The 114288-nt window shown below is 55.8% G+C and carries 104 protein-coding genes, 2 other RNA genes and 1 riboswitch (1 of these 107 only partly in view); of the genes, 43 read left to right on the top strand and 63 right to left on the bottom strand.

Annotated elements, in window-relative coordinates:
* Window positions 1-343, top strand: the 3' end of a protein-coding gene (moeB, locus tag QLG08_RS19385) for a molybdopterin-synthase adenylyltransferase MoeB (RefSeq protein ID WP_013025181.1). The gene continues 416 nt to the left of window position 1, outside the view; only the last 343 of its 759 coding nucleotides appear in the window; the start codon falls outside the window, past its left edge; it ends in the stop codon at window positions 341-343.
* A gap of 145 nt (window positions 344-488) precedes the next feature.
* On the opposite strand, the gene QLG08_RS19380 is transcribed toward moeB, so the two are convergent.
* Complete coding sequence (locus QLG08_RS19380; protein ID WP_014606233.1) at window positions 489-2081, bottom strand: ABC-F family ATPase; 1593 nt, start codon at window positions 2079-2081, stop codon at window positions 489-491.
* A 95-nt stretch (window positions 2082-2176) separates the two neighbouring features.
* On the opposite strand from QLG08_RS19380, the gene QLG08_RS19375 reads away from it, so the two are divergent.
* Window positions 2177-2302, top strand: a complete 126-nt coding sequence (locus tag QLG08_RS19375) for a hypothetical protein (protein WP_015700682.1) — start codon at window positions 2177-2179, stop codon at window positions 2300-2302.
* A gap of 102 nt (window positions 2303-2404) precedes the next feature.
* Here QLG08_RS19375 and QLG08_RS19370 read toward each other — a convergent pair whose 3' ends face one another.
* From QLG08_RS19370 to mntR, 6 genes are all read right to left on the bottom strand, one after another.
* Complete coding sequence (locus QLG08_RS19370) at window positions 2405-2806, bottom strand: H-NS family nucleoid-associated regulatory protein (protein ID WP_014606234.1); 402 nt, start codon at window positions 2804-2806, stop codon at window positions 2405-2407.
* A gap of 698 nt (window positions 2807-3504) precedes the next feature.
* The gene (locus QLG08_RS19365) at window positions 3505-5031 is read right to left on the bottom strand and encodes an efflux transporter outer membrane subunit (RefSeq protein WP_024470911.1); all 1527 of its coding nucleotides are present in this window, start codon (window positions 5029-5031) and stop codon (window positions 3505-3507) included.
* A gap of 1 nt (window position 5032) precedes the next feature.
* Window positions 5033-6601, bottom strand: a complete 1569-nt coding sequence (locus QLG08_RS19360; RefSeq protein ID WP_014606236.1) for a DHA2 family efflux MFS transporter permease subunit — start codon at window positions 6599-6601, stop codon at window positions 5033-5035.
* On the bottom strand, window positions 6598-7743 hold the full coding sequence (locus QLG08_RS19355; RefSeq protein WP_015700686.1) for an HlyD family secretion protein: 1146 nt from the start codon (window positions 7741-7743) through the stop codon (window positions 6598-6600). The genes QLG08_RS19360 and QLG08_RS19355 overlap by 4 nt, the downstream gene beginning before the upstream one ends.
* Window positions 7744-7885: 142 nt before the next feature.
* Entirely contained in the window at window positions 7886-8995 is a 1110-nt protein-coding gene (locus QLG08_RS19350; RefSeq protein WP_014593277.1) for an SLC13 family permease, read from the bottom strand.
* Between the two features lie 24 nt (window positions 8996-9019).
* Window positions 9020-9478, bottom strand: coding sequence for a manganese-binding transcriptional regulator MntR (gene mntR / locus QLG08_RS19345; protein WP_013025174.1), 459 nt, complete (start codon window positions 9476-9478; stop codon window positions 9020-9022).
* Window positions 9479-9698: 220 nt separating this feature from the next.
* Between mntR and QLG08_RS19340 the strand changes: the two genes are divergently transcribed.
* Window positions 9699-9887: a hypothetical protein gene (locus tag QLG08_RS19340; protein ID WP_014606238.1), complete on the top strand. Its 189-nt coding sequence runs from the start codon at window positions 9699-9701 to the stop codon at window positions 9885-9887.
* Between the two features lie 441 nt (window positions 9888-10328).
* Here the strand turns inward: QLG08_RS19340 and ompX are convergent, their stop codons facing one another.
* Window positions 10329-10841 (bottom strand): outer membrane protein OmpX, encoded by a 513-nt coding sequence (gene ompX / locus QLG08_RS19335; RefSeq protein WP_014606239.1) that lies wholly within the window; start codon window positions 10839-10841, stop codon window positions 10329-10331.
* A gap of 366 nt (window positions 10842-11207) precedes the next feature.
* Here ompX and rhtA point away from each other — a divergent pair, with 366 nt between their 5' ends.
* The 5 genes from rhtA to glnQ all read left to right on the top strand — a co-directional run bounded on the left by rhtA (window position 11208) and on the right by glnQ (window position 15480).
* A complete protein-coding gene (gene rhtA / locus QLG08_RS19330) occupies window positions 11208-12119 on the top strand; it encodes a threonine/homoserine exporter RhtA (RefSeq protein WP_014606240.1) in 912 nt (303 codons plus the stop codon).
* Window positions 12120-12441: 322 nt separating this feature from the next.
* Complete coding sequence (gene dps, locus QLG08_RS19325) at window positions 12442-12945, top strand: DNA starvation/stationary phase protection protein Dps (protein WP_014593274.1); 504 nt, start codon at window positions 12442-12444, stop codon at window positions 12943-12945.
* A 333-nt stretch (window positions 12946-13278) separates the two neighbouring features.
* Window positions 13279-14025, top strand: coding sequence for a glutamine ABC transporter substrate-binding protein GlnH (gene glnH, locus QLG08_RS19320; RefSeq protein ID WP_207806343.1), 747 nt, complete (start codon window positions 13279-13281; stop codon window positions 14023-14025).
* Between the two features lie 76 nt (window positions 14026-14101).
* Window positions 14102-14761: a glutamine ABC transporter permease GlnP gene (glnP, locus tag QLG08_RS19315; protein ID WP_014593272.1), complete on the top strand. Its 660-nt coding sequence runs from the start codon at window positions 14102-14104 to the stop codon at window positions 14759-14761.
* Complete coding sequence (gene glnQ / locus QLG08_RS19310) at window positions 14758-15480, top strand: glutamine ABC transporter ATP-binding protein GlnQ (RefSeq protein ID WP_014606242.1); 723 nt, start codon at window positions 14758-14760, stop codon at window positions 15478-15480. Before glnP ends, glnQ begins: the two co-directional genes overlap by 4 nt.
* A gap of 35 nt (window positions 15481-15515) precedes the next feature.
* On the opposite strand, the gene rlmF is transcribed toward glnQ, so the two are convergent.
* The gene (gene rlmF, locus QLG08_RS19305) at window positions 15516-16439 is read right to left on the bottom strand and encodes a 23S rRNA (adenine(1618)-N(6))-methyltransferase RlmF (protein WP_014606243.1); all 924 of its coding nucleotides are present in this window, start codon (window positions 16437-16439) and stop codon (window positions 15516-15518) included.
* Window positions 16440-16676: 237 nt separating this feature from the next.
* The gene (locus QLG08_RS19300) at window positions 16677-17783 is read right to left on the bottom strand and encodes an SDR family oxidoreductase (protein ID WP_014593269.1); all 1107 of its coding nucleotides are present in this window, start codon (window positions 17781-17783) and stop codon (window positions 16677-16679) included.
* 318 nt (window positions 17784-18101) lie between these two features.
* Between QLG08_RS19300 and QLG08_RS19295 the strand changes: the two genes are divergently transcribed.
* Window positions 18102-18731: a flavin reductase family protein gene (locus QLG08_RS19295; RefSeq protein ID WP_014593268.1), complete on the top strand. Its 630-nt coding sequence runs from the start codon at window positions 18102-18104 to the stop codon at window positions 18729-18731.
* A 3-nt stretch (window positions 18732-18734) separates the two neighbouring features.
* On the opposite strand, the gene hutH (QLG08_RS19290) is transcribed toward QLG08_RS19295, so the two are convergent.
* From hutH (QLG08_RS19290) to hutI, 7 genes are all read right to left on the bottom strand, one after another.
* Entirely contained in the window at window positions 18735-20234 is a 1500-nt protein-coding gene (gene hutH, locus QLG08_RS19290; RefSeq protein WP_238493087.1) for a histidine ammonia-lyase, read from the bottom strand.
* Window positions 20234-21025: an ATP-binding cassette domain-containing protein gene (locus QLG08_RS19285; protein ID WP_013025163.1), complete on the bottom strand. Its 792-nt coding sequence runs from the start codon at window positions 21023-21025 to the stop codon at window positions 20234-20236. The genes hutH (QLG08_RS19290) and QLG08_RS19285 overlap by 1 nt, the downstream gene beginning before the upstream one ends.
* A gap of 1 nt (window position 21026) precedes the next feature.
* Window positions 21027-21758 carry an ABC transporter permease subunit gene (locus QLG08_RS19280; protein ID WP_013025162.1) on the bottom strand — a complete coding sequence of 244 codons (732 nt, stop codon included), beginning with the start codon at window positions 21756-21758 and terminating at the stop codon, window positions 21027-21029.
* A gap of 11 nt (window positions 21759-21769) precedes the next feature.
* Window positions 21770-22489, bottom strand: coding sequence for an ABC transporter permease subunit (locus tag QLG08_RS19275; RefSeq protein WP_015700691.1), 720 nt, complete (start codon window positions 22487-22489; stop codon window positions 21770-21772).
* A 12-nt stretch (window positions 22490-22501) separates the two neighbouring features.
* Window positions 22502-23350, bottom strand: a complete 849-nt coding sequence (locus QLG08_RS19270) for a transporter substrate-binding domain-containing protein (protein ID WP_014606246.1) — start codon at window positions 23348-23350, stop codon at window positions 22502-22504.
* Window positions 23351-24012: 662 nt separating this feature from the next.
* A complete protein-coding gene (gene hutG, locus QLG08_RS19265) occupies window positions 24013-24804 on the bottom strand; it encodes an N-formylglutamate deformylase (RefSeq protein ID WP_238493088.1) in 792 nt (263 codons plus the stop codon).
* Window positions 24801-26018, bottom strand: a complete 1218-nt coding sequence (gene hutI / locus QLG08_RS19260) for an imidazolonepropionase (RefSeq protein WP_014593262.1) — start codon at window positions 26016-26018, stop codon at window positions 24801-24803. The genes hutG and hutI overlap by 4 nt, the downstream gene beginning before the upstream one ends.
* 84 nt (window positions 26019-26102) lie before the next feature.
* Here hutI and QLG08_RS19255 point away from each other — a divergent pair, with 84 nt between their 5' ends.
* Window positions 26103-27458, top strand: coding sequence for a formimidoylglutamate deiminase (locus tag QLG08_RS19255; protein WP_014606247.1), 1356 nt, complete (start codon window positions 26103-26105; stop codon window positions 27456-27458).
* Window positions 27455-28000 carry a HutD family protein gene (locus tag QLG08_RS19250; RefSeq protein ID WP_014593260.1) on the top strand — a complete coding sequence of 182 codons (546 nt, stop codon included), beginning with the start codon at window positions 27455-27457 and terminating at the stop codon, window positions 27998-28000. The genes QLG08_RS19255 and QLG08_RS19250 overlap by 4 nt, the downstream gene beginning before the upstream one ends.
* Here QLG08_RS19250 and hutC read toward each other — a convergent pair.
* Complete coding sequence (gene hutC, locus QLG08_RS19245; RefSeq protein ID WP_014606249.1) at window positions 27984-28739, bottom strand: histidine utilization repressor; 756 nt, start codon at window positions 28737-28739, stop codon at window positions 27984-27986. The two genes, QLG08_RS19250 and hutC, sit on opposite strands and share 17 nt — an antisense overlap.
* Window positions 28740-29042: 303 nt before the next feature.
* Between hutC and hutH (QLG08_RS19240) the strand changes: the two genes are divergently transcribed.
* On the top strand, window positions 29043-30599 hold the full coding sequence (gene hutH / locus QLG08_RS19240) for a histidine ammonia-lyase (RefSeq protein ID WP_238493089.1): 1557 nt from the start codon (window positions 29043-29045) through the stop codon (window positions 30597-30599).
* 10 nt (window positions 30600-30609) lie between these two features.
* Window positions 30610-32292, top strand: coding sequence for a urocanate hydratase (hutU, locus tag QLG08_RS19235; protein WP_014593258.1), 1683 nt, complete (start codon window positions 30610-30612; stop codon window positions 32290-32292).
* Between the two features lie 98 nt (window positions 32293-32390).
* Here hutU and QLG08_RS19230 read toward each other — a convergent pair whose 3' ends face one another.
* Both QLG08_RS19230 and QLG08_RS19225 read right to left on the bottom strand, forming a co-directional pair.
* Window positions 32391-33704, bottom strand: coding sequence for an MFS transporter (locus QLG08_RS19230; protein WP_014593257.1), 1314 nt, complete (start codon window positions 33702-33704; stop codon window positions 32391-32393).
* Window positions 33705-33776: 72 nt separating this feature from the next.
* Entirely contained in the window at window positions 33777-34973 is a 1197-nt protein-coding gene (locus QLG08_RS19225) for an L-talarate/galactarate dehydratase (protein WP_014593256.1), read from the bottom strand.
* A gap of 320 nt (window positions 34974-35293) precedes the next feature.
* On the opposite strand from QLG08_RS19225, the gene QLG08_RS19220 reads away from it, so the two are divergent.
* Both QLG08_RS19220 and QLG08_RS19215 read left to right on the top strand, forming a co-directional pair.
* A complete protein-coding gene (locus QLG08_RS19220; RefSeq protein ID WP_033774483.1) occupies window positions 35294-36298 on the top strand; it encodes a LacI family DNA-binding transcriptional regulator in 1005 nt (334 codons plus the stop codon).
* Window positions 36299-36440: 142 nt separating this feature from the next.
* Complete coding sequence (locus QLG08_RS19215) at window positions 36441-37604, top strand: M20 aminoacylase family protein (protein ID WP_024470907.1); 1164 nt, start codon at window positions 36441-36443, stop codon at window positions 37602-37604.
* Here QLG08_RS19215 and ybiB read toward each other — a convergent pair.
* The 4 genes from ybiB to QLG08_RS19195 form a co-directional block, all read right to left on the bottom strand.
* Complete coding sequence (gene ybiB, locus QLG08_RS19210) at window positions 37601-38569, bottom strand: DNA-binding protein YbiB (protein WP_014593253.1); 969 nt, start codon at window positions 38567-38569, stop codon at window positions 37601-37603. The genes QLG08_RS19215 and ybiB overlap by 4 nt on opposite strands.
* A 27-nt stretch (window positions 38570-38596) precedes the next feature.
* Entirely contained in the window at window positions 38597-40759 is a 2163-nt protein-coding gene (dinG, locus tag QLG08_RS19205) for an ATP-dependent DNA helicase DinG (RefSeq protein WP_015700699.1), read from the bottom strand.
* A gap of 194 nt (window positions 40760-40953) precedes the next feature.
* On the bottom strand, window positions 40954-41484 hold the full coding sequence (locus tag QLG08_RS19200; protein ID WP_014593251.1) for a GNAT family N-acetyltransferase: 531 nt from the start codon (window positions 41482-41484) through the stop codon (window positions 40954-40956).
* Window positions 41481-42044, bottom strand: a complete 564-nt coding sequence (locus tag QLG08_RS19195; RefSeq protein WP_013025144.1) for an XRE family transcriptional regulator — start codon at window positions 42042-42044, stop codon at window positions 41481-41483. The genes QLG08_RS19200 and QLG08_RS19195 overlap by 4 nt, the downstream gene beginning before the upstream one ends.
* Before the next feature lie 149 nt (window positions 42045-42193).
* On the opposite strand from QLG08_RS19195, the gene QLG08_RS19190 reads away from it, so the two are divergent.
* A complete protein-coding gene (locus QLG08_RS19190) occupies window positions 42194-42928 on the top strand; it encodes a MerR family transcriptional regulator (RefSeq protein WP_013025143.1) in 735 nt (244 codons plus the stop codon).
* Window positions 42929-43012: 84 nt separating this feature from the next.
* The gene (locus QLG08_RS19185) at window positions 43013-43120 is read left to right on the top strand and encodes a hypothetical protein (protein ID WP_013025142.1); all 108 of its coding nucleotides are present in this window, start codon (window positions 43013-43015) and stop codon (window positions 43118-43120) included.
* On the opposite strand, the gene QLG08_RS19180 is transcribed toward QLG08_RS19185, so the two are convergent.
* The 8 genes from QLG08_RS19180 to bglX form a co-directional block, all read right to left on the bottom strand.
* Window positions 43101-43832, bottom strand: coding sequence for an ABC transporter permease (locus tag QLG08_RS19180; RefSeq protein WP_013025141.1), 732 nt, complete (start codon window positions 43830-43832; stop codon window positions 43101-43103). The two genes, QLG08_RS19185 and QLG08_RS19180, sit on opposite strands and share 20 nt — an antisense overlap.
* A complete protein-coding gene (locus tag QLG08_RS19175; RefSeq protein ID WP_013025140.1) occupies window positions 43820-44767 on the bottom strand; it encodes an ABC transporter ATP-binding protein in 948 nt (315 codons plus the stop codon). The genes QLG08_RS19180 and QLG08_RS19175 overlap by 13 nt, the downstream gene beginning before the upstream one ends.
* Window positions 44754-45935: an ABC transporter permease gene (locus tag QLG08_RS19170; RefSeq protein ID WP_015700702.1), complete on the bottom strand. Its 1182-nt coding sequence runs from the start codon at window positions 45933-45935 to the stop codon at window positions 44754-44756. Before QLG08_RS19170 ends, QLG08_RS19175 begins: the two co-directional genes overlap by 14 nt.
* A gap of 3 nt (window positions 45936-45938) precedes the next feature.
* Window positions 45939-46850, bottom strand: a complete 912-nt coding sequence (locus QLG08_RS19165) for an ABC transporter substrate-binding protein (protein WP_015700703.1) — start codon at window positions 46848-46850, stop codon at window positions 45939-45941.
* Between the two features lie 181 nt (window positions 46851-47031).
* Entirely contained in the window at window positions 47032-47565 is a 534-nt protein-coding gene (gene idi / locus QLG08_RS19160) for an isopentenyl-diphosphate Delta-isomerase (protein ID WP_014593247.1), read from the bottom strand.
* A 148-nt stretch (window positions 47566-47713) separates the two neighbouring features.
* Complete coding sequence (locus tag QLG08_RS19155; RefSeq protein WP_026021034.1) at window positions 47714-49609, bottom strand: methyl-accepting chemotaxis protein; 1896 nt, start codon at window positions 49607-49609, stop codon at window positions 47714-47716.
* Window positions 49610-49787: 178 nt separating this feature from the next.
* Window positions 49788-50894, bottom strand: a complete 1107-nt coding sequence (locus QLG08_RS19150) for a suppressor of fused domain protein (protein WP_022623666.1) — start codon at window positions 50892-50894, stop codon at window positions 49788-49790.
* A gap of 195 nt (window positions 50895-51089) precedes the next feature.
* Entirely contained in the window at window positions 51090-53387 is a 2298-nt protein-coding gene (gene bglX / locus QLG08_RS19145) for a beta-glucosidase BglX (protein WP_013025134.1), read from the bottom strand.
* 151 nt (window positions 53388-53538) lie between these two features.
* Here bglX and dld point away from each other — a divergent pair, with 151 nt between their 5' ends.
* Entirely contained in the window at window positions 53539-55242 is a 1704-nt protein-coding gene (dld, locus tag QLG08_RS19140; RefSeq protein ID WP_019106157.1) for a D-lactate dehydrogenase, read from the top strand.
* A 62-nt stretch (window positions 55243-55304) separates the two neighbouring features.
* On the opposite strand, the gene QLG08_RS19135 is transcribed toward dld, so the two are convergent.
* The 3 genes from QLG08_RS19135 to QLG08_RS19125 form a co-directional block, all read right to left on the bottom strand.
* A complete protein-coding gene (locus tag QLG08_RS19135) occupies window positions 55305-57755 on the bottom strand; it encodes a DUF3772 domain-containing protein (protein ID WP_014593243.1) in 2451 nt (816 codons plus the stop codon).
* A 135-nt stretch (window positions 57756-57890) separates the two neighbouring features.
* Window positions 57891-58838 carry a D-alanyl-D-alanine endopeptidase gene (gene pbpG, locus QLG08_RS19130; RefSeq protein ID WP_013025131.1) on the bottom strand — a complete coding sequence of 316 codons (948 nt, stop codon included), beginning with the start codon at window positions 58836-58838 and terminating at the stop codon, window positions 57891-57893.
* Between the two features lie 175 nt (window positions 58839-59013).
* Window positions 59014-59601 (bottom strand): Yip1 family protein, encoded by a 588-nt coding sequence (locus QLG08_RS19125; protein WP_013025130.1) that lies wholly within the window; start codon window positions 59599-59601, stop codon window positions 59014-59016.
* Between the two features lie 207 nt (window positions 59602-59808).
* On the opposite strand from QLG08_RS19125, the gene QLG08_RS19120 reads away from it, so the two are divergent.
* A complete protein-coding gene (locus QLG08_RS19120) occupies window positions 59809-60390 on the top strand; it encodes a DedA family protein (RefSeq protein WP_158150523.1) in 582 nt (193 codons plus the stop codon).
* Here QLG08_RS19120 and QLG08_RS19115 read toward each other — a convergent pair.
* Complete coding sequence (locus QLG08_RS19115; protein ID WP_014606261.1) at window positions 60384-61157, bottom strand: SDR family oxidoreductase; 774 nt, start codon at window positions 61155-61157, stop codon at window positions 60384-60386. The two genes, QLG08_RS19120 and QLG08_RS19115, sit on opposite strands and share 7 nt — an antisense overlap.
* 156 nt (window positions 61158-61313) lie before the next feature.
* On the opposite strand from QLG08_RS19115, the gene QLG08_RS19110 reads away from it, so the two are divergent.
* Together QLG08_RS19110 and QLG08_RS19105 are read left to right on the top strand one after the other, a co-directional pair.
* Window positions 61314-63128 carry a glycoside hydrolase family 15 protein gene (locus QLG08_RS19110; RefSeq protein WP_014606262.1) on the top strand — a complete coding sequence of 605 codons (1815 nt, stop codon included), beginning with the start codon at window positions 61314-61316 and terminating at the stop codon, window positions 63126-63128.
* A gap of 196 nt (window positions 63129-63324) precedes the next feature.
* On the top strand, window positions 63325-64467 hold the full coding sequence (locus tag QLG08_RS19105; protein WP_014593237.1) for a L,D-transpeptidase family protein: 1143 nt from the start codon (window positions 63325-63327) through the stop codon (window positions 64465-64467).
* Window positions 64468-64560: 93 nt separating this feature from the next.
* On the opposite strand, the gene QLG08_RS19100 is transcribed toward QLG08_RS19105, so the two are convergent.
* A complete protein-coding gene (locus QLG08_RS19100) occupies window positions 64561-65583 on the bottom strand; it encodes a transporter (RefSeq protein ID WP_064373437.1) in 1023 nt (340 codons plus the stop codon).
* A gap of 163 nt (window positions 65584-65746) precedes the next feature.
* Here QLG08_RS19100 and QLG08_RS19095 point away from each other — a divergent pair, with 163 nt between their 5' ends.
* Together QLG08_RS19095 and ppk2 are read left to right on the top strand one after the other, a co-directional pair.
* Window positions 65747-67351 carry an inorganic phosphate transporter gene (locus tag QLG08_RS19095; RefSeq protein ID WP_042676578.1) on the top strand — a complete coding sequence of 535 codons (1605 nt, stop codon included), beginning with the start codon at window positions 65747-65749 and terminating at the stop codon, window positions 67349-67351.
* A 14-nt stretch (window positions 67352-67365) separates the two neighbouring features.
* On the top strand, window positions 67366-68283 hold the full coding sequence (ppk2, locus tag QLG08_RS19090) for a polyphosphate kinase 2 (protein WP_013025123.1): 918 nt from the start codon (window positions 67366-67368) through the stop codon (window positions 68281-68283).
* 24 nt (window positions 68284-68307) lie between these two features.
* Here ppk2 and dusC read toward each other — a convergent pair whose 3' ends face one another.
* The 3 genes from dusC to QLG08_RS19075 form a co-directional block, all read right to left on the bottom strand.
* Window positions 68308-69294 carry a tRNA dihydrouridine(16) synthase DusC gene (dusC, locus tag QLG08_RS19085; protein ID WP_105082352.1) on the bottom strand — a complete coding sequence of 329 codons (987 nt, stop codon included), beginning with the start codon at window positions 69292-69294 and terminating at the stop codon, window positions 68308-68310.
* Window positions 69295-69296: 2 nt separating this feature from the next.
* Complete coding sequence (gene rhlE, locus QLG08_RS19080) at window positions 69297-70646, bottom strand: ATP-dependent RNA helicase RhlE (RefSeq protein WP_014593234.1); 1350 nt, start codon at window positions 70644-70646, stop codon at window positions 69297-69299.
* A 223-nt stretch (window positions 70647-70869) separates the two neighbouring features.
* Window positions 70870-71262, bottom strand: coding sequence for a YbhQ family protein (locus QLG08_RS19075; protein WP_013025119.1), 393 nt, complete (start codon window positions 71260-71262; stop codon window positions 70870-70872).
* 177 nt (window positions 71263-71439) lie between these two features.
* On the opposite strand from QLG08_RS19075, the gene QLG08_RS19070 reads away from it, so the two are divergent.
* Genes QLG08_RS19070 through QLG08_RS19060 form a run of 3 tightly spaced genes read left to right on the top strand, consistent with a single transcriptional unit; the run spans window position 71440 to window position 74407 of the window.
* Entirely contained in the window at window positions 71440-72201 is a 762-nt protein-coding gene (locus QLG08_RS19070) for an endonuclease/exonuclease/phosphatase family protein (protein ID WP_041457545.1), read from the top strand.
* Window positions 72198-73442: a cardiolipin synthase ClsB gene (gene clsB, locus QLG08_RS19065; RefSeq protein ID WP_014606268.1), complete on the top strand. Its 1245-nt coding sequence runs from the start codon at window positions 72198-72200 to the stop codon at window positions 73440-73442. Before QLG08_RS19070 ends, clsB begins: the two co-directional genes overlap by 4 nt.
* Window positions 73442-74407, top strand: a complete 966-nt coding sequence (locus QLG08_RS19060) for a lysylphosphatidylglycerol synthase domain-containing protein (protein ID WP_064373434.1) — start codon at window positions 73442-73444, stop codon at window positions 74405-74407. The genes clsB and QLG08_RS19060 overlap by 1 nt, the downstream gene beginning before the upstream one ends.
* Window positions 74408-74448: 41 nt before the next feature.
* On the opposite strand, the gene QLG08_RS19055 is transcribed toward QLG08_RS19060, so the two are convergent.
* From QLG08_RS19055 to moaA, 7 genes are all read right to left on the bottom strand, one after another.
* Window positions 74449-75156: a Bax inhibitor-1/YccA family protein gene (locus QLG08_RS19055; RefSeq protein WP_014593230.1), complete on the bottom strand. Its 708-nt coding sequence runs from the start codon at window positions 75154-75156 to the stop codon at window positions 74449-74451.
* 95 nt (window positions 75157-75251) lie between these two features.
* A complete protein-coding gene (locus tag QLG08_RS19050; RefSeq protein WP_019106151.1) occupies window positions 75252-76346 on the bottom strand; it encodes a DUF1615 domain-containing protein in 1095 nt (364 codons plus the stop codon).
* 223 nt (window positions 76347-76569) lie between these two features.
* Window positions 76570-77022, bottom strand: a complete 453-nt coding sequence (gene moaE / locus QLG08_RS19045) for a molybdopterin synthase catalytic subunit MoaE (protein WP_013025113.1) — start codon at window positions 77020-77022, stop codon at window positions 76570-76572.
* Window positions 77023-77268, bottom strand: a complete 246-nt coding sequence (gene moaD, locus QLG08_RS19040) for a molybdopterin synthase sulfur carrier subunit (RefSeq protein WP_064373432.1) — start codon at window positions 77266-77268, stop codon at window positions 77023-77025.
* Complete coding sequence (gene moaC, locus QLG08_RS19035; protein WP_014593226.1) at window positions 77261-77746, bottom strand: cyclic pyranopterin monophosphate synthase MoaC; 486 nt, start codon at window positions 77744-77746, stop codon at window positions 77261-77263. Before moaC ends, moaD begins: the two co-directional genes overlap by 8 nt.
* 2 nt (window positions 77747-77748) lie before the next feature.
* Window positions 77749-78264 carry a molybdenum cofactor biosynthesis protein B gene (moaB, locus tag QLG08_RS19030; RefSeq protein WP_014606271.1) on the bottom strand — a complete coding sequence of 172 codons (516 nt, stop codon included), beginning with the start codon at window positions 78262-78264 and terminating at the stop codon, window positions 77749-77751.
* 14 nt (window positions 78265-78278) lie between these two features.
* Entirely contained in the window at window positions 78279-79268 is a 990-nt protein-coding gene (gene moaA, locus QLG08_RS19025; protein WP_165971849.1) for a GTP 3',8-cyclase MoaA, read from the bottom strand.
* Window positions 79255-79388: riboswitch (molybdenum cofactor riboswitch) on the bottom strand. (Overlaps the previous gene by 14 nt.)
* A 201-nt stretch (window positions 79389-79589) precedes the next feature.
* On the opposite strand from moaA, the gene yvcK reads away from it, so the two are divergent.
* Window positions 79590-80495, top strand: coding sequence for a uridine diphosphate-N-acetylglucosamine-binding protein YvcK (gene yvcK / locus QLG08_RS19020; RefSeq protein WP_014593223.1), 906 nt, complete (start codon window positions 79590-79592; stop codon window positions 80493-80495).
* Between the two features lies 1 nt (window position 80496).
* On the opposite strand, the gene uvrB is transcribed toward yvcK, so the two are convergent.
* Complete coding sequence (gene uvrB, locus QLG08_RS19015; RefSeq protein ID WP_013025107.1) at window positions 80497-82518, bottom strand: excinuclease ABC subunit UvrB; 2022 nt, start codon at window positions 82516-82518, stop codon at window positions 80497-80499.
* A gap of 876 nt (window positions 82519-83394) precedes the next feature.
* Here uvrB and QLG08_RS19010 point away from each other — a divergent pair.
* Window positions 83395-84117: an ATP-binding cassette domain-containing protein gene (locus QLG08_RS19010; protein ID WP_015700718.1), complete on the top strand. Its 723-nt coding sequence runs from the start codon at window positions 83395-83397 to the stop codon at window positions 84115-84117.
* On the opposite strand, the gene bioD is transcribed toward QLG08_RS19010, so the two are convergent.
* From bioD to bioB, 4 genes are read right to left on the bottom strand one after another with little or no spacing between them, the layout of a single operon-like run.
* Window positions 84103-84792, bottom strand: coding sequence for a dethiobiotin synthase (bioD, locus tag QLG08_RS19005; RefSeq protein WP_014593221.1), 690 nt, complete (start codon window positions 84790-84792; stop codon window positions 84103-84105). The two genes, QLG08_RS19010 and bioD, sit on opposite strands and share 15 nt — an antisense overlap.
* Window positions 84786-85541 carry a malonyl-ACP O-methyltransferase BioC gene (gene bioC, locus QLG08_RS19000; protein ID WP_194761508.1) on the bottom strand — a complete coding sequence of 252 codons (756 nt, stop codon included), beginning with the start codon at window positions 85539-85541 and terminating at the stop codon, window positions 84786-84788. Before bioC ends, bioD begins: the two co-directional genes overlap by 7 nt.
* On the bottom strand, window positions 85525-86676 hold the full coding sequence (gene bioF / locus QLG08_RS18995) for an 8-amino-7-oxononanoate synthase (protein ID WP_238493091.1): 1152 nt from the start codon (window positions 86674-86676) through the stop codon (window positions 85525-85527). The genes bioC and bioF overlap by 17 nt, the downstream gene beginning before the upstream one ends.
* Window positions 86676-87707 carry a biotin synthase BioB gene (gene bioB, locus QLG08_RS18990; RefSeq protein ID WP_013025102.1) on the bottom strand — a complete coding sequence of 344 codons (1032 nt, stop codon included), beginning with the start codon at window positions 87705-87707 and terminating at the stop codon, window positions 86676-86678. The genes bioF and bioB overlap by 1 nt, the downstream gene beginning before the upstream one ends.
* Window positions 87708-87792: 85 nt before the next feature.
* Between bioB and bioA the strand changes: the two genes are divergently transcribed.
* Window positions 87793-89085 carry an adenosylmethionine--8-amino-7-oxononanoate transaminase gene (bioA, locus tag QLG08_RS18985; protein ID WP_014606274.1) on the top strand — a complete coding sequence of 431 codons (1293 nt, stop codon included), beginning with the start codon at window positions 87793-87795 and terminating at the stop codon, window positions 89083-89085.
* Window positions 89086-89159: 74 nt separating this feature from the next.
* Entirely contained in the window at window positions 89160-89636 is a 477-nt protein-coding gene (locus tag QLG08_RS18980) for a kinase inhibitor (protein ID WP_013025100.1), read from the top strand.
* A gap of 61 nt (window positions 89637-89697) precedes the next feature.
* Here QLG08_RS18980 and pgl read toward each other — a convergent pair whose 3' ends face one another.
* Window positions 89698-90699, bottom strand: coding sequence for a 6-phosphogluconolactonase (pgl, locus tag QLG08_RS18975; protein WP_064352697.1), 1002 nt, complete (start codon window positions 90697-90699; stop codon window positions 89698-89700).
* Window positions 90700-90854: 155 nt separating this feature from the next.
* Here pgl and QLG08_RS18970 point away from each other — a divergent pair, with 155 nt between their 5' ends.
* The gene (locus tag QLG08_RS18970; protein WP_014606276.1) at window positions 90855-91673 is read left to right on the top strand and encodes a pyridoxal phosphatase; all 819 of its coding nucleotides are present in this window, start codon (window positions 90855-90857) and stop codon (window positions 91671-91673) included.
* Between the two features lie 34 nt (window positions 91674-91707).
* Here the strand turns inward: QLG08_RS18970 and modC are convergent, their stop codons facing one another.
* From modC to QLG08_RS18950, 4 genes are all read right to left on the bottom strand, one after another.
* A complete protein-coding gene (gene modC, locus QLG08_RS18965; protein ID WP_014593216.1) occupies window positions 91708-92766 on the bottom strand; it encodes a molybdenum ABC transporter ATP-binding protein ModC in 1059 nt (352 codons plus the stop codon).
* On the bottom strand, window positions 92760-93455 hold the full coding sequence (modB, locus tag QLG08_RS18960; protein ID WP_013025096.1) for a molybdate ABC transporter permease subunit: 696 nt from the start codon (window positions 93453-93455) through the stop codon (window positions 92760-92762). Before modB ends, modC begins: the two co-directional genes overlap by 7 nt.
* Complete coding sequence (gene modA, locus QLG08_RS18955) at window positions 93452-94225, bottom strand: molybdate ABC transporter substrate-binding protein (protein WP_031284215.1); 774 nt, start codon at window positions 94223-94225, stop codon at window positions 93452-93454. The genes modB and modA overlap by 4 nt, the downstream gene beginning before the upstream one ends.
* Window positions 94226-94360: 135 nt before the next feature.
* On the bottom strand, window positions 94361-94516 hold the full coding sequence (locus tag QLG08_RS18950) for an AcrZ family multidrug efflux pump-associated protein (protein ID WP_014606279.1): 156 nt from the start codon (window positions 94514-94516) through the stop codon (window positions 94361-94363).
* A gap of 142 nt (window positions 94517-94658) precedes the next feature.
* On the opposite strand from QLG08_RS18950, the gene modE reads away from it, so the two are divergent.
* The 6 genes from modE to gpmA all read left to right on the top strand — a co-directional run bounded on the left by modE (window position 94659) and on the right by gpmA (window position 101331).
* On the top strand, window positions 94659-95441 hold the full coding sequence (gene modE, locus QLG08_RS18945) for a molybdenum-dependent transcriptional regulator (protein WP_022623678.1): 783 nt from the start codon (window positions 94659-94661) through the stop codon (window positions 95439-95441).
* A gap of 75 nt (window positions 95442-95516) precedes the next feature.
* Window positions 95517-96989, top strand: a complete 1473-nt coding sequence (modF, locus tag QLG08_RS18940) for a molybdate ABC transporter ATP-binding protein ModF (protein ID WP_022623679.1) — start codon at window positions 95517-95519, stop codon at window positions 96987-96989.
* 220 nt (window positions 96990-97209) lie between these two features.
* Window positions 97210-98256 carry a galactose-1-phosphate uridylyltransferase gene (galT, locus tag QLG08_RS18935; RefSeq protein WP_064373422.1) on the top strand — a complete coding sequence of 349 codons (1047 nt, stop codon included), beginning with the start codon at window positions 97210-97212 and terminating at the stop codon, window positions 98254-98256.
* Window positions 98253-99401 (top strand): galactokinase, encoded by a 1149-nt coding sequence (gene galK / locus QLG08_RS18930; RefSeq protein WP_210453602.1) that lies wholly within the window; start codon window positions 98253-98255, stop codon window positions 99399-99401. Before galT ends, galK begins: the two co-directional genes overlap by 4 nt.
* Window positions 99395-100429 carry a galactose-1-epimerase gene (galM, locus tag QLG08_RS18925; protein WP_015700727.1) on the top strand — a complete coding sequence of 345 codons (1035 nt, stop codon included), beginning with the start codon at window positions 99395-99397 and terminating at the stop codon, window positions 100427-100429. Before galK ends, galM begins: the two co-directional genes overlap by 7 nt.
* 149 nt (window positions 100430-100578) lie before the next feature.
* Window positions 100579-101331: a 2,3-diphosphoglycerate-dependent phosphoglycerate mutase gene (gene gpmA / locus QLG08_RS18920; RefSeq protein ID WP_013025088.1), complete on the top strand. Its 753-nt coding sequence runs from the start codon at window positions 100579-100581 to the stop codon at window positions 101329-101331.
* A gap of 58 nt (window positions 101332-101389) precedes the next feature.
* On the opposite strand, the gene aroG is transcribed toward gpmA, so the two are convergent.
* Window positions 101390-102442: a 3-deoxy-7-phosphoheptulonate synthase AroG gene (gene aroG / locus QLG08_RS18915; protein WP_014606285.1), complete on the bottom strand. Its 1053-nt coding sequence runs from the start codon at window positions 102440-102442 to the stop codon at window positions 101390-101392.
* A gap of 293 nt (window positions 102443-102735) precedes the next feature.
* Here aroG and QLG08_RS18910 point away from each other — a divergent pair, with 293 nt between their 5' ends.
* The 4 genes from QLG08_RS18910 (at window position 102736) to zitB (ending at window position 107762) form a co-directional block, all read left to right on the top strand.
* On the top strand, window positions 102736-103089 hold the full coding sequence (locus QLG08_RS18910; RefSeq protein ID WP_013025086.1) for a YbgS-like family protein: 354 nt from the start codon (window positions 102736-102738) through the stop codon (window positions 103087-103089).
* A 101-nt stretch (window positions 103090-103190) separates the two neighbouring features.
* Window positions 103191-103772, top strand: a complete 582-nt coding sequence (locus tag QLG08_RS18905) for a response regulator transcription factor (RefSeq protein ID WP_015700728.1) — start codon at window positions 103191-103193, stop codon at window positions 103770-103772.
* Complete coding sequence (locus QLG08_RS18900) at window positions 103754-106828, top strand: transporter substrate-binding domain-containing protein (protein WP_110014980.1); 3075 nt, start codon at window positions 103754-103756, stop codon at window positions 106826-106828. Before QLG08_RS18905 ends, QLG08_RS18900 begins: the two co-directional genes overlap by 19 nt.
* Window positions 106806-107762 carry a CDF family zinc transporter ZitB gene (zitB, locus tag QLG08_RS18895; protein WP_013025083.1) on the top strand — a complete coding sequence of 319 codons (957 nt, stop codon included), beginning with the start codon at window positions 106806-106808 and terminating at the stop codon, window positions 107760-107762. The genes QLG08_RS18900 and zitB overlap by 23 nt, the downstream gene beginning before the upstream one ends.
* On the opposite strand, the gene pnuC is transcribed toward zitB, so the two are convergent.
* The 3 genes from pnuC to QLG08_RS18880 all read right to left on the bottom strand — a co-directional run bounded on the left by pnuC (window position 107756) and on the right by QLG08_RS18880 (window position 110205).
* Complete coding sequence (gene pnuC, locus QLG08_RS18890) at window positions 107756-108478, bottom strand: nicotinamide riboside transporter PnuC (RefSeq protein WP_028714947.1); 723 nt, start codon at window positions 108476-108478, stop codon at window positions 107756-107758. The two genes, zitB and pnuC, sit on opposite strands and share 7 nt — an antisense overlap.
* A gap of 25 nt (window positions 108479-108503) precedes the next feature.
* Window positions 108504-109565 (bottom strand): quinolinate synthase NadA, encoded by a 1062-nt coding sequence (gene nadA, locus QLG08_RS18885; protein WP_238493092.1) that lies wholly within the window; start codon window positions 109563-109565, stop codon window positions 108504-108506.
* Between the two features lie 133 nt (window positions 109566-109698).
* Window positions 109699-110205 carry a methylated-DNA--[protein]-cysteine S-methyltransferase gene (locus tag QLG08_RS18880; RefSeq protein WP_072138644.1) on the bottom strand — a complete coding sequence of 169 codons (507 nt, stop codon included), beginning with the start codon at window positions 110203-110205 and terminating at the stop codon, window positions 109699-109701.
* Window positions 110206-110364: 159 nt separating this feature from the next.
* Between QLG08_RS18880 and QLG08_RS18875 the strand changes: the two genes are divergently transcribed.
* A complete protein-coding gene (locus QLG08_RS18875) occupies window positions 110365-111807 on the top strand; it encodes an AlkA N-terminal domain-containing protein (protein ID WP_014593202.1) in 1443 nt (480 codons plus the stop codon).
* 128 nt (window positions 111808-111935) lie between these two features.
* A complete protein-coding gene (locus tag QLG08_RS18870; RefSeq protein WP_019106131.1) occupies window positions 111936-113771 on the top strand; it encodes a methyl-accepting chemotaxis protein in 1836 nt (611 codons plus the stop codon).
* 163 nt (window positions 113772-113934) lie between these two features.
* Here the strand turns inward: QLG08_RS18870 and QLG08_RS18865 are convergent.
* Both QLG08_RS18865 and QLG08_RS18860 read right to left on the bottom strand, forming a co-directional pair.
* A non-coding RNA gene (locus QLG08_RS18865) (RtT sRNA) lies at window positions 113935-114065 on the bottom strand.
* Window positions 114066-114096: 31 nt separating this feature from the next.
* Window positions 114097-114228: non-coding RNA, RtT sRNA (locus QLG08_RS18860), on the bottom strand.
* Between the last annotated feature and the right edge of the window lie 60 nt (window positions 114229-114288).

The following is a 114288-nucleotide window of genomic DNA, read 5'->3' as shown; positions in this document are numbered from 1 at the left end:
TAACCGGTTATGCTACCAGTTGAAAGTGCCGCTGGTCTCAGGCGCGGCGATTCGTATGGAAGGCCAGCTCAGCGTATTTGACTGGCAACCCGATACGCCCTGTTATCGCTGCATCAGCCGGCTGTTTGGCGCCCAGGTTCTGAGCTGTGTGGAGGCCGGCGTAATGGCGCCGCTGGTGGGCGTGGTGGGTGCGATGCAGGCGATGGAAACCCTGAAGCTGCTGACGCACTTCGGCTCACCTGCGCGCTCACGTTTGCTGATGTACGATGCGCTGAGCGCGGAGTTTCGTACCCTGAAGGTCGCGCAGGATCCCCATTGTGAAGTCTGCGGACATCATGACTGAGCCGTTAATTGATAGGGTTCATGCGTAAAGCGGAGGGGGCTACAGGTCAGGTAAAGAAAGGACTTTAAGCCGGATCGCCGCAGGCAATCCACCCTGACGCACGGACCCAAACGATAACGGGGTAGCCATCGCTACCCCGTTATCGTTAGACGATGCCCTGGCTACGCAGGTAATCTTCATAATTACCGGTAAAGTCCACAATGCGATCGGCTTTGATTTCCATCACTCGCGTCGCCAGTGAACTGACGAACTCACGGTCATGAGATACAAAAATCAGCGTACCTTCATACATTTCCAGCGCCATGTTTAATGACTCAATGGATTCCATATCAAGGTGGTTTGTCGGCTCATCCATAATCAGGATGTTGGGCTTTTCCATCATCAGCTTGCCAAACAGCATCCGACCTTTTTCCCCACCGGACAGCACCTTAGCCGGTTTTTTAATATCGTCCTGTGAAAACAGGAGGCGGCCAAGAATCCCACGCACGGCCTGTTCATCATCGCCCTGCTGTTTCCACTGGCTCATCCAGTCAAATACCGTCAGGTCGTTAGCAAAATCGTCTGCATGATCCTGGGCATAATAACCAATCTTCGCGTTTTCAGACCATTTAACGCTGCCGCTTTCCGGCGTCAGTTCACCGACCAGCGTTTTTAACAGTGTGGATTTACCAATACCGTTAGCGCCGAGGATCGCCAGCTTTTCGCCCACTTCCAGCAACAGATTTAAATTTTTAAACAGCGGACCGTTATCAAACCCTTTCGTCAACGCTTCGACTTCCAGCGCATTACGGAACAGTTTCTTATCCTGTTCGAATCGAATATACGGGTTCTGACGACTGGAGGCTTTTACCTCTTCCAGCTTTATTTTGTCCATCTGTTTCGCACGCGATGTCGCCTGACGTGATTTAGAGGCATTAGCACTAAAACGGCTGACAAAGGATTGCAGATCGGCAATTTGTGCTTTTTTCTTGGCGTTATCCGATAACAGTCGCTCACGCGCCTGGGTGGCAGCGGTCATATATTCATCATAATTACCAGAATAAACACGCAGTTCGCCGTAGTCCAAATCAGCCATGTGGGTACAGACCATATTGAGGAAGTGACGGTCGTGCGAAATGATAATCATGGTGCTGTCGCGTTCGTTGAGGACCTGCTCCAGCCAGCGAATAGTATCGATATCCAGGTTGTTAGTCGGTTCGTCCAGCAGCAAAATATCCGGGTTGGAAAACAATGCCTGAGCCAGGAGAACACGTAATTTAAAACCCGGGGCAATTTCGCTCATTGGGCCATAATGCTGCTCTACCGGAATACCGACGCCCAGTAATAATTCACCGGCGCGCGGTTCAGCGCTGTAGCCATCCATTTCACCATACAGCACTTCAAGGTCGGCGACTTTGTAGCCTTCCTCTTCTGTCATTTCAGGTAAGGAATAAATACGGTCACGTTCCTGCTTCACTTCCCATAATTCATGGTGCCCCATGATGACCGTATCTAACACGCTATATTCTTCGAAGGCGAACTGATCCTGACGTAATTTACCAATACGTTCATTAGGATCGTAAGAGACATTGCCGCCTGATGGCACCAAATCGCCACCCAAAATCTTCATGAAGGTGGATTTTCCGCTGCCGTTCGCACCGATTAAACCGTAACGATTACCGCCGCCAAATTTTACGGAGATATTTTCGAACAGTGGCTTGCTGCCAAACTGCATGGTGATATTGCTGCTAACTAACACGGCGTTGACCTTAGTGAAGAGAGTGGATGGAAAAACGGCGGCTATTATGCCAGATGTGACGTAGCGCACGCCAGTCTCCGGCAAGGATTGCCTGAGTGTCCCTTGAAAACGCGCAACTTTTAATTATCGTCCTGCACGGTTTCCTGCAGCTGGCGCGCAGGTCGCATCGGGTTGCCACGCATGCCACAGACGTTGCCGTCACGCACGACGAGATTAATTAACGTGTGGAGATCGTAAACAGGGAAACGGCACGCAGGGTTTTTTAAATAAAAAAAGCCGGGAACATAAATGCACCCGGCTACCGCTTACAAGGATTGTGTCGATTAATCGATCAGGAAACTGTCCAGGCTTTTACCTTCATCCAGCGCTTTTTTAATAGCTGCTGGGGTGCGGCCCTGGCCGGTCCATGATTTTTTCTCGCCGTTTTCATCGGTGTAAGAATATTTAGCCGGACGCGGCGCACGCTTAGTGCGTTTTTTACCCTGCTCCAGGGCACCTAATAATTCATTAGGATCGATGCCGTCAGCCAGCAACATTTCGCGATATTTAGATAACTTCTCTTCTTTTTCACGATTCTGCTGCTCTTCAGCGTGAGCTTCTTCACGGCGTTCAGTCACAACGACGGTCAATTTCTCAAGAATCTCTTCCAGATCGCTCAGTGGCAGTTCACGAGCCTGGGCACGTAATGTGCGAATGTTGTTTAGAACTTTAAATGCGTCACTCATCACAATATCCTTGATTAAGGGGGTTTAATTAAACTGTAGCGACAAGACTACCTAATTCAAATAAAAAAATAAATTAATTTATTACTACAGATAATTCCGAGTGTTTTTTTAAATGGCCGTGAAGTATTCAGAATCCTTATGTGGAGAGATTATTAACCACGAATTAACACTAAACGCCTGCTATCCTTGCACAATGTAAACGATTTCATTGATTACGCACGCTGCATGAATCCACCCCAAAACTTTATAACGCTCCGGTCGATTATTTTATCGTCTTTAAAGAATTTGCATTAAATTCGCTGCCTTCCCGTCTGTTTTTCTCACCACGGCCGCTCTGCCGCTCACAAAATTAACCTGCATATAACGGCAAAGTTATCCGGTTACCCGGGACAATATCGGGATGCTTTTTTATCATTCCGGCGTTTGTATCGCGCGTTCCTGCGTTTCTCTGACGTAAAAAAATACGCGCGCGTTTACAGACCCGGTGAGTGCTACTTCGGCGAGGACGTGATTCCTTCTCTTAACGTCGGGCGTAAAAGATAAATAGCGGAGCGTCGTTGGGCGGCGAGTTCGACAGAGTAACATGAGGCGTTTGATGATTTTTATTTGACGATAAAACGCATAAATAATAAATCATGGGTATCAGTAGAGCGGATTGTCAGGCCGCGCCCTTTTAACAGGGGGCACGGCCTGAACGCTTAGTTCACCTGCGTGGCAGGACCAAATACATCGTACTGCGGCAACTGCACGTTCTGGTAGGTCTCCCAGCCGCCCCCTAAGGCTTTATACAGGGCGACGAGATCCAGCCCGCTTTGCATGCGCGCCTGGGTCGCCTGTTCCTGGGCCTGAGCCAGCTGGCGCTGTGCATCCAGCACCTCAAGGAAAGTGGATAATCCCTGACGATAACTGTCACTGGCCAGATCGAAGGTACGCTGCAGCGCGCCAGTCGTTTCATCCAGTGCCGTTACCCGTTGCTGATCGGCACGGTAACTGACCAGGGCATTTTCCACATCCTGCAGGGCAGTCAGCACCGTCTGACGGTAGTTCAGTGCCGCGCTGGCCTGTTGCGCCCGCGCCAGCCTGACGCTGGAAACCAGCCTTCCCCCCTGGAAGATGGGAATAGATAACGACGGTCCCACGCTGTAGAAATGACTGCTCCAGTTATCAAGATAGCTGACGTCAGTGTTACGCACGCCCAACTGACCGGTCAGCGACAGGCTGGGGAACAGCTGCGCAACAGACACGCCAATCTCGGCGGTCTGTGCATGCAGTGTGGCTTCTGCCTGACGAATATCCGGACGACGTCGCGCCAGTGTGGAAGGAATGCCCACAGAAACAAACGCAGGCAGTGCAGGCAGTGCTTTCGGCTCGCTTAACTCGGCATCCAGCGCGCCCGGCGTTTTGCCCAACAGCACGGCCAGCCCGTTCATCGCCTGGCGCGTTTGTGCCTGATACTGCGGCAACTGCGCCTGCAGACTGCTTAACTGCGCGCGGGCATTTTCGACATTCGTGACTGGTGCTAAGCCGTTGCGCTGTTGGCTTTCCGTCAGTTGCCAGGTCTGATCCGCCACCGCAATCTGTTGTTGTAACGTTTTTACCGTTGCCTGCGCGCCACGCAGCTGTAACCACGCGCGCACCACTTCGGCCTCAAGCGACACCAGCGCGTCGTTGCGCTGCTCAATCGCCGCCTGCTGTTGGGCATTCGCTGACTCGATCTGGCGGCGCACCTTGCCCCACAGATCCAGTTCCCAACTGGCATCGAAACTGCCCTGATACAGCGTGACGGGCTGTGTCAGGCCGTTCAGCTGGCTGGCGACATTACTGTCGAGCTGGTCGGCACCGTTGGCTTTCAGTAGCCCTTCCAGGCCAAGCTGCTGACGGGTGACTTTGGCCGAACCGTTAAGGCTGGGAAACAACCCGCCCTGCGCCTGAGATAACTGCTCACGCGCCCCGGCAATGCGCAATACTGCCTGTTGTAATGAGAGGTTACCTTCGATGGCGCGCGCAATCAGGCTATCGAGCTGAGGATCCCCGAAATTGCGCCACCAGCGCGAATCCACCGCTGACGTTTGCGGCCTTGAGGTTTCCTGTGAATCCAGCGCGTGATAGCTGCCCGGGAGCTGGGGCTTTGGCGCCTGGTAGTCCGGGCCAACGCTGCAGCCCGTCAGGGCGAACAACAGCATCAGGTTGAGTGGATTCAGGCGATGCGTAGTCATAACTTTCATGTCAGTGTGCTCCTGCACTGCCTTCGCTCTTGACAGGCGACAGCAGCCAACAAAATGGAATCAAAATCAGGGCAACGATACTCAAGCCTGAAAAGACGTCGATATAAGCCAGAATGCGGGACTGGACAATCATCTCTTTGTAGAGCTGACCCGTTGCCAACGTAACGGGATCGCCCACCGCAGAAGTGAAGTCGCGAATCGCCTGTGCCCAGTGCTGAACGGTGATGTTGAACTGTTCGTTCAGCGGCGTCATGTTGTGCACCATATGGGCCGAACGCGCCTGCTCCCGTTCAGTAATCGCCGCGGTGGACAACGAGATACCAATCGAACCCGCTACGTTACGGAACATGGTGAACAGGGCTGAGGCGTCCGCATTCAGGCGCTGTGGAATCGTAATAAAGGCAATGGTAGTCAACGGCACGAACAGGAAGCCCAGGCCAATTGACTGCGCACTGCGCATCATGACCAGCGTAGTGAAATCGACATTAGGCGTTAAGGACGCCGAATAGAAGAAGGCCAGCGCCAGGCAGCTAAAACCAAAGGCAATAATGTAGCGGGTCTGCACCACCGGCATCAGTTTCAAGACCAGCGGAATGGTCAAGACGATCAACACCGCGCCGGGAGACAGCACCAGTCCCGACCAGGTCGCCGTGTAGCCGAGATCCTGCTGCGCCAGCTGGGGCAGAACCACCGAGCTGCCGTAAAGTATCATCGCCATGCCGGCCATTAATAAACCGGCGACCCAGAAATTGCGATCTTTCATGACCAGAATGTCAACGACCGGTTTACGGGCATACATCAGCCAGTAAATGGCCCCCACGATCCCGACCAGCGCCAGCACGGCAAACAGGACGATAAAATGTGAGGCGAACCAGTCTTCATCCTCGCCACGATCCAGCATGACCTGCAAACATCCCAGGCCGAGCGTAATCAGGCTGATGCCGATATAGTCGATCTTGAGTTTGCCCTTGGCCCATTTACGCTCCCACGGCGGATCTTCCAGCAAGGGTAAAATGGCCATGATGGTCAGCACGCCGACCGGGATATTAATAAAGAATACCCAGCGCCAGCTGTAATTATCGGTGATCCAGCCACCCAGCGTCGGGCCAATAACCGGCGCAACGATAATCGCAATGGAAGAAAGGCCAAACGCTTTGCCCCGATCTTCGGGTTTGAAGTAGTCGAGCAGCACCGACTGTTGTACCGGCTGCAGCCCGCCGCCAAAAAAGCCCTGCAGGACGCGAAACAGAATAATTTGCCAGAGTTCCGTGGCAATACCGCACAGGAAGGAGCAGATGGTAAACATCACAATGCAGATTAAAAAAAACTGTTTGCGGCCAAACAGACGGCTGAAAAAGGCAGAGATGGGCAGCACGATACCGTTCGCTACCAGATACGACGTCAATACCCAGGTTGATTCATCGTAACTGGAAGAGAGTGAACCCGCGATGTGCGGCAGGGCCACGTTAACGATGGTGGTATCCAGGATTTCCATAAATACCGCCAGCGTGACCGTAATGGCCACTAGCCAGGGGTTACTGGCGGGTTTCCAGCTCTGCGATTCGCTCATTCCACGGTTACCTTCGGTTCAACCGATAATCCCAGTGGCAGCGGTCGGTTTGGATCCAGCCCTTTATCAATCACGATTTTCACCGGAACACGCTGGACAATTTTCACGTAGTTACCCGTGGCATTCTCAGACGGGAAGGTGGAGAAACGCGATCCTGTGCCCATCTGAATACTGTCGACATGCCCTTCCAGCTTCATGTCTGGCCAGGCATCTACGCTGATTGCCACTTTGTCACCGGGATTCATTCGCTCAAGCTGAGACTCTTTAAAGTTTGCGGTGATCCAGATGTCCGGAGAAACCAGCGAGAACAGAGCACTTCCCGCCTGGACCAGCGTGCCCATCTGGACATTGCGCTTCGTGACAAAGCCATCGTAAGGCGCACGAACCTGAGTGTAAGAGAGATTCAGCTCAGCCACGTTGAGCTGCGCTTTGGCCTGCTCAACCTGCTCCTGACGCGCTTCAACATTGGTTTCCTGCTGACGAATTTGCAGGGCAACCTGCGAGGCCACTTCCACCTGAGCTTTGGCACTTTGCAGCTGTGCCTGCGCAGAACGGAGCTGTGCAGATGCCGAGTCGATGTTTCGCTGACTGGTGGCACGCGGATCGACGCCACGCTGGCGCCGGTAGTCCGCCTGGGCGTTCATGTAGTTGGCTTCGGCTTTCGCCTGGTCGGCCAGCGCCTGATCGCGTTGGGCCGGATACTGAACACGAGAGAGCGCTAACTGCGCCTGTGCCTGATGCAGCTGTGCCGTGGCCAGACCCAACTGGGCTTTAGCCTGAGCACGCTGGGCCTCATTGTCACTCGGGTCGATTTCAACCAGCAGATCGCCCTTCCTGACGCGTTGGTTATCGTTAACCAGCAGTTTAACAACATAGCCGGACGCTTTTGCGGCAATGGTGACCGCATTGCCTTCGGTAAAGGCGTCGTCAGTGGTTTCTTCGTTACGGGTCGTAAACCAGAAGAAAAAGGCCACGATTAGCATGACAACCACGACAACGGCCAGGATGATTAACGGTTTTTTGCCGGGGCGTTTGCGCGGCTTTTCGTCGTCATGATCCTGATTGTCATGTGGCTGGCTGTTTTTATCTGGCGCGTTTTCTGCGTCTTCCTGATGTGAATCGCGGTTGTTGTTCTCGCTCATAGTGTCCGTCGCTGGCTAAGGCCCTCTGTCCTGGGCGTAGAAAGTCCACTAAACATTAGATCGAAAACTGACAAAATCCAGTACAACTTTACGTAACTTGAGAAAGGCAGCACATCCTGCACCGCGGCAGGATGTGTCTGAGTCAGGCGACCAGTTTCAGCAACAGCCAACCCGTGAGCATTGACCAGGCGAGTAAGGGCACGGAGAAGAGATGAAAACGCCACCAGATGGCGCGATCTTTGGCCATTCGCAGCGCAATAAGGTTAGCGAGCGAGCCGGGAAGCAAACCAAAGCCACCAATATTGACCGCCCAGGCAAGCACTTCTGTCGGCTGCACTTTTTGCAGTAGCAGGATGGTGGCCGGCACATTACTGATGACCTGGGACAGACCGATGGCCAGCAGATAAAGCTCGCCTTTGCCCAGATGCGTAATGGCATCGAAATGCGCCTGAACGACCGGTAAACGCGTCAGTAAGAAGACATCCAGGAACATCACGATGAAGACCACCAGCAGGCTCCAGTCGATATTGAGCAAGACCTGACGCGCCATAATCAGGAAACACACCATAATCAGCAACAGGGCCCAACCGGTTACATGCCATTCCAGCGCGGCAATAAAAAGCAGATACAGCACGACACTGACGGCAAAAAGGGGTTTCTGCCAGCTGTGCTCTTCGCTGGTCTCGTGCTTGTCAATCGTGCGTTTGGCAAAGCTGAACCAGGTCACCACCATCAGGCTCAGCAGCAGCCAGGCGGCCAGCGGCGTCATTTGCAAGATAAAACCGCCCACGCTCAAAGAGCCGTGGCTCCACAGCAAAATATTTTGTGGATTGCCCACCGGGGTGAGTAGCGAACCGGCATTGACCGCCAGCGCTTCAAAGATAATCAGGCGCGAGATAGGTAAATGCGAAAATTTGCGTAACGTCAGCGTCAGCGGCACCAAAATAAACAGCGCCACATCGTTGGTTAAGAAGGTCGACAGCAGCGCCGCCGCCAGCACCATAAAGAGTGCCAGCGTGCGTTCGTGTTTGAAGCGCGCAATTAACCTGGCCCCGAGAACATCAAAATACCCGCTGGTTTCTAACCCTTTTGTGAGGATAAGTAATCCACTCAGGGTAATGATGGTATGCCAGTCCACCGCGGCGGGAAGATCCGGCCAGCGATAGTCAGCAAGAAACAGCAGAACAACCCCAACAACGACTAACAAGTGCAATATATGGTCATGCAAAAATGAGCGAAGCACGATGGGCATGATGTCCGGCGCCTTACCTGAGGGTTAATTGTTTTCGTAAAATTTCTGGAATACAGCCAGGGTTTCATCACTCACGTGATGTTCAATGCCTTCTGAATCGCGCCGTGCCGTCTCCGGACTGATGCCAAGCGCTAACAGAAAGGTTTCAACAATATGATGGCGGGCGCGGCTCTCTTCAGCCAGCTTTTCGCCTTCACGTGTCAAAAAGACACCACGATAAGGGACCTGCTCTACCAGCCCGGCGGTACCTAATCGCTTTAACATTTTTGCGACGGTGGGTTGCGAAACCCCCAGGCGCGCCGCCATATCGACCTGACGTGCTTCACCAAATTCACCAATTAAATCAGAGATTAGCTCAACATAATCATCAATCAGCTCACGGCGATGCGCCTCGCGCACCTGCCGAAACCCTTCGACATGCTCTTCAATATCTTTTAGTGGTCCTTGCGGGGCAGAAACCACGCTTTTGGCACGACGACTCATTCAGCTTCCTCTTTATTTTTTTCCACACCAGCCCTGCCGTATGGATTTAGCTGCGCTCATTGTAAACCAGGCGCAAATAAGCTCAAATTTTTCGTCGTTAGCCTTGGCTAAACGATATAGCCAATGCTATATTTGTTGATAATGTAAACAGAGTGGTGCATTAAAGCACGATTAGGCCAGTCTGCTTACCGTTGCGTTAAATTAATTGGGAGGTGATGTTATGAGCACCCTGAAAAGCTGCATCGACTGCGGCAAATGCTTTCAGGCAGAAAAATCTACATCAGGTATGAAATCCTGGTGGTGCCTGCTGACGCGTTCCCCTTTTACGCTGCGCCTGATGTTGATCAACAAACTCCTGGGTCACGAACCTGAAGAACGCCACTGCCAGAAACTGATCTGGCGCGGCTAATCGTTGATACCGCCTTCTGGCTGCAAGCCTGAAGGTGCCATCTTTAGGCTGCACGGCCTTCTTTTTCGCTGTCTGGCTGTGCCATTCGCGCACGATTTGCCTTTTGCTGTCGCCCGTTTACACACCTCCAGCGCTTCACACTTTTGCATCACCCTGTCTGTGGCAATCCCACGTTTATTTTGCAACCCACGACCACGTGGCTGTCTCCGGCATCGCCTGGCGGATCGCTTTTCTCATTGTGCAGCCGTCGTTTTCAGCACGAGCAAGCCGGTAAGCTCAGAGGGAGACAGGCTGCGGCGCCGCATCCGGCAGGGAGTCAGGGTAATGGACGATATTGGGAAGGCGTGAAGGCCAGGCTGACGCTCTCTGGCGGGCTGTTTTTTTGTCACCAATAAAAACGGCCCTTAACAGGGCCGTTTTTTTAAACTCGACTAAGATCACTTAGAAGCTGTAACCTACGCCAGCAATCCAGGTGCCAACGTCAACGCTACGGATGCGGCTCTGCTCATAGCCCACGTCCAGTGCAACGTTTTCCATTGGGTTGAACTGCATACCTGCGCCGTAAGAGAAACCGTAATCGCTGGTATCAGTTTTGCCGCGTGAAGCAGTGTCGTTCTGCTGGTATTTACCGTAGCCAACACCGACTACACCATAGATGCTTGCCCAGTCATTCAGACGGAATGCTGGACCACCGGTGATGCCGTAGTACTGGCCTTTATTGTAAATGCCATCTTCGGTACGATCTTTCTCGGTGTAGGTGAATGAGCCGATCCAACCCAGTGGGTTAGAACCGTCTTCATAACGATATTTCAGGTTGAAGCCGTTTGCTTTGTTAGCAACGCCCTGGTAGTCGCTCTGTGCGTAGCCACCGGTTACAGTGCTTTGTGCCATGGCGGAACCTGTCGCTACTGCTAACACACAGGCTAATGCTGAAAGACATGCAATTTTTTTCATAACCACCTCAAATGTGAAAGTACTTCTCTCCTGACAACGCTAAAAATATAACAAAAATTAGCGAGAAACTCTGCCCGCATTTTGTTGTCTAACACATAGTTTGGTGTAACAGGAAGTTAATGAAGTTTCGCATGTCATTCTTTTTTCTTATAAAATACGTCATATGATTGCAACAAACCTGCTTAATAAATTTTCATGCTTTAAGTTAATTCCTAAAAAATCCTGACATTAATTTACTTTTGCAGCCGCAAATGTGCCTAAAATCCAGGCAAACAGACAAAATTAAAATCGGTTTACGTCCTCTTTTTGACCGCCACTTCCATTACACTGGTCATCTTTAGCTCATGTTTGGGAAGTGCCTACAGGATGTCAGCCACCTCATTAAAGTCCATTACACCCGTTTTTATTCCCGTTATTGTTCTGCTTGTCTCAATGTTGTCACTTCAGGGCGGTGCCTCGCTGGCGAAAACCCTGTTTCCCACCGTGGGCGCAACCGGCATTACTGCGCTGCGTCTGGGATTTGGCACCCTGATCCTGTGCATTATTTTCAAACCCTGGCGACTGCGTTTTAGCCGGGAACAACGTACGCCGCTGCTGATTTATGGTTTGTCACTGGGCGCGATGAACTTCCTGTTCTACCTCTCCATCCGTACCGTGCCCTTAGGCATTGCGGTGGGCCTGGAGTTTGTCGGTCCACTGACGCTGGCGCTGCTCGGTTCGCGCCGCGCGCTGGACTTTGTCTGGGTCCTGCTTGCCGTGGCAGGGCTGTGGTTCCTGCTGCCGTTTAGCACCGGCATTGCCTCGGTGGATCCGGTCGGCGCGCTGTTCGCGCTGGGTGCCGGCGCCTGTTGGGCGATATATATCTTATCGGGCCAGCGCGCAGGGGCAGAACATGGTGCTGCGACCGTGGCCATCGGATCGCTTATTGCCTCGCTGGTTTTTGTTCCCGTGGGTCTGACGTTTGCCGCCAGTGGCATCTGGCAGTGGAGCGTGGTTCCCGTCGCGATTCTGGTGGCGTTTCTTTCTACAGCACTGCCCTACTCGCTGGAAATGGTGGCGTTAACGCGCTTGCCGGCGCGCATCTTTGGCACATTGATGAGCCTTGAGCCTGCAGTGGCAGCTCTGTCGGGGATGATGTATCTGCATGAAAGCCTTTCGGGTAAGCAATGTCTGGCGTTGCTGGCCATCATTCTGGCTTCCGCAGGCGCCACCCTGACGATGCGTCCAAGAAAGAGTCAGTTAAATGAAGTTGAATTGACCGACAACGCAAAAAAATAATCCGCTTTAGCCTGTTGAAAAACAGGCTAAATAACAATAAAAATCATCTTGATAATTATTTCATTAGAAATGTCATTGAAAATTAATATTTTGAAACACACAAAACCTCTTTCCAGAACTCCCACCTAACCAACTGATTTTTATTACCTTTAAAGCGCCGTTAAATTTAACATATTATTAACTCTTTCGGTGTTTACGTCGTTAGAGCTAAGGCAGATGCTATTTCAGCCATTGATAAGGCCAATCCTGCAAACCCCGGAATCGCTGCTATACTTAGTTTCGTACTTGATTAGGACAACCATTGAATGAGAGGACTGAAACAATGAGTACCGCTAAACTGGTTAAAACAAAATCTTCTGATCTACTTTACACCCGTAATGATGTGGCAGATGACGAAAAGAGAGCCACCATTGAGGTGCTCAACCGCCTGGTAGTGGAGTTCATTGATCTGTCGTTGATCACCAAGCAAGCCCACTGGAACATGCGTGGTGCAAACTTCATCGGCGTGCATGAGATGCTGGATGGCTTCCGCACCGCGATTACCGATCACCAGGATACTATCGCAGAACGTGTTGTGCAGTTGGGCGGTGTGGCACTGGGTACCACCCAAGTTGTGAACGACAAAACGCCGCTGAAAAGCTATCCGTTAAATATTCACAGCGTACAAGATCATCTGAAAGCGCTGGCCGATCGTTACGGCATTGTCGCTAACGATACGCGTAAAGCGATTTCGGAAGTTAAAGACGAAGATACTGCAGATATTTTCACTGCCGCCTCGCGTGACCTTGATAAATTCCTGTGGTTTATCGAATCCAATATCGAATAATGCCAGACACTGAGGTGTCAACAGGCGGGGAAACCCGCCTTTTTTACGTCTGTGTAATTATAATTTTATGACTTTGTTAACAGTTCTTACTTCCTGCCCTTCCTGTTTTTCCCGTCTGATGCACACTACCTCTGCACCACCGCAGCACACCGCACCAACACAGAGCACCAAAACAGTGCACACCGTTTGACCTATGCAGAATCGTGTCAGCGATTGTGTCACAGGCGGTGAATTCTGCGGTTTTTGCAAAGTTGGCATAATTTTTTCATATGATAGCCCGCAAACGATAGCTCGCAAACCTGGCTTTGGGCCCGGTCGTAAAAAGGAAAAATAATGAAATCGCTGTTTAACGTCTCTGTGGCCGCCCTGGCGCTGGCCTTCTCTCTCTCCGCTACCGCAGCCGAAAAGAAACTGATTGTCGCCACTGATACCGCCTTTGTCCCGTTTGAATTTAAACAGGGTGATAAGTACGTTGGGTTTGATGTGGATTTGTGGGACGCCATCGCCAAAGAATTAAAACTGGATTACACCCTGAAGCCAATGGATTTCAGTGGCATCATCCCTGCACTGCAAACGCGCAACGTTGACCTGGCCTTAGCCGGTATCACCATTACGGATGAACGTAAAAAAGCGATCGAATTTTCTGATGGCTATTACAAAAGTGGTCTGCTGGTGATGGTGCGTAATAACGAAAACGGCATCAAAAGCATCAATGACCTGAACGGCAAAGTGGTCGCGGTGAAGAGCGGAACCGGCTCGGTGGATTACGCCAAGAGCCACATTAAAACCAAAGATCTGCGTCAGTTCCCTAACATCGACAACGCCTATATGGAACTGGGCACCAACCGTGCTGACGCCGTGCTGCACGATACGCCAAACATCCTCTACTTTATTAATACTGCGGGCAAAGGCCGCTTCAAGGCAGTCGGTGATTCCATTGAAGCACAACAGTACGGTATTGCCTTCCCGAAAGGCAGTGACGACCTGCGTGAAAAAGTGAATGGCGCCCTGAAAACGCTTAAAGAGAACGGTACGTATAACCAGCTCTACAAAAAATGGTTCGGCACCGATCCTAAATAATAACTGAAACGGTTTTACTTTTTTCAGCAGGGAAGATTTCCCTGCTTTTTTCCATCGCAACAACTGGAGTTTCACCATGGAGTTTGACTGGAGCGTCATTTGGCCAGCCATGCCCGCGCTGCTCGAAGGCGCAAAAATGACCTTAATTATTTCCATTATCGGCCTGGTGGGCGGTTTGATCATCGGGCTGGTCGCGGGTTTTGCGCGCGCTTACGGCGGCTGGATAAGCAATCATATTGCCCTGGTTTTTATTGAAATCATTCGTGGCACGCCTATCGTTGTGCAGGTCATGTTTATCTATTTCGCCCTGCCAATGGCTTTCCCGGATTTACGTATCGATCCTTTCACCGCTGCCGTGGTGACCATTATGATCAACTCGGGCGCTTATATTGCGGAAATCACGCGCGGCGCCGTGCTGTCAATTAATAAAGGTTTTCGCGAAGCCGGCCTGGCGCTGGGCCTGTCGAGCCGTGAAACCCTGCGCTATGTGATTATGCCGTTAGCGCTGCGCCGTATGCTCCCTCCGCTTGGTAACCAGTGGATCGTCAGTATCAAAGATACCTCTCTGTTTATCGTGATTGGCGTGGCCGAACTGACGCGTCAGGGCCAGGAAATTATTGCCGGTAACTTTCGCGCGCTGGAAATCTGGAGTGCGGTAGCGATTATCTATCTTGTGATTACGTTGGTGTTGAGCTTTGTGCTGCGCCGCATTGAGAAAAGGGTGAAAATCCTGTGATTGAATTTAAAGACGTCTCAAAGCATTTTGGCAAAACCCAGGTGCTACACAATATCGACCTGAAAATTAAGCAGGGAGAAGTGGTGGTAATTATTGGCCCATCCGGCTCCGGTAAATCCACACTGCTGCGCTGTATTAACAAGCTGGAAGAGATCACCAGCGGTGAGCTGATTGTCGATGGATTGAAAGTTAACGATCCGAAAGTCGACGATCGCCTGATTCGTCAGGAAGCGGGCATGGTGTTCCAGCAGTTTCACCTTTTCCCGCAGATGAGCGCCCTGGATAACGTGGCTTTTGGTCCGATTCGGGTACGGGGTGCCAGCAAAGAAGAGGCTCGTCAACTGGCGCAAAGCCTGCTGGCTAAAGTGGGCCTGGCCGAACGCGCCGGTCACTTTCCCTCTGAGCTGTCCGGCGGCCAGCAGCAGCGCGTCGCAATTGCCCGCGCGCTGGCGGTTAAGCCCAAGATGATGCTTTTCGATGAGCCGACCTCTGCGCTGGACCCGGAACTCCGTCATGAAGTCTTGAAGGTGATGCAGGATCTGGCTGAAGAAGGCATGACGATGGTCATCGTCACCCATGAAGTCGGCTTTGCACAGAAAGTCGCATCGAGGCTGATCTTTATTGATAAAGGTCGCATTGCCGAAGACGGCGATCCTGACACGCTGATCAGCCATCCGCCAAGTGAACGTCTGCGCGAATTTTTACAGCACGTCTCCTGAGTGATTAACACAGCAGCCCATAACGGGCTGCTGTCTCATCGTGACAGACGCTGTGCGCGTTGGGCGGCGGACATAAAGCTCCACGCCAGAAAACGGCTCTGTTTCTGCCCCTGCGCCATATTGACGACCCGGACCACCGCGGTATCCAGTGCCTGTAACTGTTTTTCCAGCGCAGGCAAATGCTCTTTTCGCGATACCAGTGAGGTAAACCACACCACCTGACTTGCCAGGCCAGCGCTTTCCGCAATCATTTTCCCCACAAACGCTTTTTCACCGCCTTCGCACCAGAGCTCATTATGTTGACCGCCAAAGTTGAGCGGCGCCGACTGCTGTAAGCCCAGATTTCGTGATTTACGCTGTGAACCCGCCGCCGCCTCTGCAGCCGACGCATGAAATGGCGGATTGCAGATGACCGCATGGAAAAACGCACCTTTATTCACAACGCCGTTCAGCACCGCCTGAGGATTTTTTTGCCGACGTAAGCGGATCAGACGCGCCATACCGGCGTTGGCGGCGACAATTTTACCTGCGGCTTTCAGGGCAGCATCGTCGATTTCGGTTCCGGTGAAACGCCAGCCGTATTCTGCGGCCCCAATCAGGGGGTAGATGCAGTTTGCCCCGCAGCCAATATCCAGCACGTCGGCCGAGGGAACCCTGCCCTGATTATCCAGCGCCAGGAGATCCGCCAGATAATGCAGGTAGTCGGCGCGCCCCGGCACGGGCGGACACAGCGATCCCGGCGCCAGCTGCCAGTCGAGTCCGTAGAAGAGTTTAAGCAGCGCCTGGTTAAGCAGCATCACGGCCTCGGGATCGGCAAAATCAACCGACATGACGCCATAACCATTGGGCCGGACCTTTGCTGCCAGCGGTGGATGCGCCGCCGTGAGGGCAGCAAAATCATATTCACCCTGATGGCGGTTTCGGGCGTGGAAAAGCGACGGGCTGGCAGACTTTTTCATACTTTCTCTCATGTTTTCAGGCGCGCGTACAATACGCTGTGACTGGCAGAAAATAAACAGCATTCTCGGCTGAAAGCAGACTTTATGGCGGGCAGGCCAGGTGACGTTATGCAGGCGAACCGCAGTTTAGGGTGTTTTGCAAAGCGAATAAAAGGCAGACGAAGGGAAAAGCATGAGCAGAGAGCAAAATGCGCGCCGCCAGTCATCATGCTGGCGGCGCGACGCACGAATGCGGGATTATTTAAAATCGACGCGCATTAAATCCTGGATGGGCATCCCTTTCGTCGTTTCTACACAACGATCGATATAGCTGGTAAAGCCCGGGGGCGAACTCATTCCCAGACGCAGCAACTTATCATTAGAGAACACGACATTCAGACGGGCAAACTCGCCGTACAGACGCATCGCGCGCAGCATCAGGCGTTCGTTGCAAGGCCCGTAAATCTTTTTAAAGTTCTTACGCTCTTTAACGATTTCGCTGAAATCAACTTGCAGATAGTTAGGTGCCAGCGGTGCACTTTTTTCTGCGGTGGCAAAGGCCGAATCGATCTCAGAGAAGGTGTTGCTGCTGCGCTCACCGGCAGAAATATGGTAGACCATCTCTTTGGTGCAGCCGTGATCCATCAGGAATACCAGGGATTTTGCACAGTAGTCCACCGGGATAACATCGACACGATCATCAAGCGAGCAGAGGAATTTCTCCAGCTTCATCACCATTTTAAATACCCAGAAAATGCTGCCTGACGGCGTACAACCTTCCTGAGAATGGCCAACAACGATGGACGGACGGGCAATGACCAGCGGCAGGTGCGGTAACTCCTGCTTGATCTTGTTTTCGATATAAGATTTGGAATAGGTGTAATCGACAATGTGATCTTCACGTGACGACAGCACCAGGTCCTCTTTGACGACTTCACCCTGATCCGGCGCGGAAGACATTGCCGTGCCCACGTGAACAAATTTTACGAATTCTGGCAGCCCAGCCATTCTGGCAGCCAGCTTAAAGGTGCCTTCGACGTTGACGCGCCAGATATCGTTATTTTCACCAAATGACGCAATCGCTGCGCAGTTGATAACGTGGCTGACCTGATCGATACGCGCATCACCCAGAAAAAGTTCGGGTGCAAGGAGATCGCCGACCAGAATATGATCTGCGGTCAGGCGTTGAATCGCCTGTGCCGAACATGAAAACTTGGTTAAATTTTCTTTAACCCTCTCCAGTCCCTGGTTAGCATCGCTGGCTCTGACAAGCAGCAGCAACTCAACATCCTGGCGCATCAGCAATTCTGCCACAACTGCACCACCAACGAATCCAGAAGATCCTGTAACAAGAATTTTTTTCATATCGACCACGAGAACAATTGATGAGGTTGTATAGTGCACCTAATTCGTTAAACAAATACGAAACTTTGTTAGCACAAAATGTATAAAATGCAATCGTTTACTTTTCGTTTACTTTTGCACCATCTGTTTTCAGCAGTAAAATCGGAAAATAACACTTAACTAACTGATATAAATAAAAATTCATCCGTTAGCACAGAAAGTAACGGCTGTTATTATTCAGGAATAATCCGGTACCTGATCGAGACCTTTTTTACAGATTTGCCCCGCCAACAGCCATTTACCCACTACGCTTGAATCAGCTTTTACAGGGAGACAACCATGAACAAACGTTATTCATACCAGCCACGCGCCGGACACGGTCTGCCGCACGATCCACTCAATGCTATTATCGGCCCGCGCCCTATCGGCTGGATAAGCTCCACCAGCGCCAAAGGCATACGTAATCTTGCCCCTTACAGCTTTTTCAACTGTTTCAATTACCTGCCGCCGATCATTGGTTTTGCCAGTAGCGGCTGGAAAGACAGTGTGCAAAATATTGCTGAAACCAAAGAATTTGTCTGGAATCTGGCGACCCGTCCGCTGGCTGAGGCCATGAATGAAAGTTCGATTTCTGCGCCCGCCGATCAGGACGAGTTTGCCCTTGCCGGTTTAACGCCCCTGGCCGCCTCTCAGGTCAACGCCAGTCTGGTGCAGGAAAGCCCGGTGAATTTTGAATGTAAACTCACGCAGCTGATTCAGTTGCAGGATGCGCAGGGAAAAGCCATCGACAGCTGGCTGGTGTTAGGCGAAGCCGTCGCTATCCACATTGACGAAAGGCTGCTGGAAAACGGGATTTATCAGACGGCAAAAGCCGAACCGATTCTGCGCGCGGGCGGCCCCAGTGCCTATTACGGGATCACTGAGGCGCAGCGGTTTGACCTGGTGCGTCCGGATGCGCGGCGGGGATAAATCTCAGAGCACCTCCGGCATCTGGGTTCGAAGGACCTGCACCGCGCGGGCAATCTCCGGTGCCAGCCAGCGATCCTCCTGCCAGCAGGGTACAATCTGACGCAGACGTCGCCAGGCGCGAAGGGTTCCACTTGCCAGTTGCGCCTCACCGTGGAACTCCAGCGCCTGGGCCGCCAGCAGGTATTCAATGGCGAGAATGTGATAGACGTTACTCACGGTTTTCAGCAATTTTAATGCCGCACCGGTTCCCAGACTGAGGTGGTCTTCCTGTAGCCCGGAGGTGATGTAGTTATCCAGCACCGCCGGCTGGGCCAACTGGCGATTCTCAGCACAGAGCGAGGCCGCCACGTATTGCGCAATCATCATGCCGGAGTTGACGCCGGGCTGGCCGACCAGGAAAGGCGGTAAGCCGCTGACCAACGGGTTGACCAGACGATCCAGACGCCGTTCGGCAATGCTCCCCAGTTCCGCCAGGGCGATGGCCAGCAGGTCGCAGGCCATCGCGACCGATTCACCGTGTGGATGCGCTTGTGAGACCACGCGCCAGGCCTGCGGTGTGCCCATTACCAGTGGATTATCGGTACAGGCGTTGAGTTCGGTTTCAATCTGACGCTCGGCATGTGCAAACTGATCGCGGCAGGCACCGTGCACCTGCGGCATGGATCGCAGGCTCAATGCATCCTGGGTCCGGATGCCGCTGCTTATCTTCAATAGCGGGCTGTCGCCCAGTAAACGCCGTAACCGCTCGCCGCTGCGCTGGATACCCGGGCTGGCTTTAAGGGACAACACCTCTTCATCAAAGGCAACCAGCTGACCACGCAAGGCTTCAAAACTCATGGCTCCGGTAACGTCCGCCCAGTCCAGCAAACGGCGGGCATCATCCAGCGCCAGGCAGGCCAGTCCGGTCATGCACGGCGTACCGTTTACCAGGCTAAGCCCCTCTTTTGCACCAGGTCGATAGGGCGTGAGTCCGGTCCGCGCCAGCGCCTCACTGGCAGGCACAATCTGCCCATCAAATTCCGCCTCGCCCACGCCAATCAGCGTCAGGCTGATATGCGCCATGTGCGTCAAATACCCTACCGATCCCTGCGAAGGCACCTGAGGCGTAATGTGCTGGTTAAGCAGCACCAACAGGCGCCGAACCAGTTCGACCGACACGCCGGATTTCCCGTGACTGTAGTTCGCTATCGCGGCGCATAAGATAGCGCGCACCTCATGTTTTGCCAGTAGCGGCCCCACGCCACAGGCATGACTTAACAGGGTGTTACGCGACAGCTGACTCAGCTCTTCTTCCGCCAGCATAATATTGCACAGCGCCCCCAGCCCCGTGTTGATGCCATAGGCGATCTGACCACTCGCAACGATATTCCTTACGATTTCTCGCCCCCGGGCAATGCGCTGCCAGGCACTCTCGCTCAGCACCAGCTCGGCATCGTGGCGGGCGACCTCAACCACCTCCTGCCAGGCTACCGGCGCGTCTCCCCAGACAACAACGCGACTCATCACACAGACTCCGCTGCATGGTGGCTGGAGATAAACTGCCTGAAGCGCGCCGAGCCGCCCTCACCGAACATGTCATCCGGCGTTCCCTGACAGTCAATGGTGCCTTGATGCATAAATATCACCCGGTTTGATACGTGGCGGGCAAACCCCATTTCATGCGTCACCACTAACATGGTGCGCCCCTCTTCTGCCAGACTGCGCATGACCTTCAGCACTTCGCCGACCAGTTCAGGATCAAGTGCCGAGGTGGGCTCATCAAATAACATCACCTCCGGGTCCATGGCTAGCGCACGGGCAATGGCGACGCGCTGCTGTTGACCACCCGACAACTGGGCCGGATAAAAACCTTTGCGATTCAAAAGTCCGACCCGGTCCAGCAGCTGTTCTGCCTGCGCAATACAGGTTTTCTTATCGCGTTTCAGAACATAGTGCGGCCCTTCAATGACGTTTTGCAGCACGGTCATATGGGACCAGAGATTGAAGCTCTGAAAAACCATCCCCAGGCGTGAGCGCAAACGTTCCACCTGTTTGGGATTCGCGGCCAGTTGATGCCCGCGGGCATGGCGTTTCATCTCAATGGTTTCCCCGCCGACGCTTACCACGCCGGAATCGGGTGTTTCCAGCAGGTTAATACAGCGCAGCAAGGTACTTTTGCCCGAGCCGCTGGCACCGAGGATCGAAATGACGTCACCTTTGTGGGCCTGTAATGAAATGCCTTTCAGCACTTCCATGGCGCCAAATGATTTATGGATATCGCTGGCGGACAGCGTTACGGCGGATGAATCCTGCATCTTAATCTCCCCCAGGGACGGGTTTAATGGCCGCTAGCGGCTTCTTTGCGGGCTGATGAACCGGCGTCAGTCGACGCTCAAGCAGGGCATACAGCTGCACGATGATGAAATTGAGGATCAGGTAAATGGCGGCGGCACACAGAAACACTTCCATCGTGCGGTAGGTACGCTGGATAATCTGCTGCGCGACGCCCGTGACATCCCACACGGTAACCAGGCTGGCGAGTGCGGTGGACTTCACCAGCAAAATGGCTTCGGTTGAATAGGCCGGCAAGGCATAGCGCAACATCACGGGCGCAATAATGCGCCGCAGCAGCAGCCAGCGCGACATACCGCACGCCATACCGGCTTCCACCTGCCCGGCGGGCACCGCCAGCAACGCACCACGCAGGATTTCTGCCGTATAGGCAGCAGTGCACAGGGACAGCGCCAGCACGGCACAGCTGAATGGCTCACGTAAAAACGGCCAGACAAAACTGTGGCGAATCACGCCAAACTGGCCCAGGCCGTAATAGATTAAAAACAGCTGGATCATCAGGGGAGAACCGCGAAACACCAGAATATAGCCACGGGCAAAACTGCTCAGTATGCGCCAGCGGCTCATGCGCAGCGCCAGAATGCCCACCGCCAGCACGCCGCCGCACAGGAATGAACTGATAAACAGGCCGAGCGTAACCGGCAGGGCGGCGCTTAACTTCAGGAAAGTATCAGCAAGAAAGGCAAAATCGATCATGGTGCGGTTCCTTAATGCTGTGCCGCCGTTCGGCTCTGCCAGGCGCGGCCCAGACGAGCTTCCACGCGCAGAAAAGCCCGATTCGACAGCACAGTTAACAACAGATAGCATCCGCCGCCGATCAGATAAAAGGTGAAGTAGTCCCGCGTAGAACCCGCCGCGACCTGACTGGCGCGCATCAGCTCCACGATGCCGGTGACCGAAACCAACGCAGAGTCTTTCAGGCTCATCTGCCAGACATTGGACAGGCCAGGCAGCGCGTAGCGCGCCACCTGAGGCAGCAGGATGCGCTGACGAATTCGCCAACGCGACATGCCTGTTGCCACCGCCGCTTCCACTTCGCCCCGGGACAGCGCCAGCCGGGCAGCACGATAAACTTCAGCCTGATAGGAGCCCGAAATCAGCCCGATCGCCAGTGCGCCGATCAGAAAAGGCGGCGCCTCGATAAATCCCTGCGCACCAAATATTTGACCGATCTGGGTGATCAGGCCTGAACCACCAAAGTAAAACAGGTAGATCACCAGTAGCTCCGGGATGCCGCGAAAAATCACCGAATAGCCCTCACCCAACCAGCGTAAGGGACGGTGAGAAGACAATTTCGCCGCGGCGATGCCTGAGCCTACGACGGCTCCTACCATCAGCGCGACCAGCGACAACAGCAATGTAGTGAGCGTTGCGCTCACTATCAGCCGCCCCCAGCCATCTGCGCCAAAACCCAGCAGGCTCATCATGCTCGACCTCACTTATGGCGTAACGTCAGTTTTAAACCATTTCTCGCTGAGCTCTTTTACGGTGCCGTCAGCCAGCGCGGCCTTGATGGCATCGTCCAGTTTTGCTTTCAGATCGCCGTCTGCCATCCGCACGCCCATGGCTTCACCTTCGCCCCAGATCGGGCCGCCCAGTTGCGGACCGCTGAAGGCCAGGTTGCTGTTGTCTTTGCGCGTCAGCATTGATTTGGCAAAGGTCACATCGTCAAACACCGCATCAATACGTCCAGCCTGTAAATCCAGAATGGCATCGGCAGAAGTGGTGTATTCGCGTATGTCGGCCACGCCTTTGAAATATTTATCGATAAAAGGCGTGTATACCGTGCCGGAGGCAATACCGATGGTTTTTCCTTTCAGGGCCGCCTTTATCGGTGCCAGCGCGGCTTCAATCTCTTTTTCATCATCATGCAACTTCGTCACGCCCTTGCCCGGGGGGAGCAGCGTCCCTTTTACGGCAATAAAGGTGGCTGGCGTAGAGGCATAGGGAAGCGTAAAACTGACCACTTTTTTTCGCTCTGGCGTGATCACAATGGCGTCCATGATCACGTCGTATTTACCCGCATTCAGCCCGGCGATCATGCCATCCCAGTTCTGGACAACCAGTTTGCATTCCATGCCCATGCGCTTGCACAGGTTGGCCATGAGTTCCGGCTCAAATCCCCCGAGTTTGCCGCCGGGCAGCGTCAGGTTCCAGGGTTCATAGCTGCCTTCCGTCGCTATCGTGATCGATTTCCACTCTTTCGCCTGCACCGCAACGGTGCTGAGCAGCAGGCTGGAAAACAGGGTCGTAAGGCAAAAACGGCGAAACGCTTCGGGGTGCTTCATACGGCTTCTCCTGGATGAAAATGCGTTTTAAGAGTGTCAGTGTTGTTTTAACAAAAAACTTACAAGATGATGAATCATGTATATACAAGCTAACATTGTCGAATTCATTGTCGGCTTGATCGTTTTGTGAGCCAGACACGATAAATAGCAACGGGATATCGAACAGAGCTAACTTGTACATACAACCTAGCAAAGGTCGTGCCAGTTCAGGACGCTCGGCAACCGCCGCCCCATTGCCCGGTGAAAGTGCTCTTACCAGGCCAATGCCCGTTTCAGGTGCAGCACTGCACACATTCAGCGCAAACTTGCGCGCAGTGCTGCGGCGGACAGAAACAGATCGGCAACCGATTATGTTATCGCCTGGCGGGGATCACGGATAAGCACCCTGCATTTAGCCCCTCTCACCGGTCTGGCGAACATCATCGCTCAGCCTCTTCATGCCTGGCGCGCACCTGTAAATGCCTTGCCTGAACAGGCGAAAAGATGCTGAGAGTCGTGGGAGAAAGTCGTGCGGTATGCGGTAAAAGGAGGCAGCCGGGACCCAGCGTGGCGCCCGGCTGTGTGCTATTGTGCCAACGGGCGCTAAGTGGCCGAAGCCCATCAGGTCCGTTATTCTGCGCCGGCCAAAACCGCCAGCCGGGCCGCGGTGATTGGGTTACGCCTCAGCCCGTTTGTCCCTGTTCGAGAAAGCTATGCAGCAGCGGCTTTAACACCTTCTTCAACTGCGCAGCCCGCGCTTCATGCCAGGTAAACGGCGGCGTTTCATCCATATAGTTAATTTGCGACAGCTCCAGCTGCACAGCCTGAACCTGCTGCTGCGGCTGCCCGTAAGCACGCGTGATATAACCGCCTTTGAAACGGCCGTTCACCACCCAGCTGTAGCGATCCTGCGCGCGGCACACCGAGGTGAGTCCGTTAATCACGGCACTGCTGCAGCTCGCCCCATCGTTGGTACCAATATTGAGATCCGGCAACCGCCCCTCAAACAGACGGGGAATTTCACTGGCAATAGAGTGCGCATCAAACAGCAAAGCGTAACCAAACTCCGCTTTCATTTGCGCCAGCGTCTGCTGAATCTGCTGATGGTAAGGTTGCCAGATAGCGTTAATGTAGCCCTGGCGCTGCGCATCCGTGGGCGTTTTGCCCTCGATAAAAGTCGGCGTGCCGTCAAACAGGGTTTCGGGGAACAGGCCGGTCGTGGCCGTGGTATAGAGCGGTTGATTATCCGACGGGCGATTCAGATCGATAACAAATCGTGAGTAGCGACCGATGATAATGCTCGCTCCCATATCACGCAGAAAATCATAAAGTTGTGGCAGGTGCCAGTCGGTGTCAGGTAAGTTGCGGGCGGCCTCGCTGAGTCCCTCCTCCACTTCCGGTGTCAACAGCGTACCGGCATGAGGGATACTGACCAGTAGGGGAATATCGCCCTGGGTGAAATGAAAAGGTGTCATTGTGCTTCTCCGCGATAGATGACCGTACAGGGCAGTTCACCGCCCAGCCAGTAAACCAGTTCCGCCGGGCGAGCCAGCGGCCAGTGGACAAAACTGGCAACTTTGCCAGCCTCAAGCGAGCCGTGGCTGGCTTCCAGCCCTAGCGCCTTCGCGCCCCACAGGGTGACGCCGGCCAGCGCCTCTTCCGGCGTCATGCCAAATAACGTGCAGCCCATATTGAGCATTAACCGCAGTGACAGGGCCGGAGAGGTGCCAGGGTTGGCATCACTCGCCAGCGCCATGGGCACGCCATAGCGGCGAAACAGCGCCACAGGTGGGCGCTGCGTTTCCCGTAACAGGTAAAATGCGCCAGGCAGCAGTACCGCGACCGTGCCGTGCCCGGCCATCGCCTGGACATCCTGCTCGGTAGCATATTCCAGGTGATCGGCTGAGAGCGCGTCATGGCGTGCTGCCAGCGCCGCACCACCCAGCGCAGACAACTGCTCTGCATGAAGTTTTACCGGCAGCCCCAGCGCCTTTGCCCGCTCAAACACCCGGGCTACCTGCTGAGGAGAAAAGGCCAGATGTTCACAGAAAGCATCAACCGCGTCAGCCAGCCCTTCGGCTTTGACCTGAGGCAGCAGGCGTTCGCAGATAATCGCTATCCAGCCCTCGGGATCCTGTTTAAATTCCGGCGGAAAAGCGTGCGCAGCAAGGCAGGTTGCCTGCACATCCGCAGCCACCTCTTTACCCAGTTGGCGGATGGCGCGCAGCATACGTAATTCGCTCTCTTCGTCCAGCCCGTAACCGGATTTGATCTCGACAGTCGTCACGCCTTCAGCCAGTAAACGATTCAGTCGCCAGCGGGCCGATGAAACCAGCGCCTGCTCGCTGGCCGCGCGCGTAGCCCGAACGGTAGAGAGGATGCCCCCGCCCTGTGCCGCTATGTCGGCATAACTGACCCCGTTGAGACGCTGTTCAAATTCCTGACTGCGATCCCCACCAAAAACCAGATGCGTATGACAATCGACCAGCCCTGGCGTGATAATCCCGCCCGGTAACTGATGATGTTTTTGTGCGCTAAAGGCAGGCATATCCGCGGCGGCGCCTACCCACACCAGCTTGTCTGCCTTCACCGCCAGCGCCCCCTGCTCAATCATCGCGTAGCGGCCACCGCGCATGGTCACCACATCAGCACCGGTCCACACACTGTCTACCTGGAGTTCTTCTGCCATTCCTGCCTCTCGTTACTCTCGCCGTTTACAGCCCACTTTAAAGTATGTATATGTATATACAACCACATCCCTTGAGGATCAACTATGGCAACTTTTTTTGCGCCCCGCGCACTGCTGGCTGACGGCTGGTACAAACAGGTACGCATCCACGTCAGTCCGGCCGGAATCATTGAGGCCATCACGCCCAACAGTGATGACCGTCAGGCATGTCGCTTACCCGGCGAGGTCATTCCCGCTATCGCGAATCTGCACTCTCATGCTTTTCAGCGCGCCATGGCCGGTCTGGCCGAAGTGGCGGGCGATCCGCAAGACAGCTTCTGGACCTGGCGCGACTTAATGTATCGCATGGTGCAGCGCCTGACGCCCCAGCAGGTGGGCGATATTGCCGCGTTGCTGTACATCGATATGTTAAAAGGTGGCTACTGCCAGGTTGCAGAATTCCATTATCTGCATCACGACGTTAACGGCCTGCCCTATGCGGATGATGCCATGCTGCAGCAGTTGATTGCCGCCGCCGAGACGGCAGGCATTGGTCAGACCCTGCTTCCGGTGCTTTACAGCTACAGCGGGTTTGGCGCGCAGCCGCCTGTGGCCGGGCAGAAACGCTTTATTCAGCAGACCGACAACTACCTGCAACAGCAGGCACGCCTGCAGACGTGGGTGAAAGACAAGCCATTGCACAACGTGGGCCTGTGCTTTCACTCACTGCGTGCGGTGAGCGAAGTGCAAATGCACGAAGTGTTAGCCGCCAGCGATCGGTCGTTACCGGTGCACATCCACGTTGCCGAGCAGGAAAAAGAGGTGAACGACAGCCTGGCCTGGAGCGGCGAGCGCCCGGTGAGCTGGCTGATGAACCGCTTTGACGTTGACGCGCGCTGGTGCCTGATCCATGCCACACATCTTGATGACAGCGAGGTGACGCGCCTTGCCACCAGCGGCGCGGTCGCCGGGTTGTGTCCGACTACCGAAGCCAATCTTGGCGACGGCATTTTCCCGGCGGTGGACTATATCGCTCAGGGCGGTCGCTGGGGCATCGGCTCTGACAGCCATGTCTCATTGAGCGTTCAGGAAGAGCTGCGCTGGCTGGAGTATGCTCAGCGTCTGCGCGACCGCCGTCGTAACCGTATCGCCCTGGCTCACCAGCCTTCCGTCGGCGACCTGCTGTGGCAGCAGGCAGCTGCAGGCGGCGCTCAGGCCTGTGGGATCAGGAGTGGTTCACTGGCCGTGGGGCAGCGCGCCGACTGGCTGGTACTGCGCGATCAGGCCTGGCTGGGCAGCGTGAATGAACACGCCCTGCTTAACCGATGGCTGTTTGCGGGCCAGCGCGATCAGATTCGCGACGTGTATGTGGCGGGCAATCGGGTCATTAACGACGGGCATCATGCCGAAGAACACGCCTGCGCGGCGCGCTTCGCCCAGGCAATGGCGGCGCTGCAATGAGAACATTATTTTCTCTGGAAAACTTACCCGCTAGCCGCTGGCGCAACGGCGGAGGCGAAACACGCGAGATTATCAGCTTTCCGCCTGATGCCGACGATTTCGCCTGGCGAGCCAGTATTGCGACCATTGCTCAGGACGGCCCGTTTTCGACGTTCAACGGCATAGATCGCACCATTACTCTGCTGAACGGCAGCCCGGTGCTGCTGCGCGGTCCGGCAGGCGAGCACCGCTTACTGCCTGAAGTTCCCTGGGCTTTCGCGGGTGAATGGGCGCTTGAAGCCAGTCTGGAAGGCAAAGAGGCCAGTCAGGATTTTAACGTCATGACGCGGCGTGACGCATGGCGGGCGCAGGCCGACGTCGTTACGCAAGCCGTCTGCAGCGAGCACGGCGTGGCGTGGGTGTTAGCCGGAGAATGGCGCATCGCGGATGACGCGCGGTTAGAGGCGCAGCAGGGGACATGGTGGGTTGATCACTCCACCCTGCTCTCGCCAGCCAGTCCGGAGGCAAGATTGCTGTTCGTGCGCCTTACCCGTGTCCTTTGAAGCGGCCCAGCAGCTTATAGCGCGAGCCCGGATAGAGTAATCGCGCATAGGTCACGATTTTATTGTCGCTCCAGGTCTGGCGGCGGATAAGCAGACAGGGCTCATGCTCATCGATCGCCAGATGTTTACGCTGACGCGCATCGGGCATCACCGCTTCAACGATGTGCTCGCCTGCCGTTAACGGCGCCGCCCGCATCAGATAGGTATAAGGCGTGAGCGTATGGTAATCCTGAGTCAGATAGTCCGGAGCCAGCTGCGGATTCACCAGTCGGTCTTCAAGCTGCACCGGCAACTCGTTTTCATAATGCACAATCAGCGAATGAAACAGCGTTTGCCCGGTGGTCAGCCCCAGAACCGAAGCCTGCTCGGGATCGGCTTTGTTCTGACCCATCATCAGAATTTTGCAGCTGTGCTGGTGACCGCGCTGGGCAATTTCATCGGCGATGTTATGCACTTCGAGCATGGCCGTATAGCCTTTCATTTCGGCAACGAATGTTCCCACGCCCTGCATACGCACCAGAAACCCTTCGCTGGTCAGCTCGCGTAATGCACGATTGATGGTCATCCGGCTCACGCCTAGTTCATTGACCAGCTCGCTTTCGGAGGGCACGCGCTGATTTGCTTTCCAGTGTCCTTCACGAATCTGGCTGATGATAGCCTGCTTGACCCGTTGATAAATAGGCGCAGGTTCATCGCTCATGGCCGCCGCCAGTTGTGCAATTGCCGTATGCTCGGCCATAACGTTTTCCTTTCGCAGATAATGCGCAGAGTTTACTGCCTGCAGGGTTGGATGTATATACATTCAGACGCGGTTTCAGCACTTTAACCGTGCACCTGCTGCCTGATAAAGGTGCAGCAATACCGGTCGTTGCTCGCTCCCCCCTGTCCTGACGCCCGATCAATTTTGTGATCGGTTTGGCACGCTGATTGCAACTTGTATAGACAAGAATAGACACTTATGGTTCACTCGCGTTATTCAGTTGATCAGGGTCAATAAAGATGCCCTGCGGCAACCCAACCCTTGTATAGACAGGAGCAGGTTATGTCAGGTTCGACTCAGGTATTACACCTGGTGCCAGGTAATGTTGATCTCGCGACGTTACGCGCAATTTATCAGGGCAACGTTACCCTCAGCCTCGACGATGGCGCCCGCCAGGCCGTCGCCGAGGCACAACGCACCGTTGACGCGATCGTCGCCTCCGGCAGCGTGGTTTACGGCATTAACACCGGTTTTGGCAAACTGGCCCAAACTCAGATCCCCGCCAGCCGTCTGGCGGATCTGCAACGTAATCTGGTGCTGTCCCACAGCGTCGGGTTAGGGAATTTACTGCCTGATAACGTCACGCGGCTGGTCGTCGCCAGCAAAGTGATCAGCCTTTCGCGGGGCCATTCGGGTGTACGCATCGAACTGATCGATGCCCTGCTGGCCCTGTTTAATGCCGGCATCATGCCGTGCATTCCGGAAAAAGGATCGGTGGGTGCCTCGGGCGATCTGGCACCGCTGGCGCATATGTCGCTGATGCTGCTTGGTGAAGGTCAGGTCAGGTTCAAAGGGGAACTTATTGCGGCGACAGAAGGCCTGGCTAAAGTCGGGTTGACGCCCTTTGTTCTGGGCCCGAAAGAAGGTCTGGCATTGCTTAACGGCACCCAGGTTTCCACGGCGCTGGCGCTGCGTGGCCTGTTTGAAGCCGAAAACCTGTTTGCCGCAGGTTTACTGGCGGGCGCCCTGTCATTAGAAGCGATCAAAGGTTCGTTAAAACCCTTCGATGCACGTATCCATCAGGCGCGCGGTCAGCACGGGCAGATTGCCGTGGCCGCCGCGATTACCAGCCTGATTGAAGGAAGCGAAATCCTCGGTTCACATACCCACTGTGGCCGGGTACAGGATCCCTATTCTATCCGCTGCGTACCTCAGGTAATGGGCGCCTGCCTGGATAACCTCTCTCATGCCGCGCGCGTCCTGCAAATTGAAGCCAACGCCGCCTCTGATAATCCGCTGGTTTTCAGCGAAACCGGCGATGTGATCTCCGGCGGCAACTTCCATGCTGAACCGGTCGCCTTTGCAGCCGACATTATTGCGCTGGCCGTGGCTGAAGTGGGCGCTATCTCGGAACGTCGACTGGCCCTGCTGCTGGATACCGGCCTGTCCGGACTGCCACCTTTCCTGGTTCGCGACGGCGGCGTGAACTCCGGCTTTATGATTGCCCAGGTCACTGCGGCGGCGCTGGCATCAGAAAATAAATCGCTGGCCCATCCCGGCAGTGTAGACAGCTTACCGACCTCGGCTAACCAGGAAGATCACGTTTCCATGGCCACCTATGCCGCCCGCCGCCTGGGAGATATGTGCTTCAACAGCGCCGCCGTGGTGGGCATTGAAGCGATGGCCGCCGCCCAGGGCATTGAGTTTCATCGTCCCTTGCAAAGTTCTGCACCGATAGAGCAGGCCATTGGCCACATCCGCGAACGCGTTGCCTTCCTGGAAGAAGACCGCCTGCTGGCACCCGACATTGAGGCGATGCGTCAGTGGGCAAGCCGCTGCGACTGGCCAGAGGCACTCACCGCATTACTACCCAGCATGGGCACCTATTCAGTTAAATAAGGAATCCGTCATGAGCGAAACCCTGTCTAAAGCGGTAGCACGCGAGATCCGTGCGCCACGTGGAAATGAACTGCACTGCGCTAACTGGTTAATTGAAGCGGCTTACCGCATGATTCAGAACAACCTGGATCCCGACGTGGCAGAACGTCCGGAAGATCTGGTGGTGTACGGCGGTATTGGTAAAGCCGCGCGCAACTGGGAATGTTTTGAGCAAATTTTACGATCGCTGCAGCTCCTGCAGCCGGACGAAACCCTGCTGATCCAGTCGGGCAAACCCGTCGGCGTGTTTCGTACCCATGCGGATGCCCCCCGCGTCCTGCTGGCCAACTCCAATCTGGTTCCTCACTGGGCTAACTGGGATCACTTCCACGAACTGGATAAAGCCGGGCTGATGATGTATGGCCAGATGACGGCCGGCTCATGGATTTACATTGGCGCCCAGGGAATCGTTCAGGGCACCTACGAGACGTTTGTCGAGGCCGGACGCCAGCACTATAACAATGATCTAAGCGGACGCTGGATCCTGACCGCCGGTTTAGGTGGCATGGGTGGTGCGCAACCCTTGGCAGGCGTGCTGGCAGGCGCCTGCGTACTGGCGATTGAGTGTCAGGAATCCCGTATCGATTTTCGTTTACGCACGCGTTATGTCGATTACAAAGCCACCTCGCTGGATGAGGCACTGGCCCTGATTGATGAGGCGACCAAAGCGAAGAAAGCCATTTCTGTCGGCCTGCTGGGCAACGCAGCGGAAATCCTGCCCGAGCTGGTTAAGCGCGCCAAAGCGGGTGGACCTAAGCCTGACATCGTCACCGACCAGACTTCGGCGCACGATCCCCTTAACGGCTATCTGCCCATTGACTGGGACGTCTCACGCTGGGAGCAGGAACGCAAGACACATCCTAAAGCCGTGGAGAAAGCTGCCCGTGCCTCTATGGCCGTCCACGTTCAGGCGATGCTCGACTTCTGTCATATGGGCATTCCTACCGTCGATTATGGCAACAACATTCGCCAGGTCGCACTGGATGAAGGCGTCAGCAATGCCTTTGATTTTCCCGGTTTTGTACCAGCCTATATCCGTCCCCTGTTTTGCGAAGGTAAAGGTCCGTTCCGCTGGGTTGCCCTGTCTGGCGACCCTGAAGATATCTACAAAACGGATGCCAAACTCAAAGAACTTTTCCCGCAACATAAAACGCTGCATCGCTGGCTGGATATGGCGCAGGAACGCATCGCCTTCCAGGGCTTACCGGCGCGTATCTGCTGGCTGGGATTGGGTGAGCGCCATCTCGCGGCCCTCGCGTTCAATGAAATGGTACGCAACGGCGAGCTAAAAGCACCGATTGTGATCGGTCGCGATCACCTCGACTGCGGCTCTGTTGCCTCGCCAAACCGTGAAACCGAAGCGATGAAAGATGGGTCGGATGCGGTATCCGACTGGCCGCTGCTCAACGCCCTGCTGAATACGGCGGGCGGCGCGACCTGGGTGAGCCTGCATCATGGTGGTGGCGTGGGCATGGGCTTCTCCCAGCATTCTGGCGTGGTGATTGTGTGCGACGGCACGGAAGCGGCTGATGCCCGCTTGGGCCGCGTGCTGTGGAACGATCCTGCTACCGGCGTGATGCGTCATGCCGATGCGGGATACGAACAGGCACAGCAGTGTGCGACAAAACACGGTCTGAACTTACCGATGCAATAACCCGCAACGCCGATTTTATTGAGTCGCGTCATGCGGTAAAAAACGCTGTTCCGGGGAGTGCGGTTCCGGAACAGCGGCGCGAAATGCTCGCAACAGGCTTACTCAGGCTTCGTGGACGTCAGCGTAATCCGTTCCAAAGGCCCGACAATAAAGAGATAGGAAATCAGGCCGAGCAGCCCCATCGATCCCACATATAAAATCGCATAATCAAATGATTGCGTATTTGCCAGAATGATCCCGATCACCAGCGGGGTAACGATACTGGCCATATTGCCGCACATGTTGAAAACGCCACCGGCAATGCCCAACACCTCTTTCGGCGATGTATCGCTCAGCACACACCAGCCCAGATTGCCAAAACCTTTGGCGAAAAAGGCAACGCTCATGGCCGCAACCACCACAATTTCCGAGGACGTGTAATTGGCGATAACAATGACACAGGAGAGCAGCATCCCACAGATGACGGGCAGTTTACGCGCAACCGTCAGGCTGTAACCGCGTTTGAGTAACGCATCAGAAAACACGCCGCCCAACAGGCCGCCCACAAAACCCGCGATGGCCGGTATACTGGCAATAAATCCCACTTTCAGAATCGACATGCCCTTGGCCTGATAGAGATAGGTAGGGAACCAGGTCAGGAAGAACCAGGTAATTGAGGTGACACAAAACTGGCCAATGTAGACACCAATCATCATGCGGTTAATACACACGCTTTTAAACTGCGCCAGTGTAATTTTCTCTTGCGCCTTTTTACTGCCTAATGCGGGTTCTCCACCGCCGTCACGAATATACTCGATTTCCTCCTGATTTACTTTGGGATGCTGTAAGGGATCTCTGACTTTAAAAAGCCAGACGATCCCTAAAATAACGCCAATCGCACCGATATAATAAAAAACATAGTGCCAACTTAAATTATGAAGAATAATTGTCATCAAAGGCGTAATAATTCCGAGCGAGATATATTGTGCTGACTGATAAATCGACGTCACAAATCCCCGCTCTTTATTTGGAAACCACTGCACACTTAACCGACTGTTTGCCGGAAAAGCTGGCGCTTCAATGGCCCCCATTAATAAACGCAAAATCACCAGAACGATAAGCGGACTGGCGTAGAGATAAATCGTGCCCTGCAGCATGGTCACCAGCGACCAGCCAATCAGCGCACAGCCGTATACCATGCGGGCACCATAGCGGTCCAGTAACCAGCCGCCGGGTAATTGCATAATGACATAGGCAATACCAAAGGCCGAAAAGGCCAGCCCCATTGCTTCAGGATCAAAGCCCAACTCCTGACTCATAAAAGGCGCGACAACAGATAACGTCGCACGATCGGCATAATTAAATACGGTGGCAAGAAACAGAAATAGCAAAATAGAATAACGTACCTTGGTACGTTTTATTATTGTATTCATCACCCACTCCTGGATATCGGGTTGAGAGAGATTTAAAAGGAGAGGTGGCGGGAGAGATTCCCGCCAAAAAGATTAGGGACGTTTGCCGAATTCACAGGTTAATTGAGTCCAGCTTCGTGCCTGTTCGCTGAGCGTAAAACCAAGTCCGTGGCGATCTGAAACAAACATCCGTCCGTCACGTAATTCCAGTTGCTCATTAAATAACGGGTTCAGCCATTCGAAATGCTCCAGCCAGGGCTCAAGCGGATAGGCCGCCGCCAGATGCAGGTGAACCTCCATGGCGAAATGTGGCGCAAGCTTACGACCGTGCTTCGCCGCCAGATCCATGATTTTCAGGAAAGGGGAAATGCCACCCACGCGCGGCGCATCCGGCTGAACGAAATCACTGGCGTTGCCCAAAATCAGTTGCTCATGCTCACGGAAGCTGGTGAGCATCTCACCGGTCGCAATGGGCGTGTCCAGCGCGGCGGCCAGTTGTGCATGGCCTTCCACATCGTAAGCATCCAGCGGTTCTTCAATCCAGATCAGATTGAACGGCTCCATTTTGCGGCCCATACGGATAGCGGTCTCACGATCCCACTGTTGGTTGGCATCAACCATCAACGGAAAATCGTCGCCCAGCGCTTCACGCACTGCCGTTAAGCGACGAATGTCTTCGGCACAGTTTGGCTGCCCCACTTTCAACTTGATCCCGCCGATGCCGTTTTCACGTGAAATCACCACGTTCTTTAATACCTGCTCCAGCGGTGTATGCAGGAAGCCGCCCGAGGTGTTGTAGCACTGTACGGAATCACGATGGGAACCTAACAGTTTTGCCAACGGCAGCCCGGCGCGTTTCGCTTTCATATCCCACAGCGCAATATCAATGGGAGAGATAGCCTGCACCGCCATGCCGCTTCGTCCTACCGATGCGCCCGCCCACAGCAGTTTGGTGTAGATTTTATCAATATCGTTTGGATCTTCCCCCAGCAGATTATCGGCAATCTCCTTAGCATGCGCGTAAATGCCCTGCCCGCCAGCGCGTTTGGAATAGCTGAATCCCACCCCTTCAAAACCCTCACGGCTACGAATTTCAGCAATGATAATGGCCACTTCGGTTAACGGCTTTTGGCGCCCTGTCAGCACCTTGGCATCGCTGACGGGCGTGGCCAGGGGTAAAATCGACAGGGAGAGTTTGACCCATTCAATACGATCACCGACGTCAGCCGCCGTTTTTGCGTTCACCGTTTTGGCATAGCTCACGGCATGAGAATTTGCGCTTACAGACATAGTTATCTCCTGTGGTTTAAAAATGATTGCGCTAACATTTTTATCTTTACATCCCGGCCTGCGGCAGAAAACCGCGTTGTGTTTATTTTGAACAACAGATCACATTTACCTTGCATAAAGGGAGTCATGCTGCCAGCGAGATCGCATTTATGACTTTTTCTTCGTGTTAAACAACATAATGATTGCGTTAACATCTATCGCGAATTTTTTTAGTCATGTCAGCGCATATTGCTTAATGCGTAACGCACCGGCTGGAAATGCTCAGGAACATGAAGAATAATGCCAGTGCGAATACCGCCGTCACCGTGAAATGGATTGCCGTGAAAAGTTCGAAACCGACCCATGCGCCCACGCTTGAAGATGTCGCCCGCCATGCCGGACTGTCACCGATGACCGTCAGCCGCGTGCTGAATGCCCCGCAGTTAGTGCGGCCTAAAACGGCAGAAAGAGTCATGGAGGCGGTGCGGGTGACGGGATACATTCCTAATGCGCTGGCGGGAAGCCTGGCTTCAAGGCGCAGTAAGCTCATCGCTGTCGTGGTGCCGCAAATCAACAACAACATGTTCGTGGATACCATTCAGTCGTTGAGTGATGAGCTGGGCTTGCGGGGTTATCATATCCTGCTGAGCGTGGCGGGCTATCGCGCCGATACTGAAGCCGAACTGGTGGCAACACTGCTGTCACGACGTCCGGACGGGATTGTTCTGACCGGGATCCATCATTCGGCCGCGCTTAAAAAGGTGATCCTGAATGCCGCGATACCGGTCGTTGAAATCTGGGATCTGACGCCAACGCCGCTCGATATGCTGGTGGGATTCTCGCATCAACGCGTTGGTCAGGCCACGGCAGAATACCTGCTTGAACAAGGCTTCCGTCGGCCCGGCCTGGTGTGGACGTCAGACAAACGTGCCGGACAGCGTAAACAGGGATTATGTGACGTCTTCAGCCAGCAGGGAATTGACGCAATTCCACAGGCAGACGCGGCGCTCCCCGCCTCTCTGGCATCCGGACGCGCCGGTTTAACGCAGCTCTTCGATCAGGGTGAGTATGACGTCATCGTCTGCAGTTCAGACACGCTGGCACAGGGTGCGATTATGGAGGCAGAAAGCCGTGGCCTGCGCGTGCCTGAAGATATTGCGGTGATGGGCTTTGGCGATCTGGATTTTGCTGCCAGCAATCGCCCTGCCCTCACCACGGTCAGCGTCGATCGGGTCGCTATAGGTCAACGTGCCGCTACGCTGCTGGCCGATCGGATTGAACAGCGTCCCTGCGCAGAAAGCATTATTGATATCGGCTTCCATTTAATTAAGCGTGAGTCGGCATAACAGGCGATACGGTTGCACGCTTGTTTATTACTTATTCCATTTTGATTTAGCCCATTCGCTATTTTATCGCGCCTGGCGATAGACGCGCTCTCGCCCGGCCTCTAAAGTGAAGCTTCCTGAATGATATGGAGCGCGACATTGCATGACTCTTTCCTCTGACCTGCTTGATGATGCGCTGCGCTGGCGCCACCAGTTTCATCGCGAACCCGAACTCGGCTATGAGGAACATCGGACCAGCGATAAGGTTGCGCATGAACTTGAGCAGGCGGGCCTGCAGGTATTTCGTGGTCTTGCCGGGACGGGCGTGGTTGGCACCCTGAAAAATGGAAGCGGACCGGTCATCGGCCTGCGTGCCGACATGGACGCGCTGCCCATCAATGAAAAAGGCGAAACCGCCTGGCGCTCCAGTAAACCTGGTGTGATGCACGCCTGCGGCCATGATGGCCACACGGCGATTTTACTGGCGGCCGCCAGACAGCTTGCCGCCACGCGTCAGTTCAGCGGCACGGTGCATTTTATTTTTCAGCCTGCGGAAGAAAACCTCGGCGGCGCCCGGAAAATGGTGGAAGAGGGATTATTTACCCGTTTCCCCATGGATGCTGTCTATGCAATGCACAACTGGCCCGGCCTGCCGCTGGGATCGCTGGCGGTTAACGCCGGTGCGATGATGGCCTCACTGGATGCGTTTGAAATTACGCTGAGCGGTAAAAGCTGCCACGCGGCCATGCCGGAAAGCGGTGCCGACCCGATGGTGGTGGCAGCTGAACTGATTCTGGCCCTGCAAACGATCCCCTCACGTCGCCTTTCTCCCCTTTCCTCGGCCGTGGTGAGCGTCACGCAGATTCAGGGTGGTGAGGCAATTAACGTGATTCCCGAACAGATCGTTCTGCGCGGCACCGTGCGCTGCCTGCAAGACGATGTGCGCAAACGGGTTCATGCGCTTATTGATGATTTTGTCACTACGCTGCCGAAACCCTTTGGCGTCTGCGGCGCGATTCGCTGGCTACCTGGCTACCCGGTGACAACCAACCATACAGGCCCGGCCCGGCAGGTTCACGACGTTGCCGTCAGTACGCTGGGGGAAGAGCAGGTGCGGTGGCAGGTGAATCCCTCCATGGCCTCTGAAGATTTCGCCTGCATGCTGGAAGCCTGCCCGGGGGCCTATTTCTGGCTCGGTGCAGATGGTGCAACCCCATCCGCCCCCTTACATAATGCTCACTACGATTTCAACGATGCGCTCATCCCCACCGGTATCCGCTTCTGGCAAAACCTGGTTGAGCACGCCCTGCCACAGGCTCACCGTTAAAAACCGGCCGCCGCCAGTTTCTCAAGGCCGGCTTCCCGCGAGGCGCACTGACCGCTTGCGCGCAGGCAGCAGGCAATTTGCAGTCGCAGCGCCTCTGGCAGAGGGCGCTGGTGATTCAGCACCTCTTCCGTCCACCGCGCTGTCTCGGCGGCCGACTTGTCGGCGGGCAGCGGCACCGCAACCTCCGGCTGTCTCTCTACCCAGACCTCCGCCTGCTGTGCTGCACCGCCCACATAGCTGATGGCCGGGCAGCGCTGCGGATTGGCATAAACCTCACCTTCGGTCCCGTTCAGCAGAATCGCGGGGGCATCGATAGCGCTAAAAAAGGTCGCCACCCGTGGAACATACTCCGGGTGGGATACGCTTGACAGGCGCAGGGCCTCGCGCTCACCAAACGGCGTGGCCAGCTTCGCCAGCGTGTGGGCGCTGTTACGCACGCCCATGCGCCAGCGTAACGACAGCTGTTTTGCCATGGGTGGGCAGAGGTGATCGATGGTAATAAAGGCCAGCTCACCCCTGTCGAGCTTTGCCTGTGCCTGTTCGGCCGTAGTGACCGGCACGATCCCCAGCGCGGCAAAGACCGCTTCGCTGGTCACGCGCGTGGCATCGTCACTGACGCCGTGAACCAGCACGGGCAGACCGAGCCTGTTAAGCACCTGCGCCAGTAATGGGGTTAAATTTCCCTGACGGCGCGCACCGTTATAGCTGGGAATGACCACAGGCATTGGACGACCGCTCGGCGCCTGCAGGCGCATCACACGCGACTGCATCGCCTGATAGAAGCCGCGCATTTCTGCTTCGCCTTCACCTTTGATTCGCAGGGCGATTAAAATACTGCCCATTTCAAGATCCGGCACCTCGCCGTCCAGCATTGCGCCGTAGAGTGCCAGGGCACTGTCGAAATCGATATCGCGAGCATGGTTCTTACCGCGCCCGACTTCTTTGATAATTTTATTCAGTTCCATCACGCATTTCCGCTCAGTGGCAACGACTTAACGCCGCTTCGCACGCGGTTTGCGCGTGCCGGGATTGGGTTTGGTGTTTCTGGCCTCGGGTTCAGGCGTGACCGGCTGCTCAATTGAAAACACCGGCAGCGCCGCCAGCAGCCGACTGCCGTAAGCTTTACTCAACAGGCGGCGATCGTAAATAACTATCTCGCCAAAACACTGATGGCTGCGGATCAAACGCCCGACCTGCTGAATCAGCGTAAAAGAGGCGCTGGGTAAGCTCTGTACCTCAAACGGATAACGCCTGAGGCTCTTCAGCCATTCGCCCTCGGTTAAAATTACCGGACTGTCTATGGGCGGAAAAGCAATTTTATGGATATGTACCTGACTGAGCAGCTCACCTTTTAAATCCAGCCCTTCCGCAAACGACTGCAGGCCGATGAGAATACTGGTATCGCCCTGCTCTACCCGTTTGCGGTGTAGGGCGATCAGGCGACTGCGGGGCTGATCGCCCTGCACCAGCATCATCAGTCGTAATTCCGGCAGCGCCTCGACAAACTGTTGCATGGCGCGCCCGCTGGCAAACAACACCAGCACGCCTTTATGCTTTTCTGTCTGCATTTGCTGGCGGAAAAAGGCCGCCATCTCCGCGATGTGCTCAGCCTCATTCGCCATCAACGGTTCGTAGCGCATCTGCGGGATCACCAGCTTGCCCTGATCGACGTGGCTGAACGGCGACGCCAGTGCCACAAAACGGTCGCCCGACTTTTCATTCAATCCCGACATTTCCTGCAGGCGGCTAAAGCTGTTCAATGAGCGCAAGGTCGCGGAGGTCACGACAACGTGAGGAATCTTGCGCCACAGCATTTTTTCCAGCTGATCGCAGACGCGAATTCCCGCGCAGTGGAAGAACAGGTGTGCCTGACCGTCGCGCAGTTCACGGGTTATCCATTTTGAAACGGGCGCACCAGAGGCTTTTTCCATCGCAGCCAGTCGCCACAGCTTGCTGACTGATTCAAACCAGCCAAAGTGGCGGTTGAGCTGCAATAAATTGCGGTGCAGACGCACGAGATCGACGCTTCCGGTTTGTTCACTCAAGGCGTTAATCAACCCTTCGCTGAGCCCACGTAGCCCGTCGCTCAGCTTGAACAGCCGGGCGCACAGCGCCAGCAGCTCGTCGGGTAAGGTGCCCAACACGAAACGAAACTCGCCGGGTTGATTGTGCGGCGGAAGCAATGGGCTTAATGCCTCACTTATGGTGGCAAGGCGTTCTCGCAGTTCATCGCAGTGGGCTTTAAGACGTTCGGGATTGGCCAGCGGCGGGGGGGATTTGGGCCGCATCTGGCTCATAATCGCCTCCACCAGCTTCACAAACAGATCGAGCTGCAGGCTGGTCCAGCCGGGCGTGATATCGGCGCTCATCTCCAGTGCATCACGCGCCACTTCAGGCAGGTGATGCCCTTCATCCAGCACCAGCATCAGATTTTTGGCCGGGGGCAGCACCGATTCGTTTTCCATGGCCGCCATCACCAGCGCGTGGTTGGCTACCACCACATCGACCTGCTCGATTTCCCGCCGGGCAACGAAAAACGGACATTCGCGGTACCAGCGGCAATGCACGCCAAGGCAACTGGCTTTGTCAGTAGACAGACGCTGCCACAGGCTGTCGCTGACGTTCTCCTCGCTGTGATCGCGCAGGCCGTCCCACTGGTAGCGATCCAGTGACTTTTGCAGCCGTCCGCACTGAATCTGCTCTTCTTTGGTGCTGCTGACCGCCTCATCATCCAGGTAGAACAGCAAATCGGCCTGCTGATTATCGTCTGCGACCAGCGCGGCCAGATTGCGCGGACACACATAGCGCCCGCGGCCAAAGGCCGCAGTAAAGGTGAGATCCGGAATGATTTTTTTAAGCAACGGCAAATCTTTGCTGAAGATCTGATCCTGCAAGGCGACGTTGGCCGTGCTGATCACCAGCCGCTTCTCTTCCGCGCGGCTGACGGCGATGCCAGGAATAAGATACGAAAGGGTTTTGCCCACGCCAGTCGGCGCTTCTACAGCCAGGTGGCGTCCGTCATCACCCGACAGACATTTCGCGACCTCCGCGATCATCTGCCGCTGGGCAGGACGGGGAATAAAGTCTGGCACCTGTTGCTGCAGCGCTTTATACCACTGTGCGATCTGGCTTTTTAATGCTGCTGTCAGGGCCATGTTAAGATTACCGCTTTACTCGATGGCCTGTATTTTTACACAGTATCGCAGTGACGTCAGCTTTCGGGTCTGTTTTTTCGTGCTGGCTTCAGAAAAGGCCTGCTCGTGCTGTCGGGTCAACAGCAGGCCACAACCGCCGTGGCGCGTTGTCGCGTGTTGCGCAGGGATAAGGCGGCGGCCCGAAGGCCTGTACTTCAGCCGCCGTGCGAATCCAGCACCTTAAACATCACCGTGGTCGCGTCCAGTTTTCCCTCAATAGACTGCGCATAGGCAGGAATCTCACCCGCAACCTGCCAGTGCAGCGCGCGATAGAGATCGCTGGCCACGTCCCCGGATCGGGTGTCCAGCACCAGCAGGCGTTTTCCCTTCTGATGCGCCCGCTGTTCTGCCTGCTGCATTAACCTGCGCGCTATCCCCTGCCGCCGCGCCTGCGGATGCACGAGCAGCTTACTGACTTCGGCCCTATGGCTTCCATTGGGCATGGCGCTGTCATTGAGCATCACGGTGCCCACCACCCGGCCATGCTGGCGGGCAACCAGCAGTTCACTCTGGCCTTTTTCCAGCGCGGCAAGCTGATTTTGCCAAAAAAGGGTCATCACGCTGATGTTTTCAGGATCGATAAAACCGATGCTGGCACCCTCGGCCACACAGGCCTGTAAGACCTGGGCCAGTTCGGGTAAAACCTGTTGTGCCTCAGCGGCGCTGAGTTGTTGATACGTCATCATGATTTGCAGACCACCAGTAAGTAGCGGGCACCTTCAGTAAGATGTGCCTGAAAAGCGGACGCGCCGCTAAGATGAAAACGCAGGCTGTCGCCGGGTGCTAAGGTCCAGCTCTGCGCGCCCATGGTTATCGTCAGCTGTCCCTGTTGCATCCAGATATGTTGCTCCATGCCCTGTAGCGGTGGCGCGTCGTATTCGACGCGCGCGCCGGGCCGCAGTGTGCCTTCTATCAGCTCACAGCGGAAATTATGGGCTGGCGGTGAGACATTGCGGCGACTAAATCCACTGGCTTCGTCGTTCCAGATCGGCTGGCGTTCGCGAGGGATCAGGAGATCGCTTTCCGCTTCCACTTCGCTCAGCAGGCGCGACATGGTCAGACTGTAAGCCACACACAAACGATTAAGCAGGGCAGCCGTTGGGCTGGTTTCAGCACGCTCAATACGCGATAATGTGGGCCGGCTAATGCCGGTGGCGGTTGAGAGTTCATCAAGTGACCAACCCTGCTTCATCCGTAATTCTGCAAGGCGGGCTGCTAAGCGTTGCTCCGTATTATCAAAAGACATGTTTCATCTCACTTATGAAAAATAAATCTCATAATTGAGATAGAACAACAATTAAGCGCAGCCGTCAAGTTGTACATCTAAAAATTGGTTGTACAACTTAACAGGCTTCGTTATGGTGTTTTAACTCAGGTCAGTTTAAAGAGGTAAATATGACCTTATACAGTATCGGCGATGTCGCCGAACGCTGTGGCATAAATCCGGTTACCTTACGCGCCTGGCAACGACGTTATGGATTATTGAAACCACAACGTACCGAAGGCGGTCATCGACAGTTCGATGAAGAAGATGTTCAGCGTATTCAGGAAATCATGCGCTGGATTGAAAGTGGAGTACCAGTAGGCAAGGTCAAAGCACTACTGGAAGGTGGAGATGTTGATTCCAACGATGGCTGGACCGCCATGCAGGACGAACTCATCAGCATACTGCGCCATGTAAGACCGGCTAAGCTACGCAACAAGATCGCTTTAATTGGTCGCGAACATGCGGTTGATGCCTTGATCGATCACGTTTTTATGCCCATAAGGCAGAAACTCAGCCTGGATCAGAATACAGCACGGACAATGTGCAGCCTGCTGGATGGCATCCTGATCGACTACGTGGCTTTTTGTCTGGCAAGCAGTCGCAAAAAAGCCGGTAAAGAAGCGCTGATTATTGGCTGGGGCATTGAAGATCGCACGCGCATCTGGCTGGAAGGATGGCGACTGTCGCAGCACGGCTGGCGCATCGACGTGCTTGCCGAACCGCTTGATGTTCCCCGGCCCGAGTTATTTCCGGGGCTGAATATGTTTGTTTTTACCGGTAAAAGACTGACGCGCCGTCAGCAGGAACAGCTGGCACACTGGCAGGAACAGGGATTCTCTGTACGTTTGCACGACGCACACTGAAATAAAAACGCACGCTCGGCACTATGACGGCTGCCTTGCGCGCGCTATTATCCCCGCCTTGACGTAAACACCCTCAGGTTAGTTATGAACTGGAAAAAAACATTTTTTGCCACGCTGTTTGCCATTATGGCTATCGGCGGCACCAGTGGACTTATGCTGGTCGGCTATTCACTTATCGTTCATTCACGCTAAGACGGCGCTGCAGCCGTTCAAACAGGCGATCGCTGACGATCGCTAACAGCCCGACCAGCAACGCGCCTTGTATGACATAGGCGGTATTAAAGCCGCTCAGGCCGATGATGATGGGCGAGCCCAGGCTCTTTGCCCCGACGGTAGAGGCGATAGCCGCCGTGCCGATATTGATGATGACGGAGTTACGTATCCCGGCAATGATCACCGGTGCCGCCAGCGCAAGCTCAACCTGCCACAAACGCTGCCAGCCACTCATGCCGACACCCACGGCGATCTCTCGACTGCTGGCCGGGACGCTGTCCAGCCCCGCCAGTGTGCCCTGTAAAATCGGCAGCAGCCCATAAAGCAGCAATGCCACCACGGCAGGCCACGCGCCGAATCCCATGACAGGCACGGCTATCGCCAGCACCGCCACCGGCGGGATCGTCTGACCGGCGGCGGCGATGGTTTCCAACAACGGGCGAAAAGCCCGTCCCGCAGGGCGAGTGACCAGCACACCGCTGCCGACGCCGATAACAACCGCCATCAGGCTGGCGGTTACCACCAGAAAAAGATGTGCCAGGGTGAGCTGCCAGAAACTGTCCTGCTGATAAAGCGGGCGGGCCAGATCGGGAAACCAGGCGGCAAACACGGGGCCGCTGTAGGGCATGGCCGCCAGCAGGCTGAGATAAAACAGGACCAGCCACAGCAGAGGATCGGCTAGCCGTCGCATTGTTGAGCCTCTGCGTGATGAAGGAGATCGCTGAAGTAGAGCACGCCCAGCGGTTGCTGATGCGCATCTACGACGGGCAGTTTATCCGTGCCGCGGCTGATAAACTGTGACAACGCTTCGCGCAGGCTCAGCGTCGCCGCCAGCGGCTCGGCATCCAGCCATTCCCCACGACGTACTGCGCGTCCCACCTGGCCAAGCGCCAGCAGACGCAGCCCTATCTCGCTGCGCCCCAGAAAATCACGCACAAAGTCGTTGCCTGGTCGGGTCAGCAATTCAAGCGGTTTACCCTGCTGAACGATCTCACCGTCGTCCATAAGTACAATATTGTCGGCCAGCGTCAGGGCTTCATCAATATCGTGCGTGACCAGCACGATGGTGCACCCTGAGGCACGGTGAATGCGTAACATCTCCTGCTGAAGCGCAGTGCGCGTGACCGGGTCCAGTGCGCCAAAGGGTTCATCCATCAGCAGTACGTCAGGATCCGCCGCCAGCGCCCGCGCAACACCAACGCGCTGCTGTTGTCCCCCGGAGAGCTGATGTGGATAGCGGCGAAGTAATGCCGGATCCAAATTCAGCAGTGCGATCAACTCGTCAATACGTTCGCGCCTGCGCGCTTTTGACCAGCCCAGCAAAGCAGGGACGGTGGCCATATTCTTTTCAATCGTCCAGTGCGGAAACAGACCAATCGACTGAATGGCATAGCCGGTACGGCGGCGCAGCGCCTGGGCATCCATCTGACGAATAGATTCGCCTGCAAAGCGGATTTCCCCTTCATCGTACTCCACCAGACGATTAATCATTTTAAGCGTGGTCGATTTACCCGAGCCCGAGGTGCCCAGCAGCACGGTAAAGGTTCCTTTTGCGATGGTCAGCGACAGGTTTTTAACCGCGGCTTTACCCGCAAAGAACCGGGTGACGCCATCAAACTGAATCATCTTTTCTCTCCAGCAGGGAAATCAACAAGCGGAATAACGCATCCAAAGTCACCGCCATCGCAATCACCGGGATCACGCCTAACAGCACTAAGTCCAGCGCGTTGCTCAGCAGCCCCTGGAAAATAATCGCGCCGAATCCGCCTGCGCCGATCAGCGCCGCCACCACGGCCATGCCCAGTGTCTGCACCACCACAACCCGTATGCCCGACAACCACACCGGCAAGGCCAGCGGCACCTCCACGGCGAAAAACTGCTGCCTGCCGCTCAGCCCCATGCCGCGCGCACTTTCGCGCACGTCTGGCGGCACCTGCTGCAGTCCGGTTACCACGCTGCGCACCAGCGGCAACAGGGCATACAACACCAGCGCGATCAGCGCGGGCGCCATGCCAATGCCGCTGATGCCCCATGCACCTGCCCAGGGAAAGCGTTTTGCCAGCCCCGCCAGTGGGGCAATGAGTAAGCCAAACAGCGCCACGGAGGGCACCGTCTGAACCACATTCAGCACGCCGAAGACGCTGCTTTGCCAGCCGGATCGCCGGTAAAGCACGATGCCCAGCGGGAAAGCAATCAGTAAAGCAGGCAGGACGGTGGCGGCCAGTAGCGTCAGATGACGCAATAAGGCCGCATCAAAGACCGACTGGCGGTTGGCATATTCTTTCAGTAACGACAGGTCGTCCAGCTGGCCGCTGAACAGCAGCCAGAGGGGAAGGATCCATACCAGCAGATTCAGCACCAGTTGCCACAGCCTGCGGCGGGTGAGCGCACGCGCGGTATCGGTGATCAAAAGTAGCGTCAGCGCGCTGCCGCACCACATGCCGCTCGCAAAGCTGGTTCGCGCCAGTCGGCTGCCCTGCCCGGCCAGCACCCTGGCCTGGTCGCCGCTGAGCCAGATCATGACCGCCAGCACCAGCCCGGCGCTTATTAACTGCAACGTGTAGCGAAACCCCGTCGGTCTGGCCCACAGCAGTAACCACAGCAACGCCAGCGGGGGCAGAAGCGCCATGCCGTGCGCCATTTGCCAGAGCATCACCGGCTGGCCGGCAACCAGACGATTAGCCGCAAAGCTGACAAACGGCAGGCAGCCTGACGTCAGGCTCAGTAACATAATCAGTACCAGCGCCACCGGCTGCTGTCGAGGCCGGGATATCGCCTCCCGCGATAGCCACATCGGTTACAGCAGCTTTTTCTGTTCTAACCACGCTTTCGCCACGCTGCTGGCGTCCTGCCCTTCAACGGCAATTTTGGCGTTGAGCTGCTGCAATGTCTTTTCATCCAGCGCACTGAAAACGGGTTTAAGCCATGCAGCCATTTGCGGATAAGCCTGGAGAACCGCTTCACGCACTACTGGCGCAGGCGCATAAATGGGCTGAACGCCTTTTGGGTCGCTGAGCGTTTTCAGGCCTAACGCGGCAACCGGGCCATCCGTACCGTAAGCCATGGCGGCGTTGACGCCTGACGTTTGCTGCGCGGCTGCGCCGATAGTCACGGCGGTATCGCCCCCGGCCAACGATAACAGCTGATCCTGTTTTAACGTAAAGCCATAGGCTTTTTCGAATGCGGGAAGCGCATCACTGCGTTCGATAAATTCCGCAGAGGCAGCCAGCTTGAACGTGCCCCCTTTTTTCAGATAGGCGCTGAGATCGTCAAGGGAGTTAAGGTGATTTTTCTCCGCGACGTCGTTACGGACCGCGATGGTCCAGGTGTTGTTCGCCGGCGCGGGCGTCAGCCACACGAGGTGATTTTTTTCGGCATCAAGTTTTTTCACTTTTTCATAGCCTTCGCGGGCATGCTTCCAGGCACTGTCTTTTTCGTCATTAAAAAAGAAGGCTCCGTTGCCGGTGTATTCCGGGTAGATATCCAGTTCGCCCGCGGTGATGGCGCCCCGCACCACCTGGGTTGCCCCCAGCTGGATTTTGTTAACGGTCTTGACGCCGTGCTTTTCCAGCACCAGCAGGATGACATTGCCCAGCAGTGAGCCTTCAGTATCTATCTTGGAACCCACACGTACCGGGTCGGCCGCGTGCGCCATTCCCAGACTCAGCAGTAAAAGGCTGATGCCGGCCAAACCGCGAATGTTTGCCATGATGCTTTCCTTATTGATGTATTTATCTGGAAGTACGGTTGGCCGTAGGGATAACCTGACAGGCACGCCCACCGTTTTAGAGGTTGCAATAAAAGCGTAGCCTGGCAATCGCATTCCGCGATCTGTTTTGTCCTGAAATCAGATGCGGCTAACCCTGACCGCATCGGCCAGGGCTCGGTGATTAAGCCGGGAAAGTGAAACTGTCGAGACAGGCAGGAATACGGGGAAAGGTATGAAGGAACCAGGGCGTAAACTGCTGAGGCTGCTGCTGCATTTGCTGGGCAATATCCTGCATTGAGCGGTAGTCAAATGCATCCGCCTCCTGCGGGTTAAGCACGGGCAGCGCGTCGCTCACGGCAAAAAAGACATGGCCGTACTCGTGCTCTGTCAGGCCATTACTGAGCGGCAGGTTATAGCTCAGTTCGAAGACGGGCGTCAGCGACAGGATCATGCCCATTTCTTCGCGCAGACGGCGTTCGGCCGCCTCTTTAGTCGATTCATGAGGATAAGGATGACCGCAGCAGGTATTGCTCCATAATCCGCCGCAGTGATATTTATCACTGGCACGACGCTGGAGCAGCAGCTCCTGCCGGGTGTTAAAAACGTACACCGTGACAGCGCGGTGCAGTAATCCTTTTTCATGCACTTCCAACTTTTCCATTTTGCCGGTGGGACGATCAAGATGGTCGACGAGGATAACTTCAATAGCAGACATGAGGATTCCTTGAGTGTATTCCTCATTATTCTGGCACAAGATTGGGGAGGTTGAGGGGATAAAATTGTGCTGTTTATGCACAAATCTGTCAGACGGCAATCGCGATCGTCGAAAACGTCAGGCCAGCGGGCGCTGGCCTGACTGTGAATTACAGTTTGAAGCTTTGTACAACCTGTTCCAGTTGCAGACTCTGGGCTTCCATCGCCTGCGCGGCAGAGGAGACCTCTTCCACTAAGACGGCGTTCTGCTGCGTGGTGCCGTCAAGCTGAGTAATGGCAACGTTAACCTGTTCGATGCCCATGCTCTGCTCACGACTGGCGGCCATGATCTCGCTCATTAGCGTAGTGACGCTGCTCACGCCCTGCACCAGTTCGTCCATGGTTTGTCCTGCCTGTTCGACCAGCTGACTGCCTGCATCGATATTCGCGACCGACTCTTCGATCAGTTTTTTGATTTCACGTGCGGAGTTGGCCGAACGCTGCGCCAGATTACGCACCTCTGAGGCGACCACGGCAAAACCACGGCCCTGCTCGCCAGCACGCGCGGCTTCAACGGCGGCGTTGAGTGCCAGGATATTGGTCTGGAAGGCAATGCTGTCGATCACGCTGATGATATCGACGACTTTACGCGAAGAGTGGTGAATTTCGCCCATCGTGCTCACCACCTGACGAACCACTTCCGTTCCGCGCGACGCCACTTTAGAAGCCTCACCCGCCAGCTGGTTCGCATGCGTTGCGTTGTCGGCGTTCTGGCGTACGGTGCCGGTCAGTTGCTCCATAGAAGCCGCCGTTTCCACAATCGAGCTGGCCTGCTCTTCCGTGCGCGAGGAAAGGTTGGTGTTGCCGCTGGCAATTTCACGCGACGCCGCAGAGATGGCCAGGGCGCTGCTGCCGACCTGCTGCATTAACCCCTGCAGATAGCTGATAAAGTGGTTAAAGCTCTGCGCAACGGCGTTAAATTCCGGGCTGTTACTGGCTGGCAGACGCTGCGTGAGATCCGCGCCCCCTGTCGACAGCGCTTCGATATTTTGGTTGAGCATGCTCAAACGCTTCATCATGGCGCGCATGAAACCCAGCATGACCAGCAACAGAATAATGGCCAGAGGGATCTGCACCAAACCCAGGCGCATCAGCATATTGTGGGACTGGGCTTTCAGCAGGCTGGACGGTACGCTACTGGCCAGATACCACGGGCTGCCCGGAATAGCCTGCAGAAACAGCGTTTGCTCGCCATCGTTGCTGCTATAGGTTGACTCTGCGGACTTTGTCCCCGCACTGGCAAGCATCGCTTTCAGCGGCGCAGCCATAGGATTTTGCAGATCGCTCAGGTTTTCGAGTTTCGGCGTGCCGTTAACCAGCGCCGCGTTACCCACGACTTTGCCGTCAGACTCAACGATCAGGACGTCTCCATGAATCGCCTCGCCCATCTTTTTAGCCAGTTGGTTGAAGAAACCCAGCGTAACGTCGATGGTGGAAACGCCCCAGACTGTCCCGTCGCGGTAGATTGCCATGGCACAGTTGGTACGCGGCTGTGGGCTGGCGGCATCCTGATAAGCTTTAGCCCATGCGCACTGCCCTTTCGGCGCGGCCATGCCGTCTTTATACCAGGGCTGCTCCCAGTATTTGTCCGCGGCTTCAGAGTTCCAGTAGGTGTTAACCTGAAGCTTGTTGCTGGCGTCACGTGCAAAAAAGCTGCTGTCTTTCTCTTTACCCGCCTCGCGACGATGGGGTAAAGGCCAGATACCGCCACCGAAAACGTTACTGTCCTGATACTGGTTAACCAGTGCAGGTAATAAGGTGTCGATGGCGGCGCTGTCGATGACCGAGGCGGCCTCGGTAATGGCACGTTGCTGTGCCTGAACACGGTTCATTTGCTCAACGATGCCGGTTGCCAGCGAATCCACCTGATAGCGAATCAGGCGGCTTTCATTGTCTACCAACTGAGGCGCGACAAACTGGTTGATCACCCAAATAGTGACCAACACTAGCGCAACAAAAAAACCGATAAGCGTTGCTGTGAAGCGGGATTGAGTGGTCTTTAACATCATTGTTCCCCTGGACCTTTTGTGGCGCTATTGCCTGATCGGGGTTAACGGCACGGCAAGGGGGAACTTGAGTAGACCAGATCACAAATTTAACAAGTCTTTTAACAATAAAGATATTTAGTTACGCCAGGTCAGCAACTTTTTCCACCAGGCGGAAAAATCGCCCTGTCTCCGGCGTTTATTCTGTGTTCACGACCTGTTCACGCGGTCGAAATATGTGCGTATTTCCCCCGGCGGTGAGCCGTTCACGCAGATGCTGCCCGCCCTGGGCTTCGCTCTGGGCAAATTGCCGTTCCGCTTCGGTTACCGGCGTGGCCCACAGCAGCGTGGGTCTGTCGCCATCCTGTCTCGGCAGCGGGAACTGGGCCTGTTCCGGGGCCAGCTCGTTGGCTAACAGGTAGCTTTCGAATCCCACCGGTGCCACCTCTGAGGCCAGCGTATGGCCTTCACCCAGCCAGGTCAGCCGCGCCCACGGCAAATGGACAAATTCAGCCAGCGCGCTGGCCATCTGGACCGCATTGCTTTCAGTCATGACTTCGCCATCGACCGCCATCGCCAGCTCTGCCCGGCGGTACTGTGGAGCCAGCTCATCGAACAGAAAATCAACCTGCGGCATGGGGCGAATGCTCATGCCCAGGGTCAGAAAGTACCAGATGCCGTTATGGTAGTGCTGAGAGAGCGCCATGGGCGGCCAGTTGCCCTGATCGATCGCGTAGTATTTGACCGACTCGCCAAACTGCGCCTGATAACAGGCCAGCAAGTCCTGTTGCACCTTGTCCCATTGGCTGCCGTCATGCCATTCACGCCAGAACTGGCGCTGCTGTTCGGCAAGGGCATAGTAATGATTGGTCGAGGCTGAACCGAGCGGCGCGGTCAGACGGTTTTTTTTGATACAACCGGCGGAGAAACTGACCTGTTTATCCTGGTAAAGGCTCCAGCCAGGAATCACGGCAAGAAGTTGCCCGTAGTACCACAGCGCCGCTCCCGCATCTCCGGGTTCCCAGAGAATTTGCAGACCTGCGGGATCCAGCGGCGGTTCAGCTTCCAGATTACGGCAGTATTCTGCACTCAGCAGGGGGGCAATGCCCTGTTCCATCGCCTGGTGATCTTCCTGAAGCGGCGCAGGGAGCAGGTTTCGTAACCAGCAGCCACGCACCGCAAACTGGCTACGAAACAGATCGGTTGGCCAGATATAGAAATAAGCAGTCCGCGCATCCTGTTCGACAATTGCCGTCAGGGTGCGCTGCTGATTGTGGACTTCAGCAATCAGTGATTGATACGTCATAGCGCCTCGACAGTACTTGAGGAATCCATTTTCCCCGAGGATAGAGCAGGATCACGTCTGCTGCCACGACAGGCAAGGGTAAAACTCTCAAAGTGAATCGATGAAGGCAGAAGGCAGGAACGGAGGATAAACCCGCCTCCCCGAACGGGGAAGCGGTGACATCGACAGGAACCTGCAACCAGGTCCGTCTGAGGTTTACTGATAGGTGAACTGGGTGTTTTGCGTGCGGACTGAGTCCAGACCAATCATGACGTTAAATTTACCCGGTTCGGCAACGTGCTTCATCTGCTGGTTCCAGAACTTCAGCGCATCCACATCAATCTTAAAGGTCACCTGCTGAGATTCACCGGCTTTGAGCATGATGCGCTTGAAGCCATGCAACTCTTTTACCGGACGGCTGATGCTGGCAACGGGATCGTTAAGATAGAGCTGTACCACCGTGGCACCGTCCACTTTGCCACTGTTCGTTACGGTTACGCTGGCTTCGATACTGCCGTTATGCGCCATCGTTTCTGATGAAAGCGTGACTGGCGATACGGTGAACGTGGTGTAGCTCAGGCCATAACCAAACGGGTAAAGCGGGCCGTTTTCCGCATCGTAGTAGTGCGATGTGTACTTGTTGGGCTTGGCAAAATTGTACGGGCGGCCTGTCGGTAAATGGTTGTAATAGATGGGGATCTGACCCACGGAGCGGGGGAAAGACATCGGCAGTTTACCCGATGGGTTGTAATCGCCAAACAGCACATCCGCGATAGCATTGCCCCCTTCTGTTCCGCTGAACCAGGTTTCCAGCATGGCATCGGCCATTCTGTCTTCATCAACCAGCGTCAATGGGCGACCATTCATCAGCACAATCACCAGCGGCTTGCCTGTCGCTTTCAGCGCGGCTAACAGCTTCTGTTGCGAAGGCGGGATCATCAGATTACTGCGGCTGGACGCCTCGTGCGCCATGCCCTGCGCTTCCCCTACCGCCGCCACGATGACATCGGCCTGCTTCGCTTTCTCGACCGCCTCATCAATCATTGCCTGCGGCGAACGCGGATCGACCGCCACGGCCGGTTCATACATGTTGAGGAAGTCCTGAATGCCTTTGTTATCTGACACGTTCGCGCCTTTGGCGTACAGCAGCGTGGCTTTGCCTTCGGTGGCGTTTTTCATGCCCTGCAGCAGGGAAACCGACTGTTTGGCGACGCCCGCCGCCGACCAGCTGCCCATGACGTCACGCTGGCTGTCGGCAAGCGGTCCAATCAAGGCAATGGTGCCAGATTTCTTCAGCGGTAAGGTATCAAGGCGGTTTTTCAGCAGCACCATACTCTTGCGGGCCACATCGCGGGCTTCCGGGCGGTGTAAGCGGCTTTCTGCGTTAGTATCCTGCGGATCGCTCTCTTTCGGGCCAAGATGACTGTAGGGATCGTTAAACAGCCCCATATCGTATTTCACATTGAGCACGTGCCGGGCCGCATCATCGATTTCGGCTTTGCTGACGATGCCGCGCTTCACCAGGTCGGGTAAATACTGGCTGTAGTATTCATCGCTCATACTCATATCTACGCCAGACTTAATGGCAATACGCACGGCATCCTGGGGATCGCTCGCCACACCGTGCTTGATCAGCTCTTTAATCGCCCCGTGATCGCTGATGGTTATTCCTTTGAATTTCCATTCATGACGCAGCAGATCTTTCAGCAGCCAGCTGTCGGCCGTCGCGGGCACGCCATTAATGGAATTCAGCGCGACCATTACGCCGCCGCTGCCGGCATCCAGCGAGGCTTTATACGGCGGCAGGTAGTCCTGGAACATGCGCTGTGGGCTCATATCCACGGTGTTGTAATCGCGTCCGCCTTCCACCGCGCCATAGAGCGCAAAGTGTTTCACGCTGGTCATAATGTTGTAGCGGTCTGCGGGGCTTTTGCCCTGCATCGCCTGCACCATGGTGCGTCCCATGGCAGAGGTTAAATAGGTGTCCTCGCCGAACCCTTCAGACACGCGGCCCCAGCGCGGTTCACGGCTGACGTCGACCATCGGTGCCCAGGTCATATTTAACCCATCGTCCGCCGCTTCATAGGCAGAAATGCGCCCCACTTCATTGACGGCGTCGAGATCCCAGCTGGATGCCAGCGCTAAGGGAATCGGGAAAATCGTTCGCTGCCCGTGTACCACGTCATAGGCAAAAAACAGCGGAATTTTCAGGCGGCTTAGCTGCATCACCTGGTCCTGCATCGCGCGAATATCCTGACGCGTCACGGTATTAAAAATGGCGCCAACCTGACCTTTGTGGATCATCTCACGTACGGCTTCTTTTGGCGTATCCGGGCCCACGCTGATTAAACGTAACTGGCCGATTTTCTCGTCCAGCGTCATTTTTTTCAGCAGGTTGTTCACGTAGGCATCACGCGCCTGTTCGGTCATGGGATGGTGAACGGTGGGCTCCCCGGCAAATGCAGGTTGCAGAGCAAGGGAAACAGCGAGGCTAACAGAGCAAATCCATTTCATCAGGTTGGGTTCTCTTAAGTAACTGCGCAATATCGACTAAATGCAGAATGCCATCTTCAGAGCATAGCATGTCACCTGCGGCTATCACACTGCGCCCGACGCAACTCACGTGCTACAGTAATGACGCATGCATAAGACAAGGGAATTGCCCATGATGACACCTTCTGCCCTGATCGCCGATCTCCGCCGCCAGGTCGGCTCTGGTAACGTACTGACCGAGGCCGCCCATACCGCCCGCTATCGTAAAGGCTTCCGTTCCGGTGAGGGAGACGCGCTGGCGGTCGTCTTTCCTGCGACGCTGCTGGAACTGTGGCGCGTCCTGCAAACGCTGGTGACTGCCGATGCCATTATTCTGATGCAGGCGGCGAACACAGGCCTCACCGAAGGCTCAACGCCGCAGGGTAACGACTACGATCGCCCGCTGGTCATTGTCAGTACCCTGAGGCTGGATAAGCTACAGCTGATCGACAACGGCAAACAGGTGCTGGCCTTTCCGGGGAGTACGCTGTATCAGCTGGAAAAAATCCTCGCGCCGCTGGGCCGCGAGCCGCATTCCGTTATTGGATCATCCTGCATTGGCGCGTCGGTGCTGGGTGGCATCTGCAACAACTCCGGCGGTTCACTGATTAAACGTGGCCCGGCCTACAGTGAGATGGCGTTGTTTGCCCAGATTGATGCCCAGGGACGGCTGAAGTTGGTTAACCACCTTGGTATTGAGCTTGGCACCACGCCGGAAGAGATTCTGGGACGGCTGGATGATGATCGCTGGCAGCCCGGGGATGTGCTGCATGACGGCCGTCATGCCTCCGATCACGACTACGCCGAACGGGTGCGTGATGTTGATGCGGATACGCCCGCCCGTTTTAACGCCGATGCCCGCCGCCTGTTTGAAGCGTCGGGCTGCGCAGGCAAGCTGGCGGTATTTGCGGTGCGCCTGGATACGTTTGCGCGCGAACCGCAACAGCAGGTGTTTTATATCGGCACCAATGATGCCTCGGTACTGGGTGACCTGCGCTGCCATATGCTGGCGAATTTCAACAATCTGCCCGTGGCCGCGGAATATATGCATCGGGATATCTACGACATCGCCGAAGTCTATGGCAAAGACACCTTCCTGATGATCGACAAGCTTGGCACCGATAAGATGCCGCTGTTTTTCAGTCTCAAGGGCCGGGTCGATGGCTGGTTGAACAAACTGTCGTTTATCAAACCGCATCTGAGCGACCGACTGCTGCAGCGCGTCAGCCGCCTCTTCCCCGCCCATCTTCCCAAACGCATGAAACAGTATCGTGATAAATACCAACACCATTTAATGCTGAAAATGTCGGGTGATGGCATTGCGGAGGCGCGTGACTATCTGCGTGAGTTTTTTCGTGAGGGCGGCGGCGAGTTTTTTGAATGCGAAGGAAAAGAAGGTGCGCATGCCTTTCTGCATCGCTTTGCGGCCGCGGGCGCGGCAGTGCGCTATCACGCCGTTCATGCGGATGAGGTAGAAGATATTCTGGCGCTGGATATTGCGTTGCGTCGCAATGATAAAGCGTGGTTTGAGAGCCTGCCTGATGAGATTACCCAGTCGATAAGCCATCGCCTTTATTACGGGCACTTCTTCTGCCATGTCTTTCATCAGGATTACATTGTGAAAAAAGGCGTGGATGTTCATGCGCTGAAAGAAAAGATGCTGGCGATTTTGCACAGCCGCGGGGCGGAATATCCGGCAGAGCATAATGTCGGGCATCTGTATCAGGCCCAGCCACAGCTCACCGCGTTTTACCGCAAGCTCGATCCCACCAACAGCTTTAATCCGGGCATCGGTAAAACCAGTAAGCTAAAAGGCTGGGCGGTAAAACAGCCCTGACTGGGCACGTAGCACCTGAACAGAGTAAAACGGGCGGCCAGCGAAAATGACCGCCCGTTTATTTAGCGAGGAGGTTCTTCGGTTACCGCATCAGAAGAAACCAACTGACGGCGCTCAATAATCATGGTCTGCGGCGTGGACAGCACAATGCCCTCTTTACGCAAGCGGGTCAGAATATCGAACAGTAGATCGCTCTTCGCGCCCGCGATCTGGCGCTGACTGGCAACGTTGCCGGTGACGCTCAGCACGATGCCCTGGGCGGTAAGATCTTTAAAGGATACCGAGGGTTCCGGGTTCTCCAGAATACGCTCGTTTTCCTCATAGACCTTCAGCAAAATCTCCCGCACCTGTACCGGGTCGATATCCAGCGGAAACGTCAGGCTAATGGTCACCACGCCCTGCGCATTGCCCATTGTCGCATTACGTACGTTCTGAGAGATGAACTGAGAGTTAGGCACGATCACGGTGGATTTATCACCCAGTTGGATTTCCGTTGCGCGCACGTTGATGCGGCGAATATCCCCTTCAACGCCACTGATCGTCACCAAATCCCCGACTTTGACCGGACGTTCAGTCAGCAAAATCAGACCGGAAATAAAGTTTTTAACGATTTCCTGCAGGCCGAAACCGATACCGACCGACAGGGCGCTGACGATCCAGGCCAGCTTGTTCCACTGCAGCCCCATAATCGACAGCGTCAGCAAAATAATCAGGACATAGCCAACGTTGCTGAACAGCGTGACCAGCGACATGCGCATGCCGCTGTCCATGGTGGTCTTCGGCAGGAAATCGGTATCAAGCCAGCGACGTACCGAGCGCAGAATATAGATGCCCACAATCAGGCACAGCAGCGCGTTAACCAGGTGGGCAGGCACAATATTCAGGGATTCAAGGCCCTTACCGCCCCAGAACTCAATCGCCTTTTGCAGCAGCTCAATCGGTGTTGAAGAGGCAAAGGTGCCGTTAAGCAGTGCCAGCGCGACAAACATGATCAGCAAGGTTTTACCGATCGCCGCAAGAATGGTGGCGACCTGCTGCAGATGTCGCTCATCAATGTTTAGCGAGCCCTGAATACGCTTGCCCGTCGTATTATTGACAGAGAAAAGGCTTTCACAGCCGTCGTTAATCAAATGACTGAGTATGTAAAACGAACCAAACAAAATGCCACACCACACCAGCTCGTAGCTTAAAAAACGCGCCAGGGTGACGTAACCAATCACCAGCGAAGCCAGAATCGTCAGCGACGTCAGCGTCAGGGCCATCTGAATCAGCCCTACCAGCGTTGAGCGCGCTTCCGGCGGCGTGCCTTCCTGCGCCAGACGCCGACGAACGCGCTTGGTGCGCATGCTGATTGCCAGCGCCGTGCTGCCGATCAGCAATGCCGTCAGGCCGTTAGCAAAGATACTGGTATTCAGGCTGGTCCCGGCGGTGTAGTTAAAGGACTCTACCGTCTGGAAAATAAACACCAGCAAGGCGGTGATAGGTGGGAAAGGTTTCAGGGCCAGCGCCACCTCGTTCGAGATGGTGGGTAAACGCCAGCTTGGCCGACGCGTTGACAAAAATGCCCGCCCGAGCCCGGCAATCAAACCACAATAAACGCTTAATTCGACCAGACGATAAATAAAGTCCTGCACGTCGCTGGAAACTTCATCGCGGCGGGTAAAGGCCTGGGAAATAAAGGCAAAGGTCAACACCACCGCCACCAGGCTGGTCAGGGCCACGGCCGTCGCCAGAAAGCTGCGGCGCAGGCGTCCTTCCGGCAGTTTATTAATGCTGACCCAGGCTAAAAATTCTTCGCCATAGCGGCGTCCCAACGTCATCACCAGCACGGCGGCCAGCAACCAGCCTAGCGTACCCAGACGCCAGCCTGACTCCCAGGATAGCGCAGCGGTATCTTTCAGCTCATTTAAGAAATCGCCAATCTTCTCATCATCAAGATCCTGACTGCTGAATACCGGCGACCAGAAACGTGGCCCTAAAATGCTGCCAGAGTTAAGCGCCAGTTTGTTTTTCAACTGATCGCGGCGCAGATTGACGATTTGCGATGACAGCATCAGGGCGCTGTTTTTAATGCCCTCCGCCTGCTTAATCTGATCGTCGAGCTTACTTTTCTGACTTTCCAGCGCGCTACGTTTGCGCGTGACGTCTGCCGTCTCTTTGACGCCGCTTTCCGGTTTGGGGGCTGGGCCAAGCACGGCCAGCTGGGCCTCAAGCTGCTGACGGTCAGGCTGCAACGCCTGGGCCAGCGTATCCGTATTGCCTGACAGCTCCAACGCCATTTCATTCAGCCGACTCAGCTTATTTTCATCGCTTTCAACGGAAACCTGACTTTTAATTTTGTCGAGGATTTTCTGCATCTTAGGCAGCTCGACCGAGGCGTTCACTTTCGGCTTGTCGTCAGGCTGCTGGGTAGTGGTGGCCTGAGCCGGATCGTCTGCGGCGACGCTCAGGGTGGGAACGGCGGTGAACAATGCTAAAAAAATCAGAACAATAAAGGATCGTAACGTGAGCATATGAATGAGATTCCGGCACAGTAATCAGGCGAATCACCCTCGCCATTTGCGGGTAGTTTAGGTTTTCGTCTGGCGTGAAACTATAGGAATACCGATCAATATTGGTCGGGCCGCCCGCGGCGGCCCGACGGGATATTACTCTACTTCAGAACCGCTGGCAGCGTTGCTGGCAACCTGACCTGCTTTCTGTTTTTTATAGGCCAGCGCGGCCGCCGGAACCGGCGCCGCTTTGCCCGTTTCCAGCCAGTCGCGCAGACGGTTAGCATCGGCAAAATGGGTATATTTACCAAATGCATCCAGCACCACCAGTGCCACCGGGCGGTTTTTAATCATGGTGCGCATGACCAGGCAATGTCCCGCTTCATCGGTATAGCCCGTTTTGGTCAACTGAATGTGCCAGCCATTCTTATACACCAGATGATTGGTATTGCGGAACGGCAGCGCGTAGCTGGGATGGGTAAATACGGCGGTTTCTTCTTTGGTCGTGCTCAGCTCGCTCAACAGGGGATATTCGCGCGTGGCTTTTAACAGCTTCACCAAATCTTCTGCGCTGGAGACGTTCTGAATGGAGAGACCGGTAGGTTCAACGTAATGGGTATGGTTCATGCCCAGCGCACGCGCCTTAGCATTCATCGCCTTAATAAAGGCGTTATATCCACCGGGATACGCATGGGCCAGGCTGGCCGCCGCGCGGTTTTCAGATGACATCAGCGCCAGCATCAGCATGCTCCGACGGCTTATCTGGCTGTTAAGCTTCACGCGTGAAAACACGCCGCGCATCTCTGGCGTCTGACTGATATCAACCGTGACCATCTCGTTCATCGGCTGATGCGCATCCAGTACCACCATTGCCGTCATCAACTTGGTGATCGAGGCAATCGGCCGCACCCGGTCAGGGTGACTGGAAAATAACGTTTTCCCGCTCGTCAGATCGACGATCAGGGCGCTGCCTGAGGCAATTTGCGGCTGAGCAATGGGCGCCATTTGCGACAGCGTCGTGGTCGCCTGTGCTGGAAGGGAAACAACCTGCCCGGAAACGAGCAGCGCCAGCGTTAACAGTGAAAAGCGAATTTTTGCAGGCATCGTGAAAAAAAGACCCGGTTAAGATTGTGCGCTGTGTAAACACAGGCCGCCGACGACTGAGCAGGCAGTGCGCGGGCTGGCCGCAGCATCATACTCTGAAGCGGTAAAATTATCCTGGTGAGATTGTTTCTGAGCGTTAAAAAGATGTTGCCGCCCTGCAGGCGGCAACGGCACGTTAAAACAGGTGCGGGCCATAGCCCCACAGAATCACGGTTAAGGCCAGCAACACTTCAAATACCAGCACGCCGATGGCCAGAGTGGAACTGGAAAAACGCAGGCTTTCATCCCGGTCAATGTTCAGAAACAGCGGGATGCCCACGTACAGCAGATAGCCGGTATACAGCAGCGCCAGCGCACCCGCTAATACGCACAGCCATACCAGCGGATAAAGTGCCACGAGTCCGCTTAAAAACAGCGGCGTAGCCACATAGCCCGCAAACACCGTACAGCGTTCAACGCCAGGGCGCTGCGGGTAGTCACGCGCCATCCAGTGAATAACGCGTCCCATCACCGCCACGCCGCCCAGAATCAACAGATAAAACAGAATACCCAGGCCCAGTGCTGTCAGGAAATTCAATTGTACATACTGCCCTTCACCCAGATTCCAGCCTGAGTTCGTGGTGCCGATTATGGCGCAAATAACCGGAATGGCTGCCATCAGCAGAACGTGATGAGTGTAATGGTGCGAAACCGTTTCGTTCTCTTGCTTGATATTGCGCATTTCCTGATTAGGATGCGCTAACAAACCCCAGACATGGTTCATACGCTTACTCCTCTGATGCCGTTGGGCTACCCCGTTTTGATGCAGCATCCACGTAAGGGCAGCATTGCTTACAGTATAAACGGCAAGGCAACTTCTGTGGGGCCTGCGCAAAAAAACAGCGAAAAAGATCGCTGATTAACGCTTAAACGGATGGCTTAACGAATCAGGTATAAACTGAAAGAAATTTCTTTACACAGGAAGTGCACCTTGCATTTGGATATCAACGCATTAATTACGCAGTACGGCTATCTTGCACTGTTTATCGGCTGTATTGCCGAAGGGGAAACATTTCTGTTGCTGGGCGGCGTAGCCGCGCATGAAGGATTACTTCATTACACGGGTGTGGTACTGGCGGCGATGGCAGGCGGGATTCTGGGCGACCAGCTGCTCTTCTGGATTGGCCGGCGCTTTGGTACAGGCATCCTGCGGCGGTTTAAAAAACATCAGGACAAAATTGTTAAAGCTAACCGCCTGATTAAGCGGCGTCCCAGCCTGTTCGTGATCGGCGCGCGCTTTATGTACGGCTTTCGCCTGATTGGTCCCATTATCATTGGGGCAAGCCGCCTCAATCCGCTGAAGTTTCTGGCGCTTAACATCATTGGGGCGGCATTATGGTCACTGCTGTTTGTGACACTCGGCTATTTTGCTGGCGGAATCATTGCCCCCTGGCTGCACAAGCTTGATCAGCACTTTAAACATCTGCTGTGGCTGGCTGCCGCCGTGCTCTTTGCCTTTGGGGTTCGCTGGGCCATTCGCCACTGGAATAACCGCCGGGCCGACGATCAGTAACCCTTGAACTGGGGATTTGCCAGCATAAAGCCGCCATCGATGATAAATGACTGGCCGGTGGTATAGGTGGCCCATTCAGAGCTCAGCCAGGCCACCATGCTGGCAATTTCGTGCGTATCTCCTGGACGACCCGCAGGGATCTCAGGCATTTTGACCTTGTGCGCATCGCCATCGGTCATTTTGTTCATCGGCGTGGCGATCGCGCCTGGCGCCACGGCGTTCACCAGAATATTGTGGGGCAGCAAACTCAAGGCCATCGATTTAGTCAGCCCGCCTGCCGCATGTTTAGCCGCGGTGTAGGCAACGGAACCCGGCAGCGGAGTGTGTTCATGCACGGAGGTGATGTTGATGATACGTCCGCCCTGCCCCTGCTTGATCATGTTGCGTGCCGCAACCTGGCCGCAGATAAACACGCCATCCACATCTACGCTAAATGTCTTACGCCAGTCTTCCCAGGTCACGTCCATAAAGTCCGCTTTGAAATTCGCCCCGGCATTGTTGACCAGAACATCAATGCGGCCCAGCTTGTCTATAAGCTGCTGCAGCACCTTGCCCCCTGCGGGCGGATCGGCCAGGTCGAGCTGGATCGTCTCAGCTCGCTGCCCAATCTCCGCCACCCGTTTTGCCGTGCGCTGTGCGCCTTCCTCATCAGACCGCCAGGTGATGCCAATATCAAACCCCTGCTCTGCTAACATTTCAGCACAACGACTGCCAATGCCTGAATCCGACGCGGTAACGATTGCAACTTTTCGTTGTGGTGTAGTCATGACGGTCTCCTCTGGAAGTGTATGAAAAGTATATACCGCAATGAAAATTGTGCCGTTTGCGGACGGCCCGGCGCCCGGATTAACGATCTGTGTCAGAACACAGCGCGATGAAGGCACCTGGCTATAGTTAAGGCTGACACTGACAGGGAGAAACCGATGAGTAAGGTTAAACGTAAGATTGACGACCATGGCGTAATAGGCGATTTACGCACCTGCGCCCTGGTCGCAAACGATGGCACTATCGATTATCTCTGCTGGCCGGAACTGGACAGCCCATCGGTGTTTTCCGCCCTGCTGGACAGCGACGAGGCCGGCCTGTTTTCCCTGGCACCCGACTGGCAAAACGCCCGTCGCCAGCAAATCTATCTGCCTGATACCAACATCCTGCAGACCCGCTGGCTGGCCGAAGAAGGCGTCGCCGAGATCACCGACTACATGCCGATTTGCGACCGGCAGGATAAACTGCCGCGTATCATCCGTCGGGTAAAGATGGTTCGGGGCCGGGCACGCTTTAATATGGTGTGCTCCCCGCGCCATGATTACGCCCGGGCGGACACCCGCGCTGAGGTACAGCGGGGCTGTATTGATTTTCACGCCACCGATCAGCCCTCGCTGCGCCTGGCAGCAACGGTGGTGATGACGCTGGAAGGCAATCACGCCACCGCCAGTTTTGAGCTTAAAGCCGGTGAACATGCCGAATTCGAATTTGGCAGCGTACAGGATGCCCACATCGAAAAGCTGGCCACCGCCAACTGCTTTGAAGAAACGCTGAGCTACTGGCGGGAATGGAGCAGCCGCAGCACCTATCACGGTCGCTGGCAGGAGATGGTACAACGCTCTGCGCTGGTACTTAAACTGCTGACCTCCTGGCAACACGGCTCCATCGCCGCGGCTGCCACCTTTGGCCTGCCCGAGGAGCTGGGCGGCGAACGGAACTGGGATTACCGCGCCTCCTGGATACGGGATGCCTCATTCAGCATGTACGCCCTGATGCGGCTGGGTTACGTGGACGAAGCCAAGCACTTTACGGAATGGGTCGGTCGCTGTGTAGAAAACAGCCACCACGATGAAATGCGGCTGCAGGTGATGTACCGCCTGGACAGCAGTACGGATCTTCAGGAGATGTCGCTGCTTAACCTGTCCGGCTATGCCAACTCCAGTCCGGTGCGCATTGGTAACGATGCCTGGCGGCAAAAACAGCTAGATATTTATGGCGAACTGATGGATGCCATCTACCTGTCCAACAAATACGGCGAGGCCATTTCTCAGCGGGGCTGGAATCATGTGTCAGAAATGCTGGACTGGCTGTGCGATAACTGGCATCAGCCCGATGCCGGCATCTGGGAAATGCGCGGCGAGCCGGAGCACTTCCTTCACTCACGTTTAATGTGTTGGGTCGCTCTGGATCGGGGCCTGCGGCTGGCAATGAAGCGTTCACTGCCGATGCCTTACGATCGCTGGGACAAAACCCGTCGCGAGATCCGCGATGATATCTGGAAGAATTTCTGGAACAGTGAACGCGGGCATTTTGTTTCGACCCGCCACGGTGAACACCTTGATGCCTCCATGCTGCTGATGCCGCTGGTGCGTTTTGTGGGCGCCACCGATCCGGACTGGATCGCCACGCTGGATGCCATCCAGGTGAACCTGGTGAGCGACGGCATGGTACGTCGTTATAACATTCACGAAACGCCAGCTGATGGGCTAACGGGCGCAGAGGGCTCCTTTGGTGCCTGCTCGTTCTGGTATGTGGAATGTCTGGCGCGTGCCGGACGCATTCGCGAGGCACATTTTGAGTTCGAGAAATTACTGAGCTACGCTAATCCGTTGGGTTTGTATGCGGAAGAGTTTGACAGTCATGGGCAGGCACTGGGAAATACGCCCCAGGCGTTGACGCATCTTGCGTTGATCAGCGCCGCGTTTTTCCTGAACCGTAAGCTAAACGGGGACGTCACGCTTTGGCAGCCATAATGGGCTGTTTTTCGCCCAAATTGGTAAAGAACAAAGGCAGATAACGCAGGCGAGTCAGGTAAAGTATTTTAAAGCGGTTAAAATCCTGATTCACAACATCAGTTTAATGAACATATAATGCGCAGCAGGTCATAGTGACCAGCATGGGTTCGATACATTGACAAGCCTGAAACATGGCGATAAAGACTTGTAAAATATGAAAAAAAGCATTCGCGCGTTCGCTTCACTTGCATTGGCTTTGGCGGCATTCAGTCAGTCAGCCCTTGCTGTTGTTTACCCGTTACCGCCGGCAAACAGCCGTCTGACCGGGCAAAATATTGAAATTACCATTCCCGAGGACAGCAAATTACCTCTGGAAGCTTTTGCAGCTCAGTTCCAAATGGGCCTCAGCAATATGCTGGAAGCCAACCCGGGCGTTGACGTTTATCTGCCAAAACCTGGCAGCAAACTGATTATCCCACAGCAGTTACTGTTACCTGACGCGCCGCGTGAAGGCATTGTGATCAACAGTGCTGAAATGCGTCTTTACTACTATCCGAAAGGCACCAAAACGGTGGTTGTACTGCCTATCGGTATCGGTGAACTGGGTAAAGACACGCCGCTGAACTGGACCACCACTGTTCAGCGTAAAAAAGATGGTCCGACGTGGACGCCAACGAAAGCGATGCACGCGGAGTACGCTTCACGTGGTGAAAACCTGCCTGCCGTCTTCCCGGCCGGTCCGGATAACCCGATGGGGCTGTATGCGCTCTATATCGGTCGTCTGTATGCCATTCACGGCACCAACGCTAACTTCGGTATTGGCCTGCGGGTCAGTCACGGTTGTGTGCGCTTACGTGCCGACGACATCAAATGGCTGTTCGATCATGTGCCGGTTGGCACGCGCGTGCAGTTTATCAACCAGCCGGTGAAAGCCTCGGTTGAGCCAGACGGTTCACGCTGGATGGAAGTGCACAATCCGCTCTCGACCACGGAAGAGCAGTTTAACTCTCGTGAGCTGGTGCCAATTACGCTGACCCAGGCCGTTGGCAAAGTTCTGGTAGACGGCAGCATCAACCAGTCTCAGGTTGATAAAGCGATTCAGAACCGCTCCGGTATGCCCGTGCAGGTTAACGCGCCAGAAAACAACGTGGTGCCCGCGCCTGTTCAGGTAACCGAAGGCGAAGATGCCGAGCCGAAGGAAGAGCCGATGACGCCGGTGATGTCACAGCCAACGAATCCGGTCGCTGTGCAGCCTGAGCCTCAGCAGTCGCAACCGGCAGAACAGCAGCCGCAGGTTCAGCCTTCACAGCCTGTGCAGCCGTCACAGCCTGCGCCAGCAAGCAATGGTAATCTGTAAGGTCTGATCCTTCACGGGGTAAAAAGCCAGCGCCGGTTAACCGGGCTGGCTTTTTTTTGTGCCCTTTACAGGCTTTGTCACCGGGCGCAGCCTCTACACGGTGGGCCTTCGCAAGGCCAGCCAGCCCGCCAGCAGGGTAAACGCGAGCACGATCAGCACCAGCAGTAAAAACCCGTGTGGATTCGCCGCCAGCGGAATACCGCCTACATTCATGCCAAAAAATCCCGCCACAATATTAATTGGCAGTGCCAGTACGGTTATCACGGTTAACAGGTAGAGCGTGCGGTTACTCTGTTCCATCAGACGCGCCGCAATCTCTTCCTGCAGCAGCCGGATGCGCTCCATCAGGCTGGCGAGATCGTTGAGCACCACGCTGAACTCTTCGGTAAACGCCCGCAGCTCGCGGAGCGTGTCGTGGTTGAGCCAGGCCGGAGGTCGGTTGAGCAAGCGAAACAGCGCCGCCGGTTCAGGTGCCAGGAGGCGCTGAATCCGCAACAGCATGCGCCGGTAGTGCCCCAGCTCGCTGCGATTAGCTTTAATGGCGGGGCTCAAGAGGCGCTCTTCAATGTTATCGACCACCTGACTGATGCGCCGCACGACCTGTTCCAGTTGGGACTCCTGCTCACCAAGCAGATAAAGCAACAAAGCCTCTGCACTGGGAAAGCTATGCCGGGCTAACCTCTGCTGCATCTTTTCAATCATCACTGACGGGCGATAACGTGCGCTGACCACCAGGTTACGCCGGCACCATATCCACAGCGTCGCATTTTGCGTACTGCGGTTCTCCTGGTTAAGCGTGACGTCGTTGAGTACCGCCAGCAACGCGCTACTTTGCTCCGCCAGCCGGGTTCGCGGCGAGGCCGAGTGAATTTCATCGAAGAAGTCATCATCCACCTGAAAATGACTCTGCACCCAGTGCTGCGCGCGGGCATGGTTCAGATTGATATGCAGCCAGAGAAAGCCGTCATCAGGAAGATGCTCACCGAGTTTAACTGCTTCACGGGCATTCAGGCGAACAGGAAGGGCATCGGGAGAAAAGAGATAACCATGAATGAGTCCTGCCACATCATCATCAAAATCACGTTTTTGTGGGGTAAGAACAACGTCTGTCGCCATGGCTATCCTGTCAGCATCATTAATAAAGAGGTTCAGCCTGCTGAAGTTTTGTTACAGCAAAATGACCTCTCACGGCGCAGATCATTTTTTTGTCACAAAAAGCGGGTATCACACAGCGTGAAACAGATGTAAATCCGCATCTGCATCCGCTATGAGGTTTTGCATGAGCGAAAACAGTTTACCCTCTTCAGGCCCGACTCATGGACGACCCGATTTCAATGGCAAAGGTAGCCGCTTCACAAAACCGATTTTCTTTCTTCTGCTGATCGCCGGTCTGGCCTTTGCCGGATTTAACCTGTTTCATGACGTAGAAAAAACCAACACGCCGGTCACCAGTTACTTACCCTTCTTTTTATTGGGCCTCGCGCTGCTGATTGCGCTGGGCTTTGAGTTTGTAAACGGTTTTCACGATACCGCAAATGCGGTCGCGACGGTCATCTATACCCACTCTCTGACGCCCGGTGTTGCCGTGGTCTGGTCGGGATTCTGCAATTTCCTTGGCGTGATGCTCTCCAGCGGTGTGGTGGCGTTTGGGATTATTTCGTTGCTGCCCGTCGAACTGATATTGCAGGCCAGCAGCGGCAACGGTTTTGCCATGATTTATGCCCTGCTCTTCTCGGCCATTATCTGGAACCTGGGCACCTGGTATCTTGGCCTGCCCTCCTCCTCCTCGCACACCTTAATTGGCTCGATCATCGGAGTGGGCGTTGCCAATGCCATGCTGCACGGCCGCAGCGGGCTGAGCGGTGTGGACTGGGAGCAGGCCCTGAAAGTCGGTTATGCCCTTCTGCTGTCGCCGGTGGTGGGGTTTGTCTGCGCCGCCCTGCTGCTGTGGACGATGAAGCTGTTTATTCGTAACCGTCAGCTTTATCAGGCCCCGCAGAGCAACGAGCCGCCGCCCGTCTGGATCCGTGGACTGCTGATTCTGACCTGTACCGGCGTCTCTTTTGCCCATGGATCGAATGACGGACAAAAAGGCATGGGGCTCATCATGCTGATCCTGGTCGGCACCATGCCGATCGCCTATGCCCTGAACCGTTCCCTGCCGCCCGATCAGATCCCGCGCGTGGCCGCCCTGACCGACGTCACGGCGCGCCAGCTCCTGCACATTCAGCCTGCCACCACGCCCGCACCGGCCCCACGGGACGTGTTAACCGCGTTTGTCAGCAGCGAACAAATGAATGCCAACGTGCTGCCGGCCCTGGCGATGACGCTGCACGACGTGGGCGAACAGATCCGCCGCTACGGCTCGATGGAAAATATCCCGGCACAATCCGTGAGCAACACTCGCAATCAAATGTACCTCGCGTCGGAGTCCATTAAACATTTGCAAAGCGCCCACGTTGCCCTGCCGGACGACACTGAACGCAATTTAACCGCCGTGAAAACCGAGCTGGACAGCGCTACGCGCTTTATTCCTGTCTGGGTGAAGGTGGTCGTGGCGATTGCACTGGGGCTGGGCACAATGGTGGGCTGGCGTCGCATTGTGGTCACCGTGGGGGAACGTATCGGTAAAACCCATCTGACCTATGCGCAGGGTGCCAGCGCCGAACTGGTGGCGATGGTGACCATCGGCGCGGCCGACGCATTCGGTTTGCCCGTGTCCACCACACACGTTCTCTCCTCGGGTGTGGCAGGCACCATGGCGGCGAACCGATCAGGCCTGCAAATGTCCACGCTGCGGAATCTGGCAGTGGCCTGGATATTGACGCTGCCGGTTTCAGTCTTACTTTCTGCCCTGCTCTACGGGCTGTTTATCCACATCTGACCAGGTGATTCGTTATGGCAACACACGATAACAGCTTCAACCGGGATACATTTAATCAGCGTCTGTTACAGGAGTTCTACGACAGCTACGATGAAGAACTGGAGATGGAACTCGACGACCTGCGTTTTGGCGAGACCACGCCTGACGGGAATGATGAGAAGGCCTGGCGTCGTCGCTATTTTCGCGAACTGCTGCACCTGCAGGGCGAACTGGTTAAGCTTCAGGACTGGGTGATGCGCACCGGCCATCGGCTGGTCATTCTGTTCGAAGGCCGCGACGCCGCCGGTAAAGGCGGTGTTATCAAACGCATCACGCAACGCCTTAACCCGCGCACCTGCCGGGTTGCCGCCCTGCCAGCACCTAACGACCGCGAAAAAACCCAGTGGTATTTCCAGCGTTACATTGCTCATCTGCCCGCCGCCGGGGAAATGGTGCTGTTCGACCGGAGCTGGTACAACCGGGCGGGCGTGGAACGGGTGATGGGCTTTTGCAGTGAGGCTGACGTCGAGGAGTTCTATCGTAGCGTGCCGGAATTTGAAAAAATGCTGACCCGCAGCGGTATTCAAATCGTCAAATACTGGTTTTCCATTACGGACGAGGAGCAGGAACTGCGCTTTTTGAGCCGTATTCACGATCCGCTGAAGCAGTGGAAACTCAGCCCGATGGACCTGGAAAGTCGCCGCCGCTGGGAAGATTATACCGAAGCCAAAGAAGAGATGCTGAGCCGGACCCATATCCCGGATGCGCCCTGGTGGGTCGTTCAGGGCGTGGATAAAAAGCGTGCGCGACTGAACTGCATCAGCCACCTCTTGCAACAGGTGCCTTATGAAGACGCTACGCATGATGAAATTATTTTGCCACCGCGTGAACGGTCGCAGGATTACCGCCGTAATGACGTGCCGGACACGATGATCGTGCCTGAAAAGTATTAATGGCAAGCGCGGCAGGACGCTGCGCTAACCGGTTTTCACCACACTGAAGGCTTCAGAGCTGGCCTGCTCTTGCAACCGGGCATAACGGTCGATGGCCGTGGCGATATCCTGGGATGATTTTAACGCGCGAATCTCACCGAACAGCTCACCGGCTTCAACGTAGGCTTTACGTAAATACCCGAGCCACTGTTTGATACGGGCAACATGGTACATGCCGGTATCGCCCTGTTTTTCCAGCCGGGTATATTTCTGTAACAGCGCCACCACCTCCGGCCAGGACATGGGCGCGTCATTGTATTTGATGACCCGACTCAGGTTAGGCACGTTAAGCGCGCCTCGGCCAATCATCACGGCATCACAACCGGTGGTCCGCAGGCAGTCCTGGGCCGTTTGCCAGTCCCATATCTCGCCATTCGCGATAACCGGAATACGCAGGCGCTGACGGATGTCGCCGATGGCCTGCCAGTTGATCGCCTCGGCACGATAACCGTCTTCTTTGGTTCGACCATGCACCACCAGCTCGCTGGCGCCGGCCTGCTGTACCGCATCCGCAATTTCCATACTGCGCGCGCTGGAATCCCATCCCAGCCGCACCTTCACCGTGACGGGCAACGAAGCCGGTACTGCTGCCCGCATGGCTTTTGCCGCGCGATAGATTAAATCGGGATCTTTTAGCAGCGTGGCACCGCCGCCGCTGCCGTTGACCAGCTTTGACGGACAACCACAGTTCAGATCAACGCCCCAGGAGCCCAGAGTAACCGCTCGTGCGGCGTTTTCCGCCAGCCAGTCCGGATGCTGCCCCAGCAGTTGCAGCCGGACCAGCGTACCCGAGGGCGTGCGGCTGGCATGGTGCAGTTCAGGGCAGAGTCGATAAAAGGATTTTACCGGCAAGAGTTGATCCACGACGCGCAAAAATTCTGTAATGCACAGATCGTAGTCGTTGACCTCCGTTAACAGCTGGCGCACCAGAGAATCCAGTACGCCTTCCATCGGTGCCAGTAAAACCCGCATTGTCAGGCGTTTCCGCTACGCTTAGGCGCTGGGCGACGTGGACGCGCGGCTGGCTTGTCAGACGGGCCCGCTGCCGGTCCCTGACGACGGGGCTGTGAACGCTTGTCCCCTTGCGGACGCGCAGCGCCTGCACCCTGTCCGCCCTGGCTGCGACCACGGCCGCGTGGCTGCTGTGACTGACGGCCATTCACGATAGGTTCCGCTTTGATGCTTGGATCCGGCTCATAGCCCGGTACGGCCAGACGCGGAATTTCACGCTTAAGCAGACGTTCAATATCGCGCAGCAGTTTGTGTTCATCCACGCACACCAGTGACAGTGCGACGCCGGTTGCCGCCGCACGGCCGGTACGACCAATACGATGCACATAGTCTTCCGCTACGTTTGGCAGCTCATAGTTTACGACGTGTGGGAGTTCTTCAATATCCAGGCCACGGGCCGCGATATCGGTGGCCACCAGCACGCGAATTGCGCCGGATTTAAAATCAGCCAGTGCGCGCGTACGTGCACCCTGACTCTTGTTGCCGTGAATCGCCGCAGCGGTAATACCGTCTTTACCCAACTGTTCTGCAAGGTGGTTAGCCCCATGCTTGGTTCGGGTAAACACCAGCACCTGCTGCCAGTTACCTTCGCCGATCAGCTGCGACAGCAGTTCCCGTTTGCGTTTCTTATCAACAAAATGCACCTGTTGAGAAACCTGCTCCGAAGCGGTGTTGCGGCGTGCCACTTCCACCTGCTCCGGGTTATGCAGCAGTTTTTCTGCCAGGGTTTTAATCTCGTCCGAGAAGGTGGCAGAGAACAGCAGGTTCTGACGTTTGGCAGGCAGTTTTGCCAGCACACGGCGAATATCGTGGATAAAGCCCATATCGAGCATACGATCGGCCTCATCCAGAACCAGCACTTCCACCTGAGAGAGGTCAACCGCGTTCTGATGGACCAGGTCCAGTAAACGGCCCGGTGTTGCCACCAGAATATCGACCCCGCCGCGCAGCTTCATCATCTGCGGGTTAATGCTGACACCACCAAACACCACCAGCGAACGAAGCGGTAAATACTTACTGTATTCAACAACGTTTTCCCCGACCTGAGCGGCCAGTTCACGGGTAGGCGTGAGGATCAGCGCACGCACCGGACGACGTCCACGTACTGCGCCGGTATTCGCCGACAGCTTCTGTAGTAAAGGCAGCGTGAATCCGGCCGTTTTGCCGGTGCCGGTCTGCGCACTTGCCAGCAGATCGCGGCCGGACAGCACCACAGGAATCGCCTGGCGCTGGATAGGAGTCGGTTCGCTGTAGCCTTGCTCAGCAACCGCACGCAAAATATCGGCACTCAGGCCGAGAGAGTCAAAAGACATGACGAGTATTACTCCGGTCCACTCTGACCGTGTTTCACGGTGTAGTTTTCAGAGGGATAGTGACGCCAGCTGACGCTGACGCGTGAAAAGGGTGCAAACTACGATGCATAAGCGGCGGAGTGTAACAGCTTTAACGTTCCTGTGCGAGATAGCTCACAATTGATTACAAACGGCCTAAACAACAAAGCCACCTTACGGTGGCTTTGGTTATCGGACAGCTCAGTTAACTGCGTTTTTTCTCAATGCGTCGTGCAGGCTCTTTGGCCAGCAGAGAAACCAGTGCCGGGCCCAGTAGCATAACCATGCCCAGGCTGGCCAGCAGTAGATTGTTGTGGAAAATGCGAGAGACCAGGAACAGCGTCATCATCGCAGCGCCGAAGTAGTAGGTGGTCGTCGCCTCTTCGAGGTAATCACCGAGGGTACGCAAACGGGCACTACGCTGCGTGATCAGCATGGCGATAAACACCCCTGCATACGTCACCACCAGTGTACTGCACACTTCGACCAGTGCTTTGTGTTTCCAGCCCCATACCAGCGCGGCAATCACCAGCAGGTGCATAGCGATATGGGCCCAGGTTTGACCGGTAATAATTTGAAAGCGATTAGACAATTTCATTTTTTCTCCTGCAGACCTGGCGGGTTGCCTGAATGCAACCGGATCCGGCCAGGGACGGTTTCATCAATGTAAAGCAAAAATCAGATAACGCCTTATTTATTCCTCTTCTTCACCCTCCATTTGTGACAAAGACTACACTTTGTGGTTGATGAAGATGAAAAGGAGCGCGTCGCGAGTATGCCACAAATCCAGCAAGGATTTTCATTTAAAGTCCTGACGATCAATACCCATAAAGGTTTTGCCCCGTTTAACCGACGCTTCATCTTGCCAGAATTGCGCGAAGCCGTACGCGCAACGTCGGCAGATATCGTCTTGTTGCAGGAGGTGATGGGAACACATGACATCCATCCTCTGCAACATGAAAACTGGCCCAATACCTCACATTACGAGTTTCTGGCTGACACCATGTGGAATGATTTTGCCTATGGGCGTAACGCAGTCTATCCGGAAGGACACCACGGCAATGCCGTGCTGTCGCGCTTTCCCATTGCCGAATATCAGAACCGCGATGTCTCGGTGGCCGGTAGTGAAAACCGGGGCATGCTGCACTGCCAGATTACGCTCCCCGCGCCCTACGGTACGCTGCACGTTATCTGCGTTCACCTTGGTCTGAAAGCGGCCCACCGTCGCGCCCAGATGACAATGCTGAACGAGATGGTGCTGGCCCTGCCGCCGGATGCGCCCGTGGTGGTGGCTGGCGATTTTAACGACTGGCAGGGACGCGCCAATAAAATCCTGCAAAAAGGGGCCGGGCTAAAAGAGGTATTCAGCATCAAACATGGTCGACCGGCACGCACCTTCCCGGCCCGCTTTCCTCTTCTAAGACTGGATCGTATTTATGTCCGCAACGCCACGGTGAGTCATCCCTGGGCGCTGCCGCGTAAACCCTGGTCACACCTTTCCGATCACGCGCCGCTGGCGGTGGAGATCCATCTATGAATTTTGACTGGCAAAACGGCAATAAACTACGCCTGCTGGAAAACGGGGATACGTTTTTCCCCCGGGTTTTTGGCGCAATTCAGCGTGCCGAGCGCAGTGTGCTGTTGGAAACCTTTATCCTGTTTGAAGACGATGTCGGTAACGCTTTACACCGCGAGTTGCTGGCCGCAGCACAGCGCGGCGTCAAAGTTGAAATGATGGTGGATGGTTACGGATCGTCGGAGCTGTCAGACGACTTTGTGAACAGCCTTACCCAGGCGGGCGTCCGTTTTATTTACTACGATCCGCGTCCGCTGGTGATGGGCATGCGTACCAACGTCTTTCGCCGCCTGCATCGCAAAACCGTGGTGGTTGACGGGGTTATCGCCTTTGTCGGCGGGATTAATTTCTCCGCCGAGCACTACACCGACTATGGCCCTGAAGCCAAACAGGATTACACCGTTGAGGTGAAAGGACCGGTAGTGGCGGATATTACCCGCTACCTGCAAGAGGCGATCGGCAGTCAGGCCACCACCCGCCGCTGGTGGGGACAGCGCTCACATCGTCCGGCTAAGAACGCCCTGCCCGGCGACGCGCAGGTGCTCTTCGTGTATCGCGATAATGATGATCACCGGGACGATATTGAACAGCACTATCTGGATATGCTGCGCAGTGCCAAACAGGACGTGATTATCGCGAATGCCTATTTTTTCCCCGGCTACCGACTGTTGCGGGAAATGCGCAATGCGGCACAGCGCGGGGTTCGGGTGCGTTTGATTGTGCAGGGCGAGCCCGATATGCCGATTGTGAAAGTGGGCGCAGAGCTGCTCTATAACTATCTGGTGGATGCTGGCGTGGAGGTCTACGAATACTGCCGTCGTCCGCTGCACGGTAAAGTGGCGGTGAAAGATCAGCAGTGGGCGACGGTCGGCTCCAGCAACCTCGATCCCTTAAGTTTATCGCTAAACCTCGAAGCGAACCTGATCATTCACGATCGCCACTTTAATGAGACATTACGCGACAATCTTGAGCATTTACTGGCAGAAGATTGCCAGCGCGTGCAGGAGGATAAACTGCCGCCGCGTAACTGGTGGCAGTTGTCGAAAAGCGTCGTGGTGTTCCACTTCCTGCGCCACTTTCCTGCAATCGCCGGCTGGCTTCCGGCACACACGCCAAAACTGGCCCAGGTTGACCCGCCCGTGCAGCCTGAAATGGAGACGCAAGATCGCGTCGAAGCCAACAATGAAGGAGCGAAATCCTGATGGCAAACACGCATCCGCGCTGGAAACTGGCAAAAAAAATACTCACCGGCCTGTTCTTCGTGGCCGTCATTGTGCTGCTGGTCATCTATGCACGCAAGGTGAACTGGGATGACGTCTATAAAGTTATCGTCAACTACAACCGTTTCGTGGTGCTGACCGCCGCAGGCCTGGTGATCGTCAGCTACCTCGTGTATGGCTGTTACGACCTGATCGGTCGCGCCTACTGCGGTCATAAACTGGCCAGGCGCCAGGTGATGCTGGTGTCGTTTATCTGCTATGCCTTTAACCTGACCCTCAGTACCTGGGTTGGCGGCGTGGCTATGCGCTATCGACTTTACTCACGCCTTGGCCTGGACAGCGGTACCATTACGCGCATTTTCTCACTTAGCATTGCCACCAACTGGCTGGGCTATATCCTGCTGGCGGGCGTCGTTTTCAGCGCGGGCATGGTTTCCATTCCCAGCGGCTGGTTTATTGGCGAAACCACGCTACGGCTGATCGGGGTTGTCTTGCTGGTGCTGGTCGCCTTCTACCTCTGGTCCTGTGCCTTTTCAAAACGTCGCCGCTGGACAGTCAAAGGCCAGACGTTACAGCTGCCTTCATTACGTATGGCGCTGTTTCAGTTTGCCGTTTCCTGTGCCAACTGGATGGTGATGGGCACCATTATCTGGTTGCTACTGGGCCGGGATGTGGGCTATCCGATGGTGCTGGGGGTTTTATTGATCAGCAGTATCGCTGGCGTGATTATTCATATTCCGGCGGGGATTGGCGTGCTTGAGGCGGTGTTTTTAGCGCTGTTGAGCGGCGAAAATCTTTCTCACGGTACCATTATTGCCGCCCTGCTGGCCTACCGGGTGCTCTACTTTATTTTGCCCCTGCTGCTGGCGCTGGTGCTGTACCTGGGGCTGGAGAGTCGCGCTAAGCATATGCGGCATAAAAACGAACAGAAACTGCAGAAGTCGTAACCGGGGAGCGGCTGCTCTGGCAAACCAGAGCAGCCCGTTTTTTAGCGGCGATTGCCGAAAATACGCAGCAGCATCAGGAACAGGTTGATGAAGTCAAGGTAGAGCGTCAGCGCGCCCATGATCGAGTAGCGACGCAGGTTTTCCGTGTCGCGCGCATCAATCTGCTCGCCAATGTTTTTCAGTTTCTGCGTGTCATAGGCCGTCAGGCCCACAAACACCACCACGCCAATGTAGGTAATCGCCCACATCAACGCCGGGCTTTTCAGCCAGAAGTTCACCAGCGATGCCAGCAGAATACCGATCAGCGCCATAAACAGCAGGCTGCCCAGGCGGCTCAGATCGCGCTTGGTGGTGTAGCCATAGAAGCTCATGGCACCAAACATCCCCGCCGTGACAAAGAACGTACTGGCAATGGAGGAATAGGTGTACACCAGGAAGATGCTGGCCATGGTTAACCCGGTCAGGGCCGAATAGAGCATAAATAACCCGGTCGCTACGGCACCGCTCAGGCGATGGACCATGCCAGAGAGGAAGAACACCAGCGCCAGCTGCACAATAATCAGGCCGAAGAAGGTGATGCGGTTTGCAAACACCAGCTCCATCACCGCCGGCGTGCGGGCGGCAAACCAGGAGACAAACGCGGTGAGTAATAAACCACAGGTCATCCAGCCATAAACCTGTGCCATGTAAGCCTGCAACCCGCGAGATGCAGGCTGAACTATTGAATCATTCTGTGGATATCGGTCCATGATGCACCTCTTGTTGAACAAATGGGTTATTCCCCTGACAGGGGAGCCTGGTTAAGTGTGGCACAGCTCTGTTCAACTGCGCCACAACGCAGTGCTTATTGACGTGACATGCACTGCTGATAACGACCGTCCACGCGCTGGGCGAACCACGCGGTGGTTAAATTGCGGGTGATTTTAGGACTTTCAAGCTTAATGCCCGGCAACATTTCACGGGGCAGGCGCCGTCCGGCCATTTTATCTGCCAGCGCAAAGACCTGCTTCCACACGTCGCTGTTACTGAATTCGGCCTTTTCGCCCTGCTCAAGATCGTCGCGAATTTCGCTGTTGCTCATATCCAGGCGTTTCGCCAGGGTGCGCACCGCCAGCTCCGTCGATCCCGCCTTGTCTGAGCCGTACTGAATGAGATCGCCATCCAGCGCCAGTTTCATGCCTGTCGCACGAGAGACTGCCGCCTGGAAAGCGGCATTGCGGCTGGCGTACCAGCCCGCGTTATAGTCCGCAAAGCGGTAAAGTGGCTTGCTGTAATCGGTGGGATAACCGAGCAGGTGCATCGTGCCGAAATAAACGCCGCCATGGCGGGTGAAGACCTCACGGCGGATGGAGCCGTCAACCGGCCATGGGTAGCCTTTGGCATGGGCTTCGGCAAACGCGATGCTCACCTGCATCGGCCCGCCGGTATGCACGGGGTTAAGGTTGCCAAACAATGTCTGCCCCATGGGCACCATCTCGATAAAGTCGTCGAAAATATCGCTCAGATCTTTTTCACTTTTGGCTTTATCCAGCCGCGCGGCATAGCTTTCGCCGTTGCTGGATTTGATGAGCAGCGCTGTGCGCACTAAAAACGCCGGCACGTGAACCTTCGCCGCGCGGCGGTCGATCTCGTCCCAGGCGATTTTTGACATGCCGGGCACGTTACCGCTGGCGTCAAAACCCGACTCCTGTCCCGCTACGGCAATGACCGCGCACAGGTTGCTGTCGCTGGCCTCAAGCCCCTGGGTGCGGAATGAGGTATAGATATCCTCCGCCCAGCCTGATTTGTTACTGACGTTGGCAGGCAGCAGGCGTTGGATCTGCGCTTTGACATCCTCAGGCTGCTTTGCAGGCGCTTCCGGCGTTTTTTTACTGCTACAGCCCGCCAGGATCAGCACGGCAAGCAGCGTCAGGCGTTTGGGTAAAGAAGTGAATGACATACCTGTCCTCTGAGGGGAAAAAGAGTAGCTTAACACTGCCCCGCTTCGCAGAGCAGGGTGGATTATCTGAACTCAGGTTATCGCTTTTCGCGCAACTGGCGGAAAAGGGATCTGTGATGTCAACGCGCTGGACGGTGACGTGATGCCGTTGCAACGCGACGAGGGCGGCGGCGAGCACGCGTAGGGAAAGATCCGGTTTGCCCCCGCAGCGCAACGCTCGCCCCTAATCCCAGCGCTGAGCGGCCTCATGATCGCTGTTGCGCGCATCCACCCAGCGGTCGCCCTGTTCGGTGGTTTCACGTTTCCAGAACGGAGCACGGGTTTTCAGGTAGTCCATAATAAACTCCGCGGCGGCAAACGCGCTGCTGCGGTGTGCGCTGGTGACGCCAACAAACACAATTTCATCGCCGGGGAAGAGTTCACCAATGCGGTGAATCACGGAAACCCGCTGCAGCGGCCAGCGCTGGCGTGCGTCATCAATGATTTCCTGCAGCGCCTTTTCCGTCATGCCGGGATAATGCTCCAGCGTCAGGGCCGCCACATCATCTCCCAGATTATGATTGCGCACTTTGCCGGTAAAGGTCACCACGGCGCCGTCTTCTGGACATCCTGCCAGCCACTGGTACTCCTGAGCCATATCAAAGGCAGCCGGGCCCACCCGAATTTGCGTGTCCATTTATCCTCCCGTCACCGGCGGAAAAAAGGCCACTTCATCGCCGTCCTTTAGGGGATGATGAAGTGCGGTGAGCGTCTGGTTAACTGCGGCGAGTAAACGTTCGCTGTCCAAGGCCAACGCCCAGCGTTCGCCCCGCTGCGCCAGAGCAGCCCGCAGCGCCGCCACATCGGGGTAATCCGGAGCCAGGGTGAGCGAATCGGTGCCCACCAGTTCCCGCACCTGAGCAAAAAACAGCACCTTAATCATGGGCAACCGCCTGAAAATCGCCGCTTTTGCCGCCGCTTTTATGCAGCAGGCGTAGTTGGTCGATGACAATGTCTTTTTGTACCGCCTTGCACATGTCATAGATGGTCAGCGCGGCTACGGAGGCCGCCGTCAGGGCTTCCATTTCTACCCCGGTTTTCCCGGTGAGCCGACACAGTGACGTAATGCGCACCCGGTTCCACGCTGGCTCAGCCACCAGCGCGACTTCCACTTTGCTCAGCATCAGCGGATGGCAAAGGGGGATCAGCTCCCACGTGCGTTTTGCCGCCTGAATACCGGCGATGCGCGCCGTCGCGAACACGTCACCTTTGTGGTGACTGCCCTCAATAATCATCTGTAAGGTTTCCGGCTTCATCAGCACCAGCACTTCAGCCTGTGCCTCGCGCACGGTGTCGTTTTTAGCGGAAACATCCACCATATGGGCTTCGCCAGCGGCGTTAATGTGGGTAAGTTGTGACATGCTCAAAGCTTCTTTAAATGGGTAACAAAGTTGCAGGGACGCGTACGGGCATCCAGTTGATCGGCGATGATGCGCTCCCAGGCGCTGGTACAGGCCGATGTCGAGCCGGGAACCGCGAAAATTAACGTCTGGTTTGCCAGACCGGCGACCGCGCGGGACTGTAACGTCGAACCGCCAATGTCTTCATAGGAAATCATGCGAAACAGCTCGCCAAAGCCTTCGATTTCCCGATCGAACAGCGGCAGGAGCGCCTCAGGGGTGCTGTTTTTCAGGTTAAAGCCGGTGCCGCCGTTGACGATAACCACCTGAACGTCTTCACTGGCAATCCAGCGTGAGACAATAGCCCGAATGCGGTAAAGATTGTCGGGCACGATGGCGTGGTCGATGACGCTGTGTCCGGCTTCGGCCGCGGCCTCACGCAGATAATCCCCGGACGTATCATTACTGGCATCACGGCTGTCTGAGACCGTCAGCGTGGCAAGCTGTAACGGTTGAAACGCGCTTGCTGGTTTACCCATATTTGCTCCTGCAATTAACCGCCAATGTAAGAAAGATTCTGTGTGATACCGGTATTGCCCTGCAACAGGAAATGCGTCTGTTTCTTCTGGCCCAGGCTGCTGGCAATGCGCGCCTGCAATTCATCTTGCTGATCGTCGGACGCCAGTAAATCACGCAGCGGAATGCCGCCATCGCCAAACAGACACAGGTGCAGGTTACCCTGAGCGGAAACCCGCAGGCGGTTACAGCTGGCGCAAAAATCTTTGGAATACGGCATGATCAGCCCGATTTCACCCACGTAATCCGGATGATAAAACACCTGCGCCGGGCCATCGCTGCGGCCGCTGATACGGCGCTGCCAGCCCTGCGCGAGAAGTCGATCGCGGATCACCTCGCCCGACACGTGCTGCTCGCGAAACAGCGCACCGCCCTCACCGGTTTCCATCAGCTCAATAAAACGCAGTTGAATGGGGCGCGTACGGATCCAGTCAAGAAAGGTCGTGAGATTGTGGCTGTTCACATCACGCATCAGCACGCTGTTCACTTTGACCTGGCTGAAGCCGGCCTCAAAGGCCGCATCGATCCCGGCCATCACCTGGTGGAATTTATCCTGACCGGTTATGGCATGAAACTGGCGTGCATCAAGGCTGTCCACGCTGACGTTCAGGGCGGTGAGTCCGGCATCGCGCCACTGCTTAACGTCACGCGCCAGCCGGTAACCATTGGTGGTGACGGCGATATGGCGGATAGCCGCGTTTTCTCTGACCGCCGCAATGATGTCGGTAAAGTCGCGACGTAATGAGGGTTCACCGCCGGTCAGGCGCACTTTCTCCGTGCCCGCCGCCGCAAAGGCGCGCGTGACCCGACGAATTTCATCCAGCGAGAGAAAACTTTTATTGCGGATACCGTTTGGCTGATAGCCATCGGGCAGGCAATAGGTACAACGGAAGTTGCATACATCCGTGACCGACAGGCGCAAATAGTAAAATTTGCGCGCAAATGCATCAGTAAATTGTGACACCAGAACACCTTTCCAATTCGGGAGATGCAGTCATTTCTTCCTGCACCCTGGTAGCGCGTAGGCTACGGCCTGAATCCCCTATCCACCGACGTAGGCATTCAGGCTTGAGTGTACGTTAACCGGCTGGTCAACGCGGTATACAGATGGTAGCGCGATTAGTGGCGATGCGCCATCCACGGCTTTTACTCTGTGTGCTTCATAACGTTAACTTTCACCGTATTTCGCTCACAGGATAAGTTAAAATACCCGGTAAGCACTGACGTAAATTACCCCCCGTCTGCATCAACCGGGCCGCTGGCCGGCGCAGACGTGAAAAGGAGAAGTATGAATCGAACACTGGCGGACCTGGATCGCGTGGTGGCCTTAGGTGGCGGACACGGATTAGGACGCGTGATGTCGGCCCTGTCCCCTCTGGGTTCACGCCTCACAGGCATTGTGACCACGACAGACAACGGTGGCTCCACGGGCCGCATTCGTCGCGCAGAAGGTGGCATCGCCTGGGGCGACCTGCGTAACTGTATTAACCAGCTGATCACGGAGCCGAGCGTGGCCTCCGCCATGTTCGAATATCGCTTTACCGGCAACGGTGAACTGGCCGGACACAATCTGGGTAACCTGATACTGAAAGCGCTGGATCACCTTAGCGTGCGGCCGCTGGAAGTGGTCAACATCATCAGAAACCTGTTAAAAGTTGACGCCTTTTTAATCCCCATGTCAGAGCATCCGGTTGATTTAGTTGCAACCGATAGCGAGGGCAACGCGGTGTATGGGGAAACCGCTATCGACGCCATGCAACTTCCACCGCAGGAACTGATGCTGCATCCTGCCGTGCAGCCCACCCGCGAAGCGCTTGATGCCGTTGCAGAAGCCGATCTGATTCTGATTGGACCGGGCAGCTTTTACACCAGCCTGATGCCCATTCTGCTCATGAAAGAGATGGCGCAGGCATTACGCCGGACGCCCGCTAACATGGTGTTTATCGGCAACCTGGGCCGCGAGTTGAGTCCTGCGGCGGCAACGCTTACCGTGGCCGACAAACTGGCGATGATGGAGCACTACATTGGCAAGCGGGTGATCGACGCGATCGTAGTTGGCCCGTCCACGGACGTCAGCCGGGTGGAAAACCGCCTGATTATTCGTGAACCGCTGGAGGCCGCCGATATCAAGTACCGCCACGACCGCCAACTGCTGCGCGCCGCGCTGGAGCACGCCGTTCAGGGATTTAACTGAATCAGGACACCGCAATAAACAATGTGCGCAATTCCTGCAGCTGATCGCGCAGGCCAGCCGCCTGTTCGAACTCCAGGTTTTGCGCATGTTGCTGCATCTGCCCTTCCAGCTCGTGGATCTTTTTCTGCAACGCCTGGGGGGACAACGCCAGGTAATCGGCGTCTGCCTCAGCGGCATTGCGCTTAGCGGGCTTGGCTTTACCACGCGTTTTCACCACGTTATTGCCCAGTTCCAGAATATCGGTGATTTTCTTGTTCAGGCCCTGAGGCACGATGCCGTTTTCTTCGTTATGCCGCTGCTGCTTCTCACGGCGGCGTTCCGTTTCTTCAATCGCTCTGGCCATTGAAGGCGTGATCTTGTCGCCATACAGAATCGCTTTACCGTTAATATTACGTGCCGCACGGCCAATGGTCTGAATCAGCGAACGCTCCGAACGCAGGAAGCCCTCTTTGTCCGCATCCAGAATGGCCACCAGCGATACCTCAGGCATGTCCAGCCCTTCTCGCAACAGGTTGATCCCAACCAGTACGTCAAATTTGCCCAGACGCAGGTCACGAATGATTTCCATCCTTTCCACCGTGTCGATATCCGAGTGCAGATAGCGCACCTTTTCACCGTGCTCTTCAAGGTACTCTGTCAGATCTTCCGCCATGCGTTTAGTCAGGACGGTCACCAGGACGCGCTCGTTGATCGTAACGCGCTGGCGGATCTCAGACAGTAAATCATCAACCTGCGTCGCCACGGGGCGGACCTCAAGAATCGGATCCAGCAGGCCGGTTGGACGCACCACCTGATCGATGACCTCGTCGCCGGATTTCTCCAGCTCATATTTGCCCGGCGTTGCCGACACATAGATCGTCTGAGGGGCCAGCGCTTCAAACTCTTCGAACTTCATCGGACGGTTATCAAGCGCCGAAGGCAGTCGGAAACCGTACTCTACCAACGTCTCTTTACGTGCACGGTCGCCACGGTACATGCCGCCAATTTGGGGAATCGTGACGTGGGACTCATCCACCACCAGCAGGCCATCTGCGGGGAGATAGTCAAACAGCGTAGGCGGCGCCTCTCCCGGCCCACGGCCTGAAAGGTAACGCGAGTAGTTTTCGATGCCGGAGCAGTAGCCCAGCTCGCCCATCATCTCCAGATCAAACTGGGTGCGCTGAGTGATGCGCTGCTCTTCCAGCAGTTTGTTGTTTTCCAGCAGGGTTTTACGCCGGTCGGCCAGCTCAACCTTGATGTCTTCCATGGCCTGCAGAATGCGCTCACGCGGCGTAACGTAGTGCGTTTTCGGATAGATGGTAAAACGCGGTACAACCGATTCAACCTGCCCGGTGAGCGGATCAAACAGGGACAGGCGCTCGACCTCTTCGTCAAATAACTCCACCCGCAGTGCCATATCATCGGACTCCGCCGGAAAAATATCGATGACCTCGCCACGCACCCGGAAGGTGCCGCGCTGAAACGCCTGGTCGTTGCGCGTGTACTGCAGCTCTGACAAGCGACGCAGAATGCTGCGCTGGTCGATGATCATACCGCGCGTCAGGTGCAGCATCATTTTCAGATAAAGATCGGGATCGCCCAGACCGTAAATGGCCGACACCGAGGCAACGACGATAACATCACGCCGCTCCAGTAATGCTTTAGTGGCGGAAAGACGCATCTGCTCGATGTGTTCGTTAACCGAGGCGTCTTTTTCGATAAAGGTGTCAGAGCTTGGGACATAGGCTTCAGGCTGGTAGTAATCGTAATAGGAGACAAAAAACTCCACCGCGTTGTCCGGGAAAAACTCCTTCATCTCACCATACAGCTGGGCCGCCAGCGTTTTGTTCGGTGCCAGCACCATGGTGGGCCGGTTAAGATCGGCGATCACGTTAGCCACGGTAAAGGTTTTACCCGATCCGGTAACGCCTAATAGCGTCTGGTGCGCCAGGCCATCTTCCAGTCCGGCTTCAAGACGACGGATCGCCTCTGGCTGATCGCCGGAAGGCTTGAAAGCGGAGTTCAGTTTAAAATCTTTACTCATGAATGCGGTTCCTGCAGATGAAAGACGGCGGGCAGCCCATTATTTTACTCTGCTATGGCGATTTTGCCAGAAAAAAATACTGGATATAATAACAGTGTTGATGCACAGTAACGGCAACCACTTTACGCTTGACTCTTTGACATTATCGCGCGCGCTAACCGGATTCTGTTTCGCAAGGTTATCCCCAAGCCCGATATTGATTTAACATTTGTCAAGCATGTGTCATAAAATTGCAGTTTGATGAATCGGCCCCAATCCGGCAGGCTTGTTTTTTGCTAAGTCACTGAATTAATGTCGTTACTTTAAAAAGCCCAGATTCTCATCATCGGGTTACCAGGCCCCGTATTTCCTCGCTTCCAACCTGTTTTCATTACCTAATGCACAAGGTTATCCACAGGAATAGTGGATAACTAATGACAGCCCTTTGCACATCGGCTGTGTATAATTTTTTTCACTCCCCTTTGGGCGATAAAAAAATATTTTTTTTCGCTTATTTTCTGACGCTAACGGGTAGTGATTTAGCTATCAGCGCAATCCGTGCCTTGATCGGCGACAAGTGCGTCTCACTTTTCTTTTTTTTATTGCCCCATTAACGAGCAGGTGCACTTCCCGGCTTCATGAACCTGCACCAACGCTGTACCGCGTAAGCGTCCTGATGTGGAATTGTTAACTTTTATTTATCTTTAAACAGGGTGATTTTCACTGGTTAGCCCCGACTCCACTCGCCGTTGAGACTCTGGCCTGGTAATTGCATGCTCTCTCATCTGAGTGTTACAGGCAGTAGCCGCGTGAAATGCGCCGCTATCTTATTAGAGCGATTTACCAGAAATGAACGGCGAAAGCATTCAGGTTAATTATCTGGAAGGAGCGCGTCAGATGCTAAGTTTACGGTCGGTGAATCAGTTTTACGGTAAAAATCATATTCTCTGGAATGTGGATCTTGATCTGCCTCCCGGCACCTGCACCGGCATACTGGGACGCCCCGGTATGGGAAAAACCACGCTGGTGAACTGCATTATGGGCAAGCTACCGATTAACAGCGGGACGATCAGTTGGCAGCAGGATGGCTCGCCGCCGGAAGACCTGCTCTCGCAGCCTGCTGAGCTGCGGGCCCGACAGGGGATCGGGTTTGTTCCGCAGGGGCGCCACATTTTTACTCAGATGAGCGTTGAGGATAATTTACTGATTGCCTTACTGGCAGGCGCACAGGCGAATGACGGTTATCGGGCGATCCCGGAAATGATCTTTGATCTGTTACCCGCGCTCTATTCGCTGCGTCAGCAGCGCAGCGGCGACCTGCCGGTCTATCAGCAGCAGCAGTTGGCACTGGCCCGTGCGCTGGTGCTGCAGCCCCGCCTGTTGATTCTGGATGAGCCCGCCGACGGCATGGCGCCCTGGCTGGAAGAAGAGATGGGGAATCTGATTCGTCGCCTTAATCGTGACTACGGCCTGACGATTCTGCTGCTTGAACAGCGCGTCTCGCTGATTCGCCGCGTGGCTGACAACTTTCTCCTGCTGCATCGCGGGCGCAATGTAGCACAGGGTAACGTCGCCCAGCTGGATGACGCGACCCTGGAGAAGTGGTTAACGGTGGCCTGATCGATCCGGCAGCGTCAGATAATGTCCACAGTTTGCCTGCTGGTCTTCCTGGGTTAGCCAGGGGATCACGCCCAGGCAAGGTGCAGGAAGCCGCTGCGTTAAGGCCGCCAGGTAGGCCTGATAACGCTGGCCGGGTGGCTGTACCGTATTGGCGATCCAGCCCGCCAGGTGCAGGCCGCGTGCGCGAATCGCATCGGCAGTCAGCATGGCATGATTGATACATCCCAGCTTGACGCCCACCACCAAAATGACCGGTAGCTGCTCCTCCTCGACCCAGTCTGCATAGGTTTGCGTCTCAGAAAGCGGCGTGTACCAGCCGCCCGCACCTTCCACCAAAATCCATTCTGCCAGCGGCTCAAGTTCCCGCAGCCCCGCCGACAGCGTGGCAAACTCAATCGGTCTGCCCTCATCCGCGCTGGCGATATGAGGTGAAGTCGGCTCCATAAACGCCAGTGGATTGACCTGTTCGTAGCGCAGCGGGACGTTGCTGTAACGCTGTAAGGTCAGCGCATCACTGTTGCGCACGCCTGCTGCGGTGAGCTCGCAGCCTGAGGCCACAGGTTTATAGCCCGCGCTGCGGTAGCCTGCGGCGGTGGCAGCCTGCAGCAGCGCCGCACTGGCAACCGTTTTACCGACTTCGGTGTCGGTACCGGTAACAAACCAGCGATTCAACATTGTGTCACTCCAAACATAAGATGGTAACTGAGGCGGAAACCCTGCTCATCCCGCGGCCAGTGGGCTTCGAGCTGAGCAAGACGCTGGCGCGTTAATACGCAGCCAGACCGTCCGGTATGCAGATGCGTTGCCCCGATGCCCTTCAGGGAGCGCATTGCACTCAGCGCATCGGGAAAATGCAGGGTAAGGGTTTGCGCATGGCAGCGCAGACGCTGTGTTTCACAGGCGGCAGCAATCTCCTGTGCAGGCAAAAAGCGGTTCGCATGGAGACGGCCATCCACCTGTGACCAGGCATGATGCACTTCGTGCAGCGAGCCCGCGCTCAGGGTGGAAAACAGCAGGCAGCCGCCGGGCCTGAGTACCCGGTTAAACTGCATTAGCGCCGCCTGAAGATTCTCGCTCCACTGCACCACCAGATTGCTCCATACGAGGTCAACAGACTGGTCTGCCAGTGGCAGAGCATCAATATCGCCAGCCAGATAGTGATGCGCGGCCCCGTTTTGCCGGGCCTGTTGCAGCATCTGCGGGGAGAGATCCAGCGCCGTGACCTCTTTACCCCGATCGCGCCATATCCGGCTGTACCAGCCGGTTCCGCATCCGGCATCCAGCAGTTGCAAACCGCTGTGCGCTGGCACCTGCGCCAGCAGCGCGTCCCCGCTCAACCGCTGGAGTTCAGCATAGTGATCATACTGAGATGCGGCGCGGCCAAATGCCCGTGCAATCGCGCCTTTATCAACCTGCAGCGTCATACAGCGCCTCCAGCAGGGCATCAATATCCTCTGGCTCATGGACGGCGGTAAGCGTGATGCGCAGACGGGCCGTGCCCGGCGGCACGGTCGGCGGACGGATCGCACTGACCCAGCAGCCCGCCCTGGCCAGGCGCGCAGACAGCGCCAGCGCCTCGCCGTTATCCCCGACGATTAATGGCTGAATGGCGCTGGACGACGCCATAAGTTGCCAGGGCAACGAGGCCGTGCCGTGCCGGAAATGGGCGATATTACGCGCGAGACGTTGACGGCGGTCATCACCCGCCTGCACCTGTTTCAGCGACGCTAACAGCGCACTGGCCTGGGCTGGCGGCATCGCCGTGGAGTAAATCAGATGACGGGAAAATTGCACAAAGTAATCGGCGGTCGCCTCATCACACAACAGCGCGGCCCCGCTTACGCCAAAGGCTTTGCCAAAGGTCACCACCAGCAGGTCGGGTTTCATGCCCTGTGCCCAACAGCTGCCACGTCCCTGCTCGCCCGTCACCCCTATGCCGTGCGCATCATCGACCAGCAAACAGGCACCGGCATGTTTCGCCCGGTCGGCGATCGCCTGAAGGGGCGCGCTGTCGCCGTCCATACTGAAAACCCCTTCGGTTACCACCAGCGTTTGCCCTTCGCAGGGCGCATCCAGGCGCTTAGCCAGACTGAGAGGATCGTTATGGGTAAAGCGGCGCAGCTGAGCAGGGCTTTGGCTGGCGGCCTCCAGCAGCGAAGCATGCGTCAGTTTGTCGGCCAGAATGCGGTCATTTTTCTCTGCCAGCAGGTGAATCACCGCCTGATTCGCCGCAAAGCCGGAAATAAACAGCAGCGCGCGCGAATAGCCCAGCCAGTCTGCCAGCTGTGCTTCCAGCTCGGCATGTAAACGATGAAAACCGGTTACATGGCCCGATGCACCCGCACCGGCACCGGCCTCGTCCACGCCTTGTTGCCAGCCCGCCATGACGGCGGGATGCTGGCTCAGCCCAAGATAATCGTTACTTGAGAAATGGCGAAAGGTCTGACCGGCATGGCGGATCAGGCGCGTCTGATTCTCTTCAATCACGCGCCGTTCGCGCCAGCCATCTTCAGCACGGCGCTGTATCAGCGCCTGCTGGATGCGTTGCTGCCAGCTCATTACAGCGCCGCGTTATAGAATGTTTCTGTATCGGCATGAAGCAGTTGCTCACTTAACTGCTGCTGCTGGGCATTGTCGCCGTTTGCGGTCTGCGTATGCTCAGGATTCAGCCCCAGCTTACGGAACAGCAACATATCTTTGTCTTCTTCCGGGTTCGGCGTCGTCAGCAGCTTGCAACCGTAAAAAATGGAGTTTGCCCCGGCCATAAAGCACATCGCCTGGGTTTGCTCGTTCATCTGCTCACGGCCTGCGGACAGGCGAACATGCGAGGTGGGCATCATGATGCGCGCCACGGCGATGGTGCGGATAAAGTCGAACGGTTCAACGTCATCATTGTCTGCCAGCGGCGTGCCTTTCACCTTCACCAGCATGTTGATGGGCACACTTTCAGGCGGCGTCGGCAGGTTAGCCAGCTGTACCAGCAGTCCGGCACGGTCGTTTACGGTTTCACCCAGGCCCACAATCCCGCCCGAACAGACCTTGATGCCGGCGTCACGCACTTTCCCCAGCGTATCCAGTCGTTCCTGATAGCTGCGCGTGGTGATGATATTGCCGTAAAACTCCGGTGAGGTGTCCAGATTGTGGTTGTAGAAATCCAGTCCGGCACTGCCTAAACGCTGCGCCTGACTGTCGCTCAACGTGCCAAGCGTCATGCAGGTTTCCATGCCCATCGCTTTGACGCCTTCGACCATTTTTTCCAGGTAGGGCATATCGCGATCGCTGGGGTTTTTCCATGCCGCCCCCATGCAGAAGCGGCTGGAGCCTGCGGCTTTGGCTTTTTGCGCGGAACGCAGTACCTCATCCACTTCCATCAGTCGCTCAGATTCCAGGCCCGTCTTGTAGCGGGCGCTTTGCGGGCAATATTTGCAGTCTTCCGGGCAGGCACCGGTTTTAATCGACAGCAGTGTGCTGACCTGCACCTGACGTGGATCGAAGTGCTGGCGGTGCACCTGTTGCGCTTCAAACATCAGTTCAAGAAATGGCCGATCAAACAGCGCCTGGGCCTGAGCCAGAGTCCAACGTTGTGACATTACTTACTCCAAAAAAGGTGTCATCCCGACAGTTAACGTGGTTATACTTGTAAACTAAATCTTTTTATTTTGGTTTACAACTCCGATGTTTACTTCTCAGGACGCTGAATTTGATCGCCAGCATATCTGGCATCCCTACACCTCAATGCAGCAGCCGCTGCCCTGCTATCCGGTTGTTGCGGCACAGGATTATCATCTGCAGCTGGCAGATGGTCGTACCCTGGTGGACGGAATGTCGTCCTGGTGGGCGGCGATACATGGCTATAACCATCCGCGCCTGAATCGCGCCCTGCAACAGCAGATGGGGCAGATGTCCCACGTGATGTTTGGCGGCATTACCCATCCTGCCGCGGTGGCGTTGTGTCGTCAGCTGGTCTCGATGACGCCAGACGCGCTGGAATGTGTATTTCTGGCCGATTCCGGCTCGGTCGCCGTTGAAGTCGCGATGAAAATGGCGCTGCAATACTGGCTTGGGCGAGGCGAGACGCGTCAGCAATTTTTGACGCTCAAACGCGGTTATCACGGCGATACCTTTGCCGCGATGTCGGTATGCGATCCGGATAATTCCATGCACAGCCTGTGGCGCGGCTACCTGCCGGAACACCATTTCGCCGCGGCGCCGCAGTGCGGTTTTGATGACGAGTGGGATGCGCGTGATGCAGAGGATTTTATCCGGCTGATCCAGCAGCATCGGGGGCAGCTGGCCGCGGTGATTCTGGAACCCATCGTTCAGGGTGCCGGGGGAATGCGTTTTTACCATCCGCGCTATTTGCAGTGTGTACGAGAAGCCTGTGATCGCGACGGCATTCTGCTGATCGCCGATGAGATCGCAACCGGCTTTGGCCGCACCGGTACGCTGTTCGCCTGCGAACATGCGGCGATTTCACCGGACATCATGTGCGTAGGCAAAGCCCTGACCGGCGGCACGATGAGCCTCGCCGCTACCCTCACCACCCGTGACGTGGCCGATACCATCAGCCTCAGTCCGGCGGGCTGCTTTATGCACGGCCCCACCTTTATGGGCAATCCGCTGGCGTGCGCGGTGGCGTCAGAAAGCCTGGCAATGGTGCAGGAAGGTGACTGGCGTCAGCAGGTTGCGGCGATCGAGCGTCAGCTGCGTGGCGCGCTGCTGCCCCTGCGTCACGCGCCCGCGGTGGCTGACGTGCGCGTGCTGGGAGCCATTGGCGTGGTGGAAACGCATCAACCGGTCAATATGGCGGCGCTGCAACAGTTCTTTGTCAGTCAGGGCGTCTGGATTCGCCCTTTTGGCCGCCTGATTTATCTGATGCCGCCTTATATCATCTCCCCTGAGGCGCTGGATAAGCTGGTCAATGCGATTGGGGCGGCACTGGAGCAGCCCGCTCACTTTCTTTCTTAATGTTGCAACGGCTGGACGTAAACCGGCTTTTGGTTAAGATGAAAAGGCAGTGACCATTAACGCAAGGAGATGTAATGCGAGTTTACAGCCAGGATTTACACGACGGCGACAAGATGCCGGAGAAACACGTTTTTAACGGAATGGGTTATCAGGGCGATAATCTTTCCCCTCACCTTGCCTGGGAAGATGCGCCAGAAGGTACCAAAAGTTTTGTCATCACCTGCTTCGATCCGGATGCGCCTACCGGCTCAGGCTGGTGGCACTGGGTGGTGGCGAATATTCCGGCCGAGACCACATCGCTGCCGCAGGGTGCCGGTTCGGGTAAAGCCGCACTGCCCGCCGGGGCGCTACAAACACGCACGGATTTCGGTCAGGCCGGATACGGCGGCGCAGCACCGCCTGCCGGTGAAACCCATCGTTATATTTTCAGCGTTCATGCGCTGGATGTGGACAAAATCGACGTCGATGAGGGTGCCAGCGGCGCCATGGTCGGGTTTAACGTGCATTTTCACGTGCTAGCCAGCGCATCGCTGACCGTTCATTACGTCTGATCGCCGCATAAAAATGCCGCTTCCGGCCTGTCGAACGATTCCGGAAGCGGCAATTTGCAGGTTATCCTGCCAGCTGATGTACCACTACCCACATCGGACCCTGTCCAACGGCGTAACGGCCCACCGGCTTCAGTAAGCCCTGTGGCTCAGTGATATTGTAGACTTCAATGTGGTGTGACTTCTGCCCCGCCGCCACCAGGAACTGGCCCGCGTGATCGATATTGAATCCGCGCGGCTGCGTTTCGGTCGGCTGAAACCCTTCGACTGTCAGCACGGCACCGTCTTCGCTGACGCTAAATACCGTTAAGGTGCTGCTGGTGCGATCGCAGGCGTACAGGAAACGTCCGTCTGGCGTCAGATGAATATCGGCAGCCCAGCGGGTACCGGTAAAATCAGGCGGCATCATATCCAGCGTCTGTACCGACTCAACCTTGCCCTGCGCATTGTTCAGCGCCCAGACCTCGACCGTGCTGTTCAGCTCATTGACGCTGTAGGCGTACTGTCCGTTGGCATGAAACGCCATGTGGCGAGGCCCGGCGCCTTCCGACGTGGTAACCTGCTCCTGCGAATGCGGGGTTAACTGACCGTCTGCGCCAAGGGTAAACAGGCAAATGCGATCCTGCTTCAGGGCAGGCACGTACAGCGTCCGATCGGCATTGTCGATATTGGCGGAGTGGCATCCCGCCAGGCCGTTAATGACCTGGCTCGGTGCCTGTGGCACGCCGTCATCCCCTATTGGGCTGATACTGACGCACGCATCGTTGTAAGAGCCGCAAAACAGGAAACGGCCGGCATGATCGGTGGAAATATGGGTCGGGCTGCCCGGCAGAGGCGCCTGTCCGGCTTCGGTCAAGGTGCCGTCTGAGGCGATGCGAAACGCCAGTACACGGAAGTCGGGGCGCACGCCTACATACAAGAAATCTTTTTTTGGACTCACCACCATAGGCTGAACCTGACCGGCGACGTCCGTAACCTGCAGGAGCGTCAAGGTGCCATCTTCATTCAACTGCCAGACATGGATTTGTTGACTCTCGGGACTGGCGGTGTAGACAACCTGCTTCATGTATTCTCCTTTTTCGCTGACTCATGTTGTTCTGAGGGTCACTGTAGCGCGTTTTTTTCTGTCTCGCTGGAATGATTTGTGCCCTGATTTTTGTTTCTGTACCACGGTCAGGTGTAGACTTACTGTTCTGCTAACCCATCCCGATGAGAGGATTAATGAGCTATCGTGTAATCGCCCTCGACCTTGACGGCACGCTGTTAACCCCGACGAAAACCATTCTGCCCCAATCCGTGGAAGCGATTACTCAAGCGCGTCAGGCTGGCGTCAAGGTGATTATCGTGACCGGCCGTCATCACTGCGCTATCCATCCTTTCTACCAAACGTTAGCCCTGGATACGCCTGCAATCTGCTGTAATGGTACCTATTTGTATGACTATCCGGCCAAAAAAGTGCTGGCCGCTGACCCGCTGGACGTCGGCAGCGCGGTGCGCGTCATTGAGATGCTGGACGAACATCAGATTCACGGCCTGCTGTATGTAGACGATGCAATGCTGTATCAAACGCCAACCGGCCATGTGATTCGCACACTGAAGTGGAGTGAGTCGCTTCCGCCGCACCAGCGTCCTGTGTTTAAGCAGGTGGACAGCCTGGCGCAGGCGGCCAGAGAGGCCGGGTCGATCTGGAAGTTTGCCCTGTCTCATGAGAACACCACCGAACTGCAGCAGTTTGCGCAGCGCGCGGAAACCGAACTCGGGCTGGCCTGTGAATGGTCATGGCACGATCAGGTCGATGTAGCCCGCGGCGGCAACAGCAAAGGCAAGCGCCTGGCGCAGTGGGTAGAATCCGTGGGGCTGAGCCTGCAGGACGTCATTGCCTTTGGCGACAACTATAACGACCTGAGCATGCTGGAAACGGTGGGGCTGGGCGTGGCAATGGGAAATGCGGATGACGTGATTAAATCCCGGGCAAAAATGGTCACTGGCACCAACCTGGAAACCAGTATCGCCGACACGCTTTACCAGTACGTCCTGTAATCCTGCCCAACCCGGCAAGGCACGCCTGCCGGGTTCAGGCCGTCACCGACACGCTTTTAATCTGGGCATACAGCCACTGTGACGGCCGGATATTGAGCTCGTCGCGCGCCCAGGGCGAGATGCGCGCCCACAGTTCGCTTACGCCAATGCGCAACCTGACCTCAACCTGATCGCCCACCTCAATGAGTTCGACGACCTGCGCAGGCAGGATATTGCGGATAGAGCTGTGCTGAGCCGGTTGCAGCGTCAGGGAGACGTCCGCCGAGGCAATACGGATCCGCAATGCCGATTTAACGGGCAAATTCACCCGACTGACCCAAATATGTTGATCGCCCAGAGACAGCGCCGACATAGGATAATCAGGATGGTGCTCCAGCACCTGCACACGCAGCACGCTGGTCAGATCGCTGGCGGGCAGCCATGGCCGCATTGCGCTGCTGCTCCAGACGCGCTCCAGCGGGCCAAAGGCTTTAACCTTACCCTGATCCAGCACCAGCACGTTATCGGCCAGTTGCAGAATCTCCTCCAGGCTATGGGAGACGTACAACACGGGAATATCAACCTGCTTCGCCAACTTCTGCAGATAAGGCATCAGCTCACGCTTGCGCGGTAAATCCAGCGACGCCAGCGGCTCATCCATTAACAGAATATCGGGCGCACTGAGCAGGGCGCGGCCAATAGCAACACGCTGCTTTTCTCCGCCCGACAGCGACAGCGGAAAACGATCCAGCAGCGGCTCAAGGCCCAGTAACGCCACCAGCGAATCAAACTGGCCCTTCATGCTGGCCGAGAGGCCGTAACGTAAATTCCCCCGAACCCGGTAGTGCGGAAACAGCCGTGCGTCCTGGAAAACGTAGCCGATGCGGCGCTTTTCCGGCGGCAAGGCGATCTGCTGATCGGCATCAAACAGTATTCGCTCATTCAGCTGAATGCGTCCGCGCTGAGGTTGGGTTAAGCCGCCAATGGCGTTAATCAGTGAGGTTTTGCCCGCGCCCGACACGCCGAATATCGCGGTGATACCGCTGGCGGGGATCGTCACATCAACCTCAAGCTGATGCTCGCCCAGGCGTTGAGCCATGTTCAGCGTCAGCATGAAGCCCCCATCCGTTTACGCCCCCACTGCGCCAGCCATTCAGACGCCAGTAAGGAAGCCAGTGCCAGAACGATCGCGATAACGCACAAACGTGCGGCGGCCCCTTCCGCCCCGGGCGTTTCAATCAACGTATACATCGCCAGAGGAATGGTGCGGGTTTCGCCGGGAATATTGGAAACGAAGGTAATAGTGGCACCGAACTCGCCAAGGGAACGGGCAAAGGCCAGTACGGTGCCGACAATAATACCGGGCAGCGTTAACGGCAGCGTAATGGTAAAAAAGACCCGCCAGCGTCCGGCACCTAAGGTGCGCGCAGCCTGCTCCAGCCGGCTATCCACCGCCTCCAGCGCCAGACGAATGGCCCGCACCATGAGGGGAAAGGCAATCACCGCAGAGGCCAGCGCCGCGCCGCGCCAGCTAAAGGCGAAGCTGAAGCCAAACCATTCATACAGTTTTTCACCGATCATACCGCGCCGACCCAGGCCAATCAGCAACAGGTAACCCACCACCACCGGCGGCAGTACCAGAGGCAAGTGGATCACACTGTCGAGGATGGCTTTACCGGGGAAACGGCAACGTACCAGCACCCATGCCATCAGGATACCGAATGGCAGACTGCACAGTACGGCAATGCCTGACACCTGCAGGCTGAGCAGGACCGCCTGCCATTCAACATCACTGAGTATCATTTTTTAGGCGAGAATCCGTATTGTTTGAACACCGCGGCCGCTTCCGGCCCTTTCAGGTAGTTATAGAAAGCCTTAACGGCAGCGTTGTCGCGATCGTTAACGATTGCGACAGGATATTCGACCGGCTTGTGGCTGTCTTCCGGAAAGGTGCCCACCACCTGAACTTTTTTACTGGCTACAGCATCTGAACCGTACACAATGCCATAAGGCGTTTCATTACGTTCCACCAGCGCCAGGGCGGCGCGCACATTACTGGCACGCGCCAGCGCCGGGGAAACAGAAGACCAGGCACCCAGCTTTTGCAGCGCTTCTTTAGCATAGATGCCCGCCGGCACATGATCGGGATCGCCCACGGCCAGACGTTCGCCCTTCAACAGGCTTTTCCAGTTGGTTTTATCGTTGATCGTCACCGGTTTGGCGCTGTCGCTGCGCGGTGCAATCAGCACCAGGTCATTGCCCAACAACGTATAGCGGGTGCTGTTGATCATGCTTTTTTTAGCAACGGCATCGTCCATCCACTGTTGATCGGCTGAGATAAACAGATCGGCAGGTGCGCCCTGCTCAATCTGACGCGCCAGTACCGAGGACGACGCAAAGGATGAGACAACGTCAGTGCCGTGCGTTTTTTTGTACTGTGCTGCAATCTCTTCCAGCGCGTTAGTGAGTGACGCCGCCGCAAACACGGTGACCTTATCGGCCGCCAGCGCCTGGCCTGCCAGTGAAACGCTCATTACCAGCGCAATGCTCAGACGACGAAAGGGTAAACGCATGATTTTTCTCCAGTGATCGTTATATATTGAATAATACAACGCATTATCTGACAGCGGCGTCAAATTAGCAAAAAAGTAAAAAGAGGCGTTCAGGGCGAGGACAACGTCCGCACTGAGGCGGACGTTGTGTGGGGATTAGTTCTGTGAGCGGGCGTTGTTGTTGTCGCGGCGACCCGTTTTAGAGATGAGGTTAAACACTTCACCCAGGCCGTAGATCAGGCCTAACATAATCGCCATTACCACAGGTACCATGATCACTGCCACGGCGAGGCTTTTGATGAGTTCCAGCATGAAGAGTCCCACTTTGCGTGTAAAAAAAGAGATTGTAACGGCTTAGTAAAACTTTGCGCAGACCTTTTCGTGCTTTTACTTTGAGGCTGAAAGCTCGTTATCATCTGCCTGATTACGCGATTCATTCTTTGCAGGAGCCACCATGCAAGCCGAACTCACCCTTCACATCCGCCTGCAGCAAAAGCTGTTTGCCGATCCACGCCGCATTGAACTGTTAAAGCGCGTGCAGCAAACCGGTTCGATTAGCCAGGGCGCGAAGCTGGCGGGCATCAGTTACAAAAGCGCCTGGGATGCCATCAACGAGATGAACCAGCTGGCTGAACAGGAAATGGTGACGCGGGCTACCGGTGGCAAAGGCGGCGGTGGCGCGCAGTTAACCCGCTATGGCGAACGTCTGGTACAGCTGTTCGGCCTGATGGAAAAGATTCAACAGCACGCCTTTGATGCTCTGCAACAGGACTCGCTGCCGCTGGACAGCCTGCTGGCCGCTATCGCCCGCTCTTCATTGCAAACCAGCGCACGTAATCAACTGTTCGGCACCGTGGTGGATAACGACGCGCAGCATATCCAGCAGAACCTGACCATTCTGCTCTCGGATGGCGTAACCCGGCTCAACGTCGCCCTGACCGCGCGCAGCGCAGAACGCCTGCATCTCAAAGCTGGCAAAGAGGTGCTGGTTCTGATTAAAGCCCCGTGGATCAGCCTTCATACGCATGCAACCGGGGCGGATAATCAGCTGGCCGCCACCATAAGCGCTATCGAAACCGGTGAGCAGGTCAGTGAAGTCCTGATGCGCCTGCCGGGCGGTGAAACGCTGTGTGCCACGCTGGAAAACGCGGAAATTGCGCGTCGGCAGTGGCAACCGGGTCACGCCGTGATCGCCAGCTTTAGCGCCAGCCATGCCATCGTCGCCGCTTTGCGTTGATTTATCATTCCGGTTTGACTTCGTTCGAAGCAGTGGCTACAACAACGGTTAACGCTGCAAAAAATGGAACGAATCATGGCTTCATTGCATATTTCGCAAGGCATATTTCATCTTAATGATGCGCGAGTGTTGTCGCTGACTGATGTGCACCTTCAGCCCGGCGAGCGCTGGGCATTTGTCGGTGCCAACGGCAGTGGTAAATCCTCACTGGCGCGCGCCCTCTCGGGTGAACTGGCACCGCTGTCAGGTCAGGTAACCTGTGATTTTCAACGTCCCAGCCGCCTGTCGCTGGAGCAGTTGCAGAAGCTGGTCGCCGATGAATGGCAACGGAATAACACCGACCTGCTGAGCGAAGGTGAGGATGATACCGGCCGCACAACGGCTGAAATCATTCAGGATGAGGTTAAAGACAGGGTGCGCTGCGAGCAGCTGGCCACGCAGTTTGGTATCACCGCCCTGCTTAACCGCCGTTTTAAATACCTCTCTACCGGTGAAACGCGCAAAACATTACTGTGCCAGGCGCTGATGAAGCAGCCCGACCTGCTGATTCTGGATGAGCCTTTCGACGGCCTGGATGTCGAATCGCGCGCGAATCTGACCGCCACGCTGCACCAGTTGCCGCAGGCGGATTTTACCCTGGTGCTGGTGCTGAACCGCTTCGATGATATTCCGGACTACGTTGACCGGGTCGGCGTACTGGCAGAATGCAGCCTGACGCATGTCGGACCCCGTGAGGAGATTCTGGCGCAGGCGCTGGTGGCCCAGCTGGCGCGCAGTGAGCAACTGGCTGGCATGGCGCTGCCGGAAGCCGACGTCCCGGACGCGCTACCGCCGCTGGCAGATGACGCGCCGCGAGTGCTTCTGCGTAACGGTATCGTATCCTATAACGACCAGCGTATTATCGACGGCCTCGACTGGCAGGTTAATACCGGGGAGCACTGGCATATTCTCGGGCCAAACGGCGCGGGAAAATCGACGTTACTCAGCCTGGTCACGGGCGACCATCCCCAGGGCTACAGCAACGATTTAACCCTGTTTGGCCGGCGCCGTGGCAGCGGCGAAACCATCTGGGATATCAAACAGCATATTGGCTATGTGAGCAGCAGCCTGCATCTTGATTACCGCGTAAGCGTCAACGTCCGGACCGTGATCCTGTCCGGCTTTTTTGACTCGATTGGTCTTTATCAGGCCGTCTCCGATCGCCAAATGGCGCTGGCGCGTCAGTGGCTGGCGCTGCTGGGCATGGATAGCAGAATGGGGGATATGCCCTTTCACGGTTTATCCTGGGGCCAGCAACGGCTGGTGTTGATCGCCCGGGCGCTGGTTAAGCATCCTACGCTGTTGATACTGGATGAACCCTTGCAGGGGCTTGATCCACTCAACCGCCAGCTGGTAAGACGTTTCATCGATATTTTGATTGGTGAAGGCCGTACTCAACTCCTGTTCGTTTCACATCATGCTGAGGACGCGCCCCAGTGTATTACCCACCGTCTGCATTTTGTGGCCCAGCCTGACGGCGGCTATCGCTACCAACAGGACAGGATTTGAGTGCCCTGACGCCGTGTCAGCGGCGTTGTTTACCACCAGATGTAAACGCTACCATTTAAACCTGTTTTTTAGCGATGCGATGTGCGGATTCGCCTTTAAATAAGAATATTCAGCTTGTGTAAACGATACCACTTATCCAGACTGGATCACGTTTTTGACTCACCCGATGTGCTATTTTTTCTTGATGACTTTTTAATTTTGACGCTTACCAGGATGCAACATGGAAAAATTTAACCCGGCCGATCATCCTCATCGCCGTTACAATCCCCTGACCGATCAGTGGATTTTGGTTTCTCCTCATCGTGCCAAACGTCCCTGGCAGGGGGCTCAGGAAACGCCCGCAGTGAATACGCTGCCGTCACACGATCCTGACTGTTTCCTGTGCGCAGGCAACACGCGCATCACGGGCGATGTGAATCCTGATTATCAAGGCACCTACGTTTTTACGAATGATTTTGCCGCGTTGATGACGGATACGCCCGACGCGCCTGAAAGTGATGACATGTTGATGCGTTGCGAAAGCGCGCGCGGTACCAGCCGCGTGATCTGCTTTTCGCCCGACCACAGTAAAACCCTGCCCGAAATGTCACTGAGCGCGTTACAGGACGTCGTCCGCACCTGGCAAGAACAGACGGCTGAACTGGGTCAGCACTATCCCTGGGTGCAGGTCTTTGAGAACAAGGGCGCTGCGATGGGCTGTTCTAATCCTCATCCCCATGGACAAGTGTGGGCCAACAGCTTTCTGCCTAATGAAGCCCAGCGCGAAGACGATCTGCAGCGCCGCTATTTTGCCCAAAAGGGCTCGCCGATGCTGGTGGATTACCTTGCGCGTGAACAGCAGGATGGCAGCCGCACCGTTGTTGAAACCGAACACTGGCTGGCCGTGGTGCCCTGGTGGGCGGCGTGGCCGTTTGAAACCCTGCTGCTGCCAAAAACCCATGTTAAGCGCCTGACCGATTTGACCGATGCGCAGCGTGACGATCTGGCTTGTGCCATCAAGCGCCTGACCAGCCGTTACGACAACCTGTTTCAGTGCTCTTTCCCCTACTCCATGGGCTGGCACGGCGCGCCGTTCAACGGTGACGACAATGAACACTGGCAGCTGCACGCCCACTTTTATCCGCCGCTGCTGCGTTCCGCAACGGTGCGCAAATTTATGGTCGGCTACGAGATGCTGGCTGAAACCCAACGCGATTTAACCGCAGAACAGGCAGCCGAACGCCTGCGTTCCGTGAGCGATATTCATTTCCGTGAGGCAAAACAATGAGCTTAAAAACCATCACGCAGCAGGTGTTTACTGAGACTTTTGGCTATGCGCCTACCCACGCGATTCAGGCCCCAGGCCGCGTTAATTTGATTGGCGAGCACACCGATTACAACGACGGTTTCGTGCTGCCTTGCGCTATTGATTATCAAACGGTTATCGCCTGTGCAAAACGCGACGATCGGCAGGTACGCGTGGTTGCCGTGGATTACGATCAGGCGCAGGACATCTTTTCACTGGATGCCCCGATTACCAGCGTAAAAGAACCCATGTGGGCGAACTATGTACGCGGCGTCGTCAAGCACCTTCAGCAACGCGCACCGGATTTTGGCGGCGTCGATATGGTGATTAGCGGCAACGTGCCTCAGGGCGCGGGCCTTAGCTCTTCCGCCTCGCTGGAAGTGGCGGTCGGAACGGTTTTCCAGCAGCTGTTTAACCTGGCACTGGACGGCGCCGCCATCGCGGTCAACGGTCAGGAAGCAGAAAACCAGTTCGTGGGCTGTAACTGCGGCATTATGGATCAGCTGATTTCCGCGCTGGGCCAGAAAGATCATGCCATGCTGCTGGACTGCCGGACGCTGGGCACGACACCGGTTTCGATGCCGGACGATATTGCCGTGGTCATCATCAATTCCAACTTCCGTCGCAGCCTGGTGGGAAGCGAATACAACGTTCGCCGTGAGCAGTGTGAAACCGGCGCACGCTTCTTTAACAAAAAGGCGCTGCGGGATGTCGACCTGGCCGAGTTCAACGCGGCTGAGTCTCAGTTAGATCCGCAGGTTGTCAAACGCGTACGTCACGTCATCACTGAAAACGCCCGTACGCTGGAGGCCGCCAAGGCGCTGTCTCGCGGCGATTTAGCCCGCATGGGCGAACTGATGGCGGAATCTCACGCCTCAATGCGTGATGACTTCGAAATTACCGTGCCGCCGGTGGATACCCTGGTCGAGATTGTTAAAGCCGAGATCGGCGATCGTGGCGGTGTTCGCATGACCGGCGGTGGCTTCGGTGGCTGTATTGTCGCCCTGATGCCGCTTGATCTGGTAGACCAGGTTCAGGCCGCCGTCGCCAGCCAGTATGAAGCCAAAACGGGCATCAAGGAGACCTTCTACGTGTGCAAAGCATCAGAAGGAGCGGGCCAATGCTAAACGATGTGAACTCCCATGCGCCGGACGGTCAGCCGTGGCGCATCACCGTATTACGTAATGCCAATGGCATGATTGCCACCTTTATGGACTGGGGCGCAACCTGGCTGTCGGCGCGAGTCCCACTGCAGGACGGTCACGTGCGTGAAGCCCTGCTGGGCTGTGCAACCCCTTCCGACTATCTGCATCAGGATGCCTATCTGGGTGCCACGGTAGGCCGTTATGCAAACCGTATTGCCGGCGCAAAACTGAATAAAATCAGCCGCCCGTTGAGCGCCAATCAGGGCGAACATCAGTTACACGGCGGCCCAGAAGGGTTTGATAAACGCCGCTGGCAAATTGTCAGTCAGTCAGAAACGGAAGTGCATTATCGTCTTGATTCGCCCGATGGCGATCAGGGCTACCCGGGCAACCTTATTGCTGATTTGCGCTATGTGCTGGATGACGATAACTGCCTGTCCATTCACTATCAGGCGCAGTGCGACCAGCCCTGCCCGGTCGGTCTCACCAACCATGCTTACTTTAATCTTGATGCGCATCATGGTGATGCGCGCCAGCATCGGTTACAACTGCACGCCGATCGTTACCTGCCCGTGGATAGCGAGGGGATTCCCAACGGCCCACTGAAGGCAGTGGACGGCACCAGCTTCGATTTCCGTCAGGCCAAACGCATTGAGCAGGATTTTCTTGCCGATGACGATCAGAAGGCAGTTAAAGGCTATGACCATGCTTTCCTGCTGAACAGTGCAGGCGATAGCAGCCAGCCTGCCGCTGAACTCTGGTCAGAGGACGGCAAGCTCCAGTTGAGCGTGACCACGTCAGCGCCCGCGTTACAGTTCTACAGCGGTAACTATCTGGCCGGCACGCGCGCCCGGGAGCAGGAAAGCTATACTGCTTTTCAGGGGATCGCGCTGGAGAGTGAATTTTTACCGGATTCGCCTAATCATCCCGAGTGGCCACAGGATGATTGCTGGCTGCAACCGGGAGATCGTTGGGAATCCGTCACGCGCTATCGCTTTACACCACGCTGAGCCACCGTGTGAAAAACGCGCAGTGCGTCACAGACAGACTTACGCAGTGCGCCGTTTTCCGCTATGGTAGAACGCAATTGGTCAGCCAACGGGCTGGCGACAGCAGGTTTCCATTATCTCAGAAACATCAAGTATTAAGGAGTTAAGCTATGGCTGTAACTAAGCTGGTTCTGGTGCGACACGGCGAAAGCCAGTGGAACAACGAAAACCGCTTCACCGGATGGTATGATGTAGACCTTTCTGACAAGGGCCGTACCGAAGCTAAAGCAGCCGGACAGCTGCTGAAGAAAGAAGGTTTCGTGTTTGATTTCGCCTACACCTCTGTGCTGAAACGCGCCATTCACACCCTGTGGAATGTGCTGGATGAGCTGGATCAGGCCTGGCTGCCCGTTGAGAAATCCTGGCGTCTGAACGAACGTCACTATGGCGCGCTGCAGGGCCTGGACAAAGCTGAAACCGCCGCAAAATACGGCGACGAGCAGGTTAAACAGTGGCGTCGTGGCTTCGCGGTGACTCCGCCAGAGTTGGACCGCAGCGATGAGCGTTTTCCTGGACACGACCCGCGTTATGCTTCACTGAAGCCTGAGCAGCTGCCCACCACCGAAAGCCTGGCGCTGACCATCGAACGCGTGATCCCTTACTGGAACGAATCCATTCTGCCACGTATCAAAAGTGGTGAGAAAGTGATCGTGGCGGCCCACGGTAACTCACTGCGTGCGCTGGTGAAATACCTGGACAACATGAGCGAAGAAGAGATTCTTGAACTGAATATCCCGACCGGCGTTCCGCTGGTGTACGAGTTCGATGAAAACTTCAAACCGATCAAACATTACTACCTGGGTGATGCTGACGAGATCGCAGCGAAAGCCGCGGCCGTTGCCAATCAGGGTAAAGCGAAGTAATTTTGCTTCCGTGCAAAAAGGGCCAGACAATGTCTGGCCCTTTTTTATTGCGCCCTGCTTACCTGCGACGCTTTATAACCGCATCGGCCAGCTGACGCAGCACCTTTTCGGTATCGGCCCAGCCAATACAGGCATCCGTGACGCTCTTGCCATAGACCAGCGGCTCGCCGCTTTCCAGGCTCTGATTCCCTTCAACCAGATGGCTTTCAATCATCACGCCGATAATACCGCGCTCACCGTTGATCATCTGCTGTGCCACATCGTCCGCCACCTGCATCTGCTTCTGAAACTGCTTGCTGCTGTTAGCATGGCTGAAGTCGATCATTACCTGCTGAGGCAACCCGGCTTTTTCCAGACCGGCTTTCACCGCGCTGACATGACTGGCGCTGTAGTTCGGCTCTTTACCGCCGCGCAGGATGATATGGCAGTCGCCGTTACCGCGGGTTTCCACAATCGCGGAGTGACCGTATTTGGTCACTGACAGGAAACAGTGCGGTGAACCGGCTGCGTTGATGGCATCAATCGCCACTTTAATGGTGCCGTCCGTACCGTTTTTAAACCCTACCGGGCAGGAAAGGCCGGAAGCCAGCTCGCGGTGAACCTGTGACTCGGTGGTACGGGCACCGATGGCCCCCCAGCTCATCAAATCCGCCACGTACTGCGGCGTAATCATATCCAGGAATTCGCCAGCGGCAGGCAGGCCGGAATCGTTGATCTCCAGCAGCAGCTTACGCGCCAGGCGCAGGCCGTCGTTTAGCTGAAAGGAGCCATCCATGTAAGGGTCGTTGATCAGCCCTTTCCAGCCAACGGTGGTACGCGGTTTTTCAAAATAAACGCGCATGACCACTTCCAGCTCGCCTTTAAGCTGCTCACGCAGGGTTAACAGGCGCGCCGCGTACTCTTGTGCGGCTTCCGTATCGTGAATTGAGCAGGGCCCAATGACCACCAGCAGGCGATCGTCCTGGCCGGTCAGAATCTGGTGAATGGCCTGGCGAGCCTGAGACACGGTCTGCGCTGCACGTTCGGTGGCAGGAAATTTCTCCAGTAAGGCTACGGGGGGCAGGAGCTCTTTGATCTCTTTGATGCGTAAGTCATCGTTCTGGTAATTCATACTCATTCCATATAATTTCTGGCCCGGCGCCCGCCGGACACAACCCAGCCAATGTAGCCCGAAGCGCACAGGGTGTAAATTCCTGATGAGCGCATAATGTATGCGTGAAATTTGCATAAATGGGTTATGCGTCTAGACTTTTAAAGGTAATCACTGAGGAACGGTGGCTTACTTTTATTAACACCTGTCTTTAAGCTAACCAGCGAAATTTTATTTCGCTCAGGGCGCTTTTTCTCTGAACCTTATCTGGCAGCGGTTAGAGACAGCAAATATCATTTATTAACGGGAGCATAATGATGAATAAGTTTGCAATAATTTTTCTGACGGCAGCAATGACTCTGGGCAGTGGCGCAGCAATGGCTGCCAACGGAAACTCTAACCAGGCCGCAGCAGCAGGCGCAGTCGCCGGCGGCGCGAATGAGAATCTGCCACCGAACAAAGTGGATAACAGCAAAATTAATAACACCGGCACTGAGATGTCTTCTCCAACCCGAGACAGCACCTCCAGCAGCAAACACATGACTGCCGATGAAATTGACAAGAACACGCAGTGTAAAGATGGCAAATGCCCTGACATGAATAAAAAAGTGCATACCAAAAAAGGTGGCGGTCACGTTAATACCAAAACTGACGGCACCACGCAGTAATCACTGACTGTTGAGCTGATAAGGAGAGCCTGGCTCTCCTTTATTTTATCCCGCCGCAACTTCCGCTATGCTGAGCCTGTTAACTTGACAGGGAAATGTTCATGGCCTCACTGCTTCTGATAGACGATCATCCACTGGTTGAAGTAGCACTCGAAGCTGCATTGGCTAAATCCCCCATTCCTCTTCAACTTTATTCCGCCTGCAGCGAACAGTCTGCCCGCGCTTTTCTCTCGCTTCCGCCCGATATCATCGTGCTGGACATCGGCTTGCCCGATGGTGATGGGCTGGAGATCCTGCGTCGCCTGAAGATCCATTTACCCGACTGCCCGGTGCTGATTTATTCTGCCCAGCAAACTAGCCACTACGTCAGGCGCGCTCAGGCCCTGGGCGCGGCAGGCTATGTGGTGAAGAGCCAACGCATGGAGCAGTTACTCAGCGCGATTCTGGCGGTACTCGGTGGACACGTCGCCTTCCCCGACTGTCCTGACGAGCCGGAACTGCCGTTGACCAGTAAAGAGCGCCAGATACTGGCTTTGCTGGCCAGTGGCTTATCCAATCTGCAAATTGCCGAGCGGCTGCATATCAGTAACAAAACCGTCAGCACTCACAAAAAGAATATTCTGGAAAAAACCGGCACCCGCTCCGTCGTTGAGCTGGCTGATTTATGGAAAGCACAGCAGTGAGACGCTGGCTGCTCCTGTTCCTGCTGATGTTTACCACGCTAGCGCAGGCCGATGTGCGCCCGGTCAGCAGCATCAGTCTACCAATGATGATGCCGGTCAAAGGCGCCGAGCTGATGCAGGGCAAAGTCTTGCGGGTCGGCCTGCTGGAGGAGAATAATGCGCCCTGGACAATGCGGGTGGGTAACGATCTCTACGGCATCGATGCCGATTACCTGGCCGCGCTGCACCAGTTAACCGGGGCGCAGTTCACGCTCAGTCTTTATGCCACTCAGGCTGACTTATTAGGCGCACTAACGGACGGCCGGATAGATTTTGCTTTGGGAATGATTGCCCCGCCCCTGCCAGCCAATACGGTCGCCAGCGACAGCTGGTTTAGCAGTCCGTTGCGTATTTATCGCAATCAGCAGAACCAGCGTGCCGTGATGTTCAATAGTCATAATGCTCAGTTGGCTATCAGTCATCTCACGCTGGCCCAGCTGCCCCCGGCCCTGGCGGCCCGTCATCAGTGGCGAACCTACGGCAGCGATCTTCAGGCGCTCTATACGTTGTTGAATCAGCAGAACGATTACGTTGTGGCGGATGAAACCAGCGCGGGTTTTCTGTTGAGTCAGTTGCAACAGGGACAAATCTACCAAATCGCTTCCGGCATCGATGCCGGTCAGCTCAACCTGCGCGCCGTGGCGCGCGATCCGGCGCTTATCGCGTGGCTGAACGAGAGTCTGCGCCAGCTTCCCGCCGAGCTGATGAGTACCCTGCAGGCGCGCTGGAGCAGCAGTCTTCCCCGCTATCAGGACACGCAGACGCTGATGCTTAGCGCCAGCGAGCGCGAGTGGATAACGGCCCACCCGGTTGTGGCCTACGCCGCTGAAGCGGATAACTATCCCTGGAGTTACCGTGACAGCAACGGCACCGCGCGGGGCTACGGTATTGATCTGCTCAACGCGGTGGCCCAAAGCACAGGATTACGTTTTACCCCGCGCTGGGTCAGTAACCCTCAGGAGGCCGCCAGTCTGATCGCTCAGCACCAGGTGATGTTACAGCTGATGCAACCGCTTAACGGCGAAACGCAAAGTACCAGCCTGCCGGTCTGGCGCGCGCTGTGGGGCATTTATATCCGCCAGCCAGCTGACTGGTCGCACTGGAGCGATCTGGCAGGCAAGCGCATCGGAATTCTGCAGAATGACCTGGCGCAACGCCTTATTCCTGAGAACGCGCAGGTTCAACGCTACAGCGACCGAAACAGCCTGTACGATGCGCTGGCAACCGGGCAGATTGATGCCTTAGTGGATAACGTGTTGTCCGCGCGCTGGCGGATTGCCAGCCGCAACGATCCGCAGATTCATCTGGCTTTTGCCGCCAGCGATATTGCGTGGCCCATCGCGGTGGGCATCGCGCCCGATCGGCCCGAGCTGCGTTCCCTTCTGGATCGCGCATTGCAGCAGATCCCCGCCGATACGCAAAACCAGATGCGCGATCGCTGGTCGATGCCACCGCAACCTGGCAGCGTTGCGGCGATGCGTGTTCTGCCGGTGGCCGTATTGTTGACGGGCGGCGTCGCCATCGTGATTTTGCTGGTGCTGCTTGCCCGACGTTACTGGCAACAGCGACGTGACCGTCAACAGCGTGAGCAGGCCGAACGCGCCAACGCGATGAAAAGCCAGTTTTTAGCGACGGTCAGTCACGAACTGCGCACGCCCATGCAGGCGATACTGGGCTTGCTGGAGCTGGAAAAACAGCAGCGTTCCAGTGACAACCTGCAACTGCTGCACCGCAGCGCGCAGTCACTGATGACGCTGCTTAACGATCTGCAGGATCATGCGCGAATTGAAAACAACAGTTTTGCCCTGTCGCCCCGTCCGCTGGCGCTAGCCCCCTGGCTGGCGCAGCAGCGCCATTTCTACCACCCGTTGATGCGCCCGGAGGGGCCGCGGCTGCAGGTTGAAGCCCTGACCCCGCTGCCTGACGCGATTATGATGGATGCCGATCGCCTGCAGCAGGTCGTGAATAATCTCATCACCAACGCGTTTAAATTTACCCGGCAGGGCCTGATTCGCCTGACGCTGTCGGCCACGGACAGGTTGCAGTTAACCGTGAGCGACAACGGCAGCGGCATCCCGGCAGAGGAGCAGCGTAAACTGTTCGATCCCTGGTACCAGGCACCGTCGGGAAAAGCCGTATCGGTCCAGGGCAGCGGACTGGGGTTGTTTATCTGTCGGGAGATGGTGCAGCGGATGGGCGGCGATATTGCACTCCATTCCGTACCCGGCAAAGGCACGGATGTCACGATCGTGCTGCCACTGATCCCCTGTGATCCCGTTCCTGACAGCGACCCGACGGCCCTGCCGGGCTTTCCGGGGCTGCGCGTGGCGGTGGTTGACGATCATCCTACCAACCTGATCGTCATGGAGCAGCAGCTTGCCCGCTTTGCTGTTCAGGCTGACTGTTTTGAGCATGGCCGCGATCTGCTGCTGGCCGATGCGCGCTGCCCTTACGACCTGCTGTTTATCGATCAGATGATGCCGCGTCCTGATGGCACGCTGCTGCTGCGCCTGTTACGCCGTCGGCAACGACAGCGTGGCGGCAGGCAGCGACGGGTGCTGTGTTCCGCCGACGCGCAGTTACTTAACGTGCAGCTGGCTGCGAACGAGCGCGTGCTGATTAAACCAGTTCAGCTTCAGGATATCGGCGAGATACTGGCAGACTTCCGCGACGATCCGCTCGCGTCAGTGGAGGACAATCTGTGGCAGCTTGCACAGCAAAACGAGAAATTTCTTAACCGACTGGGTAAAACATTACGTGATACCCTGGAGAAAGATCGGGCACAGCTGTATGCCGCGCACCAGGCCGGTGACGCGACGCAGCTGGCCGAGTCAGCACACCGTATGAAAGGAAGCTGGCTGTTGATTGGCATTGAAGAAGGGGCAAGGCTCTGTCAGCAGCTGTCTGACAAGGCGAAGCACCAGCAGGACAGCTCAGCAGAATGGCAATTGCTGATATCATTGACCGACAGGTTATTACTCAAACTGGATACTTATGGCACACACCCACTCTCATAGCGGTCAGGACACCAACCGTAAGCGCCTGATGGCGGCCTTTGCCGTGACGGCGCTCTTTATGGTCGCGGAAGTGATTGGCGGCTGGATTTCAGGCTCACTGGCCCTGCTGGCGGATGCAGGTCATATGCTGACCGACGCCGCCGCGCTGCTGATGGCATTACTGGCCGTACAGTTTGCCAAACGTAAACCCAACGATCGTCATACCTTTGGTTTGCTGCGGCTTACCACGCTGGCCGCCTTTGTTAACGCTATTGCCCTGATCCTGATTACCTTCCTGATTGTCTGGGAAGCCATTGAACGCTTCTCCCATCCGCAGCCCATCACCGGCGGCCTGATGCTGGGCATTGCGATTGGCGGGCTGCTGGCGAATATTCTCTCATTCTGGCTGCTGCATCACGGCAGTGAAGAGAAGAACCTCAACGTGCGGGCGGCCGCCTTGCATGTGATGGGCGACCTGCTGGGTTCGGTAGGTGCCATCGTCGCGGCGGTCATCATTCTGTTGACGAACTGGACGCCTGCTGACCCTATTTTGTCGATTCTGGTATCACTGCTGATACTGCGTAACGCCTGGGCGCTGCTGCGGGAGAGTTTTCATGAGCTACTGGAAGGCGCGCCTGATTCGCTGGATGTGACTAAGCTCAGACGCGATCTGAAGCGTAATATTGCAGAGGTGCGCGATGTTCATCATGTGCATGTCTGGCAGGTGGGCGAGAAGCCGATTTTAACGCTGCACGTTCAGGTGATCCCGCCGCGCGATCACGATGGTTTACTGCGCCGCATTCACACCTATCTGCACGACCATTATCAAATTGAACACGCGACGGTGCAGATGGAGTTTCAGCCCTGTGTGGGACCGGACTGCGCGCTTAACACGCCGGTGATTGAGGGTGCTCACCACCATCACGAGCACGGTGAGCACGCACATCATCACTGAGCAGACAGCGCACGAGAACCCTGTTTTCGTGCGCTGATTATCCACATCCTTGAGCCATTGAGCGCAATCAACGTCAAAATAGCGTACTCCAGCGCCATCGCGTAAACCCCCTGACGGGCAAATATCATCACGCTGATGACGTTGATAATCACCCAAAGCAGCCAGTTCTCGACGTACTTACGCGTCATCAGCACCATGGCCACAATCGACAGCACCATCAGGCAGGCGTCCCAGAAGGGAAACGCATCCGGCTGCAGCGTCGGCATCGCCACGGCAAAGCCCGCCGCATTCATGAGGCTCACCGCCATTTGAGTGAGAAAGGCAAAGACCGGATCGATATACACCGTCATAAACGCAATCGCGATCACGCAGCCAGCCGCCCAGCCAATGGCTTTTGCGCGCGGTAACCAGCGTATGGTTAACTCGGCCTGATGATCAGACGTTTGCCGACTCCAGGCGTACCAGCCATAAACGTTAGCCGCAAAAAAGAACAGCTGTAACAGCAGGCTGGCATAAAGCTGAATTTGAAAAAAGATCACCGCAAACAACGTGACGTTTAGCAGACCAAACGCATAGTTGACGATCTTTTCCAGACTGGCGAGCCAGATACACAGCAGGCCCGCCAGTGTCCCAATGGCTTCAATCCATGAGAGATCGTAGCCCGTGGCCCCCAGGGGGATGTGCACTAAAATATTTTGTGTGCTAAAAAAATCCATATCAGCCACCTGTCAAAGACGCGCGTTACGCGTTTCCTTTCACGTTATGTTTGAGATTTGCAGCAAAGGATAGCATACGGTTCAGCGGCACCAGTGCGGCTTCACGCAGCGCCGCGTCCACGTGAATTTCATGTGCCTGCCCACCTGACTCCAGCGCCTCGGCAATGGCTTGCAGTCCGTTCATGGCCATCCAGGGGCAGTGCGCACAGCTTCGGCAGGTCGCACCTTCGCCTGCCGTCGGCGCTTCCAGCAATATTTTGTCGGGCACCGCCTGCTGCATCTTGTAAAAGATGCCGCGATCGGTCGCCACAATCATCTGCGGATGCGGCAGGCTTTTGGCAGCCTGAATCAGCTGGCTGGTCGAGCCTACCGCATCGGCCAGATCCACAATCGCCTGGGGCGATTCGGGATGAACCAGCACTGCCGCATCCGGATAAAGCACCTTCATCCGCTGCAGTGCCTGGGTTTTGAACTCATCATGGACGATGCAGGCGCCCTGCCAGCACAACACATCGGCCCCGCTTTTTTGACTGACGTAGCGCCCCAGATGCCGATCGGGTGCCCAGATAATCTTCTCACCCAGGCTATCCAGATGCTCGATTAATTCCACCGCGATACTGGAGGTGACCACCCAGTCGGCGCGCGCTTTCACCGCCGCCGAGGTATTCGCGTAAACCACGACTGTACGATCGGGATGGGCATCGCAAAAGGCGTTAAATTCCTCAATCGGACAGCCCAGATCCAGCGAGCATTCGGCTTCAAGCGTGGGCATCAGGACGGTTTTTTCCGGGCTGAGGATTTTGGCCGTTTCCCCCATAAACCGGACGCCGGCCACCAGCAGCGTACCGGCCGCATGCTGGCTGCCGAAGCGCGCCATTTCAAGCGAGTCAGAGACGCAGCCACCGGTTTCTTCTGCCAGGGCCTGAATCTCAGGATCGGTGTAGTAATGCGCCACCATCACGGCATTGCGAGCCTTAAGCAGCGCTTTAATTTTTTCCCGATAAAAGGTTTTTTGCTCGTCGTTCAGCCGGGCAGGCTTCGGGGGAAAAGGATAAACAGCATTTTCTGGATCAAAGATTGCGCTCATGACACCGCTCTCGTTCTGTAAAATTAACGAAAATCGCCAGTTATGGCTCAACAGGACGTAAATATCGCCATCTTGTTTTATATGCTAAACAAGATAGCGGAAAAGCGGCAGAGTGTCGTGTTTTATTTGTTCGCTACGATGAAGAGAGGCCGACAAGCCCCTGCTGGGGCGCTTCCAGCTGGAGTAAGAAGGCTTTGACCGCCAGCCCGCCCGCAAAGCCGGTCAGTTTGCCATTCGTCCCAATCACTCGGTGACAGGGCGCCACAATCGACAGCGGGTTTCGGCCATTCGCCGCGCCCACCGCGCGCACCGCGGCAGGATGACCAATCGCCTCGGCAATTTGTCGATAACTGCGCGTTTCGCCAAAGGGAATGGTGAGCAGTGCCTGCCACACTTTTATCTGAAAGTCGGTTCCGGCGAAATCCAGCGGTAAGGTAAAACGCCGGCGCGTCCCCGCGAAATACTCGTGCAGCTGGGTTTCGGTTTCGCGCAGCACCGGATGGTTATCGTCGCGTTCTACCGGCCATAAGCGGGGATGTCTGCGCACTTCGTCCTGCCATAAAATGGCCGACAGACCGCGATCGCTGGCGATAAGCGTGAGTTCGCCGACCGGGGTTGTCACAGGTTTGCAGTAATACATGCTGTTTCCTCCCATCATCATTCTGTCGGGCATTATCGCACTTTTTTAGCGTCAAACTGGCTGTTTTCGGTCATTACAATAAACTGATGTGCTGTCCGAAAACAGCCAGTCAATCTCATCCGCCAGCGCTACGCTGTCGCTATTTGCCGGAGAGCAACCATGTTTGATCCAGATACGGCTTACCAGGCGTTAACGTCGCGGGATACGCGTTTTGACGGCGTGTTTTTTGTTGGCGTGACCTCAACCGGCATTTATTGTCGTCCGATATGTCCGGTTAAGCCGCCGATGCAAAAAAACTGCGTGTTCTTTAGCAGTGCTGAGGCCGCGGAGAAAGCGCGTTTTCGCCCCTGCCTGCGCTGTCGTCCTGAACTGGCACCCGGTAATGCGCCCGTCGACAATGCCCACAGAGTCGCTGACCGTCTGGTGCAGCGCATTGAAGAGGGGTTGCTGGAAGAGCACGCAGGACTGGACGACATCGCCACCGAGTTTGGCATGAGTGCCCGTCAGCTGCGGCGGATTGTGCAGCAGGAGTTAGGCGTTACCCCACTGGAGCTGAAACAGACACGGCGCATGTTGCTGGCCAAGCAGTTACTGACTGAAACCACGCTCCCGGTTACCGATGTTGCCTATGCCAGCGGCTTCGGCAGTTTACGGCGCTTTAATGACGTGTTCCAGGCACGCTATCGCATGACACCCGGCGCCTTGCGAAAAACCGCGCCGCAACCCACACAGCAGCCAGGCGATACCATGCAACTACAGCTCAGCTATCGCCCGCCCTATGACTGGCAGGCAATGCTGGATTTTCTGCAGTTGCGGTTGATGAAAGAGATTGAAGCCGTTGAGGGCCAAACCTACCGCAGAACCGTGGCGCTGGGTCAGTATCGCGGCTGGGTCAGCGTTTCACCGCTCCCGGCCAGGCATGCGCTCCGCGTTGAGTTCACGCTGTCCCTGACGCCGGTATTACCTGCACTCCTGCGCCGCCTGCGCGATCTGTTCGACCTGAACGCGCAGCCGCAGCGAATTGCGGCTCACCTGCAGCAGGATCCTCTGCTGGCACAAAGCCTTCATGACGCTCCCGGCCTGCGCGTGCCTGGCGCGTTTGACAGCGTTGAAATGGGCGTCCGTGCCATTCTGGGTCAACAGGTCACCGTGAAAGCGGCGACCACCCTCAGCAGCCGTTTTGCCCAGGCGTTTGGTGAGCCCTGCTCGACGCCATTCCCGGACCTGTCCCGCTATACTGTCCAGCCACAGCGCATCGCACAGGCGACGGTCGATGAGATTGCCAGCCTTGGGATTGTCAGCGCGCGAGCCAGAGCGATTCTGGCGTTTGCAGGTGCCTGTGTTGAGGGCAGCCTGCGTTTTAACGCTACGCTCACGCCTGATGAGATCATGACGCGGCTGGTCGCGCTGCCGGGCATTGGCCCCTGGACCGCGCATTACATCGCCATGCGCGCACTGCGCTGGCCTGATGCTTTTCCCAAAGAGGATATTGCCATACGCAATAAGCTGGGAGGCCTGACACCTAAGGCCGCAGAAGTTCGTTCGCAGCAGTGGCGCCCGTGGCGCAGCTATGCCGTTATGCATATCTGGAAAAGCCTGTAAGCCTTACGCGGCGCGCTCATAATTTCTGCATTATCAAAAAAATAACCGCGTTCTTACTAAACTCCTGCCCTGTGCAACCGATAACCAATTTGGCTTAACATCGTTGACATGGGCAGGAGGCAGAAGTCATGGGGTTGCGGTTAGAAAATACAAAAATTGCGCACAAACTCAGTTTAGGATTTGGACTCGTTTTATTGTTAGTGGTGGGCTCGGGTAGTATCAGCGTATTACGCTTTAAAAATATTCGTGATGTTTATGAACAAAGCACCCTGATTTACGATATCAACATTGATGTCTTTCAGGCCAAAGTCAACCGGCTCAAACTGCTTTATGGGGATGAAAAAGCCGGCAAAGTGATGGCAGATTACATTGCCCACGCCTCTCAGCTCACTCAGGATGCTCAGCAGTTCACATGGCAGCCTGAACAGCAGGCCGAACTTCAGGCTATCGCCAGTCAACTCAGTCACTTTCAAAGCAGCATCACCACCATGACCCAGGCAGTCCAGACGTTGGCCGCCACGGGTAAACAGCTCGATCAGCGCAACATGCAAAGCCAGTCAACCCTGTATGAAGCGTTAATTAAAACGCAGATGACCGATGCCAGCGTACTGTTCCAGCAGCTTCTCGCCATCAGCCAGCTACGCGATCAGCTTCAGTTACTGCGCTACGACCCGGTTAATGCCGCTACGCTTCAGGTGCAGCTTGAACAGCAAGCCAGGACGATTCAGTCCAGCCTCTCCGCCTTATTACCGCAGTTGCCCCCGGAGGCACAGACGCAGTTGAACGCACTGTGGAGCGCAACGCTTGACGTGAAACAACTCAGTGAGCGTTACGCGGCAGGCTTTCGCGAACTCAGCGTTGCGGAAAGCGCCGTTAAAACGGACGGTGATAAAAGCAGTGCCATCATTAAAATGCTTCTGCAGCAGATGAAAGTTGAAAACAGCAACCTGACCCACGGTTCAATTAATCTGACGCTGCTGACGGTCAGCATTGCGGTTCTACTGGGTATTCTCATCGCCTGGCTGATCAGCCGTCAGATCACCGCCCCTGTCCGAAACAACCTGCTGCTGGCCGAGCGCATCGCCAGCGGGGATTTAAGTGCCGATATCAAACCGGGCGGCCGTGATGAGCTTAGCAAGCTGGCCGGTGCAATGGGCGCAATGAATCACCGCCTGCGGACGATGATTCAGGAAGTCCGCGACAGCGTCTTCACCGTCTCCCAGGCGGCGAGCAGTATTAACAGCGACAACCACAACCTTTCCTCACGGACTGAGCAACAGGCAGCGGCTGTCGTGCAGACTGCTGCCAGCATGGAGCAGCTCACCGTGACGGTGAAGCACAACGCGGATAACGCTCGCCATGCCAGCCAGATAGCGGCGGAAGCCTCTTTGCAGGCTGAACAAGGCGGTGCTGCGGTGAGTGAAGTGGTGCAAACCATGGGCGACATCTCTGCCAGTTCCAAAAAAATTGCCGAGATCACTGCCGTCATTAACAGCATCGCGTTTCAGACCAATATCCTGGCACTGAATGCAGCGGTTGAAGCGGCGCGGGCGGGCGAACAGGGGCGCGGATTTGCGGTGGTCGCCAGCGAAGTGCGTAATCTGTCTCAGCGCAGCGCTCAGGCGGCGAAAGACATTGAGCAGCTCATCAGTGCATCCGTTGGTCAGATTGCCGAAGGCAATAACCGCGTTGCGCGTGCGGGCGAGAGAATGGGACAGGTGGTGAATGCCATTTCCCGCGTCAATCATATTGTGGGTGAGATCTCTTCGGCTTCTGACGAGCAAAGCCGCGGTATTGAGCAGATCGCCCGGGCGGTATCGGAGCTGGACAGCACCACGCAGCAAAACGCCTCGCTGGTCTCCGCCTCTGCCCTGTCCGCCAATGCCCTGGAAGATCAGGCGCTGCGGCTCGAAACGCTACTGAAACAGTTCAATCTCGAACCGGGCCAGACCGCCGCACGCTAATCCTGCCGACGTCTCACGCCACACAAGCGCCCACAGGGCGCTTTTTTTATGGCAGATGGCAGCAAAGAGGCGGATGATTCAGTCGGCCTGTGGCGGGCGCTTATCGCACGTTTAACCGCACTGCACGCCTGACGAAATGCCCGGTGGGCGCGCTTTTCTGAATGGGTGGGTCGTGCAGGATTGCCTCGGCCGGCAGGCCTCGCCCTCCGGGTAATGCTGACGCATCAGCCTGAATCGTTCCGCGATTCAGTCGAACCTGCTGCAGGTTCTCATCCCGCACGTTTTACGCATAGCAAAAAGGCGCCTTTAGGGCGCCTTTCAACATTGGTGGGTCGTGCAGGATTGCCTCGGCCCGGCGGGCCTCGCCCTCCGGGTAATGCTGACGCATCAGCCTGAATCGCTCTGCGATTCAGTCGAACCTGCTGCAGGTTCTCATCCAGCACGTTTTACGCATAGCAAAAAGGCGCCTTTAGGGCGCCTTTCAACATTGGTGGGTCGTGCAGGATTGCCTCGGCCC

Origin of the sequence: Pantoea sp. V106_11, assembly GCF_029967885.1 — a bacterium.
Lineage (GTDB): Bacteria > Pseudomonadota > Gammaproteobacteria > Enterobacterales > Enterobacteriaceae > Pantoea > Pantoea ananatis.
This window is presented reverse-complemented; position numbering and strand designations above follow the sequence as displayed.

What these genes read in the sequence shown, in the direction of transcription:
- QLG08_RS19075 (WP_013025119.1), bottom strand. Translation starts at nt 71,262, where the DNA reads ATGAAATTGTCTAATCGCTTTCAAATTATTACCGGTCAAACCTGGGCC.
- galT (WP_064373422.1), top strand. Translation starts at nt 97,210, where the DNA reads ATGGAAAAATTTAACCCGGCCGATCATCCTCATCGCCGTTACAATCCC.
- hutH (WP_238493087.1), bottom strand. Translation starts at nt 20,234, where the DNA reads ATGAGTCGCGTTGTTGTCTGGGGAGACGCGCCGGTAGCCTGGCAGGAG.
- dld (WP_019106157.1), top strand. Translation starts at nt 53,539, where the DNA reads ATGATGACACCTTCTGCCCTGATCGCCGATCTCCGCCGCCAGGTCGGC.
- QLG08_RS19195 (WP_013025144.1), bottom strand. Translation starts at nt 42,044, where the DNA reads ATGTCTTTTGATAATACGGAGCAACGCTTAGCAGCCCGCCTTGCAGAA.
- QLG08_RS19340 (WP_014606238.1), top strand. Translation starts at nt 9,699, where the DNA reads ATGAGCACCCTGAAAAGCTGCATCGACTGCGGCAAATGCTTTCAGGCA.
- galM (WP_015700727.1), top strand. Translation starts at nt 99,395, where the DNA reads ATGCTAAACGATGTGAACTCCCATGCGCCGGACGGTCAGCCGTGGCGC.
- pgl (WP_064352697.1), bottom strand. Translation starts at nt 90,699, where the DNA reads ATGAAGCAGGTTGTCTACACCGCCAGTCCCGAGAGTCAACAAATCCAT.
- rhtA (WP_014606240.1), top strand. Translation starts at nt 11,208, where the DNA reads ATGTCAGCCACCTCATTAAAGTCCATTACACCCGTTTTTATTCCCGTT.
- uvrB (WP_013025107.1), bottom strand. Translation starts at nt 82,518, where the DNA reads ATGAGTAAAGATTTTAAACTGAACTCCGCTTTCAAGCCTTCCGGCGAT.
- QLG08_RS19055 (WP_014593230.1), bottom strand. Translation starts at nt 75,156, where the DNA reads ATGGACCGATATCCACAGAATGATTCAATAGTTCAGCCTGCATCTCGC.
- QLG08_RS19270 (WP_014606246.1), bottom strand. Translation starts at nt 23,350, where the DNA reads ATGAAGCACCCCGAAGCGTTTCGCCGTTTTTGCCTTACGACCCTGTTT.
- QLG08_RS19365 (WP_024470911.1), bottom strand. Translation starts at nt 5,031, where the DNA reads ATGAAAGTTATGACTACGCATCGCCTGAATCCACTCAACCTGATGCTG.
- hutG (WP_238493088.1), bottom strand. Translation starts at nt 24,804, where the DNA reads ATGACACCTTTTCATTTCACCCAGGGCGATATTCCCCTACTGGTCAGT.
- gpmA (WP_013025088.1), top strand. Translation starts at nt 100,579, where the DNA reads ATGGCTGTAACTAAGCTGGTTCTGGTGCGACACGGCGAAAGCCAGTGG.
- QLG08_RS19125 (WP_013025130.1), bottom strand. Translation starts at nt 59,601, where the DNA reads ATGAACCATGTCTGGGGTTTGTTAGCGCATCCTAATCAGGAAATGCGC.
- QLG08_RS19105 (WP_014593237.1), top strand. Translation starts at nt 63,325, where the DNA reads ATGAAAAAAAGCATTCGCGCGTTCGCTTCACTTGCATTGGCTTTGGCG.
- moaB (WP_014606271.1), bottom strand. Translation starts at nt 78,264, where the DNA reads ATGGGTAAACCAGCAAGCGCGTTTCAACCGTTACAGCTTGCCACGCTG.
- QLG08_RS19300 (WP_014593269.1), bottom strand. Translation starts at nt 17,783, where the DNA reads ATGAAAAAAATTCTTGTTACAGGATCTTCTGGATTCGTTGGTGGTGCA.
- QLG08_RS19155 (WP_026021034.1), bottom strand. Translation starts at nt 49,609, where the DNA reads ATGTTAAAGACCACTCAATCCCGCTTCACAGCAACGCTTATCGGTTTT.
- QLG08_RS19200 (WP_014593251.1), bottom strand. Translation starts at nt 41,484, where the DNA reads ATGATGACGTATCAACAACTCAGCGCCGCTGAGGCACAACAGGTTTTA.
- modC (WP_014593216.1), bottom strand. Translation starts at nt 92,766, where the DNA reads ATGCTGACGCTGAACATGGCTCAACGCCTGGGCGAGCATCAGCTTGAG.
- dusC (WP_105082352.1), bottom strand. Translation starts at nt 69,294, where the DNA reads ATGCGGGTTTTACTGGCACCGATGGAAGGCGTACTGGATTCTCTGGTG.
- moaC (WP_014593226.1), bottom strand. Translation starts at nt 77,746, where the DNA reads ATGTCACAACTTACCCACATTAACGCCGCTGGCGAAGCCCATATGGTG.
- bioC (WP_194761508.1), bottom strand. Translation starts at nt 85,541, where the DNA reads ATGACGCTGCAGGTTGATAAAGGCGCGATTGCACGGGCATTTGGCCGC.
- modF (WP_022623679.1), top strand. Translation starts at nt 95,517, where the DNA reads ATGGCTTCATTGCATATTTCGCAAGGCATATTTCATCTTAATGATGCG.
- QLG08_RS18950 (WP_014606279.1), bottom strand. Translation starts at nt 94,516, where the DNA reads ATGCTGGAACTCATCAAAAGCCTCGCCGTGGCAGTGATCATGGTACCT.
- QLG08_RS19110 (WP_014606262.1), top strand. Translation starts at nt 61,314, where the DNA reads ATGAGTAAGGTTAAACGTAAGATTGACGACCATGGCGTAATAGGCGAT.
- QLG08_RS19370 (WP_014606234.1), bottom strand. Translation starts at nt 2,806, where the DNA reads ATGAGTGACGCATTTAAAGTTCTAAACAACATTCGCACATTACGTGCC.
- glnH (WP_207806343.1), top strand. Translation starts at nt 13,279, where the DNA reads ATGAAATCGCTGTTTAACGTCTCTGTGGCCGCCCTGGCGCTGGCCTTC.
- QLG08_RS19050 (WP_019106151.1), bottom strand. Translation starts at nt 76,346, where the DNA reads ATGTCATTCACTTCTTTACCCAAACGCCTGACGCTGCTTGCCGTGCTG.
- bglX (WP_013025134.1), bottom strand. Translation starts at nt 53,387, where the DNA reads ATGAAATGGATTTGCTCTGTTAGCCTCGCTGTTTCCCTTGCTCTGCAA.
- modB (WP_013025096.1), bottom strand. Translation starts at nt 93,455, where the DNA reads ATGATACTCAGTGATGTTGAATGGCAGGCGGTCCTGCTCAGCCTGCAG.
- yvcK (WP_014593223.1), top strand. Translation starts at nt 79,590, where the DNA reads ATGAATCGAACACTGGCGGACCTGGATCGCGTGGTGGCCTTAGGTGGC.
- QLG08_RS19275 (WP_015700691.1), bottom strand. Translation starts at nt 22,489, where the DNA reads ATGATGAGCCTGCTGGGTTTTGGCGCAGATGGCTGGGGGCGGCTGATA.
- QLG08_RS19135 (WP_014593243.1), bottom strand. Translation starts at nt 57,755, where the DNA reads ATGCTCACGTTACGATCCTTTATTGTTCTGATTTTTTTAGCATTGTTC.
- rhlE (WP_014593234.1), bottom strand. Translation starts at nt 70,646, where the DNA reads ATGTCTTTTGACTCTCTCGGCCTGAGTGCCGATATTTTGCGTGCGGTT.
- nadA (WP_238493092.1), bottom strand. Translation starts at nt 109,565, where the DNA reads ATGAGCGCAATCTTTGATCCAGAAAATGCTGTTTATCCTTTTCCCCCG.
- QLG08_RS19170 (WP_015700702.1), bottom strand. Translation starts at nt 45,935, where the DNA reads ATGTGGCTATCGCGGGAGGCGATATCCCGGCCTCGACAGCAGCCGGTG.
- modA (WP_031284215.1), bottom strand. Translation starts at nt 94,225, where the DNA reads ATGCGTTTACCCTTTCGTCGTCTGAGCATTGCGCTGGTAATGAGCGTT.
- hutU (WP_014593258.1), top strand. Translation starts at nt 30,610, where the DNA reads ATGAGCGAAACCCTGTCTAAAGCGGTAGCACGCGAGATCCGTGCGCCA.
- hutI (WP_014593262.1), bottom strand. Translation starts at nt 26,018, where the DNA reads ATGGCAGAAGAACTCCAGGTAGACAGTGTGTGGACCGGTGCTGATGTG.
- QLG08_RS19350 (WP_014593277.1), bottom strand. Translation starts at nt 8,995, where the DNA reads ATGCCCATCGTGCTTCGCTCATTTTTGCATGACCATATATTGCACTTG.
- hutH (WP_238493089.1), top strand. Translation starts at nt 29,043, where the DNA reads ATGTCAGGTTCGACTCAGGTATTACACCTGGTGCCAGGTAATGTTGAT.
- QLG08_RS19280 (WP_013025162.1), bottom strand. Translation starts at nt 21,758, where the DNA reads ATGATCGATTTTGCCTTTCTTGCTGATACTTTCCTGAAGTTAAGCGCC.
- pnuC (WP_028714947.1), bottom strand. Translation starts at nt 108,478, where the DNA reads ATGGATTTTTTTAGCACACAAAATATTTTAGTGCACATCCCCCTGGGG.
- QLG08_RS19165 (WP_015700703.1), bottom strand. Translation starts at nt 46,850, where the DNA reads ATGGCAAACATTCGCGGTTTGGCCGGCATCAGCCTTTTACTGCTGAGT.
- QLG08_RS18900 (WP_110014980.1), top strand. Translation starts at nt 103,754, where the DNA reads ATGGAAAGCACAGCAGTGAGACGCTGGCTGCTCCTGTTCCTGCTGATG.
- QLG08_RS19250 (WP_014593260.1), top strand. Translation starts at nt 27,455, where the DNA reads ATGAGAACATTATTTTCTCTGGAAAACTTACCCGCTAGCCGCTGGCGC.
- zitB (WP_013025083.1), top strand. Translation starts at nt 106,806, where the DNA reads ATGGCACACACCCACTCTCATAGCGGTCAGGACACCAACCGTAAGCGC.
- aroG (WP_014606285.1), bottom strand. Translation starts at nt 102,442, where the DNA reads ATGAATTACCAGAACGATGACTTACGCATCAAAGAGATCAAAGAGCTC.
- bioD (WP_014593221.1), bottom strand. Translation starts at nt 84,792, where the DNA reads ATGTTGAATCGCTGGTTTGTTACCGGTACCGACACCGAAGTCGGTAAA.
- QLG08_RS19355 (WP_015700686.1), bottom strand. Translation starts at nt 7,743, where the DNA reads ATGAGCGAGAACAACAACCGCGATTCACATCAGGAAGACGCAGAAAAC.
- QLG08_RS19285 (WP_013025163.1), bottom strand. Translation starts at nt 21,025, where the DNA reads ATGCAGGATTCATCCGCCGTAACGCTGTCCGCCAGCGATATCCATAAA.
- QLG08_RS19150 (WP_022623666.1), bottom strand. Translation starts at nt 50,894, where the DNA reads ATGACGTATCAATCACTGATTGCTGAAGTCCACAATCAGCAGCGCACC.
- QLG08_RS19095 (WP_042676578.1), top strand. Translation starts at nt 65,747, where the DNA reads ATGAGCGAAAACAGTTTACCCTCTTCAGGCCCGACTCATGGACGACCC.
- dinG (WP_015700699.1), bottom strand. Translation starts at nt 40,759, where the DNA reads ATGGCCCTGACAGCAGCATTAAAAAGCCAGATCGCACAGTGGTATAAA.
- dps (WP_014593274.1), top strand. Translation starts at nt 12,442, where the DNA reads ATGAGTACCGCTAAACTGGTTAAAACAAAATCTTCTGATCTACTTTAC.
- QLG08_RS19010 (WP_015700718.1), top strand. Translation starts at nt 83,395, where the DNA reads ATGCTAAGTTTACGGTCGGTGAATCAGTTTTACGGTAAAAATCATATT.
- QLG08_RS19100 (WP_064373437.1), bottom strand. Translation starts at nt 65,583, where the DNA reads ATGGCGACAGACGTTGTTCTTACCCCACAAAAACGTGATTTTGATGAT.
- bioB (WP_013025102.1), bottom strand. Translation starts at nt 87,707, where the DNA reads ATGTCACAACGTTGGACTCTGGCTCAGGCCCAGGCGCTGTTTGATCGG.
- bioF (WP_238493091.1), bottom strand. Translation starts at nt 86,676, where the DNA reads ATGAGCTGGCAGCAACGCATCCAGCAGGCGCTGATACAGCGCCGTGCT.
- QLG08_RS19255 (WP_014606247.1), top strand. Translation starts at nt 26,103, where the DNA reads ATGGCAACTTTTTTTGCGCCCCGCGCACTGCTGGCTGACGGCTGGTAC.
- QLG08_RS19295 (WP_014593268.1), top strand. Translation starts at nt 18,102, where the DNA reads ATGAACAAACGTTATTCATACCAGCCACGCGCCGGACACGGTCTGCCG.
- QLG08_RS18870 (WP_019106131.1), top strand. Translation starts at nt 111,936, where the DNA reads ATGGGGTTGCGGTTAGAAAATACAAAAATTGCGCACAAACTCAGTTTA.
- QLG08_RS19060 (WP_064373434.1), top strand. Translation starts at nt 73,442, where the DNA reads ATGGCAAACACGCATCCGCGCTGGAAACTGGCAAAAAAAATACTCACC.
- moaE (WP_013025113.1), bottom strand. Translation starts at nt 77,022, where the DNA reads ATGGACACGCAAATTCGGGTGGGCCCGGCTGCCTTTGATATGGCTCAG.
- QLG08_RS18980 (WP_013025100.1), top strand. Translation starts at nt 89,160, where the DNA reads ATGCGAGTTTACAGCCAGGATTTACACGACGGCGACAAGATGCCGGAG.
- QLG08_RS19190 (WP_013025143.1), top strand. Translation starts at nt 42,194, where the DNA reads ATGACCTTATACAGTATCGGCGATGTCGCCGAACGCTGTGGCATAAAT.
- QLG08_RS19215 (WP_024470907.1), top strand. Translation starts at nt 36,441, where the DNA reads ATGACTCTTTCCTCTGACCTGCTTGATGATGCGCTGCGCTGGCGCCAC.
- ompX (WP_014606239.1), bottom strand. Translation starts at nt 10,841, where the DNA reads ATGAAAAAAATTGCATGTCTTTCAGCATTAGCCTGTGTGTTAGCAGTA.
- QLG08_RS18910 (WP_013025086.1), top strand. Translation starts at nt 102,736, where the DNA reads ATGATGAATAAGTTTGCAATAATTTTTCTGACGGCAGCAATGACTCTG.
- QLG08_RS19180 (WP_013025141.1), bottom strand. Translation starts at nt 43,832, where the DNA reads ATGCGACGGCTAGCCGATCCTCTGCTGTGGCTGGTCCTGTTTTATCTC.
- ppk2 (WP_013025123.1), top strand. Translation starts at nt 67,366, where the DNA reads ATGGCAACACACGATAACAGCTTCAACCGGGATACATTTAATCAGCGT.
- rlmF (WP_014606243.1), bottom strand. Translation starts at nt 16,439, where the DNA reads ATGAAAAAGTCTGCCAGCCCGTCGCTTTTCCACGCCCGAAACCGCCAT.
- QLG08_RS18970 (WP_014606276.1), top strand. Translation starts at nt 90,855, where the DNA reads ATGAGCTATCGTGTAATCGCCCTCGACCTTGACGGCACGCTGTTAACC.
- bioA (WP_014606274.1), top strand. Translation starts at nt 87,793, where the DNA reads ATGTTTACTTCTCAGGACGCTGAATTTGATCGCCAGCATATCTGGCAT.
- ybiB (WP_014593253.1), bottom strand. Translation starts at nt 38,569, where the DNA reads ATGGAACTGAATAAAATTATCAAAGAAGTCGGGCGCGGTAAGAACCAT.
- glnP (WP_014593272.1), top strand. Translation starts at nt 14,102, where the DNA reads ATGGAGTTTGACTGGAGCGTCATTTGGCCAGCCATGCCCGCGCTGCTC.
- QLG08_RS19175 (WP_013025140.1), bottom strand. Translation starts at nt 44,767, where the DNA reads ATGATTCAGTTTGATGGCGTCACCCGGTTCTTTGCGGGTAAAGCCGCG.
- QLG08_RS19225 (WP_014593256.1), bottom strand. Translation starts at nt 34,973, where the DNA reads ATGTCTGTAAGCGCAAATTCTCATGCCGTGAGCTATGCCAAAACGGTG.
- clsB (WP_014606268.1), top strand. Translation starts at nt 72,198, where the DNA reads ATGAATTTTGACTGGCAAAACGGCAATAAACTACGCCTGCTGGAAAAC.
- moaD (WP_064373432.1), bottom strand. Translation starts at nt 77,268, where the DNA reads ATGATTAAGGTGCTGTTTTTTGCTCAGGTGCGGGAACTGGTGGGCACC.
- QLG08_RS19185 (WP_013025142.1), top strand. Translation starts at nt 43,013, where the DNA reads ATGAACTGGAAAAAAACATTTTTTGCCACGCTGTTTGCCATTATGGCT.
- pbpG (WP_013025131.1), bottom strand. Translation starts at nt 58,838, where the DNA reads ATGCCTGCAAAAATTCGCTTTTCACTGTTAACGCTGGCGCTGCTCGTT.
- QLG08_RS19360 (WP_014606236.1), bottom strand. Translation starts at nt 6,601, where the DNA reads ATGAGCGAATCGCAGAGCTGGAAACCCGCCAGTAACCCCTGGCTAGTG.
- modE (WP_022623678.1), top strand. Translation starts at nt 94,659, where the DNA reads ATGCAAGCCGAACTCACCCTTCACATCCGCCTGCAGCAAAAGCTGTTT.
- hutC (WP_014606249.1), bottom strand. Translation starts at nt 28,739, where the DNA reads ATGGCCGAGCATACGGCAATTGCACAACTGGCGGCGGCCATGAGCGAT.
- QLG08_RS18880 (WP_072138644.1), bottom strand. Translation starts at nt 110,205, where the DNA reads ATGTATTACTGCAAACCTGTGACAACCCCGGTCGGCGAACTCACGCTT.
- idi (WP_014593247.1), bottom strand. Translation starts at nt 47,565, where the DNA reads ATGTCTGCTATTGAAGTTATCCTCGTCGACCATCTTGATCGTCCCACC.
- QLG08_RS19115 (WP_014606261.1), bottom strand. Translation starts at nt 61,157, where the DNA reads ATGACTACACCACAACGAAAAGTTGCAATCGTTACCGCGTCGGATTCA.
- QLG08_RS18905 (WP_015700728.1), top strand. Translation starts at nt 103,191, where the DNA reads ATGGCCTCACTGCTTCTGATAGACGATCATCCACTGGTTGAAGTAGCA.
- galK (WP_210453602.1), top strand. Translation starts at nt 98,253, where the DNA reads ATGAGCTTAAAAACCATCACGCAGCAGGTGTTTACTGAGACTTTTGGC.
- QLG08_RS19070 (WP_041457545.1), top strand. Translation starts at nt 71,440, where the DNA reads ATGCCACAAATCCAGCAAGGATTTTCATTTAAAGTCCTGACGATCAAT.
- mntR (WP_013025174.1), bottom strand. Translation starts at nt 9,478, where the DNA reads ATGAGTCGTCGTGCCAAAAGCGTGGTTTCTGCCCCGCAAGGACCACTA.
- QLG08_RS19230 (WP_014593257.1), bottom strand. Translation starts at nt 33,704, where the DNA reads ATGAATACAATAATAAAACGTACCAAGGTACGTTATTCTATTTTGCTA.
- QLG08_RS18875 (WP_014593202.1), top strand. Translation starts at nt 110,365, where the DNA reads ATGTTTGATCCAGATACGGCTTACCAGGCGTTAACGTCGCGGGATACG.